The organism is Pseudoalteromonas sp. UBA2102 (genome assembly GCF_002331165.1).
Classification (GTDB): Bacteria; Pseudomonadota; Gammaproteobacteria; order Enterobacterales; family Alteromonadaceae; genus Pseudoalteromonas; species Pseudoalteromonas atlantica.
The window spans coordinates 23,762-134,288 of record NZ_DCYU01000060.1; the positions used below are offsets into that span (position 1 = coordinate 23,762).

Here is a 110,527-nt window from a genome sequence, read left to right on the forward strand (position 1 = left end):
TTAAATGGGGTGTAAATGGATATTAGAACAGACGAGCTTTCAAACCCACACATTATAAAGTTACTACAAGCGCATCATAACGATATGCTAAAACACTCACCTGTTGAAAGCGTACATGCGCTGGATGTAACTAAACTCACTCAGCCCGATATAATTTTTTATAGCTTATGGATTGATAATAATTTAGCGGGTGTTGGTGCTTTAAAAGCACTAAATACAACGCATGGCGAAATTAAATCAATGCGCACCTCAAGCAACTATTTACGCCAAGGCATAGCCGCTAAGTTACTCACGCATATTATTGAGCAAGCAACACTGCGAGGGTATAAAAAGTTAAGCCTAGAAACTGGAACAGCAAAAGCATTTTTACCTGCGCAAAAGCTTTACACTCAATTTGGTTTTAAAGAGTGCGAGCCGTTCGGTGATTATCAGCTAGATCCGTATAGCTTGTTTATGAGTAAAGTGCTTTAGCTAAAGCAAAAGATACCAGCTGCCGCCCATTTAAAATCTTTAATTGAATTTGTACGCTATCTGCGTATACTTCTATGTATGAAAAGCCTATTTGTTGAATCAAGCATATTTGAAAAGTACCGAGAGCTGTACTTGAGTGATGACGAATATCGTTTATTTCAAGCAGACCTCATGGTTAACCCAAAACAGGGCGATGTGATTCAAGGAACAGGCGGCTTACGTAAAGTTCGAGTTGCGAGCAAAGGAAAAGGTAAGCGTGGCGGTTCAAGAGTTATATATTATTACTTGGACGACAAAAGACGTTTTTATCTACTCACTATTTACAGTAAAAACGAAGTAACCGATTTAACAGCAGATCAGAAAAAGCAATTAAAAGAATTCTTAGAGGTATGGCGCAATGAGCAAACGTGATTTATTTTCAGAATTAACGACAGCACTTGATGATGCTAAAGCGCATTCACAAGGAAAGCTAACGTTACGTACTCATGCAGTAAATGATATTAACGATCTTGCTATCTCACCCGATGAAATAGTAAATATTCGAGAAACATTTAATATGTCGCGCGGTGTATTTGCAAACATTCTACATACATCAGCAAGAACACTCGAAAACTGGGAGCAAGGGCGTAGTGCACCGAATGGGCAAGCAATTACCTTGTTAAAGCTTGTGCAGCGACATCCTGAAACATTGAATCATATAGCTGAATTGTAGGGCTTTGACACTGTAATACGATTTTTATTATGTTTTAAAATGAATAAAGCGCAGTTGAGCTACAAGGTATAATGTTGAAATATAAAAAGAATCCTTTCTTTTTATCAGTTAAATAATTGTCACATAAAGTTATTGATGATTAACAAGATTGGAGAAACTGAAGTAACTAACCTTACTAAATCAGCTAAAAACTTCTCACTAATTTTAATCGTGATTTGCATGATGCACCTCTCGGTCAAATGGTTTAAATTAATTGACCATTTTACCGTGCTAATGCTAACCTTTAGTTCTCACGCAAAAGGGTATGGCATTAGCAATTTACAAATGGTCAATACCTAAAGAAAGCCTAAGTTGATTTATAATCGCTTAGGCTTTTTTGTTATAACCATATTCCTTTTGGTTATATGTTTATATTATAACCTTATATAGAAGAGTGCAAATAATAATTTATAGGATAAGGGTAGGTATCATTATTTAGCCTTTCCTTGCTTGAAATTTCAACAGCTCATATTTAGCGCAGTAAGTCGGGTTGTTTCTAGTTAATTCATCATTATCGTCGGATGGCGTGGCTTCGCCACTTATCCGACCTACGTCAAAGGTAGGTTGGTTAAGCCAAAGGCGCCACCCAACAAAGTTATAGGTTCACGCCTGGAGGATTCGCTACTAGTTTTGAGCCTTCGTAAATTAACATTCTAACTCAGCTCTTTTATTGCCTTACTTATTCCATCTAAACTCAATGGGTACATTCTGTTATCCATCAGCTGCTTAATAAAATCAATGGATTGATAGTACGGCCAGTGTTCAACCGGTTGTGGGTTGAGCCAGGCGACTTTATCAAAGTGGTTTGTTATACGTTGCAACCATGCACTGCCGGGCTCTTCATTGTAGTGCTCTACTGAGCCGCCGGGGTAGGCTATTTCGTATGGGCCCATAGTGGCATCACCTACAAATATGACCTTGTAGTCGCTGGTAAATTTATTAATCAGCGTCATGGTGTCGATTATGTTTGAGTGGCGGCGCGCATTGTCTTGCCAAACGTGCTCGTATAAACAGTTATGAAAGTAGTAAAACTCTAAATGTTTAAACTCGCTGTGGGCTGCGCTAAATAGCTCTTCGCAGGTATGAATGTAGTCATCCATTGAGCCGCCAATATCAAACAGCATTAATACTTTAACGGCATTGTGGCGCTCGGGTGCCATTTTTACATCCAGCATGCCGCCTTGTTTGGCGGTAGCGCGAATGGTCTCGTTTAAATCAAGGGTGTCACTTGCGCCTGTGCGGGCAAATTTACGTAATTTTTTAAGGGCGAGTTTAATAGTACGAGAGCCAATTTCGCGATCAGAGTCTAAATTGCGGTATTCGCGCTTATCCCACACTTTTACCGCTTGGCGATTACGGTTACCCTCTTGCCCTATACGCACGCCTTCTGGGTTATAGCCATATGCACCAAAAGGTGATGTACCGCCGGTGCCCACCCATTTATTACCGCCTGCGTGGCGTTTTTGCTGTTCTTGTAAACGCTCTTTTAGGGTTTTCATTAGCTCGTCGAGCCCGCCCATGGCTTTTAGCTGGGCTTTTTCTTCATCGCTTAGGTGTTTTTCAAACTCTTTGCGCAACCAATCTTTAGGTAAGTTGTGCTGTTGTTTTAAACTTTCAAGCAAATCAAGGTCGGCAATACCGCTAAAATAGTCGCTGAAGGCTTTGTCGAACCTGTCAAAATGGGTTTCGTCTTTTACCATTATGGTGCGGGCTAAATGGTAAAAGCCATCTACATCGGCAAATATAACGCCTTTTTTTAAGGCGTTTATTAAATCGAGTAGCTCGCGCAGGCTTACCGGTAAGCGGTATTTGCGCAGCGTGAAAAAAAACTGTACTAACATGTTAGCGACGACTCATAAACGCAAGTTTTTCGATGAGGCTTATGTCTTGCTCATTTTTAAGCAGTGCGCCAAACATCGGCATTAAGCCGCCTTTTTGGGCTTTATCGTGCAGTGTTTTAGCGTCTATATCTTCTGCCATTAAAAGCTTTAACCAATCCAGTAATTCGCTGGTGGAAGGTTTCTTTTTAAGACCGTTGGCTTCACGTAAGTTAAAAAATACTTCGAGTGCTTGGCGAACTAAATCTTGTTTAACGTTAGGGTAGTGCACATCAACGATTTGCTGCATTTCTTCGCTGCTTGGAAAATCAATATAGTGAAAAAAGCAGCGGCGTAAAAAGGCATCTGGTAGTTCTTTTTCGTTGTTTGACGTGATGATCACAATAGGGCGTTCTTTCGCTACAATGCGCTCGTTAGTTTCGTAAACATGAAACTCCATTTTATCAAGTTCGAGCAGTAAGTCGTTTGGGAACTCGATGTCGGCTTTGTCTATTTCGTCGATTAAAAGCACTGGCCGTTTGCCGTTAAGTTCAGCGTAGTTAAACGCTTGCCACAGTTTACCTTTAACAATGTAGTTGCCAATATTATGTACGCGCTCATCGCCTAATTGGCTGTCGCGTAGGCGCGATACCGCGTCGTATTCGTACAAGCCCTGTTGTGCTTTGGTGGTTGATTTAATGTGCCACTGAATAAGCTCGGTATCTAAGCTTTTAGCAAGCTCTTCAGCCAGCATGGTTTTACCTGTACCTGGCTCACCTTTAATTAATAAGGGTTTTTCAAGCATAATAGCGGCATTTACAGCCTGTTTAAGCGAGCTGCTAGCGATGTAGTTGTCGGTAGAATTAAATTGCACGGGTTCCCTTTGCCTGGTCTGATCAGTGTTGTATGTGATTATAATGCCATAGTTAATCTGCAGCTCCAAGGTAGGCAAAGCGTGGAATAGTGTGTCCATCTTTTTCAACGGTTTCTAAAAACATACTTAGTGGGCGTGCCCACATGCCGTACTCGCCATACAGGGCTTGGTATATAACTAGTTGCTCGTCGGTTTCACTGTGTGTTGCTACGTAAAATACTTTGTATTGTGGGCCTTTGTAGTGTTGATATATCCCTGGTTTGAGGGAAAGCGGTTTTATTGCTGTAGTCATGTTTTGATCTCTTGTATAATTGCGTTTGCTTTTTATTATGCCAAAGAATACACCAACACTATGAATTATATTTCGCTCGATGATCACAAAAAAGCCTGGGTTTTTCGTCATAAAGACCTCCCTGTATCTGAAGAAGACGCTGCGCGTATTAAGCCAATGACCAGCGAACGTGCTGCGGTGCTTTGGAGCACTATGGTGAGCCGCGAGTTCGACCACCCCGATTTTTTTGATAAAACTGATTGGTGCGGTAAAGAAGAAAGCTTTAGCGACGAAGTAAATTGGGAAGATGCGTGGGAAAATGGCGACGAAAGCTTACCACAAGCCATTTTGGATCATTTAGATTGGCAGGCTAATACCACCGTTTATTTTTGTATGGCACGCGATAACGTTATAGAAACCACCTTCGATGTATTTAAACGTAATTGGCAAAACTTTATGTTTTTAGCTGATGGCAGTTTATTAATTGGTAAAAAGCGTAATACCGTGGTGCAATTTTTAGAAAGCGGCATTGCTAAATTAGGTGAAAAGCCAAGCGTTTAAATTGCCTAGTGCGCTTAAAAAATAGCCGCTATTGTGCTATAAAACAGCTACCTAATTGTTTTTTGAGTATAACTATTGGTAGCGAAGAGTCAGCCACTTGCAGCTCAGCAGCAAGAAATATGGCAAAGTGATGCGCAAAAAGTGCTGTATGCACAATTGTGCAATGCGTTTTATCAGCGAGAGGTACAGCGCTTAGTTGCTGAGCCTAATGCCGATAAACTACGCCGCCAATTAAAAAGCTTACCGTATTATATAGAACGGGCGGCCACTTTGGTTGCCAATGGGAGTTCGCCGTTTACGCTCGACTCACAAAATGGCTCTTGGCTTGAAAAACAAAAGCCAACACCGCCAGAGGTTAACGCTCAGGCAAATGAACTTTTTTATAAAAAATATGCCCAAGTGGGGCTAATAGTGCCGGTGTTAATAAATAGCCATGACCAAGTGAGGCTAAGAATAGACAGCATAGATCAAGTAAGCGACAATAAACTGCACTGTAATGAACTAGGCTGGTTTGATTTTTTTGGCAAGGGCCTAGAGCAAGCGAATGCGCAGTTGGTAAAACCCAGTAAAATGAGTTTAACAGCGGCGTGTTGCGGGCATCAGTGGCAATTTTCAAAACGCTGCGCACCTAGGTTGCTTTCACTTAGAGAAATGTTATTAGCGGGTAATATTAATTGGCGTAATATAAAACGCCCACGAGCCTAATTTTATTTAAAAACGAATAGGGAGTGTTAAATGCGGTTTTTTCAGCTTGGCCTGTTGTGCTTAGCACTGTTTATACAATACCGACTTTGGTTTGGACATAACGGTGTGCAAGACTATACGCGTTTAAAAGCAGCCGTGGCTTCTCATCAACAAACTAATGAAAAACTAATTAAGCGCAATAAAGTACTCACCGCCGACATAGAAGATTTAAAGCTTGGTCAAGAAGGCATAGAAGAGCGCGCTCGTAACGAATTAGGAATGATTAAACCGGATGAAACATTTATACGTGTTTTACCGGGCAAACAACATGAAAAATAATAATTCAATAGCTGCCATTGTACCCGCTGCCGGCGTAGGCAGCAGAATGCAGCACAGTGCACCTAAGCAGTATATTAAATTGGCAGGAAAAACTATTTTAGAGCACACGCTCTGTAAGCTTTCGCAATTACAAAGCTTAAGCCAAATAGTTGTCGCCGTTAGTCAAACCGACCCTTATTTTGACTCGCTTGCGCACATAGACTCGCGAATTTTACGCGCGAACGGCGGGCAAGAGCGAGCAGACTCAGTGCTTAATAGCCTATTATTTTTAGAAAATAACCCTCCTGAATGGGTGCTGGTGCACGACGCAGCCCGCCCCTTAGTCACTATTAACGATATTGAAACCTTAATAGCGCATTGTATAGCCGACGACGAAGGCGGTATTTTAGCAAGCAAGGTAAAAGACACCATAAAGCGTGGTAACACGCATAGCGAGCAAACCGTGCCTCGTGATGATTTATGGCAAGCGCTTACACCGCAGTTTTTTAAATATGACGAGCTTAAAAATGCGTTGCAACGTGCGCTTTGTGAAGGCGTAACTATTACCGATGAAGCCAGTGCCATTGAGTGGGCAAATAAACCCGTTAAGCTAATTGCAGGGCGCAGCGACAATATTAAAATAACCACGCCGGAGGATTTAGACCTAGCGGGGTTTTTATTAAACAAACAACAAAACGAGCAAGCATTATGATTCGAATTGGCCATGGTTTTGACGTACACAAATTTGGTGGCGAAGGCCCAATAACAATTTGCGGCGAAAAAATAGATTACCCGCAGGGCTTTTTAGCACACTCAGATGGCGATGTTGCTATTCATGCATTATGCGATGCTATTTTAGGCGCGTTGGCAATGGGCGATATTGGTAAGCATTTTCCGGATACGGCGAGCGAGTATGAAAATATAGATAGCCGTATTTTACTTCGCCATGTTGTAGGCCTTGCCAAAGAGCAAGGTTATGTACTGGGCAATGGCGATGTCACTATTGTGGCGCAGGCTCCTAAAATGTTGCCACACATCCACGCTATGCGCTCTAATTTAGCCAGCGATTTAAATTGCGAGCTTTCACAAATCAATGTTAAAGCGACCACCACCGAAAAGCTCGGCTTTGAAGGGCGTAAAGAAGGTATTTCTAGCCATGCGGTGGTTATTATGAGCAAAGCGCTTGAGAGTACAGCAAGCGCATGAGCGATTTAAATTATCTATACGGTGCACCCCTTTCAAAAGCAGACTTTAAAACCGTTGCTGAAGATTTTATGGTTGATGAATACCTCGGCATAGAATTTACCGGCAGTGGTGAGCATGTATGCTTACAGGTCGTTAAAAAAGGTGAAAACACGCAATATGTGGCTAAGTTAATTGCACAAAAGGCTGGAGTGTCACCGCGCGAAGTAAGCTATGCCGGCATGAAAGACCGCCACGGCGTGTGTAGCCAATGGTTTAGCGTAAAAGTACCCATTAAAAAGCACATTGATTTTAGTGAACTCAATAGCGACAGCATTTTTGTGGTTTCGCAACAGCGCCACGAACGTAAATTACGCACCGGTTGCCACAAAGGAAACCGATTCACTATTACGCTTCGTAATGTAACCCAGCCGCTTGATATTTTATGCCGCATTAATGCCGTGCGTGCGGGTGTGCCTAACTACTTTGGCGAGCAGCGCTTTGGCCGCGATGGGCATAATTTAGTTATGGCCGAAAAAATGTTTGCCGGCGAGCGCATTCGCGATAAAAAACTACGCGGTATTATTATCTCCGCTGCCCGTTCACATGTATTTAATCAAATAGTGAGCTTACGTGTTAAAGAGCATGGGTTAGCTAAAACCATGCACCGTGAAGTATTTATGCTAAGCGGTAGTAACGCATTTTTTGAAGATGCAATAAGCGATGAAAACATAGCGCGTTTAGCCTCTGGCGATATTATGATGTCGGCTCCTATGGTTGGTAAAAGCGAAAAGGGCTTAACTGATCAAGAAAAATTATGGCTAAAACCATACCAAGCATGGTGTGAGGGCTTAGGCGAATTAGGCCTTAAAAATGAGCGCCGTATGCTGCGTCTCATTCCGCAAGATTTAACCATAGAAACACTAGACGAAACGACTTTAAAATTAAGCTTTGGATTGCCTAAAGGGTGTTTTGCTACCGCACTTTTACGTGAGCTGGTGGATTACACCGATGCAAGCCCTAATGAGCGAAAAGAAAAGGACAGTCAAAATGAAGATACTGCTAAGTAACGACGACGGTGTAAACGCTAAAGGGATTGCTGTTTTATACCAGGCTCTTACGCAAATTGCCGATGTAACCCTTGTAGCCCCTGATCGTAACTGTAGTGGTGCCAGTAACTCGTTAACGTTAATAAATCCACTGCGCTCTACCACGCTTGAAAACGGCTTTATATCGGTTAATGGCACACCTACTGATTGTGTTCATTTAGGGGTTAATCAGTTAGTAGATGAAACGCCTGATTTAGTCGTAGCAGGTATTAACCACGGCGCTAATTTGGGCGATGATACATTGTATTCAGGCACTGTGGCTGCGGCGACCGAAGGGCGCCATTTAGGCTTGCCTGCTATTGCCGTGTCGCTTTGCTCGCACCATGGTGAGCACTTTGAAACCGCAGCAGCTGTGACCGTTAACATAATTAAAGGGCTGGCATCGCACCCACTGCCTAAAGATCAAATTATCAACGTAAATGTACCCGATATTCCTCTAAGTGAGCTAAAAGGGGTGCAAGTTACGCGTTTAGGCGCTCGACATAAAGCCGAAACCATGACCAAACAAACGGACCCATGGGGGCGTGATATTTTTTGGTATGGCTCGCTTGGTATTGAAAGCGATGCCGGTGAGGGCACTGATTTTTACGCTGTTAATAATGGCTATGCTTCAGTTACACCGTTAAGTGTTGATATGACAGCAAAAGAAAGTATTGAAGCGGTTGGGCAGTGGTTAGCTGAAATGGAGATAAACCGTGCTGGCTAATTACTCGCGCAGTGCTATTGCGCTTTCTAAGCTATTAGAGCAAGAAGGGGTAGAAGACAAACAGGTATTAAAAGCCATTGCAGATATACCACGTCATGCCTTTATTGATGATGTACTAAAACACAAGGCGTACGAAAACACGGCGTTGCCAATAGGGCAAGGGCAAACTATTTCGCAGCCTTATATTGTGGCGCGTATGACCGAGCTGCTTCATTTGGCTGGCGTACGCGACAAAGTGTTAGAAATTGGCACAGGCTCTGGTTATCAAACCGCAGTGTTAGCCAAGTGTTTTAATAAGGTGTATTCGGTCGAGCGTATAAAAGCACTGCAATGGCAGGCTAAACGCCGTTTACACCAACTTGATTTATACAATGTAACCATGAAACACGCAGATGGCTGGCAAGGCTGGCAATCACAGGCCCCGTTTAATGGTATTATAGTTACCGCGGCCGCATCAAAAGTGCCCCAAGACTTACTTGCACAACTAGCTGATGGCGGTGTACTCCTTGCCCCCATTGGAGAGCAAGAACAAAAATTAACCATGGTTATTCGCCAAGGCGATAGCTTCACAGAGCATGTTATTGCACCAGTACGGTTTGTCCCTCTCGTCCCTGGTGATATTGAATAGGAATTCACGTTGAAATTGTTTACTAAGTTATACGATATGGCCCTAGTGTGGGCAAAACACCGCTTTGCTGAGCGCTATTTAGCAGCCATGAGCTTTGCTGAGTCCGTTTTTTTTCCGGTACCACCGGATGTAATGCTTGCTCCTATGTCGCTTGCTCAGCCAAGTAAAGCGTGGCGCTTTGCAAGCTTTGCAACAGTTGCTTCAGTACTTGGGGGGATTGTAGGTTACTTTTTAGGTTACTGGTTATTTGAGCCTGTTGTACAGCCCTTTATTGAGCAGATGCACTGGCAAGAAAAGTTTGAAACAGCGCTTACATGGTTTAAAGAGTATGGCGTGTGGGTGGTATTTTTAGCAGGCTTTTCACCTATCCCTTATAAGGTATTTACTATTGGTGCAGGGGTATTACAAATGGCATTTTTACCATTTTTAATAGCGTCTGCCGTTGGCCGCGGTGCGCGTTTCTTTTTAGTTTCTGCTTTAATGAAGTGGGGCGGGGTTAAAATGGAGCAAAAATTACGTCAATATGTTGAAGTACTTGGTTGGGGTTTAGTTATATTAATAGCGGTTGCTTACTTTTTATTACGCTAACAAGCAAAAGTAGTACTTTTTAAATTTCGGAGCAAAACACCTTGAATAGTCAGTACGTATTATATGCAGTTGTATTTATTGCTGTTTTGCTTTCGGGGTGTTCATCTCGCCATATTCCTGCTCCTGTTAGTAGCCTCAATACTAATGTTAATGATTTTCAAAAAGGCATTAACATTAATGGAAATAAATACACAGTACAAAAGGGTGATACTTTATATTCCATTGCCTTTAGTGCAGGGCAAGATTTTAGGTCGCTTGCAAAAAACAATTCAATTCCATCACCTTATGTTATTTATCCTGGGCAAGTTATTTCGCTTGCAGCCACCACTAGCCATGCGGTTGCTAGCAATTCACCCGTTAAACAAAAAATAACACCCACTAAAATAAAACAAAAAACTAACAAAAAATTAAAGAAAAATCTTGATCAGCCGAAACAACGAGAGTATGTTCGAAAACAAGCCAATGAAATAGTTAGTAATGCTAAACCTTCGTCGAGAAGTAAAGTAAAGTGGTTTTGGCCTGCAAAGGGCAAAGTGACTAAACGCTTTTCTAATAAGGAAAACGGTTACAAGGGTTTACAGATTACTAACCGTACAGGGGCTTCAGTTTTAGCCGCAGCACAAGGAACGGTGGTGTATGCGGGTAATGCGCTTCGAGGGTACGGTAATTTAATCATTTTGAAACATAATGATGATTACCTAAGTGCTTATGCACATAACTCGAAACTACTTGTTAGAGAAAAGCAGAAAGTTAAGGCAGGACAAAAAATAGCAGAAATGGGCAAGTCAGAATCTTCGGTCACTGCGCTTCGTTTTGAAATTCGCTACCGTGGGCAAGCTGTCAATCCTGCTAAATACCTTCCCTAATTTTTAGGTATTGATAATTGCTCGGGAGAAGGCTTATGGCTAACGCAGCAAAACTTGACAAAAACACCACCGACGAAAAATTTGATGACACCGCAGTAGAAGAAACTGCAGCATTACTTGAAGAGGTTGATAACGAAGAAGAGATATTTGCAAAAGAGGAAGTAACTAAAAACCTTGATGCAACCCAACTTTATTTAGGAGAAATTGGTTTTTCTCCCCTACTTAGCGCTGAAGAAGAAGTCTTTTTTGCCCGCAAATCGCTACGTGGATGTGAAGCATCTCGCAAGCGTATGATTGAAAGTAACCTACGTTTAGTTGTAAAAATTGCCCGCCGTTATAACAACCGAGGATTAGCACTTCTAGATTTAATTGAAGAAGGTAACCTAGGTTTAATTCGCGCTGTTGAAAAGTTTGACCCAGAACGCGGTTTTAGATTTTCGACTTATGCAACGTGGTGGATACGCCAAACAATTGAACGCGCCATTATGAATCAAACGCGCACAATTCGCCTGCCAATACATGTAGTTAAAGAATTAAATGTTTACTTGCGTACAGCACGCGAGCTGACACAAAAGCTAGACCATGAGCCAACTGCTGAAGAAATTGCTGAAAGCTTAGGTAGACCCGTAGAAGACGTAACTAAAATGCTACGCTTAAACGAAAAAATTGCCTCAGTTGATATGCCAATTGGCGGTGAGAACGACAGCGCACTGTTAGACATTATTGCCGATGAAAAAAGCGCAGGCCCTGAGGGCGAAGTTCAAAACAATGATATTAACAAACATATTGTTGATTGGTTAGGTGAGTTAAACCCTAAACAACGTGAAGTATTAGCGCGTCGCTTTGGTTTACTTGGCTATGAGCCATCAACACTTGAAGATGTTGGCCGTGAAATTGGTTTAACGCGAGAGCGCGTAAGACAAATTCAGGTAGAAGCATTACGTCGTTTGAAAGATATTTTACAACAAGAAGGGTTAAGCACAGAAAGTTTGTTTGACCAGTTCTCGTAACTCCCTTTTATATGTCTATGTGTTTAAAAGCTGAAGGATAAAACCTTCAGCTTTTTTTATGTCTTACGACCCCCAAGAAATACTATTTACAGTGTTATCAGCCTCTTAACCACCGCTCAAGTTACCTGTATTCAAAGTAGTGCTTTTAATTTATAAAGAAGTTCGTGTGCTTGACGCGGCGATAGGTTATCAGGGTCAATGGCACCGAGCTGCTCCTCAACTTCAGAAGGCTCAGGCGCAGGTAACTCATTAGCAAATGAAAACGCCTGTTGCTCAGCATTAGGCGCTGTTACACTTTGGTGGTTTTCGAGCAGTTTAAGCTTTTGTTTTGCTTGGGCTATCACGGCTTTAGGCACGCCGGCAAGCGCTGCGACCTGTAAGCCAAAGCTTTTACTTGCTGCACCATCAAGCACAGTATGCATAAATGCAATGGTGTCGTTGTGCTCTATGGCATCTAGGTGTACATTCACCAGCCCGGTTTTTTGCTCGGCAAGTTCCGTTAATTCAAAGTAGTGCGTAGCAAATAATGTTTTAGCAGATATTTTTTGTGCCAGATGATCAGCCGTTGCATAAGCAAGTGACAAGCCATCGTAGGTACTGGTACCTCTGCCAATTTCATCCATTAATACCAAAGATTGCGCAGTTGCATTATTTAATATTGTGGCGGTTTCTGTCATTTCTACCATAAAAGTAGAGCGACCAGAGGCTAAATCGTCGCTTGCACCAATGCGAGTAAATATACGGTCAATATTACCAATTTTTGCACTATCAGCAGGGACATAACAGCCAATATGCGCCATCAATACGATAAGTGCTGTTTGGCGCATATAGGTTGATTTACCACCCATGTTTGGACCGGTAATAATCAACATTTTACGCTGGCTATTTAGCTCCACAGGGTTGGCAATAAAAGGTTCTTTCATTACTTGCTCTACCACGGGGTGGCGACCTTGTTTAATGAATATATTATCATCATCGCATAGTTGCGGTTTAGCATAGTTAAGCGTTTGTGCTCGCTCTGCTAAGTTATTCAATACATCTAAATCGGCTAATGCGCCAGCCATTATTTGAAGCTGTTCAATATGCGGGGCTATAAACTCAAATAGCTCTTCATATAATTGTTTTTCAAGCGCAAGAGCTTTTGATTGGCTGCCAAGCACTTTGTCTTCGTGCTCTTTTAGTTCAGGTATTATGTAGCGTTCATTATTTTTAAGTGTTTGGCGGCGAATATAATCAGCAGGTACTAAGTGTGAATTTGCACGACTTACCTCGATGAAAAAGCCATGTACCTTGTTATAGCCAATTTTTAATGTGCTGATCCCGGTGCGCTCGCGCTCTCTAAGCTCTAGTTGCTCAAGTATATCGGTAGCGCCTTTACTCAAGTTTCGCCATTCATCGAGTTCGCTGTTGTAGCCTGGAGCAATAACGCCCCCATCGCGAATTAGTACCGGTGGGTTATCAATAACAGCACGCTCAAGTAAAGCTTGTAGTTCAGGCAGCTCTGGAGAATGGCGAACAATGCTAGCGATACGCTCATCATTAGCATCGTTTAATAATGCGTGCAGTGGTGCGAGTGCTTGTAGGGCACTGCGCAGTCGGGTCAAATCGCGCGGGCGTGCGGTGCATAAAGCAAGTCGTGCTATTACGCGTTCTATGTCACCAATTTCTTTTAATGAATCGTGTAACTCGCCATATAACTGCACATCTAAAATAGCGCTAATGGCATTTAAACGTGAGTTAAGCTCATTTTTATTACGCACAGGTGTATGAATGCGGCGTTTAAGTAAACGCGACCCCATGGCCGTGGCGGTTTTATCAAGTACCTGCGCTAAGGTGTTTTCAAAGCCGCCCGATAAATTAACGGTTAGTTCTAAATTTTTGCGCGTTGCCGCATCTAATATAACTGCGTGCTCGTTATGCTCAAGCGTAATAGCGCGAATGTGAGGGAGCGCAATACGTTGTGTATCTTTTACGTATTGCATTAAACAACCCGCAGCGACCAAAGCAGCATGCGCTTTATCTACACCAAAACCAACTAAATCTTTGGTGCCAAACTGCTCGCACAGTAAGTGTTGCGCGGTGTCTAGGTCAAACTCCCACTCAGGGCGTCGGCGTGCCCCTTTTATATGCTCAATTAAATGTGTGTTTTCAAAGCTTTCACAGTATAAAAGCTCAGCGGGTGCTAAGCGCTGTAAGGTTGAAGTAAATGCTTCGTCGGTGTTAACTTCAACTACGTTGAAGCGCCCTGAATTTATATCAAGGTAGGCAATACCGTATAGCCCTTTTTTATTTTGCCATACGCTAGTGAGTAAGTTATCTTGGCGTTCTTGCAATAGCGCTTCATCTGAAATAGTACCCGGAGTAACGATACGTACGACTTTGCGCTCTACTGGCCCTTTACTGGTTGCAGGGTCGCCAACTTGCTCACATATAGCAACCGATTCGCCCATTTGCACTAAACGAGCTAAATAGTTTTCTACTGCATGATAAGGGACACCCGCCATAGGGATAGGATCGCCGCCGGCTTTACCGCGATGCGTTTGCGAAATATCGAGTAGTTGGGCCGCGCGTTTAGCGTCGTCAAAAAAGAGTTCATAAAAATCCCCCATACGATAAAACAATAAAATATCGCGATGCTCTGATTTTATTTTTAGATACTGCTGCATCATAGGGGTTTGTTGTTTTATAGTGTGCGGTGCATAAAGATCAAACGACATGTATTTACCCAAAGGCTGAATATGGAATTACATCAAGAGATTAAAACACTTGCTGCGCAATTGGGCGTTATTTTAACGGATAAACGCTTATGGATCACTACCGCTGAATCATGTACTGGTGGCGGAGTGAGTTATGCGCTTACAGATACGCCAGGTAGCTCAGGTTATTTGGGCCGCGCATTTGTTACTTATAGTAATGAAGCTAAGCATGAACTGCTTAATGTGGCCAATACTACGCTAGAGCAATTTGGTGCGGTGAGTGAGCAAACAGTAAAAGAGATGGCTTTTGGTGCCGCAAGCGTTGCCAAAGCTGATGTTGCCGTGGCAATTTCGGGCATTGCTGGGCCAGGTGGCGCTACGTCCGATAAACCAGTTGGCTTTGTGTGGTTTTGCATACAAATTGCCAATGAACAATTTACGTTTAAGCAAATATTTAACGGCGATAGAGCGCAAATTAGAATTCAAGCTATTGAATTTGCATTGAAAAGCACTATCGAGAAGATAAAATTATAAATTTCACTTGATACTGTGATTTCATACAGTATACTTGTTCGCATTAGCCGGATTTGGAGAACAGAATGAACGATAATAAACAAAAAGCGCTGGACGCTGCACTATCACAAATTGAGCGTCAATTTGGTAAAGGATCAATTATGAAACTGGGCGATAACAAAGCCCTAAATATTGATGCTGTATCTACAGGCTCACTTGGGATTGATATTGCTTTAGGCATAGGCGGTTTGCCTATGGGGCGTATTGTTGAAGTGTATGGCCCTGAGTCTTCAGGTAAAACAACGCTTACTTTGCAAGTTATCGCGCAGGCTCAAAAAGAAGGCAAAACATGTGCCTTTGTTGATGCTGAGCATGCTCTTGATCCGGTATACGCACAAAAGCTAGGTGTTAACATTGATGAGCTGTTAGTTTCTCAGCCAGATACCGGTGAGCAAGCGCTAGAAATTTGTGACATGTTAGTACGTTCAAGTGCTGTAGATGTTGTTATTGTCGATTCTGTTGCTGCGCTTACACCAAAAGCTGAAATTGAAGGCGACATGGGCGACTCGCATATGGGCTTACAAGCACGTTTAATGTCGCAAGCACTACGTAAGCTTACAGGTAATATTAAACGCTCAAATACGCTATGTATTTTCATTAACCAAATTCGTATGAAAATTGGTGTAATGTTTGGTAACCCTGAAACAACAACTGGTGGTAACGCACTTAAGTTTTACGCATCAGTGCGTATTGATATTCGTCGTATTGGCTCTGTTAAAGAAGGCGATGAGGTAGTCGGTAACGAAACCCGCGTTAAAGTAGTTAAAAACAAAGTTGCACCACCGTTTAAACAAGCTGAATTCATCATTATGTATGGTGAAGGTATTTCTAAACAAGGTGAGTTAATTGATTTAGGTGTTAAGCACAAAATTGTTGAAAAAGCAGGTGCTTGGTACAGCTACAACGGCAATAAAGTAGGCCAAGGTAAATCAAACTCTATTAAGTTTTTGAAAGAAAACGTAGAAATTGCAGATGAAATTGAAGGTAAGTTACGTGATATGTTGCTATTAAAAGCAACGGTTGAGCCAGAAGATGGCGAAGACGTATTAGGCGCTGAGTCTGACCTTTAAGTGTAAACGTTCTCTAAGCTTGATTTGACCCGAGCTTTAAAAGGCGCTAACCAGCAGTGGTTAGCGCCTTTTTGTGTTTAAAGCACGCTAAAACTATAACCTTACAGGCTTTAATAGATGCAGTTTAAATAGCGCTTAGCCATATTTATAGTGAGGCTGGCTAACAAGTACGCTTTTTAATTGAGGCGCGTAATAAAAGCATGGTATTGCAAATACTTTGCATAAGGTAGATAGCGCAAGGAGGGTGATAAGCGTTTTAACTTAAAGGGGCTGAAAGCAAAAACGGCACTAAAAAGTGCCGTTTAAATTTAAAAGCCGTACTTTAAAAAAGCGACTTATAGCTGCCAGTTTACAGATAGCGCGTAGTTACGCGGCGCACCGTAATAACCTTGAGCCCAGTATAGGCTGTGTAGGTATTTTTCATCCGTGGTGTTATTGACGTTAAAAGTAACCCCAACGTTTTCTGTAATTTTGTAGTTAGCCATTAAATCAAGAATACCGTAAGCATCTTGGTTCGTGGTTACAAGTGCAGCGCCGGTTGCATCTTCAACTTGTACGCGGCTAACAGAGTCTTGCCAACGATAATTTGCACCAAAAGTTAAGCCTTCAACAAATGGTACTTGGTAAGTTGCAGCCAGTTTTAGCTGGTTCTCTGGCGTGTAATCTTCAACTAAATCATCACCATCAATACTTAAATTACTAAAGCTGATACTTGCACTTAAATCCTCGGTCACTTTACCACTTAATTCAATTTCAAAACCGTCGCTGGTGATACCATCAGCACCATAATAACGAGTATCGCTTGGTAATGAATCAGGTAATGCAACCGCTAGGTTTTCTTGTTTTGCATCAAAGTAAGCAAAGGTTACAAATACTTGATCGTCTAATAGCTGTGCTTTTAAACCAATTTCGCTACTTTTACCTGTAACTGGCGCCAATTGCTCGGCATTAATATCAAGCTCTTTTTGTGGCACAAAGGTCTCTGTGTAACTTGCATAGGCTGAAAGCGATTCATTAAAGTCATACACAGCCCCCACATACGGGATAACTTCGCTGTCGTTACGTGTTTGTTCAACACCATAAGCAGTGCCCGATGTTTCCCAGTCAGTGTAACGTACACCTGCTAACACACTTAGCGGAGCGCTTAATTTAATGCGAGTAGACATATAAGCTGATTGCTGTTTGTTTTCTATGTCACTGCCATTTAAGCCATCAGCAAGGGTTGCTTCAGGTACTACGCCATCCCACGTATCAAGCGAAGGCATTGCAGGAAAGCCGTTGCCCGTGGTGTAATCGTAAAGCGACTGCTCGTTGTAATCCATTTTTGCTTGACTAACACCAAATGACAGGTCGTGTTCTTGGCCAAATAAATCAAATTTACCGCTGGCGTATAAATCAAATAAATCGTGCTTATCTTCGTAGTCGTAACGGCTTGCGTAACCTGTTAAACCAAGGCCAGTTTCGCTATCTGGTGTGCCATATACGTAAAATAGTTCTGAGTCTTGCTCGTTTTCTATGTGTGCGTAACGCGCTGTTGCAACCCACGTAGCCGATAGGTTTTGCTCAAGTGTTACATATACTTGCTCTGCGCTGTTGTCCCAGTAAGACCAATCAGATGCCGTACTTGTAGAGGCGTCGTAGTTTGTTGCTGTGCCATCGGTGTAATAAAGAGGGAGTGCGCCCCAAAGTGGGCTATCGGCATCTTTTTGTTGGTTAACATAGTTGATGCTTAATGTCGTGTCGTCGGTTAGCTTGCCTTCGTAAGCAAGATAAGCAATTGTTTTATCTGTTTCGTAACGATCTAGGTATGACTCCGCTTTTTGCTTGGTAAATACGGCGCGTACAGCGTGGTCGTCGTTAATTGGCGTTGAAACATCTACCTCTAAACGCTTGTTGTTCCATGAACCATACGATGCAGATGCATGCGCTTGAGTTATGTAAGTTGGTTTTTTTAATACCATATTTACGGTTGCAGATGGGTTACCTGCGCCAGTCATAAGGCCGTTTGCACCACGTACAATTTCTACACGGTCGTAAATAGACGTATCTAAAGTGCCCTGAATAGAGCCTGAGCTTTGAGGGATGCCTAAACCATCAACCTGAAAGTTTGTTATTTCAAAGCCACGGGCTTTAAAATAAGTACGGTCAGTTTCTATTTGTTCTACAGTTACACCGGGGGTGCTCTCTAGCACTGAGTTAATATCATCTAGTGAAAAATCATCCATTAAAGCGCGAGAAACAACAGAAATACTTTGTGGGGTTTCTTTGATTGTTAGGCCTAATTTTGTAGCAGATTGCGCATCTTCTGTGATGTAGTTTTTATGATGCTGGCCATATACTGCTATTTTTTCTAATGAGTCATCTGTATTTGTTGTAGTTTCTTGTGCAAATGCATGACCAGATAAAACAAGTGAAGTAATAAGGCTTAGCTTAGATAAACGCAAAATTTGTTGGGACGACATGTGTTTTTCCAATAGGTTCAAAAAAGAAGTGCATAACATAATCTAAATGAGAGTGATTTTCAATAACATGTTTGTTGTTTGTGCAAAATAATTAATAGTTATCCGAAATTGTGGGGATTTAGTGGATTTTAGCAACTAAATAACCGCTTAGTTTAGCGCTAAGGTAATATCCCTTAATCGCAAAGAGAGTGTTATTTCTGTGCAAACTTTTATCTGAGCTCTTCCAAATGCTGCTATTTAAGCTTATTTAAGCGCTAACCGTGTTTAATTTACTGAAAATCTCAGACAAAAAGGCACCCTTAAATACCATTACTACCACAGTACTATTAAATAAACCTTTTAAGCAGAGTTCACGTTGTATAGCTAAAAAAAAAGCGGCCTAAGCCGCTTTATTGTGATCACTATGTTTAATTAAAAATTGTATTTTACAGAAAATTGTAAGCGCTCTAAATCGCCGTCAATACCACTTTCTGTTTCGCGCTCGGCATGTTTAAACTCTGCACCAAATGTTAAACGCTTAACCGGTGAGTATAAAATGTTTGCACTAAAGCTTTGGCTTGATTCAACAGGGTCACCTGATATTGTTAATAGATCGGTGTTGTTGTCAGCACTAAAGAAAGAATATAAGAAAGTTGAGCGCCACTGGCTTGTCCATTTATGCTGATAAGCAACAAAACCAGATGTTGAGTCTATTGCATCTAGTTCATCGCCATTAAGCACTGCACCATGGGCAACATTTAAGCCCACGTAACGGCCAAGGCCTTTACCTTGTGTAAGCATAAATTTAAGGTAATCTTCGCCAAAATTTACACGGCCCGAAGCGCTAATACCAAACGAGGTTTCATCAGCGTCAACATCGCCTACTTTATAAGTAAGTTGGCGAGCAAGTGCTGCAACTACAAAGTTACCCCAATCGGCATTGTGTGTGTAGCGCGCAGTAACATCAGGAAGTGACGCATCATCTGTTTCTACACGTGCGCCACCTTGAGTGGTAATTGTGCTTTCTGGGTTTTCTAGTGAGAACGACCAAGCACCGGTTGTGTACTTAATTTGTGTTTGGCGAACAAAAACAGTGCCTTCAGCAGGGCCTACAAAATCAAGTGTTTCTGCAAGTGCACCCACGTTTTGAAAGTTTGACCATGTTTGACCAAATAACCAGCCATCGTAAGTTACAAATGCATGGCGAATACGTGGAGCATATGAGTTTGATACGCGCTCGTTACCGCCAGGTGCAGATGCTAAAAAGTCTAACTCAATTTTAGTTTTAACTGTTTTACCGTTATCCATTAACGTTGACGTACCAAAGTTAAAACGTGACTCACGTGCATGCATATCAAATACGGCATCCGAATCATCGTCATCGCCTACTGGCAGTGTACTTGGTACGTAAAAATCACGCCCTACATTTGAGCCATCAGGAGCGCCTGCAGAGTAATCACTCCACATTGTATCTAGCTTAATGTATCCGCCGTAAGTAAATTCGGTGTTACCTACTTTAGCTGCAGTTGCCGCATAAGCCGTGCTTGTTAAAGCACATAATACAGCACTCGCTGCAAGAGTTTTTAATGGGGTAAATTTCATTGTGGTGTCCTTTAAAGGCTACTTGTTGTTTGTTGCTTTTTAAACGTTCAAATGTATTACTTGCTACAGGTATTACTTACGAATAAAAATTTATTTATCTTGCATCACGCTATGAGTTCGTTAAATAAGTGTTTAACTTGCATGGCTGCATCATTATTTTAATGTCCGAAAACCACTTTTAAATATGTGCAAAATTTACTCAATCACCTATTGGTCTATAAGACGAAGGTTTAAGAGTAATTCAATGGCCACTTACTTATATTTAACATACTGTATTTCTATGTAAAAAAGTCATGAGCGGCGAGATTATAAACCACAAAATGTTAATTAGAAGGGTTGTACAACTAAGGTCTAATACTTAATAAAGTACTGCTGAGTAATCCTTTAATCATGGCAAGTTATTAAAATGGAGACTGAGATGTCACAAAGTATCTATCCTGTTCCTGCACATATTGAAAAAACGACGTTAGTTGATAACGAAAAATATAATACACTCTACAAACAGTCGATTGATGACCCACAAGGGTTTTGGCGTGAACATGGCCAGCGCTTAGATTGGTTTACTCCGTATACTAAAGTAAAAAACACCTCATTTGATAAAGGCCATATCGATATAAAATGGTACGAAGATGGAGTTTTAAATGCCTCTTATAACTGTATTGACCGCCATTTAAAAACCAAAGCCGATAAAGTTGCGCTTATTTGGGAAGGAGACAACCCAAACCAAAGTGAAAACATTACCTACCAACAATTACATGATGAAGTGGCGCGCTTTGCCAATGGTTTAAAAAAACTGGGTGTACAAAAAGGTGACCGAGTTGCTATTTATATGCCGATGACGCCGCAAGCCATTTACGCCATGCAAGCCTGTGCACGTATTGGTGCTATTCACTCGGTTGTATTTGGTGGTTTTTCTCCCTCAGCCATTGCAGATCGAATTAAAGACTCTGGCGCTAAAGTGGTGATCACATCCGATGAAGGCCGCCGAGCTGGTAATTGTGTTCCTTTAAAAGCGAATGTTGATGAAGCCGTAGCACAAGAGTCGGTGACAAGCATTGAACACGTTATTGTACATCAGCTAACCGGTGGCGAAGTTGATTGGAACGAGCACGATATTTGGTGGCATGAGCTTGTAGCTGACCAACCGGCGCAGTGCGAACCGGAGCCAATGAATGCAGAAGATCCACTTTTTATTTTATATACTTCGGGCTCTACTGGCCAACCAAAAGGGGTTGTGCATACTACAGGGGGTTACTTAGTTTACTCATCAATGACCCACGAATACGTATTTGATTTACAAGAGGACGACGTATATTGGTGTAGCGCCGATGTAGGTTGGATCACCGGCCACAGCTATATTGCTTATGGCCCACTGGTTAATGGCTGTACGCAAGTGGTATTTGAAGGTGTGCCTACCTACCCAACCGCAGGGCGCATGGGTGAGGTGATTGATAAGCACGGCGTAACCATTTTATATACTGCACCAACCGCTATTCGAGCGTTAATGGCTAAAGGCGATGAGCCAACCGCGTCATCTAATCGTCAAAGTTTACGCATTTTAGGCTCGGTGGGTGAACCCATCAACCCTGAAGCATGGACGTGGTATTACGAAAATATTGGTAATGCTAATTGCCCAATCGTAGATACGTGGTGGCAAACCGAAACGGGTGGCATTATGATCACCCCACTGCCTGGTGCTACCCAAACTAAACCAGGCTCAGCAACGCATCCGTTTTTTGGTATTGCGCCGGCTCTATTTGATGCAGAGGGTAATACACTAGAAGGTGCCGTTGACGGTAATTTAGTGATATTAGATAGCTGGCCTTCACAAGCGCGTACTGTTTATGGCGACCACGAACGTTTTGAACAAACCTATTTTAGTGCTTACCCCGGTGTTTACTTTACAGGTGATGGCTGTCGTCGTGATGAAGATGGCTATTACTGGATCACAGGGCGTGTTGATGACGTGCTTAATGTATCAGGGCATCGCTTAGGCACCGCTGAAATAGAAAGCGCGCTGGTTGCTCACGAAGCTGTAGCAGAGGCCGCCGTAGTCGGTTATCCGCATGATATTAAAGGCCAAGGTATTTATGTTTACATTACGCCAAATGAGGGCGTTACTGTAAGTGATGAGCTGACAACTCAAGTACGTAATTGGGTACGTAAAGAGCTAAGCCCAATAGCTTCCCCTGATATGATTCAATGGTCGCCAGGCCTACCAAAAACGCGTTCAGGTAAAATTATGCGTCGAATTTTACGTAAAATAGCCGCAAATGAACACCAACAGCTAGGGGATACATCAACACTTGCAGACCCAACCGTGGTAGATGAGCTCATAGAAAACCGATTAAATCGTTAAATGCGCGTTAAAAACTTGATTACAAGTTGATTCTAAACGTAGTATATCGGCTGTCAGTAAGTACTTTATATCTTATTGGCAGCCGAATTTATTAGGAGCGAACCATGAGTCAGTTTTTAATAGCGGATGATCATCCGTTATTTCGCGAGGCACTAAAAGGAGCATTAAGTGCTAAGTTTGACGATTTAGAGGTATTTGAATCATCAGATTTTGACAGCACACTGCAAGTGCTTAGCGAACAAGAAGATCTTGATATATTACTGCTAGATTTACACATGCCAGGTAATGGCGATTTATATGGCCTGATCCGCATTCGCGAAGACTACCCAAGCTTACCCATAGCGGTTGTCTCAGGAAGTGAAGACATAAACATAGTGTCTAAGGTAATGGGTTATGGCGCAATGGGCTTTATTCCTAAGTCATCATCTTCAGATGATATTGCTAATGCTATAAACCAAATACTAGAAGGCGATACGTGGCTTCCAAAAGAGTTAAAAAATAAAGTAGCCGAAATAGAAGGAGAAGACAGAGAAATTGCCGCGCAGGTTGCATCGTTAACGCCGCAGCAATATCGTGTATTGCAATACCTTCATGAAGGGTTACTAAACAAACAAATAGCCTACGAACTACATATTTCTGAGGCAACAGTCAAAGCACATATTACCGCAATTTTTAGAAAACTTGGCGTTTATAACCGTACTCAAGCCGTTCTTATTGCAGCTAAACTACAACTAGAACCAATAGAGCAAGCTTAAAATATTAAAAGCGCTAAAATCTGTTTATCGTTAGGCAAAGCCGTGCCTAGCTAATGAGCTTATTGCCTGTTAATAGGTGATAAGCGCTTACAAATACCAGATATGCGCTGCTCTGGGTGATATGGCAAGACTGAATAAACTTCAATCCACAAAAGCCAATACACTCAAGCAGCGCTTTTTAAACTTAAAACCTACACGTTATTTACCTTTTATACATGATCTCTTTTGCAAACAATGCTAGGTTAGCGCAATTTTGTAATTTATAGAGCCAAGTATGACAGACTCCACACACTCACCTAATAATCAACCTAAAGACAATAACGGCTTATTTAATCGCTTTTTAGCAACCGTTGAGTTTTTAGGAAATATGCTTCCTCATCCCATTACTTTATTTGCGATATTTGCGGTTTCAATTGTGTTAATAAGTGGTATTGCCGATTGGTTTGGGCTAAGCGCAATTGACCCAAGACCGATTGGGGCTGCAGGGCGTGCGCCTGATGGAGTAATTGAAGTTGTTAGTTTACTCAGTGCTGAGGGACTACAGCGTATTATGGCTGGCTTGGTTACTAACTTTACCGGTTTTGCGCCTTTAGGCACTGTTTTAGTGGCACTACTTGGGGTAAGTGTTGCAGAGCATTCAGGGCTACTCTCTGCTGCTATGCGAGGCATGGTTATGGGCGCGTCAAAGCGTTTAGTTACCTTTATGGTGGTGTTTGCGGCCATAATGTCTAACACAGCTTCTGAGCTTGGCTATGTGGTTTTAATTCCGCTTGCAGCCATGATATTTCATAGTTTGGGGCGCCACCCTTTAGCCGGCTTAGCGGCTGCCTTTGCCGGTGTTTCTGGCGGCTATAGCGCTAATTTACTACTTGGCACAATAGACCCATTATTAGCAGGTATAACTACGCCTGCAGCACAAATGATTGACCCAACGTACGAGGTTGGCGCCGAGGCTAACTGGTATTTCATGATGATATCAGTATTACTTATTGCCGCACTGGGTACACTCGTAACCGAAAAAATAGTAGAGCCGCGTTTAGGTAAATATAACCCCGATGAAGCCAGTATCGACTTGTCACAAAACAATATTGATACACTTACCGCGTTAGAAAAAACCGGTCTAAAATGGGCGGGTGTTGCTCTATTAGTGGTGCTGTCGTTATTTGCTTGGACGATTATTCCTGCCGATGGTATTTTACGCCACCCAGAAACAGGCCAAGTGGCAGGCTCGCCTTTTTTAAAAGGAATAGTCGCAATTATATTTGTAACTTTTAGTGTGCCAGGCTTTGTTTATGGGCGTGTTGTTGGCAGCATGAAAAACGATAAAGATATTATTAACGCAATGAGCAAAAGCATGAGCTCAATGGGTTTATATATAGTATTAGTATTTTTTGCAGCCCAGTTTGTGGCCTTTTTTAAATGGACTAATTTAGGCACTATTTTGGCAATTAATGGTGCAGCACTATTACAAGCGTTAAACCTTACCGGCCCAGAAGTGTTTGTATTGTTTATATTAATGTGTGCAATGGTTAACTTGAGTTTAGGATCGTCATCGGCGCAGTGGGCGATTACGGCCCCTATTTTTGTGCCTATGCTTATGCTTATTGGTTACGCGCCAGAAACCATTCAAGCGGCGTATCGTATTGGTGACTCTGTGACTAACTTAATCACCCCAATGATGAGCTATTTTGGCTTAATTTTAGCGGTGGCAGTTAAATATAAAAAAGACATGGGTATAGGAACGTTAGTGGCCACCATGCTGCCATACAGTATTGTGTTTTTTATCGGTTGGGTCATTTTATTTTACGTATGGGTGTTTGCTTTAGGCTTGCCAGTAGGGCCTGAGTCACCTATTTATTACACACCTTAATGGTGGATGCCAATTTACAATTAATTACGGTGTCGGATAAAACACAGCTACAGCTAATATCTGACTCTAATTAAGCTGTTAGGCATAAAAAAGCCAGCAAAAGGGGTGAACCCTATTGCTGGCTTTATAGTATGTAAAAAGGGGTCTTATACCAATCCGCAATAATACTTAATCATTTTCAGGGGCTAAACGTGTCGCTATCTGCGTTAAAAAATTCTCATTTAGAGCAACTAAATAGCGAATTTTTTGCCTTGCTATCAACACGTTTATCCACCCTCAAAATAGATCACTTAATTATGCGCAATGGTATTAGCTAAATACCACGGTTTTATTACCGTTAATAAATAGTTTGTGTTCAGAAGCTAGTTGTAAGGCTTTACTAAACACGGTTTTTTCTACGTCTTTACCCATTTTAGCCATCATTTCAGCGGTATTAGCGTGTGTTACGCTGGTAACGTCTTGTAAAATAATAGGGCCTTCATCTAGCTCATTATTTACAAAGTGAGCCGTAGCACCAATAATTTTTACGCCGCGCTCAAATGCTTGATGATACGGTTTAGCGCCAATAAAGGCCGGTAAAAACGAGTGGTGAATATTAATAATTTTGTTCTCAAAGCGACCCACAAATTCAGGGCTTAGTATGCGCATATATTTTGCCAAGCCAATAATATCAGGGTTATAAGAGGCAATTAAATCACCTACTTTTTCATCATGCTCGGCGCGACTTAGGCCTACGTGCGAAACAACATGAAAAGGCACATCAAAGCCTTTTGCTAATGGCTCTAAATCTGGGTAGTTGGCAATCACAGCTAATACTTCAATATTTAACGCTTGCTCAAACTGTTTAAGTAATACAGACCCTAAGCAATGTGCTTCTTTTGTTGCAAGCAGTACCACTTTAGTTTTTGTATCATCATGTAGAGCAAGTTGTGCACCCTCAGGTAATAAAGCGCGTAATTGCGATAAAAAGTCACTTTGTGGCTCGCCGGTTAGTTCAGTGCGCATAAAAAAGCGCTTGGCGTCTTTATCTACAAATTCGTTATTACGTGTAATATTTAAATTGTGCGCGTGGCAAAGCCCTGTAATTTTGGCAATTAGGCCTACATCGTCGGCACATTGGGTGGTTAGTATATAGCTCATTTTCCTCATTCTTACCCAGTTTATAATTGCTTCATTATTTGGTTTTTAACGCATAAAGCAAGGGGTTTATGCGTAAATTTAGAATTAATCGGTCAAATAGGTATAAATGATTCAATAAAGTGAAGGACAATTAAAAATACGTTAATAATAAGGCAGATAAACACCATAAATTTTAACAAGCTGGTATTTAAAAAAGGTTTAGCGGTAAGTATTTAGTGCGCACACGGTTTGTAACCTAGTTGCCTAGATGACAAACCGTGGCGCAGTTTAGCTTTTACAAATATAGCAAAGCGATTATTAAGCTTTAGGCTCTGGTGTTAAGTTCTCTTCTTGCCTTAGGTAACCAGCGGCCTCTTCATCCTCTTTTGTTATTGCTTGCTGAGTAGGTATTGCACGGGTTTGTTGGTTTAATTGATGTATTTGCGATGCATTGCCTAAATCGCGCTCACTGGTAATTGAAGCAATCGATTCGCGGTCTTTTAGAAAGGCAATTACATCATTTTTAATGGCTTGTAATTGACCTTCATCTTTGTGCATTTCCATTATATGGCGAGGATGCTCAAGGTTTTTCATACCGGTGGCAGCAAACGTGCTCGTAATAACACGAGAGACAATGACCCATGGCGTGATACTGCTGCGCACTAAGGTGTTTTCTGAGCGGGTGCTGTCGTGAATACCTGTCCCCGTTGAAATTTTAGATTCGGTAAATGTACCTTCGCACTTAAAGTACACAAGTAATGATTCAAACTGCATTTCGGCAAAAAATAAATGAGCACAGTTAGCCAATAAACGAGCAAAGGCTTTAATAATCACTGCTATTATTAAAATATGAACACTGCTCATTAGTAAGCTACTAAACTGTATAACGTTTTGATTATTAAACGCTTGCTGTAAATTATTAATATTAGCGCTATCTATGTAGTAATAAATATCTATTAATGAATAGGCTAACAACACTGTTAATGCTAACGCCACAATATAAAGTAAATTAGCACTTATTAGCGCGACTAACCTGGCTAGGGTAAAGTTTTTACCTAGCTCCATAGCATGTAGTTTAGGCTGAACCTCTTGAATCATTTCGCCTTTAAAACCGCCTTTACCCTCTATTTGCTCTTGCAATTTTGGGTCTAGCTCGCGGTAAACTCTATTAGGCACTTCTTTGTAGCGTCTATTTGCCATGACAAGATTATCAAGGTTTATAAATACTTCATCAGGGTGAACAGACTCTTGCCAGTTTTCACGTAATTCTGACACTTCGGCGGTAGGGGTCACTGCGTTTAAGCGTGCTTTGATCATTGTAAATACTAATGCGCAGCTTAATGTTGCTAATATAATAATGGCAATGAGGTAGATGCCAGCATGCAAGTTTGGCAGTTGTGCCATCCACGCGTCTATTTCTTGTTTGCTGATATGTTGCTCTTGCATTAGCCACGACATAGAAAGGCCAATAACAATCGGCAAAATAAACGACAACGAAATAATTTTAGCTAATGTACCGCCTCCCAGCGCTTCAATGTTTCTTTCAGCATTGCGAGAGATAGGTTTGCTACTTGAGCGCCAAGAAAAAAGCACATAAAACATTAAAATAGCACTGTAAACCGGAAAGGCCAATTCGCCAGCTTCCCCAGTAAAGCCCGACAGCGAAACAAACGCTACAAGCCCATAAGCAACTAAAGCAACAAGCGTGCTCACCCATGAGCCAAATAATCGCTGCGCTACATTTCGAATTGGGTAAGGTAAAAATAACAGTTTGGGAATTAAGCTGTGTAACAAACGAGATAAAAATCCGTTAGGCTCTTTAAAGGTACTGTTTTTACGACCAACCAGCATTTCTTCGAGTGATTGGGCGTTATAGGCTACTTCTTTTTTTTCTTCTTGCGCGGTAGAGCTCTCAGACTTACTAAAATTATACGCAAGCGACGTAGGGTGGTTTCTGCCTACAAAGTACTTTAAGGTGGCATAAATACCTGACGATAAAGAGCGAATACCCAGCGCTAAAATAAACATGCCAAATAGCATTAAAATCCAGCCTGCGGTGGTACTTTCTTTCACCGAGCTTGCAGCTATAACAAGTAAACTTACGCCTGCTACCGACTCGATAATACCTCTTAGCGCGGTTACTTTACCTTCCAACTTAAAGGGGTTTTTTAACCCAAGATCAATAGAACCATAATCAAATGCCATTGTATGCTCCTTGTAAACAGCACATTATTTAAGGGGGGTTACCAGTTTTGCAATAATAGTTAATCATTTGCGGGACCAAACCTAGTGTTAGCTATGTTTTTCCGGGCTCAAATAGACTAATTAATTAAGCGAGTTGGTATTATTATCCGTGTATATTTTGGCCAAAACGAGCATAGCTAAACGATACCAATAGGTGCAGTTTATATACTTAAGCAGGTAATTAACTAAACGGATTTTTATATTATTGTTCAATTTTTGATTATATATCAATAACGTTGTTCAGTTTAAGGTTATTTTACAGTGATACATTTATTGATGGTGGTTTAAGTTGCTAGGAGCATAAATGAAACTAATCTACGTAGATGATAATTTACCCGGTATAACCCGTAAGCGTAAAAACAAAACGTGGCTGTACTTTGACCCAATAGGAAAGCAAATTACCGATCAAAAAGTGATTGATCGTTTAAATGCGTTAGCGTTTCCGCCCGCCTACAAAAATGCTTGGTTTTGCCCTGAAGAAAATGGCCATATTTTAGCAACCGGGATAGATAGTAAAGGCCGTAAGCAATACCGCTACCATGAAGATTTTAGAGCTCAACAAGAGGCGAAAAAATACCAAGCCTGTGGGGTGTTTGGCAATAAGCTGCCATTACTGCGTGCCCGTTTAGAAAACGATTTACAAGGGGATGAGCTCAGCGTAGAGCGCACATTAGCTGCGGTAGTTAGGCTTATGGACTTAGGTGCATTGCGGGTAGGTAACGAGCGAAATGTAAAGCAAAACAAAAGTTTTGGCGCCACAACCCTGCGCAATCGCCATGCTAAGCTTACGGGTAAAAATATACAGCTACGGTATCGGGCTAAATCGGGCAAAGAGCGCGAGGTAAACATAACCGACAGAGTGCTTAGCCATATAATTAAAGACCTACAAGATTTACCCGGTCAGCATTTGTTTCAATATATAAGCGATGGAGAGCGCACAAACGTAACCTCTAGTGAAATTAACCAGTATATTCAACAAATTATGGGTGAGGACTTTAGCGCTAAGCACTTTAGAACCTGGCGAGCGAGTGTTATTGCCTTTAAGCAACTTGTAAAAGCAAAAGGCGCACTTAGTTTAAAAAGTATGCTCGAGAGCGTGTCTGAGCAGCTAGGTAATACGCCCGCTATTGCCCGTAAATCGTATGTTCACCCGGATTTAATTGCCTTGTGTAAAGAGGATGTGCAAACCCAAACAGCGTGGCGAGAGTCGCTTTCTTTACCGCGAAAAACAAAATACTTGAGTCGTTATGAGCGTGGCTTTTTGGCCTTTTTAAAAGACTAATTGCTATAGCAACTTTACACACTACAGCAACCAAATTACATAATTGCGTAGTTGAAGTGTTTTTTAATTACCATGTAAAAGTTTAAAAAGTTATTAAATTTCAGTGTGTTGTGTTTTTATTTTATTTTGGCACCTGCATTGCACCTTCAAATTACTGTTAAGCAGTAAGTACAAAAGCATTTATCAATGATATTTAGCGAGGAGGTACAAAGTGAAGGGGTTATTTTCAAAGGCATTGTCTACAAAGGTAAAGCACATTACGTTACACGCTACGCTTGCAGGCTGCGTTAGCGCCATGCTAACAGGGCAAGCGCTAGGCAGTGCAGATCTTGAAAGTGTGGCACTTGCCAACTCTTCATTAACCACTTACAACTCGCAACAACAATTGCAAAATGGCGATTATTATTTTGATCAAAATGCAGCACAGTTAATCGCGCGCACCGAAAAAGCAATTAACTGGTACACAGAAATAGTTAACAGTGGCGGGTTTACCCCTTTATACACTAATGAGTTGCTTGAACTTGGCAGCACTAGTAAAGCGGTGAGTCAGTTGGCGCTGCGTTTGTATCAAGAGCGTGACTTAACCAGCAATGTATGTGACACCGCAATGTGCACATTTGATAAAACCATTGAGCAGGCTGTGCAACAGTTTCAGCGTCGCCACGGTTTAAAGGTTGATGGGCGAGTAGGAAAGCGCACCTTAGCTAAGCTTAATGTACCCGCTAAGAAAAAATTGGCTAAATTAAAGCTTAACTTTTACCGCATAACTAACTTCGCAGGCTCAAGTGATTCGCAGTATGTGTATGTAAACATACCTGAGTACACATTGCGTTATGTAAAAGCAGGCGAAGTAAAACTACAAAATAACGTTATTGTGGGTAAGCCGAGTTGGGAAACACCTGCCTTTAGTGACGAAATCGAAAAATTTGTAGTAAACCCTGAGTGGCGCATACCAACCTCTATTGCAACCAAAGAAATAGCACCAAAGGTGGCAAAAGATCCTCAGTACCTTGCTAAAAATAATATCGAAGTTAGAAAAAACAGCTACCTAGATTCTAAAACAGTTAACCCCAGTAATATTGATTGGCAGGCTATTAAGCCCTATCAGTTTGATCACTTTTTAGTTAAGCGTGCAGGGGATGAAAACCCACTTGGCGAAGTGAAATATCTGTTTCCAAATCCTGAAGCCATTTATGTTCACGATACGCCAGCAAAGCAGCGTTTTAACCAAGCGCAGCGTGCGTTATCACATGGTTGTATAAGGGTTGAAGAGCCATTTTCATTGGCGCGTGAAATAATTAAGCACCAAGGTGAAGAGCGCACTCTTAAGCAAGTGGATAAAGCCAGAGATACTGATACCACTCAAACTTTTTATTTAAATGAGCCCTTACCTATTCATTTAGTGTATTGGACGGCGTGGGTTGATGAAGACATGCTCGTTAATTTTAGAGACGATATTTATCAACACGACGCAAAAGCATTACTTAAAAACGAAGATCAGTCAGTCATTGCTGCATTGATAAAATAGACTATGAGAGGATTTATGCCGTTTATACCGAGTATTTTAGGCTGCATATTAGCGCTTTGCGTAAGCGTAGGTAGTTATGCCGCCGAGCCCGTGAAAAAAGCACACCCAAGCGTTGATATTCAAAATAAAGCAAATTTTGAAGATGCAGAGTTTAGCCTAAAAATTAACGACATAGTAATGCCGTATTCGGTGTTTTCTGTATTTGTGATGCCTAATGAGGCAGTTGAATTTGAAGTGCTTTACGCACAATCAAAACGACCCTATTCATTTATTAATAACCATAGCAACGCCACCTTAACGGATACAAACCGCTGGCAGTGGCAGGCGCCTAAAAAGCCTGGCTTAACACGGGTAATTATTGAATCCCCCGACAAAAAGCAACGTATGACAATTAATGTGTTTGTTAAAGTACCTGCAGATGAAGTACAAGGTGGAAAGCTTAAATATTACCACATTGGCCATTACCCAACGCCTTCACAAATTAAGGATAGTAAGCATTACATAGTGCCCGATGGTTTTGTAAAGGTGACCCCAGAGAACGAAAATATAAAAATATCACCGCATTTTTCTCTTAAAGAATTTGTGAGTAAGCAACGAAGTAAGCACCCTAAATACTTATTTTTACAAAACAAGTTGTTACTTAAACTTGAAAAAATACGCAAAGAGCTGATTTTAGAAAACATACCGGTTAAAAATATGGTGGTAATGAGCGGTTACCGCACCCCTTATTACAACAAAGCCATTGGTAACGTAAAGCTTAGCCGCCATGTGTTTGGTGATGCTGCCGATATATTTATAGATAACGATGGCGACTACCGTATGGATGATATAAACAACGACGGCAAGCACTCTATTGGCGATGCACAAGCTATGGCTGGTATAGTGGAGTCGCTCGCTAAGCGAGAGTCATTTAAAGGCTTACTTGGCGGTTTAGGTGTTTACGGGCCAAAATCGCATCGCGGTGCATTTATACATGTTGATACGCGTGGTTTTAAAGCGCGCTGGGTGAGTAAATAACCACATAGCTTTTTTGTGTTGGTAAAAAATGATGCGAGTAAAAAGCCAAACTCTTTTCCACGTTAAATTTGGCTAGTGTTGCTCTTAACTTAAAATATTGATCACTTACATGTGATCAATATTTTCTCGCTCTGCTATAAGTTTAATAACTCGCTTCTCTTTCATCATAGCACTACTTTCTTCAAGTAATACATCGCTAAAGGCTGGGTCAAATATTTTAGGCTTGTTGAAGTTGCGTAGCATAGAGACAACCCAAGCAGATGATGTATCACAATAATTTTCTTCTGAAGCTTTTATCTCCAAATTTTTTAAAAGTTTATAAACTTCAATTGCACGCTCCGGATACGTGTAATCATCAACTGCTATCCAAGCTTCACGCAACTCTTGAAGTGAATAATTTAAATAATTAATTTCCATAATATATTCCATTAAATATAGAGAAACTCAGTACGTTTTCAGTCACGTAAAAGAAGACGACTTTTATACCGCTTTTATAATATATTACTGCAGCATAAAAGTTTCGTACTCAAGCTCTTCAAATTGTTTTGATAGCCAATAAAGACCAATTACAGATGTAATTATGGTCGAGAGCGCAAAACCGTAACCATAAAACTGTGGCCCTAATGCAATTGAGGCAATCGTAAATACGATATTGATAAACAAAAACAGCCCAGATAAAAATAATACGGTGGCACGCTTATCTAAGTAAAATAAAATATTTAAAATAGACAAAAATATAACCTGTACACCTACCCCCACCACATCAATAAACAGTAATGTTTTATAGTTAGGGTCTATGCCTATAAAGGTCAGTATTTGCTCGCCCCACAGTAATAAGCACGCAACGGTTATACCTTGGATTTTAAATATATCGTAAAGGCCGCCTTGCGCTGTTTGCACCATTTTATCTTTTAGGTAAAAAATTTCTTCAAGCGATGAGCCACCTCTAATGGCGGTATAAAAACGGTCGTATTGTTCTACAAAGTCGGTTTCCATTCTGACTAAAAATACCGCCATTCCTGGAATAATGGTTAAATAGGCTAAAAATATAGGCAAGTCGTAAATAGGGCTTGCTCTTAATGTGCCTATAATTTGAATAGAGGTAGCGGGGGAGTACCAAAAAATAATTTTATCGGCCCACACGCCTATGTTGTAAAAAAGCCCACAAAAAAATAGGTTGTAATACACTTTTTTGTTGTTTAAAAAATCAAAACTAATGAGTTTACCGCCAGGGTAGCGACGAATAATCATAAACAAAAAGCTAAAAAAGAGCAGCGCTTCACCGGCAAAAAAAGCAAAAAACAACCCGTCTATTTGCCAGTCGCGCAGTAAAAATGCCAGTAACACCATAAAGCTGTAACCGCTTAACATGGTTATTAAAATAAGCCGGTACTCCTTCATTCCCGACAAAAATATAGCGCCAAGCCATTGGTTACATAAGCTTACAAACGCCCCTAATATTATTATTTTAGTCACAACAGGTAGCGGTAGTATTGGCCATACAGCTAAGCCAATCAGTAATGCGGCAAGGGTGGTAACAAGCTGCGCGCCAAGTAAATTAGGCAGTACCTGCTCGTCCTTTTTTTGAAAAAACAGATCGGCAACAAAACGCGTTAATAATAGCTGCAGGCCGCCGGTTAATATAAGGGACGCTGCCATCATATACGTAATAAGCGTTAAAAACTGAATAATTAATACTTTTGGCAGCACGACACCTAGGCTTAAAATACCAATTAGCATGAGCGCAATGATAGAAAGCAGCCAAGGGCCTGAGCCTATTAATCCCGCATAACCGTATGCTTCAAAAACAGAGAGTAGGGTGTTTTTTTTGAGAATTTTACGTATCTCAAAACCTATTCCGGCCATGCGATTGTATCCTTGTAAAGTTTATCGTAGCGGGCAAACATATGGCTCTCGTCGTAGTATGTTTTAACACGGTTGAGGCCGTTTTGTTGGTACTGATACCATGTTTGCTCATTTTCCAATAGGGTTATTATTTGCTGTGCGGTTTCGCTGGGTGAGGCAATAGAAACTACTTCGCCAGCTTTACCAAGGGCCCTATCTTCCTCGCTTGCCCCTTCTATTATTTCTCGGCACGAGCCCACGTCACTTGCAAGTACAGGTACGCCTGCTGCCATTGCTTCAAGCAGCACTAATGGTTGAGCTTCAGAAATTGAAGTCAACGCAACAATACCTAGCTTTGGGAGTATTTCGACGATGTTTTTCATGCCGGTAAACGTAATGTTTTTGTCTAAATCTAGGCTGCTTACAAGTAGCTGGCACTCTTTATAATACTGTGGGTCTTCCTCAAAAGGGCCTATGATCCAGCCTTCTATGTCTGGCAGTTCGGCTTGGACCTCTTTAATGGCACGAATAAAGGTTTTAATATCTTTAATTGGCACTACACGGCCAATTAACCCAACCACCATAGGGACCGATTTAGGTCTCGCGTTAAGCGCATCAGCAAAGCGTTTTGTTTTTATACCATTAGGCACTACCGAGGCTTTACTTTCGCTGGCTCCATCTTTAATTTGCCTTTGTCTATTCCCCTCATAAAGCGAGATGATTTTGTCGGCTTGATGATAAGTAGTGCGGCCAATTTGCTCAAAAAAGCTGATCCACATTCGGCGAATAAAGCCCATTTCAGTATTTAGGTTTTTACCTAGGCTTTGTTCAGACTCTTTTATCCAGCTGGCCTGTATTAAATCTATTTTACGCTCTTTAGTGTAAATACCGTGCTCGGTAAGCAAAAATGGCGTGTTGTGTATAACGCTTGCACCTGCACCCAATATGCCAGCATAGCCTGTCGAAATAGAATGAATAAGTTTAACATCGGGGAGTGAACCGGCTATTTCGGCTATTTTAAACAGTGGTTTATACAAATTTCTGTACGACCAAAAAAAGTCGATAAATGACGATTCATCGCAATAGGTTAAATAATAGTTTGCCAGCACCTGCCACGACGACTCGCTGTATAAAAAATCGGCTTCGTTGATGCCGTCTTTTTTAGCTAGATTTTCAAAGGCAAACTTTAAAAGCTCCGTCGGTATTGGGTCTTTACAGTCACGGAAATACCCTTGCAATTGCTGCCAAAAATCAAACAGTTCTTTTTTATATTTAACGCCATGTTTCGCTTTTATTTTTGTACTGTGTTGCGTAACTAAATAATGCACATGCAGCTTAGTTACATTACTCGGTAGCGTGTACTGAATGTCGCCGTAGTGTTCGGGTGCGCCACCAACAAACACTAATTCAAAGTTATAGTGAGGCAGGCCTTCTATAATTTGGTGTACCCAACTTGATACGCCGCCCCGTACATAAGGGTAAGTGCCTTCAAGTAAGAGTAAAATGTCGGCTTTTTTTTCACTCATGCCAATACTCCTGTAAATGGCGTAACTCAGAGCCTTTAGGCTGTAGTGCTAGCTCTTCAAGATAGCGCTGACAGTCTGTGTAATTGTGTAATCCAAAGGCGACTTCGGCTTTATAAGGTAGTACGTGGCGCCTAGCCATGCCTAATTGCGTGGCTAAATTTAAGCTTTGCTGCGCCTCATCTAATTTACCGAGCGCAAGTTGAATTCGCCCTAAAAACACATAGCTTGCTGGCTGAGGGTTAAACTTTATACTTGTTAAGGTTAGTGCTTCTGCTTTTTCTAGTACGTACTTTTTTAGTGCGCCTTGTGCTAAGCCTAAGTAACTAAGCTCCCAATAAAGCTCGGCTTGTTGGCGTTGCAGATTGCTTAATTTAGGTTGTTGCGTGGTATTGGCTATAGCGTGCTGGCATTGGCTTATTTTTTCGTTCAGTTTAGTTTCTTTGCTATCAAGAGTTGAATAGGCAAGTAAGCGAATATCATCTTCTAAGTCTCTTAATGCCAGTTTGAGTATAGGAATAGCTTGGGCATCGCTCATGTGCCGTGCAGCCATTACTGCACTTAGGCGTTTATTTGGCTCACTGGCGTGTTTTAAAATAGCTTTTAGTCCACCCATAGAGTAAATAGGCGTTGCTGAAACACTTCTTGCTTCAAAGGGCAGGGCAGGAACTTTGTGCTCTACAATATCAATGTCGTTGTTTTTAAGCGGTTTACTAAGGGCAAAAGTAATGGCAAATACCACCCCTAAAATACCAAATACAGGCAAGGTAAATAGCAGTAAAAATAACAGCGCTGAGCCACTTTTTAAGGTGGTTTTGTATTTGTTAGGAATAAAAGCATGGCTTACAAAGGTAAAGCACAGGCTAGCAATGCCATGTAATAAAACAATCAACAGCCAGTTAGGCGCATCTAAAATATGCGCAAAAGCAAAGTATTCACATAAACAGCCAATAAAAGCGGCAACGATAATTTTAATCATGGGATGCAACTAACTTAGCGATGTGTTCGCTGCTTATAGGCAATGCCATTTGTTCTTCTATTTTAATTTGCAGTTGCTCAACGGTTTTACCAAAGTGCTCGATACACCAAGTATTAATTCGCGATATAAAGCCACTTTTGTCCAGTTCACTTGCCATTGGCATAAGCAGTAAAAGTGTGTGGTTTTGACTATCGTAAAGATAAATATCTAAACCTCTGCGAGCTTCACTTAAATACTCTAATAATTGGCGCGACTCTTCACTTGTTTGCATTGCTTTGAGTTTAAGCAGCTGCGAGGGAATATTATAGCGTTTAGCTTCTTTATTCGCCCTGCGTAGTTGCCTTACAAAATAAGGGGTTTCTTGTGGGGTCATTACCGGGTTGGTAATTTCATGACGCAGCAAATCGCCAATGTTACCGGCCATAACGGCTAGCAAAGTAAGTGTGGTGTTTTTAAGGGCAAAAAATTGAATGCTTTGTACTAAAATCACCCCGTAAATAGTGTTATTAATATCAACTAATGGGATAGCAATATGGTATTGGCTAAATTTATTTTTAACCTCTTTAACAGAAACCAGTTCGCGCTCTTCAAACATGGCTTTAATAAGGGGGTCTTCCATATTTAGCTCGCCCATAGCACCTATGCTTGCTAATGGTTGCTCTATTATGGTGTTGTTTTCTACTTTATAAAGCGCTGCTTTTTCAAGTGAGCCATATTCAACAAATAAGTTTAAAATGCTATTTGCCGCACTGTCTAAGCGTCTTTGTGTTAGTTGCCCTATAACGGCCCGTACCGCTTGGAGCGATTCGCGCAGGCTAAGAGTATGACCTGCTAACATTTGCTCAATCCGGTCGTGGGATGAGTTTATTAAATGGTATTGGCGGGTAAAGGTTTCTAATCGGTTAGTTACATATTCAAGCTCAATACTTTGCTGCTGATTAGTGCGCTCCCATACATCTCTGAATTCGCCAGCAATCATAATTACAATTAAATAACCAATCATGGCGTTAATATTAAATTCGTTAGGTTGCGCTAATACTTCGCTTTTGCTTAACAGCAATTGCCCGGCTAATAAACATAATATGCTTATAAAGCCTTTTGAAAAACCATAGCGCAAAGCCACTAACAGCGGCCCAAGTACCGGCCACGAAAACCCATTTTCCGTCCAAAAGGGGTCTTCGGCGTTAAATATAACCGGCAGCACAATTGCAAGCGCGGTAAATACAATTACCTCAGCCCAAATTTGTAGCTCAGGGACCTCTCTTGGTCGAAAAAAATGTGTTTTCACTCACTAACCTCAATGTACGAAATTAAATCGGCGATGACATCTTGTGCTGTCGCGGCAATACTGTCGCGACCCCAACCACTTTTTGCGATAGTGCCCGTCCAAAGTGGGGTTGTTTGACCATTAGCCGTTAAGCTAAGTGTAAGTGCGACTACCGGCTCGCCATCTAGGCCCGCTTTATAACGCCATTCTTCTATGCTACCTGATAACACATAGTCTGTTTGCTGTGTGCTTAACCACTGCATGGCGTTATCAAGACGGTATTGATCGTCAAGTGGCGGAAGGTCTTTAGAGTTACTGCGCGGTGCACGTAATAACGTAGGAAGCTTATTTTGTTGCCAAATACTCGCCAGTATATCTTCTGCACGTTCACCGGCTAAGGGGGTTTGCGCATGATTTACCAAAGGCATTAAAGCCACGGTAGTTGATGGACCTAGCTCTACATCATCAGCCACACGGCTGGTGGTACATGCACTGAGCACTAATACCAAACACGGTATGATTAAACGAAACATATTCTCTCCTAACATTAAAAATGTACGTAATAGCCTAATTGTAATTGTGTATCTGAGTTACCCACTTTATTACTACTTTGATAACCCAGCTGTAATTTAAATAAATCATCCCCTAGCACTGACCAGCCCGCACCACTTGTTACTGAAATGTCGAGAGTGTCGTTTAACGTTTGATAACCCGTACTGATGTCGAATAACCACGAGAGGCTTTCGCCTAAATAAGGGGGGGCTAAGTTTGAGTTTGACGAAAGCGAAGTGCCCAGAGCAAAGCGCCTAAAAGGTTGTATATCAATAAGCAGCGGTCGCGCTCTTTGATCTATGCCTAAAGGGGCTAAAGTGCGTTCAAAGTCTTGCCATTGAGCACTAAAATAAGTACTCCAAATAGGGCGGTCTTTTAAAATAGTGTATTGATAGCGGGCGTTATATTCTTGCCCGCTGACAAGCGTTGAGCTATCACTGCGGCGCTTAAATGCCATGGCGGCTGCCGAGAACTGCACGTTTTGACGCCCATCAATAGCGTAATTTATATAAGCCGTGGTTTTATTTAATTTAGCAAAGCTAAGTAAGGTTTCTGATTGGCGGTTTTCAACGTTGTGCTCAAGTTTTACACCTACCTGCGTGCGGGAGTCCCATTGGTAACGCGCATCTAGGCTCAAGCCTTGGCGGCTCATTAAATTGCCCTGATGAGAGTCTACTTTTGCATCAAAGTACCAACGACCCCACGTCATTTTATCTTCTACGGCAAACAGTAACCCGTTGTTATTTAGGTTTTGTTGATTGCTAATGCTAAGTTTCCATTGCCCTTTAGCATACGGAAAATAAACATTTATATCGTACTGGCTGGTATTTAAACCGGCCTCAGGGGATAGGTTAATCTCTAATGCTCTAAAGTAGCTGGTGCGGGCATTACGTAATAAAGACGTTTCGGCTTGTGTTAACTCCTCATACCAACGCTGCATAGTTGCATAAGGCTGCCTTAAATAGAGCAAAGCACTTAGCTCATCTATTTTGCCTAACGTTTGCGTATTTACCAGTGCTTTTACTTTATTAAACTCGCCGTTGCTCATAGCCAATTGTAGCTTTTGCCATGGCTCAAGTTTTTGTGCTGCGCGTCTGGCTAACCACCAGTTGGCGGTTGCGTTGTTTATAGCCTCAGGTGCTATGTCATCTAAGCTGCTAAATTGGCGTAAGTGGGGCAAGGCCATTGCGCCGGCCCATTGGATCATTAAACCTCGGTATGCGTATTTGTCTTTTGGTAAATGGTTTAATAAGTAATGTTTCAGTTCGCTGGCATTAGCGTAGTAGCCTAACTGGTTCATAACATCGGCTAAATTTACTAAAGTGGTTAAATCTCGAGGGTTACTAATGGCTAATTGGCGCAGATAAAAATAAGCACTATTAAAAGCTTTTTGATGAATAGATAAACTCGCCAGTAATTGTGCCCACTCTCGGCTGGGTTCATTGCTTGAGTAGTTAGCTAAAATACGCTTAATCATAATGGTGTCGTGCATTTGCAATGCAAGCCAGCCTTGCGCTAGTACCACATCGGGATTGTATTCACTTAGTTTTGCTGCGCGGTTAAGTGTTGTGTATGCGTAATTTAAGTCACTTTGATTTTGGTACCAGTTTGATAATATTAACCATGCAGGGTAAAGCGCTTTATTATAACGTTGTTTTTCAAGAGCCTGATGAGCACGAGTAACGTGTTCTTCATCGCCAATTTGCGTGCTTAATAAGGTGATTTGGATTAACTGTCTATCAGTGAGTGCTGTTTGTTGCCATAGGTAATTTAATAACCCTTGTGGGTTGTCGGCAAATTTTAGCTGCTGATAATGCAGCATATCACCTACACTCAGTGGGCTAATGTTTTTTAATTGCTCTAAAGCATACAGCTCTTCTTTTTTATCATTTACACGCAAAGCCATATCAACTCGAGCCCCCCAAAACTCATCATCGTTACTATGTGTTTTTTGCTTTAAAATGGCCAAAGCGGTTGTAAAGTCATCGTTTAACCAATGCGCTCTTGCAAGCCAGAGTAAGTCTTCTTCGTTTTTTGGCCCTGCGTAGTGAGGCCACAAAGCTCTCAGGCCAGCTAAATTACCGGTATCGTGTAACACCTTGGCTTTCCAATATTGTGAAAGAGGTGTTTTTCCGTTTATTTGCTCATAGCGCTCAATATGATTAAGCTCTTGTTTTGCGTTACCAATAAATTCGTTGGTTTGCATCCAATTTGCAAATCCGTTGCCTTTAAGCTGTCGGTTTTGCGCTTTATATTCGTAAATGTCGTTGGCATCTTGATATAAGTACAAGGCATTCGCATCATTAATGCTGTCGGTCAGCATAGCTACATCAACGGCTTTATGGGCCATTAACCATTTAAATTCTTTAAGCGCCTGTTTAGGCTTATTTTGCCAGCGCATAATTTTCCAATTTAAAAGCCTCAGCGCTTTATCATTGGGTGTTTTAAGTAATAACTTTGCGATTAATTGTTCAGCTGCGTTTGCATTGCCATTGGCTAAGTTTAAATGCATGGCTTTGGTTAAATATTCGCTGTTATTAGGCTGAGTTTTTAATAATGTTTCTACTGCTTTTAAGGCTTCTTTATTATCACCCGCTAAGCTTGCAAAATATAATGTACGCTCGGTATTAGCGGTATCACCGTATTTTTTCCACCATGTGTAAGCTTGTTTTGGATTGTTAGCACCCAGTGCGGTTTCAATGGCTTTTTGGGCTACATCGGCATTAATGTGGGTTTTATAAATAGCGAGCGCTTTGCCAGGCTCACCTGCGCCTAACCAAAAATCAGCGGCTAATAATGGCTGTGCGTGTTGCTCATAATATTGCGCTACGTTTGCATTGAGCCCCGTGGCTTTAGCTATATTTAATAACTGGTTATCCCAGTGTTTAAATGCCGCAAGTTTAAGTGTTAGTTCTTCAAAACGGTCATCTTTATTTGCGCCGCTATCAACCCACAATGCGTATAAAAGTTTTATTTCTAATTCAGTTTTTGTATCGCTCTTAGGGAGTTTTTCAAGCTCGTTAGTCGCTTGCGAATACTCATTTAAGCCCAGGTGAATGGCTATTTTTTTGGCGCGTAATTTTTCATTGTTAGGGTCGCTACTTAATGCGGCATTTAAGTAGGTTTTTTCAAAGGTATAATCTTGCGATAGCGAGTCATCTTCAAAAAATAAGGTGTGCGGAAACAGCGCGTAAAGTGAAAAACAACTAACCGCTAATATAATTAAAATGGTTTTAACTGATACTAAGTGAGGGCGCTTTTTGTTATTCATTATTGAGCCCTTGTTGCGCAGTTTAAATAGCCATAAAATTCGCCAGCAGGTAATGTAAACTGCGTTGTATTGCCAAAGGTTTTTCCGCTAAAGCGCTTTCCCATATGCGAAATGAATTGACAATTGCGAGCATTTTTAAGCTCAATTTTAGCCTCAATCCACGCTTTAAAGCTGACAGGGCCGTTTACCTGCCAATTACTAAACGCGACATTAGCAGAGAGCAAATAAGGTTGGTTATCTGGCGTTGTATGATCAAAGTTAATTGTGGCTATTTCATCGCCTACGTGAATATAGTTTCCTTGCGCGGTTACCCCTAAAATACCCTGGCTGTTAGTCATATTGGGCACATCAAAAATAGCAGGCAAGCGCAGCGTTTTTATATATTTAGAACTAAATAGCCATTCGCCACGCGTATTTTTAGCAAGCGCAGAAAAATAAAAGTCTTTGGCAATGCGTGCATATTGACTTAAATGCACCGGGGTATTTTCTTTGGCTAATACGTAATCAATATTGTAATGCAGCGCATCAAGCCCTGCTGGCACTTCGCCAGAGTAAAAATGAAAGTAAATTGTGTAAGGCTTTAACCTGTATGGTTTTTCGGTTATTTCAAATGTTTCTACTAAGCGTTTAAAACCATAGTAAGGGCCGTGCCATAAATTGGTGTAAACATTTTCGTTTAAAATGGGCGCGTATATTTGATACAGCAAATCTCGCTCAGGACGGCCAATAGGTGATATATGCGACAAGCTTGGATTGTCGGCATTTACGTCGGTATTTCCTCCATTAACGTTAATTACACCGGCATCGCGCGCAAGTTCGAGGGCTTTTGGGCCTGGGGTTGCATCACCCGACCATAGCATCATCACTGTTTTTTTATTTTTTGGTGCGAGTCGCTCATTAATGTAATTTATTGAGCCCGTTATTTCTTTATTTAAATCGATGGCGTCATAACCGGGTACATCTAAATGAAACCCGTAGTCGGTGTCGTCTTTATTTATTTCTTTTCTACCTGATAAGGCTGTCCAAAAATAGGGATGGCTGTAAGTGTGTGATGCGACTTCGACATAAGGAAGTGCAAAAATTTATTTGGCTATTTTTTCAAGCTTTGGGCTGTCAGCGCCATGCAATCCGTTAGGCTCAATATCGGCTTGGATAATTGAGGAGGTAAGTGGTAGCTTGTATTTTTTTATAACTTCATCGCGCACAACTTCTGCTGCGTAAGGTTTACCTGCAAAGTGTGCAATGCTCGTAAAGCCGTCGCCATCAATATGAAGGGTTAGCATACGCCGACCGCTTAATGTAGTTGTATCTGGGGCTAGTATAGGCGCAAGCCCCATTGCCTTAGTTAACACGGCTTTGGGGTCTACAACCCAGTTACTGCCCTCCATAGGCAGTGTATCTATAAGCCAAGGTGCCGCGATAAGTGCGCCGTACTTAGTTTTACTTCCTTGGGTTAGGGTGGTGCCATCTTCAGCGTGTATTGATATTAATGATTGCGCATTCTCTGCAAGCGTTAATAAATAGGGCTTTACAATAGCGGGCGCAGTGGTTGACTCACCTTTGAGCCAAGATGCCATAGCCGCGAGTTTATAAGGCCCATTTGAAGGCAAATTAAAAGGCTCGACTCCTAAGCTTTCAAGTAACTTATTAGAAGGAGGGAGCTCGCCAAGTACCAGTTGCGGTACCACGCCTAAGTTACTTTCGAGCCACTCAATAACCTGTGCATTATAAAATTGATCGCTCGTCGTCCAAGAGATAATGCCTGCATGGAGACTGGTATCTACTTTAGGTAAAGGCGTGTTAGCCATGTCTATGTAATCAGGTATGTAGCCTAAATACTCAATCATTGTGGCAAGCTTTAAGTGAACTGTGGTGTATATAAGTGGCTTTACATTACTGTTGTATGGAATAAGTATGCGCCTAGGCACAGGCCGTATATTTGATGTCCCCCAAGTTTGAAGGTGCCCATCAGTAACCCAAGGAGCATAACCTTGGGCAATAATTTGTTTAGCCATCGCAAGGCGCTGCTGTGGTTTAGCGTAATCAATTACCTGTACGTTAAAGCCCACTGATTGTGCTTTATGAAGCTTTTCATTTAGCCAAGCTTGATCGTTCTCAGTGGTAAGTTTGTAGCTGTTATCTACTGGATTAAAGTGGCTAAATAGCCCCTCGGCAACTAAATCAGAGGCGTAATCGTTAAGCTGTGGCAGTAGCTCAAACCCTCTGTTTAAAATTAAGTGTTTGTTAAATGTACTCGACAAACCTTTAATTATATTCACAAGCCCCACTTGTTGAGCCGCTTTATCGTAATCGGGTTTTAATAATTGGTAGCTGTCGAGCGTATCTAAAAATAAACCGTTAAAGCCTCGTTGTTGTAATTCACGTGCTTGTTTTTGCAGGTGTTGTTGCCAGTGCTCAGCGGTTAAATCAGCAATATGGCTATTCCAGTGTGGATTTTTTGCTACTGAGGATTCATTTTCAGTAAACGATTCTCCAACACTCAAATAAGCGTATACGCTAATGTTGCGCTCTTTAAGCCAATTAAGTTCGTGTGGAGTGATGCTTTGCGGCTGCACAACAACCCGTGAATAAAAGGTCATTTCAGCCAGCGGCATGGGGGATGAGTAATAAAAGGCTATGCTCTTGTTAGCAGGTTGAGCGCACACGTTTAAACAAATCAACAACGTTAGATATAAGAAGTACTTCATTATTATTTTTAAAAACCACAGCCTAAGTTAACGTTGAACATTGTCCCGCTTTTTGTATAAGTATTTATTATTAGAATTGTGATGATTATATGTTAAATAAAAATGCCTGGCTACCTTAATGTGAGATGAATAGTGGTGGAATTGCTTGAGTGTTAACTAAGTAAAAGGTAATGAAAATGCCTTACTACACAGTGTTTTCGATAAAAAATTGCGACTAATGTCGAGTGATAATGTATATCTAAAGCGCTGTAATCTAATTATAATGCGCCCACCTTGCCAGCCCTTGGCAACCCCCTGCACTATTTATAAATTGATATAAATAGTGACATATTGAATGCTTACTTTATTGCGTTGATTACTGCAAAGCAGACAGTGATAACGTGCATACCCTATTTGTGGAGATTTAATGAGTAACTTAAGCTTGAGAAATAAACTTTTACTACTGGCTATTTTACCGTTGAGCTTGTTATTAATTAGCTTAATGGCCAGCTCGTACTATTTAGAATCACAAAACCAGCAACAAAATTTTGAAACAATTAAATCTAAACTCATTAAAGACAAACACACGCTACTTGCCACTGAAGTGGAAATAGCAAGCAACTTGGTACGCCATCAGTTGGATAACGGATCAACACAAAGTGTTAAAAATGTCCTTAGGGAGCTTACTTTTGGTGACGACGGTTACTTTTTTATTTACGACACACGTGGCGTTAGCGTGTTCCATGCCTTATTAGGAAGTGCTATTGAGGGGCAAAATAAAATAGGGATGACAGACCCAAATGGTAAAAAAATAATTGTTGGATTATTAGAGCAAGCACGTAAAGGTGGCGGGGCATTTAATTACCATTTTCAAAAGCCAAATACCAACGGGTTAGTAGAGAAAATAGGCTATGCCGTAATGATACCAGGTACCGATTGGATGATTGGTACGGGTGCCTATATGGATGATATACAAACAGAGCTTGCAAATTATAAACAAACAATGCAATCACATACTCGCGAAAAAATAACCACCTTGTTATTAATTGCCTTATTTTGGGTTGTGGTTAGCGTAGTGGGCGCACTTTTAGCGTCTAACGCTATGGTTAAACCTATCCAAATAATGGGCCAAAGCTTAGATGATATTGCTAAAGGTGAAGGCGACTTAACAAAACGCCTAGCTATACATACGCACGATGAAATAGGGCAGTTGGGCGAATCGTTTAATGTGTTTGTTAGCAAGCTGCAAAGCATTATAAGTAATGTGGCTGATGTTACTAATGATGTAAAAAATGCCTCAAGCGATATTAATTCGCAAACAAAACTGTTTGAAAATAAACTGCTTAATCATAACCACGAAACAGATTTAGTTGCCACAGCGATTACCGAAATGTCGGCTACTTCTCACGAAGTGGCTAAAAATACCACGCAAGTTGCTGAGTCTACTCATACGGCAACGCTAGAAGTGGCAAAAGCGCAAGAGTGCGTAGATATTTCACTAAGTGAAGTTTCCAACCTTATGGGCGAAATTAACCTAGCTGCTGATGAGGTAAACTCTTTAAGTGAGCAATCTAAAAAAATAGACAGTGTACTTAGTGTAATAGGTGGCATTGCCGAGCAAACTAATTTGCTTGCACTTAACGCCGCCATAGAAGCAGCACGTGCCGGCGAGCAGGGTAGGGGTTTTGCCGTGGTGGCTGATGAAGTAAGGAGCTTAGCGAGTCGTACGCAACTTAGTACCCATGAAATTAGTGAAATGCTAAGTGAATTACATAACTTAGTGGGCGCCGCGGTAAATGCCATGCAGGCGAGCCAAGCAAGTTGTAATCGCTCAGTTGAGTCATCGCGCGATATATCGCAAAGTTTAGGTGCTGTGACTACGTCGGTTACCACGATTAACGACATGAGTACGCAAATTGCAACCGCTGCAACAGAGCAAAGCTCAGTGACAGAAGAGATAAACCGTAATGTGTTTGCCATTCAAGAAATTGTTAATGAACTAACCCAAGCAAGTAAGGCCACCTCTGAGGTTAGCCAGCATTTAGCAGGGCGCGGTGAAAACTTAGGACAGTTAATAGGGCAGTTTAAGGTTTAAAACGTCATTGCATAAACCACTACTAGCCGCAACTTATGTTGCGGCTTTTTATTTTAAATACAAAATGGTTTAGAGGCTGTTTGCTTTTTGAGGTTGAATTTTTAGTAAGGTACTTTTATTTGGTAAAGCTGTGCTTATATTTTAAGGTTGTTGCAGAGGCATAGGCGATAACGCAGTATTAACGCCAAACATGCCAGACCCTAGCTAGAACAAATTTTTATTTTTGAAAGTACGCTAACCCTAGGGAATTTTATTAATTATGTGTAGTCTATTACACGCATTTTGAATAAACAGAGTAACCCTTATATGCAACAAAGTATGCCTTCAGTACAAAACGCCGACCCCGAAACGCTCGTAGCAGAGCAAGACCTAGGCCGGTTGATATCGTTTTTACGTTCAAAAATTGCTACACACATTGATGCCCAACTCGATTGTATGGACTTAACCTCTGCGCAATATATTGTGGTAGTGCTATTAGCGCGTGGCTCAGTAAACACATTAGCCGGACTGAGCGATCATATGGTGTACGATAAAGGGGCGATGAGCCGTTTGTTAAAGCGTTTAGAAGAAAAAGACTTAATTGAAAAAACACAATGTGAGTTTGATAAACGCTCTACACTTTTAAGTTTAAGTGATAAAGGCAAAGCGCTTTATCCGCAAATAATGCCCTTAGTAAATCAAGTGTACGAAAAAGCACTTAGCGGTTTTTCTGAAAATGAAAAACACAGCGTTATGGACTTACTAAACCGAGCAATAAACAACCTAGATACACCTTCTTAAATCTCTAAAAAAGATTATCAACATTTTAGCGATACTGTTTCAATAAAAACTTAGCCTGCTAAGTACTAGATCTAATTGTGCGGCAAATCCAACTTTGCTAATATAGTTGCCTAGGCAATTAAAGTTATCATCTTGTTAGGTTTGTTATGATTGAAAATAAGTTGTTATCACAATTACAGCAGCAGTTTCCTGAACATGTATTTATGCAACAGTATTTAAGTGTTGTTCATAAAGGGCGTTTTGCGAACGCAATTGTATACAGGTACAAAGATGATACGTTTGACTTAATAGTAAAAGACTTTAGCCAAAGCCCGTGGTTTATTCGTAAAACCTTTGCCAAGCTTTCTGTAAATCAAGAATTTAAAGGGTTGAGCCGCTTAGCACAGCTTGATGCAGTTGCTAATCGGTTTAGCCGTTTATCGCCGATAGCGGTGGCGTATGACTACATAGAAGGCACGCCGCTTAGGAGCTTAATACACCAGGGTGAGACGTTGCCTGTTGAATTTTTTATTGAGCTTGAACGCCAAGTTGCAAAAATGCACCGCCTAGGCATTGTGCATTTAGATTTACGTAATATGGGCAATATATTATGTGGTAGCGATGGCAAGCCTTATATCATTGATTTTCAGTCAACCATTAGCTTTTCGCGCTTTGCGCGTTGGTTGCAACGTTTTATGCGCGGCTCTGACATGTCGGGCGTATATAAAGCGTGGGATAAGCTAAGTAGTACACCTTTGCCGCGTGCTAAGCAGCAGTATTTACAGCGTTTTAACCATGTTCGTAAACGCTGGATATTTAAAGGCTACCCAATACAACGTGCATATGCATGGGGTGCTGCAATGGTCACGCAGTTTGTGGACTCTGACCTAATACGTAACTTAACCGATAGATTTTAATTCCCCTTTTTCATTGTGTGACTTTGCCCATAACAGCTTAGCGTTATGGGCTTTTTTTGGTTAAAAATAAGGCCAATAATTTCTTATTTTAATTTTTAAAATAAACAGTAGTATCGCTGGTGTTTTTACCCCTACAATGCGCAAAAATAATGAGCGCAGTTTCAACCATCAAAGCTTAAAGCGTCTTAATAAGTTTAGGTTTTTTCTGCAATTTTTTATTGTTCAAGTAAACTATAAGCAATGTGCATTTTAAAATTTAAGGTTTCAAGATGATTGAGTATCCAGTCGACCAACTACCGCAGCTAATAAACGATTTATTACAATGCGAAACACACACGCAAAAAAGCCAGCTTTTAGCCGATGCACAGCTTAATTTATCTACTGAACACCTATCGCTACTTTTTGAGGCCATCCCAAAAGAACAGCGTCTAGAAATTTGGCAGCTATTAGATAAAGACACGCAGCATGAAATATTTGTCACCCTGAGCGATGACAGCTGCTTATGGTTACTACAAACCTTAGATGATAGCGAGGCATACGCGCTATTAGATGAAGTGAATGTTGAAGAATTACTTGAGCTTGAAGAGGTTATTCCTGAGCGCTTTGTTGATTATGCTAAAAAGCAACTCGATGAAGCACAAACGAAACAATACGATCTTGCTCAGCAGTATCCGCCTGAGCAATTAGGTCACTGGGTTGGTTTCGACTTTCTAAAAATAACTGAAAAAGCAACAATTGCAGGCGTTAAAAAATTACTGCACAAAGGTTTGCCGCAATACAGCGAAGTTGTGTATTTAGTTAGCCGCCAAGGCAGCCTAATAGGTGAACTTGCAGTAAATGATTTAATAAAAGCCGATGAAGGCGATAACCTATTGGCGCTGGCAAACTATGATTTTTCATCATTACATGCAGATGATGATTTATACGAAGCGGCAGAAGTGGTTATTCACAGTGAAAAAATGGCCATGCCGGTGGTTAATACCGATAACAAATTAGTCGGGCGTTTAACCATTAGCTCGGCATACGAACTACGCCAAGAAATTGCCGACGAAGCTGCGGCCAAAGCTGGTGGTTTACGCGAAGACGAAGACCTGTTTGCCAGTGTAAGAAAGAGTGCTAAAAACCGGGGAATTTGGCTGGGTATAAATTTAGCCACTGCGTTTTTAGCATCTTGGTTTATTGGCTTATTTGGCGCAACAATAGAGCAGGTTGTGGCACTGGCGGTACTTATGCCTGTGGTGGCCTCTATGGGCGGAATCGCCGGGAGTCAAACTTTAACGGTAATAGTGCGCGGTTTAGCGCTTGGCCAGGTAACCGACTCTAACCGCAATGCACTTTTAAAAAAGGAGCTACGGGTGGGGGCGGTGAACGGCTTAGTGTGGGCATTAGTGATTGGCGCGCTCACCTTTGTTTGGTTTAGCGACATAATGCTAAGCATTACAATTACCGTTGCTATATTGCTTAACTTAGTTGCTGCGTCGTTAGCTGGGGTTGTTATACCGTCTATTTTAGACAAAATGAAAATAGACCCTGCGCTTTCTGGCTCGGTAATATTAACCACGGTTACCGATATAGTTGGGTTTGTGACCTTTTTAGGGTTAGGCAGTTTATTACTGCTTTAAGCTATAAAACAACAAAGCCGTATTAAGCGGCCTTGTTTTTTATTAAGAAAGGTCGCGTTCTTTAATAGTAACCACCCGCTGCGGAAAGGGTATTTCTATCTCAGCGCTATTAATGGCTTTATAAACGCCTGCGTTAATAGCAAGCTTGGTTTCTATTATTTTGGTTGTAGGCACCCAATAGCGATAACTAATGGTTACGCCGCTATCGGCAAAGCGCTCTATGCCTACTTGAGAAATAGGGTTTTGAGCCACCTGATCATGAGCCTTTAACACTTCTTCAATAAGGCTAACAGCGGTATCAGCGCAGGCAGTATAGGCTATGTCTATTTCTCCTTTAACTAACGAGTAACTAAACGAGTTGTGAATAATTTCACCCACTATGTGCTTGTTAGGAATAGTGATTTCTACTTTTTCTTCATCAATTAAAATGGTGTAACCCAGCTCAATTGTTTTTACTTGGCCGCTGACCCCTTTTACTTCAATGGTATCGCCTACCACAAAAGGGCGCGTGGCAATAATAGCAAGGCCAGCGCCATAGTTTGAAAGCATTCCTTGTAAGGCCAAACCCGCACCTAGAGAGGCAGCACCTATAGCCGCTACAAAGGGGGTAACACTAATGCCTATTTTGCCAAGTGCTATCACTACAACCATCACAATAAGCAATACTTTTACCACGTTACTGACAAAGCTGGTAAGCGTGATATCGATATTGTGACGAGCCATCAATTTAGCGACTAAATTTGAGAGTTTTTTAGCCACCCACAAACCTAGTATAAGAATAAAAACGGCACCCACAATTTGCATGCTGTAGGTAACTAAATACTCAGTGAGCATGGTGTAGTATTTTTCAAATTGTTCTATTTCAGAACTGATCATAGTGGGCTCTTTATATTGCGTAATTATTTTTGCTAACTATAGCAAAGTGTTGACTAAAAAAGGATATAGCACGGGGACTATTATGGCGGTTAATAATGCGCTTAAAGCCATAGCAACCGAGGAAAACGCGCCTATTTTTGGGTGCTCGTCCAGTGCTGCTGCGGTGCCTATAGCATGGCACGCAGTTCCCATTGCGATTCCTTGAGCTTGGTGGTTATTAACACCTATCCACTTAATGAGCATTAACCCAAAGAGCGCACCTAGTAAGCCAATAAATATAACTAATGCAGCGGCAAGAGAGCTAATCCCCCCTAAAGACTCAGTAACTATTAATGAAATAGGCGTAGTTACACTTAATGCAGCTACGGAGGCGCTTAAATTGGCGGGTACATCAAATAAAATACTTAAAATAAAAGCCACCACAGTGGCGTTAATAATACCTAAGCTACAGGTGCTTACTATTAACAGTAGATTTTTTCTTACATGTATAAATTGCTGATACAAAGGTAAGGCCAGTGCCACTATAGCAGGCTCTAATAGCCAACTAAGTAGTTGGCTATGCGTGGAAAAATCAGCATAAGGTAATTTTAAATTAACAAGCACTAAGGCAATAATCGCAATACTTAAAAACACTGGGTTGGTGAGCGACTTTACTATGCTGTGCTGCCAGTGTTTATTAAACGCTCTTAATAGTAAAAACAGCAAAATAGTAGCGGGAGTTGTTAAGTACCATAGCGTAAGGTGCAGCTCAGTCATTGTTATTTTTACCTTTAACATAGCCAACAACGCTGCTTACCAGTAAAAGCGTACTGGCAGGGACGAGCAAAATAACCAAAACCAAATAGGGCCAATGCAGCTTAATAAGTGCAATGTGCTCGATAAATCCTACCCCCGCGGGTATAAAAAATATTGGCATAATATTTAAAATAGGGGAGGCCGAGGGTTTAATATGGTGCTCTTTCACTACACCTAACAGTAATAAACTCAGTAAAATAACCATGCCAAGGAGCGTTGCAGGGAAGCTGCCACCAATTAAGTGCATTATTAATTTAGCACACCCTAAGCACAGTAAAATAATTGCACTGCTAAGCAAGTACTTCATGATAATGGCTCATTAATATAGAAAGAAATTAACGTTAGCAAATACGCACTATTATTAAATGCTAATTTAGTCTTACCAGCGCTTTGAATTTGCATAGCTTATATCTGTTTTCCCTTTTGCTTTGGCAATTGCTTTTTTAGTATTAGGATTAAGTAACAAGCGAATTTGGCTAAACGTTTCTTTAGCTAAAATTTGTCGTTGGTTTGTTGTGTAGCTTTGTTGAGTAACGCGCTTTATCGCTGCCAGTGTATCGGGGGAGCGTTCACGTAATATATTTAACATGCGCTGTGTGGCCTGTTCGGTATTGTCTGTAAGCTCTGTGACTAACCCCAGCTCGTAGGCCGTGTGTGCACTAATAGGATTGGCGTGGCTTGCCAGCCACAGCGCTTGGTCGCGCTTTAATAAACCAGCAAGCACTACATTAGCGCCCATATCGGGGCATAACCCCCAACGCGCTTCCATAATGGCCAGTTTTGCGTGGGTATCAACAATTCTGTAGTCGGCGCCCAACGCTATTTGTAGCCCACCCCCTAAACAATTTCCGTTTATTTGCGCAATCACAGGTACGCTTAACGATTGCCAGCCCAGTACCACTTTTTGCGCTAGGTTTTGATTGCCAGGTAGCCATTTTAGCAACAGCCTACCAATATTTAATGGTGAGGCCATCACTGCAGCCACATCAAGCCCTGAGCAAAAATGCTCACCATCACCTTTTATCACTACGGCGCGAACACTTTTATCTTTTTTTATACGTTTAATAGTGCTGTTTAATTGCATGAACATATCAAAGCTAAGTGCATTTTGTTTTTCTGCGCGGCTTAAAATAACGTTAGCAATGCCTTGTTGTATTTCTAGTTTTATCATTGCGCTCTCCTATTATTATGTGTTTGAGCTTATGATGTACGCCTTACTAAGTAAAGTAACGGTTTGTTTTATAATAAAAAATAAATTGAATTATTTTTAACTTTTTTAGTCAAAGCACTTTGAATCTTATTTAAGCTTAACTGCGCATGAGCTGGTAACAAAAAAGTCATTATTTTTAGCTGTTTTTTCTCAAAACACAGATGAGTTTTGATATTATGTGCGCACTTAAAATGCATTGAGGTTTTACCCATGTCAGGCCCACGTTTATATAGCGAAGAAGAAGTTACCCATCAAGCGTACGATATTTTTTTAGAGCTGGCGCCAAATAATCTTAGCGAACAAGATGTTGAAGACTTTAACGAATACCGAGAAGAACTTGGGTTTATTGAAGAGGGCGAGCCTGATGAGCAATGGCAAAACTTTGTTGCACTTGAAATAGAGCCGGAGTTATTTGTGCAAGTGCTAGTGGGGTTAGAGTTTGAAAACGAAGATGTGTTATTTGCAAAAATTTTAATTAGCCGTGATAAAGACGCGCCGTTTTGTCATATTTTGTGGAAAGAAACAGAGCACGCTGAGTAAGCAGTTTTGTTTGTATGTGCAAGAGAGTTTACCGTGCATAAGTATTTACTATTCGTGTTTTTAATAATGAGCAGCCGGTGTTGGGCTGTTGATCCATTTGAAGACTTTCATGAATATGGACAACTCTCTGATGAAGAAATTCACGAGCTACATAAAGGCGAAATGCTCTATGGCGATACGGAATTTGGCTTGATTTTAAGTAAGGGTAATACTAACTCTACCAGCTTTAAGTTTAGAGGAAATTTATACCAAGACTTCGAAAATTGGCGTAACCAATTTAAATTAGACACCTTGTATAAACGAGATCAAAACGAAGATACAGGGCAAACCGATGTAACGGCAGACCGTATTTTTGTCTCTGCACAGGGTAACTACAAAGTGGGCGTTAAAAACTCTTCATTTTTTATTTACGGTGACTACGAAGAAGATAAATTTAGCGGCCTAGATTACAAAAGTACGGTGGCTACCGGCTATGGTGCCAGAGTTTACCAAGGTGTAAAAAATAAAGTAGATATTGATATTGGCCCAGGTTTATATCGCTCTGTCGCTGATGATGAATCAGAGGTAAGCGAAGAAGATGAAAACAAAACTGGTTATTTAGTACGTATTGCAATGCAGTGGGAGCGTTTGGTATCTAAGCGCACGCGCTTTAATCAAGATGTGAGTATTGAGCAGTCTTTGTCGGGGTTAAATTCGCGTTTGAAGTCAGAAACCGCTTTGATTAGCCAAGTCATAGGTGCGGTATCGTTAAAGTTTGCCTACATGTATCGTTATAATTCAAAACCTGAAGACGATAACCTTAAATACGACTCAGAATTAAGCGCCACGTTGGTGTACAGTTTTTAATAATAAAGAGAGCGTTATGTATCAGCATAAACAATATGCGGTGTTTATATTTTTTGTTTTAGCATGGATAGGCGGCTTTGTAGCCTTAGCCTGGAACTTAATGGGCGCCGATGTGCCATTAATGGTATTTGCCGGTGTATTGGTTTTAGTCGGCTTTTTGTTTCATGGTTTAACCGTAAAAGTTGACGAGCAAACAATTAGTTGGGCTTTTGGCCCTGGCGTTGCGGGGCAACGATTAGCACTTGCGGACATAGTGGAGGCTAAAGCGGTGCAAAACTCTTACCGCCATGGTATTGGTATTCGTATTACGCATGATGGGTGGGTGTATTCTGTATCCGGGTTTAGTGCGCTACAGTTAACCTTAAAAGACGGTACTAAGTACCGAGTGGGAACAAACGATCAGCAAGGCTTATTACGTGCGCTTGAGGGTAAAATAACACCCAGTGAAACCCCTTTAGAGGAACCGGCGCCAATAAAAACCGCAACCTACAACAATATGTTATAAAAAAAGCGCCTTAGGCGCTTTTTTTATAAGCGGCGGTATGATTAGTGATCGTGACCACAACCGCCTTCACCGTGCACGTGGCCGTGCGCAAGCTCTTCTTCGGTTGCTTCGCGCACCTCTAAAATTTCTACATCAAAATTAAGGGTAATACCCGAAAGCGGGTGGTTGCCATCAACTATAACGTCTTCATCTTGAATCTCGATAATCATCACAGATTGATCACCATCATCAGTAGACGCTCTAAATTGCATACCCACTTCAATCTCCATGCCATCAAACATCGACTTAGGCACCGCTTGCATTAGGTTATCGTGACGTTCGCCGTAGCCTTCTTCAGGTTCTACTTTTACATTTAATGTATCACCGGCTTGCTTGCCTTGGAGTGCATTTTCAAGCCCTGGGATTAAGTAGCCTGTGCCAATAATAAAAACCAGTGGCTCGCCATCAAAAGAGTTATCAATGGTATTGCCATCGTTATCCAGTACTGAATAATGCATTTTTACTACTGTGTTTGGTGCAACGATCATAGTCATTCCTATTTATTCATCTTCAAGAGAGTAAGGTAGAGGCAGAATGCTTAGCTCTACCTGAGGGGTGTGCTTTGCACGAAGTACGTGTGTACTTGGTGTATCGTTTGGCAGCACAACAAGGCCAAATAAGGTTTGGCTATTTTCGTTATAGCTTTGGGCAATTAGTTTACCAGCGCGGCGCCAGTTTTCGCCCACTTGGGTTTCAAGCTCAGGCTCTTCAAGTAGGCCATCGCTTTTACCTGTAACAATATACATAGCGCGTTTGTTTTTACCTAGGTACTTCATACGGGCAACCGTTTCTTGGCCGGTGTAACAGCCTTTTTTAAAACTAATGCCGTTAATCGCTTGAAGGTTTACCATTTGTGGTACGTATTCGCCAATGGCGTCACTATTTAATTGTGGCTCGCCCGCTTTTATAGCGGCTTCTTGCCATAGTGCGCAGTTATCTAATGTAGAGACATCATCTGGCATACTAAATTGGCTATCAACCATTAGTAAAACGCGATTTGGCGCTAACTTAAGGGCTTTACCACTTGGGAAATCACAGGCCGTTTGGTCATCAGAAAACCGAATATCAAGTTTTTCTAGTACTGGGGTTAAATCGTCACTGATCAACCCGATTAATCTGTTCGTAGAAACATCAATATCTACTTTGGCAAACACAGCGTATTTTTTTAGCTCACTGAGCGACTTCTCTACCTCAGGCTGTGAACCTGCTAAGTAGTAGCTATCTTGGTGAGAAAATAATTTAAACACACCCCACAACTTGCCTTTGGCACTGCAGTGACCAGCCCATAAATAATTGCTGTTAGATAGTTTATTGAGATCTTGAGTGATTTGTCCGTGAAGATAAGACAATTTATCTGCACCGGTTAGGCTAATAAGTTGGTGAGATAACGGACATGCATAAACGCTCGACATAAAAACCTTCTGTGCAATACAAATGAGTAGACATAATAACGCAGTTATAACCTAGGGTACAGCAACGAAGGCGGGCAGTTTTTTATTATTTGAACACAGATTAATAGCTGCTAATTAGGCGGGTATTTGTTAAACTCGGGACAATTAAGTATGAGGTTTAAAATGACTGAAATTCATAGTAAAGCACGTATACGCTGGGCTTGTCGCCGCGGCATGTTAGAGTTAGATGTTTTGTTTATGCCATTTGTAGAGCAGGCGTATGATTCGTTAAATGCACAGCAACAGGCTGTATTTCAGCGTTTGCTAACCCAAGAAGACCCTGATTTATTTGCATGGTTTATGGGCCATGAAGAGTGTAAAGATGCTGAGCTTAATACCATGGTATCGCTAATTTTAGACCGAGTTCGTGTATAGGTTTACGGTAGTAAATAATAAAGCAGAACAGCGGCCAGTGGTGCTGTTTTTCTGCTTATTAAGTGTGGTATTAGGGCTTTATTTAAGCTCTTTTTTTAGCATTGTTGTTTGTATAATTGTAAATGCAATTGCGCTTTGCTGGCTATGGCAAAAAATAGTGGCTATTCACCCTGAAAGTGGCGTTATTATTTTAGAGCCTAAGCAAATACGCTTTGAAAATGAAAATTTAAAAGTTCAGGGGCAAATAACCCCTAAAACAAAAATATTAAATACTACTGTTTGGTTACACATTAAAGGTTTTAATAAACGCCAATGGCTTATTATTTCAGCTAATGGCGTAAATAAGCAAAGCTACGCACGTTTAAAGCGCGCAGCATTGATTGCCATTAATGGCGAGGTGGAATCAAAATAGTAGGTGTTGGGTTTTCATTTTGCTCAGGGTAGTCAATCGTATAGTGAAGGCCGCGGCTTTCTTTACGCTGCATTGCACTTCTAATTATCAGTTCGGCTACTTGCACTAAATTACGAAGCTCCAATAAGTTATTACTTACTCTAAAGTTTGCGTAATAATCATGTATTTCTTGTTGTAATAACTCAACACGGTGCAGTGCTCGCTCTAGGCGTTTAGTTGAGCGCACAATGCCTACATAATCCCACATAAATAACCGCAGTTCGTGCCAGTTATGGGTAATAACAATTTCTTCATCAGAATTACTTACTCGGCTTTCATCCCAGCTTGGCAGCGCAAGTGGTGCTGGCGCATGCTCAAGTTTACTTAAAATATCTTTAGCGGCAGCGTGAGCAAATACAATGCACTCTAATAATGAATTGCTCGCCATACGGTTAGCGCCGTGCAAACCTGTGTAGGCGACTTCGCCTACAGCGTATAAGTTATCTAAATCGGTTTTACCGTTAAAGTCGCTCATTACACCGCCACACGTATAATGCGCGGCAGGAACAACCGGGATGGCTTCTTTGGTTATATCAAGCCCTACACTTAAACACTTTGCGTAAATAGTAGGGAAGTGCTCAATGATAAAGTCTTTATCTTTGTGGCTAATATCTAGGTATACACAATTTGCACCTAAACGCTTCATTTCAAAGTCGATAGCACGGGCTACTATGTCGCGCGGTGCCAGCTCTTCTCTATCGTCAAAGTCTTTCATAAAGCGAGTGCCGTCGGGGCGCTTTAAATACGCTCCTTCACCGCGCATAGCTTCGGTAATTAAGAAGTTTTGTAGCTCTGGATGATAAAGGCTTGTGGGGTGAAACTGGTTAAATTCCATATTGGCTACCCTACAGCCTGCACGCCACGCCATGGCAATACCGTCACCGCTAGATACATCAGGGTTTGAAGTGTACAAATACACCTTGCTTGCCCCCCCTGTTGCGAGCGCTACAAATTTAGCGGAAATAGTTTCTACTTTTTTTGCTTTTTTATTCCACACGTACATGCCATGAATATGCGAGCCCGGCTTACCTAAGCTTTTATCACTAATCAAATCGATGGCGTTATATTGCTCGAGCAAGGTAATGTTTTTATGCGCTTTAACTTGGCTAATTAACGTGGTTTGTACGGCCTTACCAGTGGCATCGGCTGCATGTAAAATACGGCGATGGCTGTGTCCGCCTTCACGGGTTAAATGAAAGCGCTCTTTTCCTTTGCTATCAAACTCCATATCAAAAGGAACGCCTTGCTCAATGAGCCATTGTAAACACTGATGCGCATTACTTGCCGTATAATGCACAGCTTCTCGGTCACATAAACCACCGCCGGCATCAAGGGTATCTTCAACATGTGATTCTATGCTGTCGTTTTTTTTATCAAATACTGCGGCAATCCCGCCTTGTGCATACAGTGTAGAGCCTTCGGTGAGGGCACCTTTACTGATCACAGTAACATTACAGTAGTTAGCTAAAGACAATGCAAGAGATAAGCCCGCCGCGCCGCTACCGATAATAGCGACATCAGCAATATGATGTTTATTTTGGTTCATGTCAGAGGTACTTTGCGGTTACAATGCTCAAATTAGAGCAATATTTGTTTTTAATAGTGTAGTTGTATCATATTTGTCATATTACTACGTAGTGATTTTAATGGCTTAGCGCCGTTATTTACGACTATTTTATAAAAAAATAATATTAAGCAGAACTTTTTATTCATAAAGAGGTCAGAGTATTTGTGAACAATGGCGACACTATGAATAACCAGCAAGAATCAAACAGAGGAGTACCGGCTCGAATGAGCGAGCAGGAATTAGATTTAGCGCTTGTAAAAAGGGTCCAGCAAGGAGATAAAAATGCCTTCAACCTATTAGTAAAGAAGTATCAGAACAAAATTGCAGGGTTAATTTCACGTTATGTGTCTAACCAAGGCGATATTGCAGATGTAGCACAAGAGGCATTTATTAAGGCCTACCGTGCACTTCCAAACTTTAGAGGTGATAGTGCCTTTTATACGTGGTTATACCGTATTGCCGTTAATTGTGCTAAAAATTATTTAGTAGCTCAGGGCCGTAAACCGCCAGCAAACGATATAGACGCTGAAGATGCCGAGTTTTATGACGGTGCGGATTCGATGCGTTCAAACGCATCGCCTGAAAACTTACTGTTAAGCGACGAAGTACGCGCTGTTATTTTTAATACGATTGATAGTTTGCCTGAAGACCTTAAAACCGCGATTACCCTAAGAGAAATCGAAGGGATGAGCTATGAAGAAATAGCCGTGGTAATGGATTGCCCTGTTGGGACAGTACGTTCGCGTATTTTTAGAGCCCGAGAAGCAATAGATAATAAATTAAACCCATTAATAGGCGAGTCTTAGTATGACAAAAGCACACGTTAACAAGTTGGATAGCGAAACGTTATCAGCATTACTTGACGGCGAACAACACCTTGCAGAGGGTAAAATTTCTGATCAGGATGTTGCTACGTTTGGTCGATATGCGCTAATTGGTGATGCGATGCGTGCTCAAAAAAATAACAACGGCATACACATCGATATAAGCGATAACATCGCCTTAGCACTTGAAAGTGAGCCTGTGTATGCCGATTTCACCCAATCGACAGCAAACAAAACACCTGATACCGAGCACAGTGAAGCGCAGCAAGATAACAAAGTAGTAGCGTTTAATTGGCGTAAGCCGGTTGCACAACTTGCTATTGCTGCAAGCGTAGCTATGTTTGCCATTGTTGGCGTAAATACCTTGCCGCAAGGTGCGGGCGAGCAAGAAAGCGAAATTCCGCTTTTACAAACTACCCCATTAACAGGTATGGCGTCGCCGGTGAGTTATTCTTCAGAACCTGCTCTTGAAAACGCTGAGCAAGGTTTACGCGAATTACAGCAACAACGCATTGGCGCGTTAGTTTTAGAGCATCAACGTCAAGCACGTGTTGCACACTCTTTGCAAACAGCGCAAAATAGTGACAAAGCGCAAGAGGAAAAAAACTAATTAAATGAAAGTAATCACTTTTGTTCTGTCGTTAGTATTAAGCTTTAATGTTTTTGCTAACGACACAAATCCCGCCAAAGATTTATTACTAAACATGGCGAACGCAGTGCATACCCGCAATTTTGACGCCTCTTTTGTGGTGGTAAAGGGTAAAGCCATGGAACCTTACCGTTGGGTGCATGCAAAGCAAGGTGAAACAGAGCTTGAGCATTTAAGTTTACTTAATGGCGCGGGCTTAGAAATGGTGAGAATTAACGACCAAGTAACCTACTTTGAACCGCAATCGCAGCCATATTCTATAAATACAGACTCCATTGCTGGGCCAATACCTGAAGTATTATTTAAAGATATTGAAGCGTTAAGCAGCCAATATGATTTTGTGCTAGGTGGTAAAGGCCGTATAGCAGGGCGAGCGGCGCAACTGGTGAGAATAGAATCAAAAGATGAATACAAATATAACTACTGGATATGGCTTGATACAGAGTCATCGCTGTTATTAAAAGCCGCGTATGTTAACCACCAAGGTGAAGCATTAGAGCAGCTACAGTTAACCCATATTAGCGTAACAGAGCAACCAGCACCGATGATTTTAGAAGTGCTCAATCGTAATTTTCCAACGCCATTACCAGGTAACGCACTGAAAGGTGAAAAAAGCAATGCCACAAACTGGCGCATTGGTTGGTTACCTAATGGCTTTAAGTTACTAAAGTCAGACCGCCATAAACTTGATTTAAATAACGAACTTACTGACTATTATTTATATTCTGATGGGTTTGTTGAAATTTCAGTTTTTGTACAGCGCCCCTTACCAGGTCGCCGCTTAAGCGGATCATTAACTTCTGGCGCAACGACAATTTATGTGCATAATGGCGGAAACTTTGATGTATCCGTTGTTGGTAATGTGCCAAGCCAAACCGCAAAGGCAATTGCTGAGTCAGTGACTCGCGCATTATAAACAATTCGTAAGGGTTGTTATGATTGAACAAACACTTACAGTGGTTGCCCTAGATGGCGCCACTGCCCACTTAGAAGCCCAGCAAAAAAAAGCCTGCGAAGGGTGTAATGGTCGCTGTGGCTCGCAAGTCTTTGCCAAACTCTTTGGTAGCGATAAAAAAACCTTTCCATATCAATTTGATACTCCTGTAGAAGTGGGCCAAAAAGTAACGCTCTCATTAGATGATTCGCATTTAGTCAAACATGCTTTTGCTGTATACATGCTGCCTTTATTTTTAGGATTAACGCTTGCATTTATTAGTGCCGAATTACTACTTTTAGCGCAGGGATGGCAAATATTATTCGCCGCTTTGGGCGGTGTAGGTGGTTACTTTTTAGCTAAAAGCAAAGTAAAAACACTCAGGCATGATGTAAAAGTGATAAAAATTCATCCAATTAGCCTTCCTTTAACGCAAATAGATGGTGATTAAGGCCAATTAAATGTAAAATTGCCGTTTTATACCAGAGTAACTTGGAAATACAGGGTAAAAAGGCAATCAAAAATTTGATTATCTAAAGCGCATTTAGCCACTTATATAGCACTTATACCCAATAAGTATTTTCAAGTCACTCAGGTGTTCGTACTTAGCCTATTAAAATAGAAGTTTAGAATCCAGTTTATGAAGCATATCCGTAATTTTTCGATCATCGCCCATATTGACCATGGTAAATCGACCCTTTCAGATCGTTTGATCCAGGTTTGTGGTGGCTTAACAGACCGCGAAATGCAAAAGCAAGTGTTAGATTCAATGGACATCGAGCGTGAGCGCGGTATTACCATTAAAGCGCAAAGTGTAACGCTTAACTACACAGCTAACGATGGCGAAACCTACCAACTTAACTTTATCGATACACCAGGGCACGTTGACTTTACTTATGAAGTTTCTCGCTCTTTAGCGGCATGTGAAGGTGCGCTTTTAGTTGTTGATGCCGGACAAGGTGTTGAAGCACAAACGCTGGCAAACTGTTATACCGCCATTGAAATGGATTTAGAAGTAATCCCTGTTTTAAATAAAATAGATTTACCGCAAGCCGATCCGCTTCGTGTAGCAGAAGAAATTGAAGACATTATTGGTATTGATGCCCTAGACGCTGTGCAATGTAGTGCAAAAACAGGTGTTGGTATTGCTGAAGTACTTGAAATGATTGTAAAGGATATCCCACCACCGGTAGGTGAAAAAGATCAACCTTTGCAGGCGCTTATTATTGACTCGTGGTTTGACCCATACCAAGGTGTTGTATCACTAGTGCGTATTAAGCACGGTGAACTACGTGCCGGCGACAAAATAAAAATAATGTCGAACGAGCAAGTACATACAGCTGATCACGTGGGTATTTTTACCCCTAAACAAACCAACACGGGTATTTTACGTACCGGCGAAGTAGGGTTTGTTATTGCCGGTATTAAAGAAATACACGGCGCCCCAGTGGGCGATACGATTACGCATCAAAAAAATGCGGCACCAGTGCGTTTACCAGGCTTTCAAAAAATTAAGCCGCAAGTATATGCAGGTATGTTCCCAATTGCCTCTGATGATTATGAATCGTTCCGCGATGCGCTTAATAAACTAAGCTTAAATGATGCGTCGTTATTTTTTGAACCTGAAAATTCAACAGCACTGGGTTTTGGTTTCCGCTGTGGCTTTTTAGGTATGCTACACATGGAAATTATTCAAGAGCGTTTAGAGCGTGAATACGATATTGATTTAATTACCACGGCACCTACTGTAATCTACGAAGTAGTAACCAAAGAAGGTACGAGTCAAATTGATAACCCGTCTGACCTACCAGCGGTTAATGATATTGTTGAAATCCGCGAACCAGTAGTAGAGGCAAACATACTTGTACCGCAAGAGTTTTTAGGTAGCGTTATTACTCTGTGTGTAGAAAAACGTGGTATGCAAACTAAAATGAGTTATCACGGCAAGCAAGTCGCTGTAACTTATGAGCTACCTATGGCTGAAGTGGTTATGGACTTTTTTGATAAATTAAAGTCAACCAGTCGTGGTTTTGCATCGCTTGATTACAACTTTAAGCACTTTCAAACATCAGACATGGTACGTGTTGATATACTTATTAATGGTGAACGTGTTGATGCGCTCGCTATAATTGTTCACCGCGACAGTGCACAATCACGTGGCCGCCAACTTGCTGATGCGTTAAAAGAGCTTATTCCGCGTCAAATGTTTGATATTGCGATTCAAGCTGCAATAGGACAACATGTTATTGCCCGTACCACGGTTAAGCAATTACGTAAAAATGTAATCGCTAAGTGTTACGGTGGTGATGTGAGTCGTAAGAAAAAGCTATTGCAAAAGCAAAAAGATGGTAAAAAACGAATGAAGCAATTGGGTAACGTAGAAGTACCGCAAGAAGCGTTTCTAGCTATTTTGAAAGTTGGTAAATAAAAACAAAGGATTATAGATGGCTGGTTATTTCTCAGTTTTATTGGTGTTATTAACGTTAGGCTCAGGTTTAATATGGTTAATTGACCACCTAATGTATGCGCCAAAAAGGCAAGAGCGTTTGGCGCTTGCCCAAACATCTGCCGGTGGCCAGCTTGATGAAGAAACAGCGGCGTTAATAGCACCTGAGCCGGCAATTACAGAAACTGCAAAATCGATTTTTCCGATGATTGCAGCTATTACTATTTTTAGGTCGTTTATTTTTGAGCCTTTTCAAATACCGTCAGGTTCAATGATGCCAACCTTGTTGGTGGGCGACTTTATTTTAGTACAAAAGTACTCGTACGGGATTAAAGACCCGGTATGGCGTAGCCAGCTTGTAGATGTAGGCGAGCCTGAACGCGGCGATATTGTTGTTTTTAAATACCCGTTAGATGAGCGAGTAGATTATATAAAACGTGCTATTGGTTTACCGGGCGATAAAATTGTTTATCGTGATAAACGTTTATATATTCAACCTAATTGTAAAGAAGGCGAGACCCAGCAGGGTGACCTACTTTGTAATGAGTTTAATAAAATTGATTTTAAATTAATTAACGATAATGAGTTTAAACAAGGCCAAATGTCGCTTGCCCGAGTAAATGAAGATTTAACGACACTCAAGCACGACATTTTAATCAACCCACGCGCACCTGAACGTAAAGGGCGTTACTATCAGCAACCAGGGACTCCTTCGGATGAATGGACTGTACCAGCTGATCATTATTTTATGATGGGTGATAACCGCGACAACAGCCAAGATAGTCGCTTTTGGGGCTTTGTACCAAAAGAAAACTTGGTGGGTAAAGCTGTCTTTATATGGATGAGTTTTGAATTTGAGAATGGCCCAGATGATGTTTTACCAGGATGGGTTCCAACTGGTGTTCGTTTTGAACGCCTAGGTAATATTCAGTAACAATGAAAAAAAATGTAACAGAATTATATAAACGAATTGGCTACGAATTTGCTGATCAAGGTTTACTTGAACAGGCAATGACGCACCGCAGTCATAAAGGTCAACACAACGAACGCTTAGAGTTTTTAGGCGATTCAATTTTGAGCTTTGTTATTGCCAATGCTTTGTACGACAAATTTCCAAAAGCGCGTGAAGGCGATTTAAGCCGTATGCGATCTACGCTTGTGCGTGGCCAAACACTTGCTGAATTTGGGCTAGAGTTTGGTTTAGGTGACTACTTGCGCCTTGGGCCGGGTGAGTTAAAAAGCGGTGGTTTTCGTCGTGAATCAACATTAGCTGATGCTGTAGAAGCCATTATAGGGGCTGTGTTTTTAGACTCAAACATAGACCGCTGTGGCGAGCTGATTTTAGCGTGGTACGAATCTCGACTAGATGCTATTTCACCAGGGCTTAATCAAAAAGATCCTAAGACCCTGCTGCAAGAGTATCTACAAGCGCGTAAGTTATCTTTACCGGGCTACACCGTTGTTGATACCAAAGGTCAAGCGCACAATCAAACGTTCACGGTTGAATGTATAGTTGAAGGTATGGATAGCATTATTTCTGTTGGTAGCTCGCGCCGTAAAGCCGAACAAAAAGCTGCCGAAAAAGCATTGAAGATACTAAAAAATGAATCTTGATACCTTAATACAGCCTCATGAAGGTGATATTGATACGTTTTGTGGCATGGTTGCCATTGTTGGCCGCCCTAATGTAGGTAAATCAACATTGCTTAATGAAATCATTGAGCAAAAAGTAAGTATTACCTCGCGCAAGCCACAAACAACTCGCCACCGTATTATGGGTATTCATACAGAAGGGCAACACCAAGCTGTTTATATTGATACGCCGGGCTTACACGTTGAAGAAAAGCGCGCTATTAACCGCTTAATGAACCGTGCTGCATCGAGTTCAATTGGTGATGTAGAGCTTATTATTTTTGTTGTTGAGGGCACTCACTGGAATGCCGATGACGAAATGGTACTTAATAAAGTATCGCAAAGTGGTAAGCCCGTTTTACTTGTTATTAATAAAATAGACCAAGTAAAAGACCGCGATTTAGTATTACCGCATATGAAGATGCTTGGCGACAAATTTGATTTTGTGGGCATTATGCCGGTATCGGCAACGCAAGGTAAAAACGTTGATTTAATTAAAGCCGAAGTAACTAAACGCTTACCACCGTGCGAATTTTACTTTCCTGATGACTATGTAACCGACCGCTCAATGCGTTTTATGGCGGCAGAAGTTATTCGTGAAAAGCTAATGCGCTTTATGGGTGAAGAGCTGCCGTATTCTGTTACTGTAGAAATTGAGCAGTTTAAATGGCAAGAAAACGGTGTTTGGCATATCAATGGGTTAATTCTTGTTGAGCGTGAAACCCAAAAACGCATGGTAATAGGTAACAAAGGCGAAAAGCTTAAAGTGATTGGCCGTGAAGCCCGTAAAGACCTTGAAGAAATGCTCGATAACAAAGTGTTTTTAGAGCTTTGGGTTAAAGTTAAATCGGGTTGGGCAGATGATGAGCGTGCCTTAAGAAGTTTAGGCTATGGCGAAGATTAACCTGCATTTAACCAACTAATATGGATAGCGACTTCTACACAGCGTACCTATTACATCGGCGTCCTTATAGCGACTCCCAAGTAATGCTCGATATGCTGGTAGAAGGCGTAGGCCAGCTAAGAATGCTAGCCAGAGTGAGTGGTCGCCAGGCCACTAAACACAAAGCACAATTGCAGCCTTTTCAGGCACTGCTTGTTCATTACAGTTGCAAGTTCGATTTAAAATACATTAATAAATTTGAGCTACATGGTAATCCTTTATATTTAACAAAGGATAAGCTTTACTGTGGCTTTTATTTAAATGAGCTGACTAACCGCATTGTGCCGGTAAACGAGCCACTTGAACAAGTGTTTGAGCTCTACAAAACTCACCTAGAGAACTTAAATAGCGATGTCGATTTACAATCGGTGCTGCGCTCATACGAATTTCAACTATTAGAGTTGTTGGGCTATGGCGTCGACTTTAGCTTTGATGCCAGTGGTGAGCCAATTGATGAAAGGCAAACGTATAGTTACTTTCCTGAGTTGGGTTTTTTGATGCAACAAGATACGCGCTCAGGGTTTAGCGGCGCGCAGCTCAAAGCGATTGCTAATCATGATTTTAGCCAAAGCGATGTACTCTATATGGCAAAACAATTAAGCCGTTATTTACTAAAACCTTTACTGGGTAATAAACCATTAAAAAGCCGTGAATTATTTATGGCCTCTCAATAAACATATTTTACAGGTAACAAAATGAAAGACATTCTTTTAGGCGTAAACGTTGATCATATTGCAACGCTTCGCCAAGCGCGTGGTACATCATACCCAGACCCAGCACATGCGGCCAGTGTGGCAGAGCACGCCGGTGCAGATGGTATTACTATTCACTTGCGTGAAGATCGTCGCCATATTCAAGACCGCGATGTATACGTAATGGCTAAAACGATTCAAACGCGTATGAATCTTGAAACAGCGGTTACAGATGAAATGATTAACATAGCCCTTGAAGTACAGCCTGAGTACGTATGTTTAGTACCTGAAAAACGTGAAGAGCTTACGACCGAAGGCGGCCTAGATGTGGCTGGTAATGTAGATAAAATTAAAGCGGCCACTAAAACACTAACTGATGCGGGTATTAAAGTGTCATTATTTATTGACGCCGATAAAGCACAGTTAGATGCAGCTAAAGCGTGTGGTGCACCGTATGTAGAAATTCATACCGGCGCGTATGCAGATGCCACTAATGATGAAGATTTAAACAAAGAGCTTGAGCACATACGAGAGGGTGTAAAATACGCGGCGAGCTTAGGCTTAATTGTAAATGCAGGGCATGGCCTTCATTATCATAACGTAAAACCAATTGCTGCAATGCCTGAAATTTATGAGCTTAACATTGGCCACGCTATTATTGCGCGCGCAGCTATTGATGGCCTTGAAAAAGCAGTACGCGACATGAAACGCCTCATGATTGAGGCAAGGTTATAAATTTAACCCCATGGTGGCACCATTTAATAGAAATACTTAATTAAGTAAAATGGTATTAAAACCTGTTAAAAGCGCATTTACTGCGCTTTTTTATTACGTGTTTTTTAGCGTTGATGCTCGGTAGCACTTGCATCTGCCATGAGGTTTTCCAGCTCATCCTGAAGCTCAAATAGTTCAGGCTCAACGTTATCTAGCACGCAATCACTTTTAAGTGAGGTTTCTATGGTTTCTGCCAGTGATTTAAGCTTAGGCACACCGGTATAACAGCACGCGCCATGGAATTTGTGGATAACACTTAATACCGTTTGGCAATCGTTTTGCTCAATAGCTTCGTTGAGCTGCGAGAGCGTCTCTGGCACACTTTGTAATAGCATATTGAGCATTTCCAGCGCCAGCTCACCTTTACCCCCTGCTCGTTGTAGCGCAAGCGACCAATCTAAGCAGTTACTTTCAAATGGAGCAGGGCTTTGTGACGTTACACTTTTAATTTTGTCGCGGCTTACGGGCGATTGCGGACTATGATCGCAAATAATTTGGCTCAGCATGTCCTCATCAATAGGCTTAGTTAAATAGCCTTTAAAGCCATCTTTTAATAGCTGCTCTTTTTCACTGTGCAGAGCATGCGCGGTTACCGCAATAATAGGTGTGTCTTCGTTTAAAGAAGACTCCTTAATAAGTTTACACGCGGTAATGCCATCCATAATCGGCATTTGTATGTCCATAAATATAACATCGTACTTATGGCTTTTACTTAAACTGTAGGCTTGCGAGCCATTGTAGGCCGTATCTATAAATTCAACTTGCTCTTTTAACAAGGTGCAAATAAGTTTTAAGTTTGCATCGTTGTCATCTACCACCAGTACTTTTAATGGCAATAATGTTTGATCGCTTGGCTCAATATTTAAGGTTGGATGGTCAAGGCGATAAGGCGCAGCCAGTACTTCACATAATTTACGATGATTAAGCGGCTTACTTAAGCACGCATCGGCGCCGCTGCCAATAAACGCTTCGCGCATATTATGCGATACCGTATTGAGCATAAGGTATAAATAATCGCACGACTCGCGAACCATATTCACATAGCTCTTAAGTCGCTGCATATCATCTACCGATGCCATATCACCAATAATACAAATATCATACTTAAACATTTTATGTTTGATGGCGTCTAAAAACGCTGCTTCATTAAAACAGGCGGTTACAACCGCTTCCCACTCGTTTAATACAGAAAGCACTGAGTGGTGCGTATGCTCGTGTGGCTCTAGGTATAATATGCGTTTACCAATAAGTGATTTAGAAGGTAAGTCGTTACTAAAGGTATGATCAGGCAACCTAAACACACCATTAAAGGTAAAACAGGTGCCGCTTCCCGGGGCTGAATTTAGCGTTATTCGGCCATTCATAGCCTCTACGATGTGTTTGGTAATAATGAGACCTAAACCAGTGCCGCCAAATTTTCGGGTGATGGATGAATCTGCTTGGCCAAATGCAGTAAATAACGCATCTTGCTTATCCATTGGAATACCCACACCGGTATCGGTTACTGATACTAAAATAGAGGCGCGGTCTTCATCTAATAAGCGGTAGCTTATATCAACTTTTATAGAGCCTTTTTCAGTAAACTTAATGGCATTACTTAACAAGTTAATGAGTACTTGTTTAAGGCGAGTGGGGTCACCGGTTAAATCATCAGGCACTTGTGGGTTGATATAAATAGATAGTTCAAGTTGTTTTTCATGCGCCGAGGGAGCTAATAATGTCATAACCTCGTTTACGCTATCGCGCAGTTGAAACTGGATTGATTCAAGCTCCATTGCGCCCGCTTCAAGTTTAGAAAAATCTAAAATATCGCTAATAATCGTCAATAAACTATTGGCAGAAAGCTCTATGGTATCGAGGTAGTCTTTTTGATGTTTATTTAAAGGTGTTTTATACAATTGGCGCGTAAAGCCAATAACCCCATTAAGCGGGGTACGTAACTCGTGACTCATTTTAGCTAAAAAGTCGGACTTAACGCGGTTAGCATCTTGCGCCTCTTTTTTGGCCATAGTTAGCTGAATATTTGAAGTTTCGTATTGCTCTAGGGTTTCGCGGTAATCACTCGTGGCCTGATCAATATTTTTCTGCATTTCATCTTTTTGCATAACCATAGTGTGGGCAATGGTATTAAGCCCTTCACGCAAAAGTTCAAATTCGCCCATCATGGTGTCGTTTAAACCCGTGTCTCTTTTACCTTCAACTAGTTTATCGGTGGCAAGTACTAACTTATTAAGCGGGTTCATAAACATACGGCTAAGCTTAAGCGCTAAAATAGATGCCAATATTATTGAAAATAAAATAACAATGCCGCTAATTAAAACCGCTCGCTGCTGGCCTATAATCGCTTGGTCTTTATTAAGTTGTAAAATAACGGTGCCAAGCGGGGTTTGAAAATCATTAATATCCCATTTTGATACCGGCGCAGAGTGATTAAAAATTGGGGTGTAGAACGTGATTAGCTCTTCTGATTTATTAATTTTTGTTGTGTGAAGATTTTCAATTTGTTCTTTTTGAGTTAGTTCATCAAACGAGCGATGATAGTTGCTGGTCATAATAAGCTGATTGCTGGTATCAAAAATAGCAATCGATTTAATGGTTGGGGAGTGCTTATTGTGTGTGTAACTAATCAGACGGTTGAGCAGCTTTTTATTTTTTTCAAGTAAAGGCTGCTCTAAAGCAATTGCTAAGGGTTCAGATATTGAGCTGCCTTGCTGATATAAAATTTCATCAAGCTCAATGTAACGATTTATTGTAAAATAGCCGCCAAGTAACAAACCAATGATCACTGTGGGGATCAAGGTTAAGGTTAAAACAGAATCACGTAAGCCTAATTTGGTCATAATGGAAGCGTTATTATCATTATTAGTATGGATCGAGTATATACGGTTCATCGGCTATTCTCAAAGCATCTGATTTGCTTATACGTAATACAAAATTTAAGGTAATGCCGCATGGCGCAAATTTTTAAAGCAAAGAAAAAACCACTTAAACAGCAAACACTCACACTTAATATTACGGCCATGGATCATCAAGGGCGGGGCGTTGCCAAACACAATAATAAAGTGTGCTTTGTAAGCGGCGCTTTAATGAATGAAAAAGTAACGGCAACCCTAATAGAAGATAAAGCCAAATACAGTAGTGCAAAGCTGGTTAAGGTTATTAATCCAAGCGATGCACGCACGCAGCCTTTTTGTCAGCATTATAATCACTGTGGTGGTTGCCAGTTGCAGCACCTAGAAATAAATCAGCAAGTGGCTGAAAAGCAAAATGCAGTGACGCAATTGTTTCAAAAATTTGCCAAATTAAGCGACTTAAATTGGCAAGCGCCTCTTTTAAGTAAGCCTACTCATTACAGACGCAGTGCCCGTATTGCCGTAATGTATGATAAAGCCGCTAAAAAAATGCGAGTTGGGTATCGTGCGCCTAGCTCTAAAAATGTGATTAGTATTGAGCAATGTGATGTGCTTAGTAAGGCATTTACTAACGTATTTAGTATTTTTGAAACGCTTATTAATCAATATAAAGCGCTACACAGTATAAGTCATTTACAGTTATGCCAAAACGAGGCTGGGAACTTTATTGTTATTCGCCATACTAAAGCGATACCAGATGAAGCCAAAAGCTACATACAAGAAGCAGCAAACGCACAGCAATGGTTAATTACCTGGCAAGACAACAGCGATGTTATAGAGCAAGCTCATTTGCCTACGCCGTATTATTTTTTAGAAAAGTTTAATTTAAAGTTTGAATTTGGCCTTGGTAATTTTATTCAAGTAAATGATGAAGTTAACCAAGCTATGTTAGCTCAGTCGGTAAATTGGCTTAACTTGCAAGGAAACGAGCAAGTATTGGATTTATTTTGTGGTATTGGTAACTTTTCATTAGTGCTAGCCCAGCATGCTAAATCGGTTATTGGAGTAGAAGGGGTTGCATCGGCGGTTGCAATGGCGACGCAAAATGCGCAAACTAACTCTATCACTAATGCGCACTTTCATTGTTTTGATTTAACGCAAAAAATTGAAACAGCACAATGGTTTAATAAGGCGCTAGACGTATTAGTATTAGACCCTTCTCGCACAGGTGCTATGGCTGTTTTAGAGCAACTACCTTTAAAGCAGTTTAAAACCATTTTATATGTCTCTTGCGATCCTGTTACTTTAGCCCGTGACAGTGCAATTATTTCGCAAGCAGGCTTTGAAGTTACTAAAATTGGGCTAATGAATATGTTTCCACATACAGGACACATAGAAACAATGGCGTTATTTCAACGGAGGTAAAGCGTTTTATGGTCGCTACACGTCAATCACATCAACAGGACGACACAGGTGACTTTGCTACTAGCCTAAAACAGTTAGCGTTATCGCAAGAGAAAATAACGCTACTAAACAAAGCGCAAGCATTGTGTGTTACATGTGACAACCAAGCACGGCAAAACACGGCCATAGAAATGGTCGAGATTTTAGCCGAGCTAAATTTAGATGCAGAATCTCTCGCAACCGCGTATCTCACGCATTACTACTTAAATGACTTAGTAGACCTTGAAACCGTAGAAGCACAACTTGGCAAAAATGTAGCCATGCTTTTAACTGGGGTTGCGCAAATGGCTGCTATTAGTACTTTATCGCACCAAGGTAAAGGCACTATGCAGGTAGATAACATTCGTAAAATGTTACTTACCATGGTTGAAGATGTGCGCGCTGTGGTGATTAAACTTGCTGAGCAAGTGTGCCATTTACGCAATGTAAAAAATGGCGATGAGGAAGAGCGTGTTATTGCCGCTAAAGAAACCGCCGATATTTTTGCCCCGTTAGCAAACAGGTTAGGTATAGGCCAGCTTAAGTGGGAACTAGAAGATTTATCGTTTAGGTATTTACACCCCGACACCTATAAAAGCATTGCTAAACAACTTGATGATAAACGCCTTGCCCGTGAAGCCTATATGGAAGATATGGCTGCGCAAGTAAAAGCTCGCCTAAGCGAAGCCGGTATTGAGGCGCAAGTGTATGGCCGCCCTAAGCACATTTACAGCATTTATAAAAAAATGCAGCAAAAAAACTACGAGTTTGATCAGCTGTTTGATATTAGAGCAATGCGAATTGTTGTAGAGCGCCTGCAAGATTGTTACGGCGCGCTGGGTATTGTACACACTAATTGGCGCCACCTTAATAAAGAGTTTGACGACTACGTTGCTACACCTAAGCAAAATGGCTATCAATCAATTCATACCGTGGTATTTGGTCCTGAAGGGAAAACCGTTGAAATACAAATACGCACCAGCGAAATGCACCAAGATGCAGAGCTTGGCGTAGCCGCGCACTGGATGTATAAAGAAGGCGCTTTACCTGGGCGTGGCTCAGGCTATGAGCAAAAAATTAGCTGGTTGCGCAAATTACTACAATGGCAAGAAGAAGTGGTTGATGGGGGCGATTTAGCCGAAGAGCTTAAAAACCAAGTTGTAGAAGACCGCGTCTATATATTTACCCCAAGTGGCGATATTATCGATTTACCTGTTGGCGCTACACCGCTTGATTTTGCTTACTACATCCACTCAAATGTAGGGCACCGCTGTATAGGGGCTAAAGTATTTGGCAAAATAGTGCCGTTTACACATCAGCTATCAACGGGCGATCAGGTAGAAATTCTCACGCAAAAGCAGCCTAATCCAAGCCGCGATTGGCTAAATCCATCGCTTGGTTATATTAAATCGTCGCGTGCAAGGGCTAAAATCCATCATTGGTTTAAACAGCTCGACCGCGATAAAAACTTAAGCGCCGGTAAAGAGATTCTTGATAACGAACTGCAAAAGCTAGATTTAACCTACAAAGATTTAGACCCAGCTATTAAGCGCTTTAATTTTAAAGAACTAGATGACTTAATGGTTGCCATAGGTGCCGGCGATGTTCGCTTAAACCAAATGCTTAACTTTGTCAGTGATCGTACTGAAGAAGAACCCGTAATTCGTTTTAAAGCGCCAAGTAAAGTAACTGGCGATAAAAACGGCATTGTGGTTGATGGTGTAGGCAGTTTAATGAGCCACGTTGCTAAGTGTTGTCGCCCAGTACCTGGCGATAAAATAATTGGCTATATTACACAAGGCCGTGGCATTGGGGTGCACCGCGAAGATTGCGATTCATTTAACAACTTAAAAGAGCAACACCCAGAGCGTGTAATATCGGTTAGTTGGTCAGATGAAATAAACGGCTCTTATGCGCTAAGTATAAAAATAGAAGCAAGCGATCGCTCAGGTTTAATTCGCGATATTAGCTCTGTACTGGCTAACGAAAAAGTAAATGTGATCAACATGAACGTTAATACTGTTGGGGCTGATCAGTTAGCGGTATTTACTATGCAAATAGAAGTGCATGACCTATCGGGCACAAACCGGGTTTTGTCTAAACTGCATCAAATTGAAGGTGTGCACAGTGCCAAGCGAAACCAATAAAATGGCAAACAGTAACGCACTTGAGCAACTACTCGATATTATGGCGTTGCTTCGCGATCCTAGCGACGGTTGCCCGTGGGATCGCAAGCAAAATTTTAAATCGATTGTACCGCACACGCTAGAAGAAGCCTTTGAAGTGGCCGACTGCATAGAGTCGGGTAATTTAAACGAGCTTAAAAATGAGCTGGGTGATTTACTGTTTCAAATCGTTTTTTACGCACAACTTGCCAAAGAGCAGGACATGTTTGATTTTAACGACGTGGTTAGTGAGCTAAATAGTAAACTTACCCGCCGTCACCCTCATGTTTTTAACACCAAGCAAGCATTAACCGACGAGCAATTAGCAAAGCAATGGCAAGCAATTAAAGCACAAGAGCGTGCAGCAAAAGTACAGCCAAGCAAAGCCTCACTTTGGCAAGATATACCCACCAATATGCCAAGCTTAACTAAAGCTAAAAAAATTCAGCAGCGTGTTGCCGCACTTGGTTTTGACTGGCCAAGCTACCACGGGGCACTTGATAAAGTAAGTGAAGAAGTACTTGAAGTAAAAGAAGCGCTTGAGCACGACCCTTCATCCGATCATACAGCAGAAGAAATAGGCGACTTATTATTTGCCACAGTAAATGTGGCTCGCCATGTTAAACGCGACCCAGAGCAACTACTCAGACAAGCCAACGATAAGTTCTCGGCGCGCTTTGAAAAAGTGCAAGGTTATTTAATTGCAAAAGGTAAAAGTTTAGACAGCGCAACGCTTGACGAAATGGAAGAAGCATGGGAAGCCATTAAAAAAGCGAAATAAGATTAGCTCAGTACAACCTAATGTTAATCAACGAACATTTTTTGTGCGTCTAAACGCTATTTTTAGCTGGATTGCTCAACGCTGTTTTGGTACAATTTCGCCCCGTCTTGATGATATACCCAGAGTCTCTTTCTCGGGTGTTATATTCCTTTTAATTCCTGATATTCTAGGGTTCGCATGAGTACAAAATTTATCTTCGTTACTGGCGGGGTTGTTTCTTCGTTGGGTAAAGGTATTGCAGCAGCGTCATTGGCAGCTATTTTAGAGGCCCGCGGTTTAGATGTTACCATTTTAAAGCTGGATCCTTACATAAACGTTGACCCAGGCACAATGAGCCCAATTCAACACGGTGAAGTATACGTTACAGAAGACGGTGCCGAAACGGATCTTGATTTAGGTCACTACGAGCGTTTTATTCGCACCAAAATGACCAGCCGCAACAACTTCACACAAGGGCGAGTGTACGAAGATGTACTACGTCGTGAGCGCCGTGGTGAATACTTAGGTGCAACCATTCAGGTTATTCCACACATCACAAATGACATTAAGCAACGTGTATACGACGGTGCTGAAGGTCATGATATTGCGATTGTGGAAATTGGTGGCACAGTAGGTGATATTGAATCACAACCATTTATTGAAGCAATTCGTCAGTTAGGTACAGAAATTGGCCGCGAACGCGCGCTATTTATTCACCTAACGCTAGTGCCATTCTTAGGCCCTGCAGGCGAAGTAAAAACCAAACCAACACAGCACTCGGTTAAAGAGTTACGCTCTGTAGGTATTCAGCCAGATATTCTTATTTGTCGCTCAGACCGTAAATTGCCTAACAATGAACGTGCAAAAATTGCATTGTTTACAAACGTTGAAGAAAAAGCGGTTATTTCGCTTCCTGACGTAGACAGCATTTACAAAATTCCTGCGCTATTAAAATCACAAGAGCTAGATAACTTTGTGTGTCGTCGTTTCCACCTTGACGCACCAGAAGCTGATTTAGTTGAATGGGAACAAGTACTTTATCAAGAGTCTAACCCGACTGGCGAAGTAACGATTGGTATGGTTGGTAAGTACATTGAACTACCAGATGCATACAAATCAGTTAACGAAGCACTAAAACATGCAGGTCTTAAAAACCGTTTAACCATTAATATTGAATACGTTGACTCGCAAGACTTAGAAAGCAAAGGGGTAGAACTGCTTTCTCATCTAGACGCTATTTTAGTACCAGGTGGTTTTGGCGGCCGTGGTGTTGAAGGTAAAATTTTAGCAGCTAAGTATGCCCGTGAAAACAAAGTACCTTACCTAGGCATTTGTTTAGGTATGCAAGTAGCACTTATTGAATACGCACGTAATGTTGCAGGTTTAACCGACGCTAACTCAACTGAGTTTAATATTCACTCTAAAGCGCCAGTAGTGGGCTTAATTACCGAGTGGTTAGATGCTGAGGGTAACATTGAGATACGTGATGAAAAATCTGATTTAGGTGGCACCATGCGTTTAGGTGCACAAAAATGTCACTTAACGCCGGGTTCTAAGGTGCACGAAGTGTACGGCAATACAGAAATTATTGAACGTCACCGTCATCGCTACGAAGTAAACAACAACTTTGTAGAGCAATTAGAGCAAGCAGGCTTAAGCTTTACCGGTTTATCAGAAGATAAAAAACTAGTAGAGATCATCGAAAATAAAGATCACCCATGGTTTATTGCTGCGCAATTCCACCCGGAATTTACGTCAACACCACGTGATGGTCACCCGTTATTTGAAGGGTTTGTAGCAGCCGCTCATACTCATCAAAAAACGTCTTCGTAATTAAAAAAAGCCGTGCATATTGCACGGCTTTTTTGTCTAAAGGGCTGACTAAAAGATATAAAACGTAGTAAAGTTAGCTGAACTCACCATTTTGGGAATATAGAGGAATCAAGATGTCAGAAATCGTAAAAGTAATTGGTCGCGAAATTATGGACTCGCGTGGTAACCCTACTGTTGAAGCTGATGTATATTTAGCTGATGGTTCTTGGGGCCGCGCTGCCGCTCCTTCAGGTGCATCAACAGGTACTCGCGAAGCACTAGAGCTACGTGATGGTGACAAAGCCCGTTACTTAGGTAAAGGCGTATTAAACGCAGTTGGTTTTATTAACAACGAAATTGCGGATGCGCTAAAAGGCCAAAATGCATTAGAACAAAGTGCTGTAGATAAAGTAATGCTAGATTTAGATGGCACCGAAAATAAAGAAAAACTAGGTGCAAATGCTATTTTAGCGGTATCACTAGCAACTGCAAAAGCCGCTGCACAATTTAAAAAAGTTGAGCTTTACGAGCACATCGCAGACTTAAACGGTACACCAGGTGTTTACTCAATGCCGTTACCTATGATGAACATCATCAACGGTGGTGAACACGCAGATAACTCTGTAGATATTCAAGAATTTATGATCCAACCAGTTGGCGCTGAAAACTTCCGCGAAGGCCTACGTATGGGCGCTGAAGTATTCCACAGCCTTGCTAAAGTATTAAAAGCAGACGGCCACTCTACAGCAGTAGGTGATGAAGGTGGTTTTGCACCAAACCTTGCATCTAACGAAGCGGCACTTGCAGCTATTAAAACAGCTGTAGCAAACGCAGGTTACGAGCTAGGTAAAGATATTACACTGGCTATGGACTGTGCAGCCTCTGAGTTTTACGACAAAGAAGCAAACATTTACGATCTGAAAGGTGAAGGCAAAAAGTTCACTTCAGAAGAGTTTAACTACTTCTTAAAAGATCTAACTGAGCAATACCCAATTGTGTCTATTGAAGATGGCTTAGATGAGTCAGATTGGGATGGCTTTGCACACCAAACTAAATTAATGGGCGATAAAATCCAATTAGTAGGCGATGATTTATTCGTAACTAACACAAAGATTTTAAAACGCGGTATTGATAACGGTATTGCTAACTCAATCCTAATTAAATTTAACCAAATTGGTTCACTAACTGAAACGTTAGCAGCAATCAAAATGGCTAAAGATGCAGGCTTTACAGTTGTTATTTCGCACCGTTCTGGCGAAACAGAAGATGCAACTATTGCTGATTTAGCGGTAGGTACTGCTGCTGGTCAAATTAAAACAGGTTCATTGAGCCGTTCTGACCGTGTTGCTAAGTACAACCAACTTCTTCGTATTGAAGAAGCGCTAGGTTCTAAAGCACCTTACAAAGGTCTTAAAGAAGTTAAAGGTCAGTAATTCTATTTTATATAGAATCTTATTTTTAATTTTAGATAATAAAATCCTCGCTAATGCGGGGATTTTTTATGCCTGATAATTTTTCAAAGAGATGAGAATGCTTTGTAGGCGTTAAGCTCGCTGACACGCGCACGCAGTGCGAAAAGAGGGTACAAGAAAAGCGAAAAGTCTTTATTTAAACCTCAAATTATTTTATTAAAAAAGGTGAAATATCTTGTAGGAGTTAAGCTCGCTGACACGCGCAAGTAGTGCGAAACAGGATTTGCTTAACTCATAATATTTTCTGCACAGCTCAGAGCTGAAACTGCTGCTTTAAAATAGCCCCTGTAAAACTGGTTTTTAAATAAAAACCACGCGGTAAGGTTTTTATTGTTTGCCCATTTGGGCCAATAGCATCGGTAACCACTTTGCTATTAGCGGCTTTTGGCCTAATTTGAATGGCATCCCCTAAATGGCCTGATATTTCATCAACTCGCCCAAGCGCTATTAACTCCATTTGCTCTTCCCAATCACGTTGTAGCAATGCATCTTGCTCAAGCGTAGGCTGCCATAAAAAACCACTGCCTATGGTTCTATCAAAAGGCGCAATATCGCGCTCACTCAATATAGGCAGCCATAAAACATGATTGAGCTTTTTACGCACAGCGCTTGTATGCCACGTCATGCCGGTTACGTTTATAAGGGGGGTAACCGACACAAAAGTGGTTTCTAAGGGTTTTCCTTTATACGAAATAGGCAGTGTTTTTAATTCAATGCCTAAATCTTCAAAGTCGGGGAGGGGTTTTGAGCCTGCAGTAGCGCCTAACACGTATTCAATAAGTTGCCCGGTCCAGCCTTTTTCGCGTAATAGGTCGTCAGGGGTTTTAAAGCTGTATTGAGAGGCTAATTGCCCTAATGTTAAACCGGCAATAGCGTTTACGCGTTGCATTAAGTCATTAATTGAATGGGGTTTTGTTGGTCGCATTCTACTCATTTACCTTGAATAATTAACAGCGCCATGATAGCAAAACCCCCGTAAGGTGGATATCTTTGCTTTTGGTTGTTTTTTATACGCACTGTGTTTGGCGTAATTTTGCTCACCCCAAAAAGTCACAGTTTAACTGTAAGTGACTGACTAGCTTTAATATTTTCAATTAACTCATTCAGCTTTAATTAAGTTAGCAAATTCTATATGGGATAAATACAACTATATAAACATGTTTATCCACAGAATCTGTGGAGAAAGCGAGTTTTTAGATCTGCTATTGTGGACTTGTTTGCAAAATAGCCTTGTTTATCAAAAGTTATACACAAGCTGTGAGTAAATAGCACTAAACATAATAATCAAGGCATAGCTTAGCTTTTTTTGCTAAAAGTTGCGTCAATTAGGGGTTATTTTATCCTTGTAATTACTCAGTGCCCATTTAAGGTTAAGTCGTTATGCACAGCGTAAATAGTAAACGTGCGATTAGGGCGTGATGACTTTGGGGATAATAGTGTTTGCCGAATTGCAGCTAATGTGGAACAATCATTAAAAATCGACTTACAAATGAGGCACTAAGGTGATTGATGCCGAAGGTTTTCGTGCCAATGTCGGAATTGTAATTTGCAATAATCAGGGGCAGGTTTTTTGGGCTAGACGTTACGGTCAACATTCTTGGCAATTTCCCCAAGGCGGTGTTGATGACGGAGAAACACCCGAACAAACCATGTACCGTGAATTACACGAAGAAGTAGGTTTGCGACCAGAAGATGTAGAAATAGTCGCAAGCTCAAAACATTGGTTACGCTATAAATTACCCAAGCGATTAATTCGCCGCGACTCTAGTCCGGTGTGTATTGGGCAAAAACAAAAATGGTTTTTATTAAAACTGCGTTGCAAAGATGAAGATGTAAACTTGCTTAAAACACATCATCCCGAGTTTGATGATTGGCGCTGGGTGAGTTATTGGTACCCAGTAAGGCAAGTGGTATCGTTTAAACGCGATGTATACAGACGGGTAATGAAAGAGTTTGCACCGTTTGCAATGCCTTTTAATAAAAGAGAACATCATAAAGAACAGTGGCGACACAAAAGGTAGTAGCATAATTATAAAATAAGGAGCAGGTAATGCTGGCAACACTTAGAACTATTGCTGAGTCTGTTTCGCAACAAGCGAATTTAGACAGTGCCTTAGTGTGCTTTGTGAAAATGGTTAAAGAGGCCATGAAAACCCAGTGCTGCTCTATTTATTTTGCCGACTACAGCCAAGATAACTTTGTACTTATGGCAACCGAAGGCCTTAACCCCGATGCCGTAGGTAAGTTTAGAATTGGTTTTACCGAAGGGCTTGTAGGTTTAGTGGCCCAGCGTGAAGAGCCCATTAATATAGCTTTTGCAAAATCTCATCCGCGTTTTAAGCTCTCCCCCGAAGTAAACGAAGAAGGTTACAATGCTTTTTTGTCTGTACCTGTGGTGCATCAAAAAAAGGTATTGGGCGTTATTGTTGTACAACAAAAAATGGCGCGGGTTTTTAGCCAAGACGAAGAGTCGTTTTTAATTACCCTTTCAGCGCAGCTAGCCTCGCAACTTGCGCATGCTGAAATAAAAGAGCTTTTACGCCAAGACGAATCATCACACCAAACCTCAGTGCTCAAAGGGGTGTCGAGTGCGCCAGGTATTGGGATTGGCCAAGCCTTTGTGGTACTGCCCAAGCTTGATTTTAAATCTATAGAGCTAAAAAAAGATCCCGATAGCGCCGAGCAACGCCGTTTGTTTACACAAGCCGTTGCTGCCACCCGCAAAGAATTTAATACCCTGTCTATGACCTTGAGTGACTCAATCCCGCGAGAAGCACTCGCGGTATTTGATGTATACCAACAATTACTTGATGCCAAAAGTTTAGGCCACAATGTTGAGGTACAGTTACAAGAGGGCTGGTGTGCAAAAAGCGCCTTAAAAATTGTTATTGAGCGGCTTATTTCGCAGTTTAATGCCATGCAAGACCCCTACATTAAAGAGCGCGCAGTTGATGTAAAAGACATAGGTTTAAGGGTATTACACCACCTTGTAAACACAGAACACGCAGTAAAAGATTACCCACCCAATACCATATTAATTGCGAATACCTTAACGCCCGCCATGCTTGCTGAAGTACCCAACGGGCATTTAGCCGGTGTAGTGAGTGTGAATGGCTCAGCCAATAGCCATGCCTCTATATTAACCCGAGCGATGGGAATACCGGCTATTTGGGGTATTGAAGATTTACCCTTATTGCAATTTGATGCTAAACCAATGATTTTAGATGCCTTTGCAGGGCGTTTATATATTTCTCCTTCGCAAGTGTTACTCGATGAATACGCACAGCTAAAGCACCAAGATAAACTACTCAATAACCGCTTTTTAGCAGAGCAAAGTGCACAGTCGGTTACCTTAGATGGTGAGCAAATAAATTTAATGCTAAATGCAGGGCTTGAGCTTAATACTGAGCAAAGCAGTGCGCATATTTGCGATGGGGTAGGGCTTTATCGTACCGAAGCATGGTTTATGCAAAAGGGGCAATTTCCATCGCAAGCTGAACAAGAAAACTGGTATAGGGAGGTGCTAAAAAGTTACCACCCAGCGCCAGTGGTTATGCGAACCCTAGATATTGGTGGCGATAAAGTTTTAGATTACTTTAATATCACCGAAGAAAATCCCTTTTTAGGGTGGCGCGGCATACGCATAAGCCTTGACCACCCAGAGCTGTTTTTAGATCAGCTCAAAGCTATGTTAAAAGCAAACATGGGCTTAGGTAATTTAAAAATAATGCTGCCTATGATCAGCGGTACAGAAGAGGTAGACGAAGCGCTCGCGTTATTTGAACAAGCTTATTTTGAACTGGCAGAAAAACACCCAGAGCAAAACTTGGAGCGCCCAGAAGTGGGCATTATGCTTGAAGTACCCTCAAGTATATTTATGCTCGACGAGTGGGCTAAAAAAGTAGATTTTTGTTCAGTAGGCAGTAACGATTTAACGCAATACTTACTTGCTGTCGATAGAGCAAATGCGCGTGTGGCTCAGTTATTTAACCCATATCACCCCGGTGTGTTAAGGGTATTAAATAAAGTAGCGAATGAATGTAATAAACACCGTTTACCCTTTAGTTTATGTGGCGAGCTAGGCGGCGAGCCAGAGGGCGCTATTTTACTCATTGCCATGGGCTATAGGCATTTAAGTATGAACATGTCGTCGTTAACTAAAGTAAAGTGGATTTTAAGGCGTTTAAATATTAACGATATGCAGCAATTACTCGCAGAGTGCTTAGTGCAATCGAACGCTAAACAGGTACTGCGCTTAACGCGCAATTTTATGATTGAACACCAATTAGGCGATCTGTTTTATACCGCCAAATAATGCAGCGCTTAAAGATGCTATTAACTTTATAATCCTTTAATATAGGCGCACGAAAAGGTATTTGAGAACACTATGTATGACTTAGCTTTACTCGTGGCCAGTTGTGCGCTACTTGGCTGTGTAGTTGGCTTTTTAGCTGGGCTATTAGGGATAGGCGGCGGTTTAATTATTGTGCCTGTTTTAAGTAGCTTATTACTGATGTTTGACGTTACTTCACCTGATCACGTATTAGTTATTTCTATTGCAACATCGCTTGCCTCTATTTTATTCACTTCTACTTCTTCAGTCTTGGCTCATCATAAAAATGATAATGTGCCGTGGCAAATTGCACCGTGGGTTATGTCGGGTGTAGGCTTAGGCGCGTTAATAAGTGGCTTTGCCGCAAGTTTAATACCCGAACAAGCATTACGCAGCGTGTTTGCAATAAGTGTTGTGTTTATTGCAGGCAGAATGGTGTTGGCATCACGTAGTAAATCGCTTAAAGAAAAACCGCTACCAAAAGGGGTTATTTTAGGGAGCATTTCTGCCCTTATGGGCGCGCTTTCTGGTTTAATAGGTATTGGTGGCGGCGCACTTATTGCCCCTATGCTTAATTACTTTTCAGTTGATATGAAAAAAGCGATAGGCTGTGCATCAGCGAGCGGCATTGTTATCGCGCTATTTGGCTCTATTGGTTATATAAGCGCAGGCTGGCAGGTAACCGATTTAGCCCATGGGTTCGCAGGGTTTGTATACTTACCTGCATTATTTGGTATTGTAATAACATCGTGGTTTGTGGCGCCCTTAGGGGCTAAAGCAACTCATTATTTACCTGTTAATATAATAAAGAAAATTTTCGCGGTGTTGCTTGTGCTCATCGCACTTAAAATGGTTTTTAGCTAAAGGTTTATTTATGGCACTTGAGTTTCCTCAAATCGATCCAATAATTTTTTCTGTTGGACCGCTAAGCGTACGTTGGTACGGTTTAATGTATTTAATTGGTTTTGCGTTTGCGATGTGGTTTGCTAATCGTCAAGCCGAAGAACCAAACTCTGGTTGGACTAAAGAGCAAGTTAGCGACTTGCTTTTTTACGGCATGCTAGGGGTTATTTTAGGCGGCAGAATTGGCTATGTATTGTTTTATCAGTTTAGTTACTTTTTAGAAAATCCATTATATTTATTTAGAATTGACCAAGGCGGTATGTCTTTCCACGGCGGAACATTAGGGGTTATTACCGCTATTATACTATTTGCAAAAACCCGCAAAAAATCACTATTCGCAGTGGGAGATTTTGTGGTGCCGCTGGTTCCGGTTGGCTTATTAGCAGGGCGTATTGGTAACTTTATAAATGGCGAATTATGGGGCCGCGTAAGCGATGTGCCATGGGCAATGGTATTTCCAACGGGTGGGCCGCTTGCGCGTCACCCATCGCAGTTATACGAAGCCTTTTTTGAAGGGCTAGTCCTGTTTTTAATTTTATTATGGTTTATTAAAAAGCCTCGCCCTGCAGGCAGTGTAGCCGGTGTGTTTTTATTAGGGTACGGCGTATTTAGATTTTGTATTGAATATTTCCGCCAACCAGATGCGCAGCTTGGCCTATTTGCCGATTTTATCTCAATGGGTCAAATACTCTCGTTACCTATGATAATTGGTGGCCTAGGGCTATTAATTTGGGCGTACAAAAAACCGCAACCTGTAACCGCAGCAAAGGCATAGTAAGAACAGATCATGAAACAATATTTAAAATTATGTCAGCGCATTGTTGACGAAGGTGTATGGGTAGAAAACAAACGCACAGGCACGCGCTGCTTAACCGTTATTAATGCCGACTTAGAATACGATGTAGGTAATAATAAATTCCCTATGATCACCACTCGTAAAAGTTACTACAAAGCCGCTATAGCAGAGCTTTTAGGTTACTTACGAGGGTACGATAGTGCAGCGCAATTTCGCGATATAGGCTGTAAAACTTGGGATGCAAACGCAAACGATAATAACGCATGGCTAAATAACCCTAACCGCAAAGGCGAGGACGACATGGGCCGCGTTTATGGCGTGCAAGGGCGTAATTGGCAGCGCCCAGATGGCTCAACGCTCGATCAGCTTGCTAAAGTAATAAATAACTTAAAAAACGGGATTGATGACAGAGGTGAAATAATTACCTTTTATAATCCTGGTGAGTTTGAGCTTGGTTGCTTGCGCCCATGTATGCACACGCATACGTTTTCGCTGCTTGGCGACACGCTGTATTTAACATCGTATCAGCGCAGTTGCGATGTGCCTCTAGGGCTTAATTTTAATCAAATTCAGTGCTTTGTATTACTGGCATTGGTAGCGCAAATTACCGGCCATAAAGCAGGTAAGGCGTATCATAAAATTGCTAACGCGCATATTTACGAAAACCAGTTACCGTTAATGCGCGATGTACAGCTAACACGTGAGCCGTTTGACTCACCGCAATTAAATATTAACCCAAACATAAAATCACTAGAAGATATAGAAACATGGGTAACACGAGACGATTTTGAAGTAGTAGGCTATCAATGCCACGAACCAATCCAATATCCGTTTTCAGTATAATAAGATTAAGGAGAACAAGATGAAAGCAGTGATCCCCGTAGCAGGCCTTGGAACGCGTATGTTACCTGCCACAAAAGCTATTCCTAAAGAGATGCTCCCAGTGGTAGACCGCCCGCTTATTCAATATGTAGTAAATGAAGCGGTAGCAGCAGGTGTTAAAGAGATTGTACTTGTAACACACTCAAGTAAAAACTCTATCGAAAACCATTTTGATACCAGCTTTGAGCTAGAAGCCACGCTTGAAAAACGCGTAAAGCGGCAATTACTTGCCGAAGTACAGGCAATTTGCCCTAAAGATGTGACCATTATTCACGTACGCCAAGGCGAAGCCAAAGGCTTAGGCCACGCAATTAACTGTGCAGCGCCAATTATTGGCAACGAACCCTTTGTGGTTATTTTGCCAGATGTAATTGTTGATGACGTAGAGAGCGACCTTAAAAAAGACAACCTAGCAGAGATGATCGCCCGTTTTGAAGAAACTAAGCACAGCCAAATTATGGTTGAGCCAGTACCAATGGACGAAGTAGACAAATTTGGTGTTGTTGATTTAGGTGACGTAGAGCTTCACCAAGGTGAAAGCTCGCCAATTATTAACATGGTAGAAAAACCGCCAGTAGATGAAGCACCTTCAAACCTATCGGTAGTAGGGCGTTATGTATTAAGCGAAAACATCTGGCCACTGCTTGCTAAAACGCCGCAAGGGGCTGGCAACGAAATTCAACTTACAGATGCAATTGCCATGCTAATGCAGCAAGAAAAAGTAGACGCGTACGCAATGAAAGGCCGCAGCCACGATTGCGGTAGCAAAATAGGCTACTTAAAAGCAACGATAGAGTTTGCTTTGCGCCGCGACGAGTTTGCAGATGATTTAAAAACATTTATTAAATCGTTAATTTAGGTTTTATTAAATTACCCACCAAGGCGCCTGTTTAGGCGCCTTTTTTAGTGCTCAATTATTAATACCAAAATAGGTATGGGTTTACTTAATTTTAACCACGCCAGTAATAAAGATGGTCTACGCTTAATTATGTTCTGAATTTGACTTGCGTTATATAGCAACATAACGTAATTTATATTGTAAAGTTTATGTTAATTGGCATCAAAGTTGTATTAAAAGCCAAACTCACGGAAGGGTCATGTTAATTTTATCTATGCAGGTAAATTAGCGTGCGGGAGCAAAAATCGCTCATTGTTTAAATTGCTAAGTTAAACGCTTTCTTGTGAGAATGTTTAACTGAAATGTAAGTGCACAGGCACTGCTTTCAGGATAACGGGTACATGCTTAAATTAAAAAAATACTATAAACACTTTTTTGTATGCCTTTTTACGCTTACGTTTGGCACGGCGTGCTCTATTACGCCTACCGCTAAACCTGCTGTTGATAATGAAATACCTAACACCACGCCCGATTACGTATCGATAACTGCACTAGAGCTTGCGCAATTAAAAGATGCAGCAATGCAATGGCAGCAAGCACGCGCCGGTATAGAGCGTATTTTAAAGCTTGAAAAAGAAATTACTTACCTGGTTAATCATATAGATATAATAAACTCTAAAGCTATTGCACAATCTAATGCAAGCCCTGCCTACAGTAGCCGTTACACTCGCACGCCTTCACGTACAACCAGTAATAAGCCACGTCGTCAGCAAACTTACAAAGCTGCTAACAATAACCAAAAGCAAACTATAAAGCTTAATACCCCTAAACATGTATTTGCATTACAAGTTGCCTCGGTTGATTCTAAGCAGGATGTAGCCAAAGCTTGGCAAGAACTAAATACCAAAGCAGCGCCACTATTTAGAGATAAAATATTAACCAACGTAGAAACCGCAAAAATAAATAATAAAACCTTTTATCGCTTAAAGCTTGGCTCCTATAAAAACCTTAAAAATGCCAAAGCCGACTGTGAAGTATTTAAAATGTATAAGCTCGACTGCATTGTAAGTAACTACACCGATAAGCCAATTAAACTTTAATAGTGATACTAACCCGCAATAATAAATAATTATTTTACGGGGCTAATCGTGTTGCGTTCTGCGTTAATAAATCTCGTTTAGAGCAACTAAATAGCGAATTTTTTTGCCTAGCTATCAATACGTTTTACTATCCTCATAATAGATTACTTAATTAAGCTAATTGGTATAAAAGCGCAATAGGTCCTAGCACGCGTGACTTGCTAAGCATTGTTTGGCTGTTAAAATAGCGCTCACTCTTACCCAAATTAACAACATACTTATGCTGCACTACAAGGATTTTTTAGCCACATTAGTTTTAGGCTTTGCATTAGCAAACAGTGCTCACGCACTCGCAACGGCCCAAAAGCAGGCGGTGCTCATTAAAAAAGATGATTTAGCCGTACTAAAAGAGTCAGCGCAGCAGTGGCAACAAACCAAGCCTCAACTAGAAAGACTGTTAAAGCTAGAAAGTGAATTACAGCGCACAGTAGATAAATTAAAACAACTTAACGCGCAGCCAAAACCACAGCAAACTAACCACTTAGCTGTTGTAAATACAAATGCGCTGTTTGCTGTGCAAGTGGGGGCATATAAAAATAAAGCGGTACTTGAAGCGGCTATAAAGCAATTTCAATCGGCCTCAAATAAGCTTGAAGTAAATACCGAGCAAGTACTGATTGACCAGCACACCTTTTATAGATTAAAGCTTGGTGCGTTTAAAACAAAAGAAGCAGCAAAGGATGCATGTAAGTCATTAATAAAAATTAATAACTGCTTTGTCACTTACTATGTCAAAACGCCTCAAAGTTAATTAACCTGAACTCTGGTTAAGAGCCTTACTAGCATATTGAACTATCTTGATACTTAAATTTATTATCTCTGGCTAGAGATAGGTTTATTATCCAGAGTTTAGGTTAATTAGGCATAATAATTGCTTTATCCTCGGTATGTTTTGAAGAGGACGGCAACTATGCGCCTTTTACTGCCTTTAGTATTGTTAAATTTAACTGCTTGCAACTTGGTTCCGCCCCCAGAGCTGAGTGTGCCTACTGACGCGCCAAAAGCAGCAATGGCCCCCTATACCGTTAACGAGTATGTAGCAAATCTAGCCTCGCAGCTTAACCATGTAAATGGTGCTTTAAATGCCAATGCGCGCATTGGTGTGAGTAGCTTTTTTTATGCGGATGCTTTAGATACTAAGCTAGTAGCAGGGCAGGCCTCGGGTTTGAGCTTACAAATTCAAGAAAGCTTATTAACGCAATTTACCCAGCTTGGCTATCATACCGTTGAGTACCGCCTTGGCAATAACCTTATATTAGCGCAAAACGCAGACAGCATATTAAGCCGCGACTTAAGTAAATTACGCAATCGCCAAAATATTGACTTAGTCATCACCGGCACTGTAACGCGCCAACAGCATGCTTACATAGTTAATGCACGACTCGTTAATATTGAAAACAAGCAAGTACTGTCGGCAGGCAGCACAGAAATCCCTATAAATGTAATGTGGGGAAACGAAAAAATTCAGCAGCGTGACGGCTCTTTGTACCGCAGCGAATATTAATCTGGAGCACACCATGAGAAACCTATTAATTACCCTATGTTTGCCATTAGGCTTTGGCTGTTCGCAAATGTTAAATTCGCTACATTCAGAGCCGGAGCAGGTTGAGCAAGACAATGCAGCCCAGCTTGTTTCAGAGCAGCGTGCGGTAAAAGCACCTGCACCAAATGAAGCGTTATTTCAGTCTAATTTAAACAAGCAAAGTAACTACACCAAAAGTGCCCCTGCAAAACGCAAAAATATAAACCATTATGTGCGTGGGATAATGCAAGACATGGTCGAAAACCTGCAATACGTAAACGACAAAACGCCACTTGCCGTTTCTAGCTTTGTGTTTTTAGATGATGACTACAGCGATGGAAGCCTGTTAGGTAACCAAATAGCCGAAAGCTTTATGCACGAGCTGCATAGTTTTGGAGTACCGGTTATCGATTTTAAAACCACTGATTATATGCGAGTAACCCCCGCAGGCGACTTTGTATTTAGCCGCGACTACCTAGAGCTAAACCAAGATCAAAACTTTAATTACGTATTAGCAGGAACACTTGTGAGCCACCAAGGTGGCGTACTGGTAAATGCACGAATAGTGGGCATTAAAAGTAAAGCGGTAGTGGGCAGTGCGCAAGGGTTTATCCCTCAATCAGTGGTTGATGCGCTAAACAGTAGCTATCGCACCGACGGAATTATGCTTAAACAAGCCAGCGAGTGAGGTTGACCATGTTTTACAAACTATCTGCTATAGCGGGGCTAATGGCAACGTTAGTATTAACTGGCTGTTCAATAACGCAAAATAATGAGCATAACGAAAGCATAAACACGCGCTCAGATTACACCGTGGTAACGCAAAGTAGCCAATCAAAGCCTATGTATGCCAACCAATCTGTGCAGCAGCAAAGTGAGTACGACACAGTAAGGCAGTTTACACCGCTAAAACACCACAAAACGCTGGCAAACTATGTAGAGCAAATGGCGCTGGATTTAGTCGATACGCTTGAAGCCGAAGCGCCCGATAACAACAGCATCAACATAGCGGTTACCACCATTGTAGATTTAGACGCATCGCTTAATAAAAGTAATCAGTTGGGTAATCAATTAGCAGAGACGTTTATTCATCAGCTGCAAAAATTTGGCTACGGCGTGGTAGATTTTAAAACCATGGACAACATTGATGTATCAAATAGAGGCGATTTTGTGTTATCTCGCGATATAGAAAAGCTAAGCGAAAGCAGCATGGCTAACTATGTATTAGCAGGTACGTTAATTTACCGCCCAAATGGCGTAGCAGTAAATACCCGCGTTATAAATGTCCATAGTAAACATATTGTAGCAAGCAGCCGAAAACTCATACCACTGTACGTGTTAAACAAAGAAGATATATATTTATCAAGCAATTAAGTTAATTTTAGCTTGATATGAAAAACAAGATGCCGTTATAATTTTTGTAAGCTGTAAGCTGTAAGCTGTAAGCTGTAAGCTGTAAGCTGTAAGCTCGATGCGGCCTCTTAGTTAAATGGATATAACGGCCCCCTCCTAAGGGGCAGTTGCAGGTTCGATTCCTGCAGGGGCTACCAACCAAAAACCTAATTCAATATTAGTAACTCTTTTGTGCCTGCGTAGGTCGGATAAGCGAAGCGCCATCCGACACAGTAAAATACCTTACCAATTATTATCAATATTTTATTGCTGACGAGTGGCTGAGGAGTGCCATGAGCAGACGGTTGCCACCTTAGGCCTTGTTATATTTACGTTTAAACAGCACTGTTTTTTAAAAGTAAATGTGACAAAAATAGTGGTAGTAGACTATTAATTAATCGAGCATTGCTTTTGCTAGATTTATCGAGCATAACCCAGCCATCAGTTCCCATAACTTCGATTGATTCAATGTTGATATTTTCAACTCCAGGTTTTTCTGAACACCAATCACCTGCTACGCGAAAGATCCCAAAGTCTGTTTTTAAACGACTAATGTTGAATAACTGCATCAAACCTCTTTCTAAATATTACGCTTCGCTAAGTGGCAATAAATTTGTTGGCTAAAAAATTACTGAGGAGCATGGTCGATTTCAACACCTTGTTATATGTCGTTTACACCAGACATTTCAGCCATAAATTCTCCAAGTTTTATTTGAAGCTCTTCGTTAGCTTCAATTGAGTAATCATATGCAGGGATGTAATCAATGAGATTTTCATTAACAGCTTTATCAATTTCTTCATTAGCTTCTTTAGCTTTTTGAATACTAATGATTAGCTCTTTGTTCATAAGTGTTTTATAAACGTTAATCGCAAATTCTTGTTTATCTTTGAAGTCCTTAAATACATTGGGGTTCGGTCTATCCATCTCAGATGGTTCATCTTCAACTTTGTGTTTTGCATACTCTAATTGTTGATAATAGCGTGATGCCTGTATTACTAATGACAAGGAATGGCTTAGCTCTAACAAAACGTTTTTGTTAATTTCCCAAATACGATCTTTTCTTTGTTTTTGTATTGAGCTGTAGTGAATAGCAGTTGCTACTGCTGTAGCTAAAGCAATAAATATATTTGTTGCAACAGCAACATCAAGATTGACGTTAGTGACAAGAAGGGAAACAAATAATATAAAGGCAATAAAAAAACCAGCAATAGAGCCAATAAGAAACTGAAAGTTAAACACTAATGCTCCAAAGGTATATAACAACTTTATCAGAGGACACTTTCCTTTTTAGCGCGAAAACGTCCATATTTAATGAGCTTAGATTAATAACAAATTGTATGTGTTATTACCAGCTATAAATATTATGCTTTCTGTAGCTTATATGAACATCTAAATAAGAGGAAAGTTTGCTTTTATTAGTACTAAGTTGATGACGAATCACCTGAACGATCAATTATAGCTCAAAGCCGCCCTTAAAAAACCAAAGATGCCAATAACTACTGAGTTGAAGTGTTAGTAAAACAGTAATTCTTATAACTACGTATAAAAAAGCGAGTAAATATAAATCTACTCGCTTTAAAATTTTGACAGCTTACAGCTTACAGCTTACAGCTTACAGCTCAACCATCACTCGTAATCGTATCAATCAGCTCACCAAGCACCGCTTCGGCTTTGCTGGTTTCTACTTGGCAGGTACCGGCGTTTAAGTGGCCGCCACCGCCGTATTTAAGGCATAACTCGCCCACATTGGTGTTTGAGCTGCGGTTGGTGATTGATTTGCCTATGGCAAATACTACGTTTTGTTTTTTAAGGCCCCACATTTTGTGAATTGATATATTGCAGTCGGGGTACATGGCGTAAATTACAAAACGGTTGGTGGCGTAAATAGTTTCTTCTTGAGTTAAATCTAGCACCACAAGGTTTTTATGCACGGTTGCGCATTGTGCTATTTGCTCTTTGGCCTTTTCGTTATGCTCGTTATAAAGCGCAACACGTTCGGCTACGTCTTCCATTTTTAAAATATCTTCAATGCTTTGATCTTTACAGGCATCAATTAGCTTCATCATTAATTGGTAGTTTGAAATTTTAAACTCGCGGAAGCGGCCAAGGCCTGTGCGTGCATCCATGATAAAGTTCATTAATACCCAGTCTGTTGGGTTGAGTATTTCGTCTTTTGAGAACTGCGCTGCATCGCCTTTATCTACCGCTTCCATCATGTCTGTGCTGATGTTTGGAAATTTTTCTGCGCCGCCATAATAATCATAAACAACGCGTGCAGCAGAAGGGGCTTTAGGGTCAATTACGTGGTTTTTAATATCGCTTGCGTTACGTACGGTTTCGCTTAAGTGATGGTCAAATGCAATATGACAGCCAGCAACGTAGGGTAGGTTAGTTGTAATGTCGTTTGCAGTTATGTCTATTTTGCCATCTTGCATGTCTTTCGGGTGTACAAATAAAATGTCATCAATTAGGTCTAAGTCTTTGAGCAGTACGGCACATACCAAGCCGTCAAAATCGCTGCGGGTGACTAGTCTAAATTTATTATTGGGCATAGCTTTTCCATCTTGTTGTGATTGAGTTATCAAATAAGTGTAACAGCTAAAATAATTTTTGAGAGGTTATAGCAATCGAATTAAAAATTTAGTCATTCAAACGTGCTAAATAAAGCGTAAACGGCGTTATAAATTTTTAAGTAGAACATATGCCTATCGAAAATTATGCCTTTGTATGTACTCTGTTTATCTGTTGCTATCAATACCTCATAATTTAATACAATGGGTATTAGCGTTAAAAAAGCGCATAAAAAAGCCAAAACGACTGTTTTGGCTTTTTGTTAGCAAGTATGTATTTGTTTTATTACTGTATAAAAGTTAAGCGCCTGGTCCGCATTCCATACAGCTGTTAATAATATCTGGGCCAAATTTAAGTCTGGCATTTAAATCGCGTAGGGCCGTGCGTAGACCTTCTTCAATTACTGGGTGGTAAAATGGCATATCCAGCATTTCTGGTACGGTCATTTTGTTTTGTACAGCCCATGCTAATAAATGAGCAAGGTGTTCGGCTTGTGGGCCAATAAATTCTGCACCTAAAAATAAGCCTGTGCCTTGCTCTGCGTAAACGCGCATGTGGCCTTTATTTTTAAGCATTACTCGGCTGCGGCCTTGGTTTTCAAAGCTCACTTCGCCTACTTCAAAGCAACCACATTCACCTAGGCGGTCTGTAATTTGTTTGAAGCTTTCGCCAACCATTGCTATTTGTGGGTCACTAAACACTGCGGCAATTTTAGCGCGGCGAAGGCCAATGCGTACATCGGGGAAGCGCCCAGCATTTTGTCCGGCAATGGTGCCTTGATCAGATGCTTCGTGTAGCAGGGGGATCATATTGCTGGCATCGCCCGCTATAAATATATTTGAGTTACCACATTGCATAGTGTGCGGGTCGGCGTGTGGCACACCGCGCTCATCAAGCTCTATGCCGGTATTCTCTAAACCTAGCTTGTCTACATTGGGTACTCGGCCTGTGGCTGCAAGTACGTAGTCAAATTGCTCGGTGTGTTTAGCACCGTCTTTATCGGTGTAAGTAAGCTGGGCTTTATCGCCAACTTGCATCATGTCAGATACGTTTGAGTCGGTATCTACAAAAAATTCTTCAGCAAAAACAGTGTTTGCATAGTCTTTAATTACTGGGTCGGTAAGTGGGCCAATTGCGCCGCCAACACCAAATAATTTTACGTTTACGCCTAAGCGGCTAAGTGCTTGGCCAATTTCTAGGCCTATTACGCCTGGGCCAAATACAGCCACTGACTCTGGTAGGTCGTCCCAGTCAAATACATCGTCGTTTATAATAAGTTTGTCGCCAAAGTTATTAAACACGCCAGGGTATGATGGGCGCGAACCCGTGGCAATAACAAAACGTTTAGCAGTAATAATGATGTCATCGTCAATTTGTACGCGGTTGGCGTCTAAAAACTTGGCGTAGCCACGAATTTTATCTTCATCAGGAATGTCGTCTACGGCTTCTACTACGAATCCTGCAAAGCGGTCTCGTTCGCTTTTAACACGTGCCATAACTGCTTTGCCGTCTATTCTTGGCTTTGAGCTATGTACACCAAATGCAGGTGCCATTTCAATTGAATGCGCGGCTTCGGCTGCGGCAATAAGTAATTTACTTGGCATACAACCAACGCGTGCACAGGTAGTACCGTACGGGCCTGATTCAATCATTAAAACGTTAGGGGTGAATTGTTTTGCGTTACGGTATGCGCTTAAGCCTGCAGTACCTGCACCTATAACAACAACATCGGTTTGTAATTCTTTCATAGTGGTATCCTTTATTATTTTCAATCTGAGCGATGAGATTGATATAGAGGGGCGTGTACGCCCCTGCTATCTTTTTACTTAATTAAGCAAAGTATTTTTCTAAATCGTCTGAGCCGCCAATGTGTTGTCCACCAATAAATATTTGTGGAACAGTGTCACGGCCAGTGATTGCTTTAAGGCTTGTTAATGTAGCGCCTGCACCCATAACAACTTCTTCAAATGCGTAGCCTTTTTCTGTTAGTAGCTCTTTTGCTTTTTTACAGAAAGGGCAACCAGGTTTAGTAAATACGGTTACTGGCTCTGGCTTAGTTTGTTTTGGGTTGATGTAGTCAAGCATTGTGTCTGCATCAGAAACTTCAAACGGGTCGCCTGGTAAATCTGGTTCGATGAACATTTTGTCGATAACGCCATCTTTAACTAGCATAGAGTATCTCCAGCTGCGCTTACCAAAGCCTAAATCGTTTTTATCTACTAACATGCCCATGCCGTCAGTAAATTCGCCGTTGCCATCAGGTAATAATGTGATGTTTTGCGCTTCTTGATGCTCTGCCCATGCGTTCATTACAAATGTATCGTTTACTGATACACATACAATTTCATCAACGCCATTTTGCTTAAGTACACCGGCTAACTCGTTGTAGCGTGGTAAGTGAGTTGATGAACAGGTTGGCGTAAATGCGCCCGGTAGTGAAAACACAACAACGGTTCTGCCTGTAAAAATTTCGTCTGTGGTTACTGATTTCCATTCGTCGTTTTGACGTGTTGCAAATGTAACGCTTGGGATTGTTTGACCTTCAATATTCTTTAACATAGTTTGTTCCTCTTGATTTGTTGGAGCCATTATGGCGAGAATTTAAATATAGTTCCAATCGTTTGTTTGTATTAAACTAATAGGTGTAGCCTATCAGGTGGAGATGAATTTGAACTTAAAAGATTTAGAGTATGTAAAAGCAATAGCGCACCACAAGCATTTTCGCAAAGCGGCCGATGCCTGTTTTGTTAGCCAGCCTACACTAAGTGGGCAAGTAAAAAAGCTTGAGCAAGAGCTTAATGTTGTTTTATTTGACCGCTCAACTAAGCAAGTTACATTAACAGCGCAAGGTGAACGTTTGTTGACACAAATAAACGTTATTTTAGAGCAAACAGAAATCTTAAAAGAGCTGGCGGCTACTTCGAACGGGCCGCTACAAGGTAAGCTAAGAATTGGTATTATTCCTACTATTGCGCCGTACTTACTCAGCGCTTTACTGACCTCTATGAAAGCGGCGTTTAGCGAGAGCCACTTTTCGTTTATAGAAATGCAAACAGCGACTATGCTAGAGGCGCTTGATAACGGCGAGCTCGACTTTGCAATTTTGGCCGATGTTCCCGAGCTTAAAAACTACCATACGGTTAACGTGTACAAAGAAGACTTTATGGTTGCTGTTTCAACCGATAACCCATTATCTAATCGTAAAAAAGTAGCGCTAAGCGATTTACAAAGTTGTAGCCTATTAATGTTAAGTGATGGTCATTGCTTTAAAGATCAAGCCCAAAAGTTTTGTTTTGCTGCGGGAGTGGATGTGTCGAACCAATATCAGGGCAATAGTTTAGAAACTTTATTGGCGCTGGTGGCAATAGATGACGGGGTGACATTTGTGCCCAAGCTTGCGTGTACACAGCGTGTAGGGATTGATTATTTAGCTATTTTTCCTAATCAGCAACGTAATGTGGTATTTGCTTGCAGAAAACACTACCCGCGTTTGGCGGGCGTTGAGCAATTAGCCCAGTGGTTGGCAGAGCACCCAAATTTAAAGCGGGCGCTTATTTAGCGTTCTTGGCTTGCAACCTCTACCACATCGTTTATTTGTACCCCAGGCAAAGGCTTGTCGTTAAGGCTTACAGCAATTGCGCTTTGTTTATAAAGTTGCTCAACCACAATGGTGTTAAGCGTGGTAATGGTATGCGGCATAGTATTGCCTTGTGCATCGGTTAAGTAGTTATGGTGCGCAATGCTTAATAGTTGGCCTTTTTTAAGGCCATGAACTGTGCCTAGGTTTATCACTAATTTGTTGTTTTCCATGTGCATTATTTTACCTTTAGTAGGAAAACACGCCATAGCCGCTTGTATATCGTAACTGACCGTTTGATTTATATCGCTAATACTTTGCCCAAAAGGTGATTGCCAAAACCTATCACTATTTACATCAACTATGGCTGTTTTTTCAAATGGCCATACAGCTTGGGTATGATAGCTGTTTTGCCATAATTGTTCGTACGTGGTGCCATCAAACAACATAAACTCAATAGCGTAGCTGCGCTGGTAAGTTTCGTCTTGCCAAAAGGCGTAGTCGTTATTGAGTTTATCGCTTGGCGCTAAATTGGTTATTTGACTTAATAAAACATATTGCGCGTTGCTTCTGGCTGAAAGCTCTTCTAGTTGTGCATTTGAGTAATCGTGCTGCTGATTAAAGTAATTGTCTACATTAATTGCTTTATTGTAGTAAGCAACGGGCAGGGTGCTCATTTTTGTACTTTGCAAAGCACTAAATAACTTTTTACTAATGGCTTTATTTACGTCAAATATTTGACCCATTAAGGCATGCTCACGATGAACAAGCTGGCTTTGGGTTACAGCAACAAATTTATTAAAGTTACTTTGTGGGCATTGCTCTGTTTGGGCAAATACATCAAGCCTAAGCGTAATGGCAAATTGTTGATTTTGGCGTTGCTCGCTCACCAGCTCTATTTTTTGTATTTCGCCGTGGCTACTAATTTTTAGCTGATCTTGCGTTAGCACGCCATCTACCAAGGTCTGTACCGAGCTAACCCGGGCGCCAGAAAACACTAATGCTTGTGTAATTGCATCTTTAATTGCGGCCGATTTAGCACTGCTTATGTCGCCATTTTGTATTTGTGCATGGCCGGTAGATTCAAACCATTGTGCGTAAGTACTGGTAGAAAACGTTAATAATGCAGCGCTAGTAACACCTGCAAATAGTGATGATAAAAACGTGTTCATACTGGTACTCCACATAAAATTAGTTAATTACGCTTTAGCTAAGCAAGGACTGCACCAATATGAGTACTTTATAACAAATGGCATTAAACCTGCATTTATTTGCGCAATTAGTTTAAAGGGTGCAAATAAATGCGTGCAATTATATTACTTACTTTAGCAGGCCTTAGCCTTGCCGGTTGCAGCAACGTGTTTGATAAACATGTTGAGTACAAATATGTAGAGCCAAATAATTATCCCATACTTAAAGCGGTTGGTTATGCACCTATTAGCTTGCAGCAAGGGGCTAATAAATCACAAAAGCAATTAATGGCAATTAAGGCCTCTAAGCTTGAGGCGTACCGTGAACTGACTGAGCAAGTTTATGGGCAAAAAATTACAGCGGGCACGTCTGTAGCAGGTGCTATTGCTCAAAACGATTACATGGAAAGTAAAGTGCAGGGCATAATTAAAGGTGCGCAAATTATTAAAACTTACTCAGTTGACGATGTATACGTTACTGAGCTTGAGCTAAACATGAAGCGCGTGCACGACTTATACATAGGTGAAATTAAGCCGCGTGAAGTTAAAAAAGTGACCTACTACTAAGTAACTGGCCAGTACTTTAAATAGTAAAGCTATATTAAGCTGCTGTTTTAGCGGTTGGTTTTAACGTTAAGCGCGTGGAGTATACTCGCATAGCAACACATAACTTTGCTATTTACGGGAGCGTTTTTCTGTAAATCTAGGGTTTGATAAATCAGCTTTAAATACAACGATGGTTCAATACGTTAGTTAATGTATTAAGCAAAGTTGAAATGACCGAGTAAAAATTTAAATCTAGTAAAAAAACACATACAAAATATCTCATCCTTTTATATTGAGTGCTATGCTGTTGTTACGAATAATATTTGAACAAGTAGTGTAGCGTTTGGTATATGTTTTTAATTTTTCTTTTTTGGGCTGTGAATGACACTTAGGCCTACTCTTTCCTCAAATAAGCTATTTTTTTGGTGCAAAAGCAATTTGCGCTATTTACTGCTATTTTTTTTACTTTCAAGCGGCGTGTTTGCGAGCCGTTTAACTATTCAATTTAATACCTTTATAGAATTAATGGGGCAAAAATATGGCCCTGCGCGAGTCACTGTGGCGCGTAATTGGCAAACTATGCTGGTGCGCACCCAAAATAAATCAGAACAACAACAAATTTTAATTGTTAACGACTTTTTTGCACGCAATCTTCGATACCAAACCGATATACAGCTTTGGAAGCAAAACGACTATTGGGCTACACCATTAGAAACCCTTGGCCGTGGTTTAGGTGATTGTGAAGATTATGCCATTGCTAAATACATTAGTTTACGCGCCTTAGGCGTAAGCGACGACAAGCTTAGGCTTATATATGTAAAAGCTAAGCTTGCTGGTACAAACAAAACACAAGCACACATGGTATTAGGCTACTTTGCTACGCCTAATGCTCAGCCGCTTATTTTAGATAGTTTAATAACAAAAGTGTTACCTGCAGCAAAACGCGTTGATTTAAGCCCGGTATTTAGTTTTAACAGCCAAGGTTTATGGGCAAATAACTCGACTAAAAGTGTAGCCAGCCCGACAGCAAGGCTATCGCGTTGGCGTAAAATTTTGGAGCAGACATCACAAGAAGGGGTTATGTGGTAATGGCGTCATTTTCCTTATTTAAGTTTTTCAAAAAAAGAAAAATCACTCTTAGGCAAGAGCTGTGGATCACCTTGCTGGTGGTGATTTTTGTTGGCTTTATAAGTAGCGTATTAATAAGTACTAACTCTGCTAGAAACTATTTTTCTACGCAGCTGTATTTAAAAAATGTTGATAATGCCAGCTCCTTAGCGCTGATGATTAGTCAGCTTGAAAAAGATCCTGTAGAGCTTGAGCTGTTAGTGTCAGCCACTTTTGATACCGGTCACTACAAACGCATAGAACTGCAAGACCCAAATGGTGAGGTTATTGTAAAGCGCGTATTTACCGACACATTAGAAAATACCGCACCAGCTTGGTTTAGAGCGGTATATGGGCTAAATGTTCAGCCAGGTGTAGGGCAGGTTAACAACGGTTGGCAGCAATTTGGCACCTTATTTGTTGAAAGCCACAGTCAATATGCTGAGCAAGCGTTGTGGGAAAGCGCCCTTAAACTGTTTTTTAGCTTTTTAGTGGTGGCCTTTTTTGCCTGTGCCATAAGTGCGTATTTATTACGTAGAATTTTAACGCCACTTGATGATGTGGTGTACCAAGCAAACGCCTTTGGCGATAAGCGTTTTATTAAATCAAAAGTGCCAAAAACCTTTGAGTTTGCTCGCCTTGTGCAGTCGATGAATTTATTATCGACACGGTTTAGTCGCATTATAAAAGAAGATAATAAACGCTTAGAGGAGTTGCGTTTTAAAGCCCAGCACGATGAGCTAACAGGGCTTGCCAATCGAGAGTATTTTAGTGCCACATTAGAGGCTCATTTACAAAAAGTGAAAGATCATGCCCATGGTGCTTTGTTTTTATTTAGGGTGGTTAATTTAGATAAGATAAGTGAATCGATTAGCCGTGTAGAAATGGTTAACTTTTTACGCCGTTTTTCTCAGGTGTTAACGCAGTTTTTAGAGTCGAATCAGGCGCACTTTTCAGAAAACTATATTGCGCGTATATCACATACCGACTTTACCGTTTTGTTTAGCGATACTGATGATATTCAGGCACTTAGCGAGCAAATAACTACACTGCATAAATCGATTGTTGATGAATACAAAAATATTGATTTGGCAATATTACACAGTTGTACCTACATAGAAAAAAACGACACCCGTTTTGATTTATTACGCCGTGTCGATGGTTTATTAAAAACAGCAGGTAATAAACCTGGGGTGCAGGCTAAGGTCATTGATAACAAACAAAAGAGTGAAATTTTTGATGGCTCTGCTGATTGGCAAAAGGCTATTGAAGATGCACTTGAGCAAAAAACCATACAGTTAAACTGTTTAGAGGTTATGGGTTTTAACGACACCTTGTTGCAGCATCAACTTAGTTTAAGTTTAGAATTTGGCGGCCAACATTATAAATCAAGCTACTACTATCAATGGGCTAATCGCTTAAACCTATTAGCGCGTTTGGATTGGAGTTTAATCAAGCAAATTGTTAAACAGTACGGTGAAGCGCCGCCAAATGAATTGATTGCTGTGGAGCTTTCGGCGCAAACATTAATGGATGATACCGCGCTTGCCTCGGTATTAACCTATGTGTCTGCCTTTCCTGATTTGGCAAAAAATATATGTTTTGATATACGCGAAAACATTGTCGTAAACGAAAAAGATATATTTAGAGAGTTTTGTGAGCAAGTGCGTTGTATGGGCGCTAAAGTGGCACTTAAACGTGTGGGGCCCGAATTTACTAAGATTAAGAACATTCAAGAATTTGGCTTAGAAATGCTTAAAATAGACAGCATTTACGGGCATAACATTAGTTATAGCCAAGACAATCAAACCTTCTTACGCGGTGTTTGCACATTAGCACATTCTATTGGTATTAAAGTGGTCGCGCAGGGCGTAACAAGCCAAGACGATATAGATACACTGGTTAATCTTGGCTTTGATGGAGTTATTAAAGAGTCTTAAAGCGACTCTTTAATTAAAGGGGAGTGGTTTAATAATGGCGGCGAATAGGTAAATGCAATTCAGTATTTAACCTATAAGCCGTTGTTTATTAATTTTAACTATAACTGGCGAAGGTTTTATTATTCCAGCTTAAGCTAGTTACCTTTAACTGCTAACATAAGTTGTATACGGTCGCGCACTTTTAACTTAGTGAAAATTGAGCTCATGTGCTCTTTAATTGTCCGCTCTGTAATATTAAGTGACTCAGCGGCTTGTTTATTGGTTGCCCCTGTTATAACTATATCAACAACTTGGCGTTCGCGTTTAGTTAAGCTTTGAATATCGCAGGCTTGGGTGTAATTTATTTGCTGCTGACTTAGTGCCCCAACAATATTAGATAGTAGCTGCCCAGGTAACCACAGGCCGCCTGAGCAAATAGTCTCAAGTACCTGTTGTAATATTACTTTAGATGCAAGTGCTTCTACATAGCCTCTTGCGCCCGCTTGCAGGGCTGCTCTAAGTTCCTCTATTTCTAGATTTGTGGTCATTACAATAACCGGTAAGCGTTTTTGGGCATATTTTTTTACCAGTTCAAGCCATCCCGAAGTGCCCGCCAGAACCCATATAATACTTGATGCATTAATTTGTTTTGGTTCTTTGGTGCATATTACACAACCTGCAAACGCACTTCGCCAGTGGCTCGATTCAAGTTCGGGTTGTGTAATAAATATACTTTGACGCATTAATTTACTCCAATAAATTCAGTTTAGCGTTCTGTCATTGCTTGCGATGTAGCTCTGAGTACGGGTTTAAGTAAATATTCCAAGACGGTTTTTTTACCAGTAATAATATCCACTTGTGTGGTCATTCCTGGAATTATAGTCAACTCTTCTGAAAAGTTATTTTTAGTGGTTTTTAATTGCACTAAATAAAAAGTATTTTCTCTGTCGTCGGTAATTGTATCTGCACTTATATGCAGTACCTCGGCTTCTAGTCCGCCGTATACCGCAAAATCATAGGCGCTAAATTTAATCATAGCGGGCTGCCCAGGGCGTAAAAAGGCAATATCTTTCGGCGGTATTTTTGCCTCAACAATAAGTTGATCGTCTAAAGGGACTATTTCTAAAACGTCACTGCCGGGTTGTAAAATGCCGCCTACGGTATTAACCAATAAACGTTGTACCGTGCCTTTAACCGGTGATTTGATCTCAGTTTGTGTTACTTTGTCGGCAAGCCCTGATTCGGTCTCTTTTATCGACTCTAAACGCAGCAATGCCTCCGAAAGCTCGTTGTTCCAGCGGTTGATCATCGCAAGTTCGACTTCTGTTACTTTGTTTTTAGCTTCGTTGATAGCCGATAAACTGCGGTTAATAACGGCTTTAGTGCGGTTTATTTCGCCGTTTAAATCAACTATTTCACGCTCTAACCTAATGATGTCTATATCAGATACAGCACCGGTTCTTAACAGTGGGCGTGTTACTTGCAGCTCACGATTACTTAGCCTTAGAGCGCTAGTGTGTTGTTGCAAAGCGGCTTTTGCTTCAATGTGATCTTGTCTGCGTTGCTCTAGCTGGCGTTTATGAATAGCCACTTGCTGCTCTAATTCTTGGCGATTACTTAAATATATTGAGCGCTCATGAGCGACCGCCTCGGGTACTTGCTTAACAAGCTCATCAGGAAAAACGAGATCTTCTTTTCTGGTAAGGGCTTGTAACCTGGCTACTTTTGCAGTGAGTGATTGCACTTTAGATTGGTTTTCTCTAAAGCTTGAAATAAACCGAGTAGGATCGATTTTTATTAATACGTCACCTTCTTCAACAATTTGCCCTTCTCGAATGTTTATTTTTTCTACCATACCGCCATCGTAAGATTGCACTAACTGTAATTTATTTGATGGGATAACGCGTCCTTCACCCCGGGCTACCTCATCGAGTGGCGCAAAGCCTGCCCAAATTGTAAGCAAAATAAATGCGATGCAAATGAGGTATAACAAAAAACGTGCGCTGGCAGGCTCTTGCTGCATTTTTTCCCATTGCGCATCGACTACCCAATCTTGTGATTCAGGAGGCGAAAGCCAGCCTTTAAATAAGCGATTAAAGATTGAAGGCTTACCTTTTTTACGTGCTTCTATTGCTTTACTTACCGATTCAAAAGAGCGCTGCTCTAGTGGCTTTTTATTGTCACTCATGATGCTTGCTCCACTGTTTGGTTATTCAGTGCGGCAATTACTTTTTGTTTAGGCCCATCGGCAACTATTTTTCCGTTATCGAGCACGATGATGCGATCAACCAACGAAAGTAAAGACGAGCGGTGAGTAACTACGATTAAGGTTTTGTCTTGGGTGGCGGTTTTTAAATTTTGAATAATTTTATTTTCACTATTGTGATCAAGCGATGAGGTAGGCTCATCTAACAGCATAATAGGGGGGTCGTTTATTAGTGCGCGCGCTATACCAATTGCTTGTTTTTGGCCGCCAGATAGCAGGCGACCTTGCTCACCAACTTGTAGGTCAAACCCATCGGGGTGAGAGTTGATTAACTCGAATAACTGACTTTTTTCGCATGCGCTAATTATTTGCTCATCTTTAGCATGCCATGCGCTAATAGTGAGGTTGTCTTTTAAACTACCAAAAAACAACGCTATATTTTGTGGTACGTACCCTATGTTATGACGAAGTTCTGCGGGGTCTATTTGTTGTATATTGTTGTTATCGACCATTACGGAGCCTGCGGTTGGGTCGTAAAGGCCTAAAATAAGTTTTTCGAGGGTGCTTTTACCCGAACCATTACGCCCCAAAATAGCCACTTTTTCGCCTGCATTTATTTTAAAACTAATATTACTAAGCGCATCGGCCGCGTCGTCTTCATACTTAAAGCATACGTCTTTAAATTCTATTTCGCCGTTTAATATGGGGTGGCTTAACCAATGTTTATTTGGCGGGCGTTCAACGTCTTTCTCCATTATTTCGTTAAGCGATTGCATAGCAATAGCAGCATGATGATATTGCGCAAGTACGGCGGCGCATTGCCCAAGCGGCCCCATTGCACGTGATGAAAGTAAGTAAGCGGCTATTAATCCCCCTTGCGTGAGCTCGCCTTCAATAACTAAATGAACACCAATGATCATAATGATCACGCCAACACATTGTTGTATCCACGCTGCGCTATTAGAGATTGAGCTTGAGATTAAGCGACTTTGCGCATTAACCTGAGCAATATAAATAGTTGATTTTTCCCATGTTGATTGGGTTTTGCATTCGCTGTGAAAACTTTTTACATCTTCAATGTTGGTTAAGCTTTCTACAAGTATGGAGTTTCGCATTGAGCTTGCTTTCATGGTTTGCTCTGACAGCGCTTCAAGTTTTCTGTGGGCTGCTATGCCATAACTTAAAAGTATTAGGGCACCTGCGATAATGGGTAGGCTAAGCGGTACACCTATTATTGCAATAACAATTAGGTATATAGCAACAAAGGGTAAATCAACCAGCGCGACCAAGGTTATTGAACTAAAAAAGTTACGTACGGCTTCAAACGATTGTATGTTACTCGCAAATGACCCCGCTGATGAGGGCCTATTTTTGAGCTTCATACCAAGTACGCGCTCCATAATAACCGCAGACACTTTTACATCTATCCGACTTGCCGCAAGCTCTACAAAGTAGCTGCGTACTAAGCGCAGTACAAAGTCGGCGGTCAGTGCTATTAAAATACCGATGGCTAAAACCCAGAGGGTTTCTGTTGCATGATTTGGAACTACTCGGTCATATACATTCATTACAAATAAAGGCATGGCAACAGACAAAACGCCTAATGCAATGGCGGAGATTACGACGTCTTTGTACAGTGCGCGGCATTCTTTTATTACGCCCCAAAACCAGCCGTCTTTAGAGAGCTTTTCAAGCACCGGGGAGCGCTCATCAAACATAAACTCTGGATGAGCATAAATAATTAAACCTGTTGATTTTTCAATTAACTGTTCTAGGTCTTCTTCTACAACAGACTCGGTTAGCTCGGGGTAAGTAACTTGCGCTGTTTGTTTTTGGTTATCAATAGCGGTTATCACGCACGCTTGGTTATTATTTAAAATAATAATGGCGGGTAATAAAGCAGTATTAATTTGATTAAGAGGCTTATTTACAACTTTTGATTTAAAGCCCACACGTTTTGCAGCACGTGCAAACCCTGAAGGCGTTAAGTTTCCATCTGTTAGTGGGAGGCCATTTAATAAGGCCTCCCTTGAAAAATCTTTATCATGAAAGCGGCACAATACTGCAAGGCAATCTACCAGTGCGCCGCCATGATCAAGTACATCATTTAATTCCATATACCATCCAATGTTATGTAAAACATTTTAAATTTATTTGTTTTAAGCACCTCTTAACTATCGGTAATAACCGCCTCAATACGGCGGTTTGCCGCATTAGCACGTACCGAAATTTCATTAACGCGTGGCTGATCAATACCATAACCAAATGATTGAACACGATTTGGCGCTATACCAAATTGCTCAATAAGTAATTGTGCTACGGCAAAGGCGCGTTGCTCTGAAAGTTTGCGGTTGTATTTTCTATCGCCATCTAATGAGGCGTGACCTTGGATCTCTACCTTTTTGTCAGGGTTATTTTTTAAAAACTCCGCGAGCTTTTCTACCTCTTGCAAGTACTCTGGGCGCACTTGGCTTGAGTCGGCTGAAAAGGGAATGCCTATTTCAACTGAGTCGGTCGCTTGGTCATACAAAGTACATCCAGACAGGTCTACATTTGTTCCCGCTGGCGTGCTTGGGCAGGTGTCTTGCTCGTTAGGTACACCGTCGTTATCGTCATCTGCAAAACTCGATGCGCTAGGGGTTTCTGCTGGCATTTCTAAATACCTAGGCATAGCTGTAACGCTCATGTAGGCGTTATCTTGCTTGGCTTTTTTTTGTAAAAAAGCTTTGCGTTTAAAGGTGGCAGCTACATCGTAACTTGGGCATATATTTTGTGCGTTATGCACGATTGGGTCATCTGTTAACTCTGTTAATGTTGGGTACTTGTCAGACATAACATTTAGAGCTGGCAATAGTTTACCCATTTCGTTAAGCATAGTTAAAATGGCTGTTTGTCTATCGTATTGAGCAACAATGTACGAGCGGTTAGATTGAAATGCCTCGTTTTCAGCGTCAAGTACATCAAGCAGGGTCCGTTGGCCAATATCAAATTGGTCTCGGTAGGCTATTTTTACTCTGTTTGACGAGTTTTTATAGCTTTCAAGCGTGGGTAGCTTTTGCTCTATATTGTTCACATTATGATAGGCAATTTGTAGGCTTTGACGAATATCAACACAAGCTTGATCGCGTTGATACTTGGCAATATTTACATCTTGGTATGCTTGTTCAAGGTTGGCGCTATCTAGGCCCCCGTTGTACAGGTTATAGGTTATGTCTATACCTACCCGTGCTTCGGTTCTTGTTTCGTTTAAACCTAGCTCGTCTCTGTCTTGTGTGCCGTAACGGGCAGATAAGTCTACGTTTGGATGAAACGCTGCCTTTTGTGCCTGAGCATTGGCTTCTTGCGCCTCTATATTATAAAGCGATGCGTAAAAAGCAGGGCTGTTTTTATAGGCTATATCAAGCGCTTGGTTAATAGAAATGGGCACGTTTTGCTCATCTAATTTGGCTTGTTTTATATCATTAACGGGTAGCTCGCCAACAACCCTTAAATAACGCGCGGTTACATCGTGCAGGTTAGCGTACTCGGTTAGCACATTAGATTGCGCTAGCGATAAGCGCCCACTAATTTGCTCTAGATCTGCTGCTCGGGCAACACCGGCTCCTACACTTTGTTCAATTTGTTGGTATACAGACTCGTGTTCTTGCAGGTTTTCTTCAGCGAGTGTCACAAGTTCTTTAAATTTTTGCACATCTAAAAATGCAATAGATGCATCTAATGCAGTTTGCTCTGTTTGTGAGAGTAATTCAAAATACCGAATGAGCTGAATACGCTCAAACCTTTCAACGGTGTTAGATGTTCTAAACCCGTCGTAAAGCATTTGAGTAACACTAAGCTCTGCAGTGTTGCGGTTGTATTCGTCTTCTATACCGTAGTTTCGGCGCTCATAACCTGCGCTGGCAGATACATCAACGCTAGGTAAGTAGCCTGAGCGGGCTGCATCTACGCCATAAATTGAGGATTTAAATGTATGCCATGCTTGTTGTACCTCTGGATTATTTTCAATTGCTTTACTGGTGACGTATGTAAGCGGTGCCACAGAGCTGTCATCGGCTTTTACCACGTTAGTTGCGCCAAGCGCACTTAGCGTTAAACCTATAAGCAGCTTTCCTTTTTGCTTTAGTAAAGTATTTTTTGTAATCATTTCTTCCTCTTAGGGTTACTTGGGCTATCAATACCTACCATATGGTTTAGTCAATAAATGCATTTTTCGCAAATAATCGTTTTGGCTAGCATAAAATTTATTATCTACCACTTTTTTATTTTTAATGTTTTTTTAAAAACTGTACTTGAGTACAGTATCTAATGCGTTTTGCTGTTCTACATTTTAATTAATAGTTTTTAATTCTTATGTTTGAGGTAAGTAAAATGGAATCTAATCAATTATTAGTAATAGACTTAAAAGGGTCTGCTGGTGTTGTTTTAGAAGATGGCACAATTAAGCCACTTGAAGTGGGCGATACTATTACTGTGGGCGATTTAGTGGTTACCGCCGATAATTCATCGCTAACAATTGATGTGCAAGGAGAAACACTGTCGATTCCTGCTAATCAAAACGTAAAGATCACCCCTGATTTATTAGCACAAGAAACCCGCGATAGCAGCGAAACCACCGTGTTTGACGAAAGCCTAGATGCGGCCATTGCAAGCTTAGAACAAACTGATAATAACGATGGCCAAACGGCGGCTAATTCTGATGTTACTGACTTTTTAGATGCCTTAGAGGGCGATGGTGATATTTTAGATAATTTAGAAGCAACGGCCGCCGGTGGTGCTGGTGGTGCGGGCTCTGGTGGAGGAAGCTCATTTGTTCAGCTTACACGTATTGCGGAGGGGGTTAACCCTAATAGCGTTGCATTTGATTCAAGCTTTGATCCTGATTCTACAGAAGCGCTAAATATTCGCGACACCTCTGATGGGGTAGTTCCTGATGATGGCACTGCGTCTATATCATTAAATGAGGTAGGTTTAACTAATTCATCTCAGCCAACAATTAGTGGTACAAGTGAAAACTTAGTGGGTGAAACAGTAAATATTACTGTGACAGATGAAAATGGTAACTCTCAAGTAGTAAGCGCGGTTATTGGCCCAGATGGCACGTTTGAAATTACACTACCTAACCCGATAGCCGATGGACCCGTGAGCGTAGTTGTAGAAGCCACCGATCCAGATGGTAATGCGTTTAACGATGCTATTTCTATTGAAATAGATACCACCGCGCCAGTAATTAATATTGACCCTGTTGCAGACTCTGCATCTCAGACAGTAACGGTTACGGGGTCGGTAGCGGGTTTGAATACTGGCGACAACGTCTCTGTAACTCTTACCGATAGCACAGGCACACAACAAACAATTGTTACACAAGTTGATGCACAAGGTAATTGGAGTATTACCACTACATCGCCTTTAGCTGAAGGGGAGTTTAATGTTAACGCAGTAGCAGTTGATGCCGCTGGTAACCAAGCAATTGACCAAGCAGTTGCGAGTATTGATTTAACCGCTCCAGAAATTACAGTTACAGTAGCGGGTGAAACTAATAATGCTACGCCGCCATTAACCGGTACTACAACCGGTGTGCCACAAGGTACTGAAGTAACAATCACAGTAACTGACAGTGCAGGCGAAGTGCAGCTTTTAACAGCCATTACCGGTGAAGATGGTAGTTGGGCTGTTGATGTGGGTGTGGCACTACCAGAAGGTGATTTTACTGTTGATGCGCAGGTGAGTGATAGCGTAGGCAACCAAGCACTTGCAAGTGATGCTGGAGTTATTGACTTAACGGCGCCAATTGTAGAAATTAATGCGATTGCCGATACGCAAGATACAACCCCTATTATTACTGGCTCTGCGCAAGATGTGCCAGCAGGCTCGGTAATTACCGTGGTTATTACTGATATTAATGGGCAAGTTCAAACGCTGTTAACGCAAACAAATGATGATGGCAGCTGGTCTGTAAGTGTTTCTACCCCTTTAGCACAAGGTGAGTTTGAAGTTAATGCAACCGTGACCGACACTGCAGGTAATGAAGCACAAGCTATAGAGCAAGGGTTAGTTGATTTAACTAGCCCTGAAATAACGGTTACGGCCATTGCAGACACTAATGACACAACCCCTACTTTTGTAGGCCGTGTTGAAGGGGCACCTGAAGGCTCTGTAATTACTGTTTTAGTAACCGATAGCGACGGTAATATACAAACCTTAACAACGACACTTGAGGCTGATGGCACGTGGAGTGTTGAATCGCCCAACGCTATCCCTGGTGGAGAGTTTAGTGTTACCGCGACAGTGAGTGACCCTGCGGGTAACGAAGCATCCGCGCAAACAAGTGGTGAAGTTACATTTGCCCCTATTTCTATTCAAATTGACTCTATTGCAGATACAAACGATACCACGCCATTTTTAAGTGGTAATACCGGTAACGTGCCTGCTGGTACCACTATAACCCTAACGATTACCGCAAGTGATGGCAGTACTTTTAATCTTTTAGCGGTCACGCAAGAAGATGGTTCTTGGAGCGCTCAAGTTACAGAGCCTCTGCCTGAAGGGGATTTTACCGTAGTTGCAGCCGTTATAGACGATGCAGGCAATGAGGCACAAGCAAGTACGGTCGGTAATGTAGATTTAACCGTAAGTATTAATTTTATTATTGATACTAATGATACCACTCCAACAATTAGTGGTACTACGCAAGATGTTGACGCAGGTGCGGTTGTTACTGTTACCTTTACAGGCAGCGATGGCGCAACAGAAACTGTGCAAGTAACCACAAATGCTGATGGGTCGTGGTCAATCGAAGCAACCGAGGAGTTGGTAGAGGGTCAATTTACGGTGGTTGCAACAGTAACCGATGCTGCTGGCAATACAGCCTCTGCAACAGAAGTAGGGGAAATTGATTTAACTGATCCTGCAATTACTATTAACCCAATTACAGATACAAACGATACAACACCGAGTGTGACAGGTAGCGTAGTAGATGTACCTCAAGGTACTGAGGTTACCTTATTAATAACAGATAGTGACGGTAATCAACAAACTATTACAGCGGTTACTAATGCCGATGGAAGCTATAGCGCCGATATACTTAATGAGCTTAGCGAAGGTGACTTTACAGTTACTGCAAGTGTAAGTGACGAAGCAGGCAATAGCAGTACAGCAACGGTTACTGGCACCATAGATTTAACCGCACCTACCGTAACTATAGATAATATTGGTGATACAAACGATACAACGCCTACTATAAGCGGCTTTACTCAAGGTTTAGCAGCGGGTAGTGTGGTTACAGTGATTGTGACTGATGATGCTGGCGCTGAGCAGCAATTTGTCACTGCTATAAATGGTGATGGCACATGGAGTATAGATGTCCCACAAGCATTAGCTGAGGGTGAGTTTAGTGTGGTGGCAAATGTAAGTGATAGTGCTGGTAATAGCGCGCAAGACTCACAAACTGGCACTATAGATTTAACCGCACCAACTATTAGTGTAAATGACTTTACTGACTCTAACGATTCAACACCTGTATTTAGTGGTACCACAACTGATGTAGAGCCAGGTAGCTTGATCACTGTATTAGTAACAGACTCTAATGGTGATTCGCAAACCTTGACGGCAGTTGTCGCAGAAGATGGTTCTTGGCAAGTAGGTGC

Annotated in this window: 98 protein-coding genes and 1 tRNA gene; 63 read left to right on the forward strand and 36 right to left on the reverse strand. The window is 41.2% G+C overall.

Annotation, left to right across the window (positions count from 1 at the left end; all coding sequences use genetic code 11):
- Positions 1–15: 15 nt before the first annotated feature.
- The 3 genes from B2R65_RS07645 (at position 16) to B2R65_RS07655 (ending at position 1,183) form a co-directional block, all read left to right on the forward strand.
- Positions 16–471 carry a GNAT family N-acetyltransferase gene (locus tag B2R65_RS07645; protein ID WP_064385272.1) on the forward strand — a complete coding sequence of 152 codons (456 nt, stop codon included), beginning with the start codon at positions 16–18 and terminating at the stop codon, positions 469–471.
- Between the two features lie 132 nt (positions 472–603).
- A complete protein-coding gene (locus B2R65_RS07650) occupies positions 604–882 on the forward strand; it encodes a type II toxin-antitoxin system RelE/ParE family toxin (protein ID WP_286741799.1) in 279 nt (92 codons plus the stop codon).
- The gene (locus B2R65_RS07655; protein ID WP_004586175.1) at positions 869–1,183 is read left to right on the forward strand and encodes a helix-turn-helix domain-containing protein; all 315 of its coding nucleotides are present in this window, start codon (positions 869–871) and stop codon (positions 1,181–1,183) included. Before B2R65_RS07650 ends, B2R65_RS07655 begins: the two co-directional genes overlap by 14 nt.
- A gap of 692 nt (positions 1,184–1,875) precedes the next feature.
- On the opposite strand, the gene B2R65_RS07660 is transcribed toward B2R65_RS07655, so the two are convergent.
- The 3 genes from B2R65_RS07660 to B2R65_RS07670 are packed head-to-tail and all read right to left on the reverse strand — an operon-like array spanning position 1,876 to position 4,205.
- Positions 1,876–3,063, reverse strand: coding sequence for a vWA domain-containing protein (locus B2R65_RS07660; RefSeq protein WP_286741800.1), 1,188 nt, complete (start codon positions 3,061–3,063; stop codon positions 1,876–1,878).
- 1 nt (position 3,064) lies between these two features.
- Complete coding sequence (locus B2R65_RS07665) at positions 3,065–3,913, reverse strand: AAA family ATPase (RefSeq protein WP_004586178.1); 849 nt, start codon at positions 3,911–3,913, stop codon at positions 3,065–3,067.
- Between the two features lie 52 nt (positions 3,914–3,965).
- A complete protein-coding gene (locus tag B2R65_RS07670) occupies positions 3,966–4,205 on the reverse strand; it encodes a DUF1653 domain-containing protein (RefSeq protein WP_029774266.1) in 240 nt (79 codons plus the stop codon).
- Positions 4,206–4,265: 60 nt separating this feature from the next.
- Here B2R65_RS07670 and B2R65_RS07675 point away from each other — a divergent pair, with 60 nt between their 5' ends.
- From B2R65_RS07675 to rpoS, 11 genes are all read left to right on the forward strand, one after another.
- Positions 4,266–4,745, forward strand: a complete 480-nt coding sequence (locus B2R65_RS07675; RefSeq protein ID WP_286741801.1) for a DUF2947 domain-containing protein — start codon at positions 4,266–4,268, stop codon at positions 4,743–4,745.
- A gap of 75 nt (positions 4,746–4,820) precedes the next feature.
- Positions 4,821–5,450: a hypothetical protein gene (locus B2R65_RS07680; RefSeq protein WP_024033119.1), complete on the forward strand. Its 630-nt coding sequence runs from the start codon at positions 4,821–4,823 to the stop codon at positions 5,448–5,450.
- A gap of 30 nt (positions 5,451–5,480) precedes the next feature.
- Positions 5,481–5,768 carry a cell division protein FtsB gene (ftsB, locus tag B2R65_RS07685; protein ID WP_004586182.1) on the forward strand — a complete coding sequence of 96 codons (288 nt, stop codon included), beginning with the start codon at positions 5,481–5,483 and terminating at the stop codon, positions 5,766–5,768.
- The gene (gene ispD / locus B2R65_RS07690) at positions 5,758–6,459 is read left to right on the forward strand and encodes a 2-C-methyl-D-erythritol 4-phosphate cytidylyltransferase (protein ID WP_054982725.1); all 702 of its coding nucleotides are present in this window, start codon (positions 5,758–5,760) and stop codon (positions 6,457–6,459) included. The genes ftsB and ispD overlap by 11 nt, the downstream gene beginning before the upstream one ends.
- The gene (gene ispF, locus B2R65_RS07695; protein WP_273607701.1) at positions 6,456–6,953 is read left to right on the forward strand and encodes a 2-C-methyl-D-erythritol 2,4-cyclodiphosphate synthase; all 498 of its coding nucleotides are present in this window, start codon (positions 6,456–6,458) and stop codon (positions 6,951–6,953) included. Before ispD ends, ispF begins: the two co-directional genes overlap by 4 nt.
- Complete coding sequence (gene truD, locus B2R65_RS07700) at positions 6,950–7,999, forward strand: tRNA pseudouridine(13) synthase TruD (protein ID WP_286741802.1); 1,050 nt, start codon at positions 6,950–6,952, stop codon at positions 7,997–7,999. The genes ispF and truD overlap by 4 nt, the downstream gene beginning before the upstream one ends.
- Positions 7,980–8,744 carry a 5'/3'-nucleotidase SurE gene (gene surE / locus B2R65_RS07705; protein WP_004586186.1) on the forward strand — a complete coding sequence of 255 codons (765 nt, stop codon included), beginning with the start codon at positions 7,980–7,982 and terminating at the stop codon, positions 8,742–8,744. Before truD ends, surE begins: the two co-directional genes overlap by 20 nt.
- Positions 8,734–9,372: a protein-L-isoaspartate(D-aspartate) O-methyltransferase gene (locus B2R65_RS07710; RefSeq protein ID WP_004586187.1), complete on the forward strand. Its 639-nt coding sequence runs from the start codon at positions 8,734–8,736 to the stop codon at positions 9,370–9,372. Before surE ends, B2R65_RS07710 begins: the two co-directional genes overlap by 11 nt.
- Before the next feature lie 9 nt (positions 9,373–9,381).
- The gene (locus tag B2R65_RS07715; RefSeq protein WP_004586188.1) at positions 9,382–9,960 is read left to right on the forward strand and encodes a YqaA family protein; all 579 of its coding nucleotides are present in this window, start codon (positions 9,382–9,384) and stop codon (positions 9,958–9,960) included.
- Between the two features lie 41 nt (positions 9,961–10,001).
- Positions 10,002–10,826 carry a peptidoglycan DD-metalloendopeptidase family protein gene (locus tag B2R65_RS07720; RefSeq protein WP_286741803.1) on the forward strand — a complete coding sequence of 275 codons (825 nt, stop codon included), beginning with the start codon at positions 10,002–10,004 and terminating at the stop codon, positions 10,824–10,826.
- Positions 10,827–10,861: 35 nt separating this feature from the next.
- Positions 10,862–11,836 (forward strand): RNA polymerase sigma factor RpoS, encoded by a 975-nt coding sequence (rpoS, locus tag B2R65_RS07725; RefSeq protein ID WP_024033114.1) that lies wholly within the window; start codon positions 10,862–10,864, stop codon positions 11,834–11,836.
- A 131-nt stretch (positions 11,837–11,967) separates the two neighbouring features.
- On the opposite strand, the gene mutS is transcribed toward rpoS, so the two are convergent.
- Entirely contained in the window at positions 11,968–14,553 is a 2,586-nt protein-coding gene (mutS, locus tag B2R65_RS07730) for a DNA mismatch repair protein MutS (RefSeq protein WP_286741804.1), read from the reverse strand.
- A 21-nt stretch (positions 14,554–14,574) separates the two neighbouring features.
- On the opposite strand from mutS, the gene B2R65_RS07735 reads away from it, so the two are divergent.
- Both B2R65_RS07735 and recA read left to right on the forward strand, forming a co-directional pair.
- Positions 14,575–15,066, forward strand: coding sequence for a CinA family protein (locus tag B2R65_RS07735; RefSeq protein ID WP_286741805.1), 492 nt, complete (start codon positions 14,575–14,577; stop codon positions 15,064–15,066).
- Positions 15,067–15,131: 65 nt separating this feature from the next.
- Positions 15,132–16,175: a recombinase RecA gene (gene recA / locus B2R65_RS07740; protein WP_004586193.1), complete on the forward strand. Its 1,044-nt coding sequence runs from the start codon at positions 15,132–15,134 to the stop codon at positions 16,173–16,175.
- 335 nt (positions 16,176–16,510) lie between these two features.
- Here the strand turns inward: recA and B2R65_RS07745 are convergent, their stop codons facing one another.
- Positions 16,511–18,637 (reverse strand): TonB-dependent siderophore receptor, encoded by a 2,127-nt coding sequence (locus B2R65_RS07745; protein ID WP_286741806.1) that lies wholly within the window; start codon positions 18,635–18,637, stop codon positions 16,511–16,513.
- Positions 18,638–19,048: 411 nt separating this feature from the next.
- Positions 19,049–20,218 (reverse strand): DcaP family trimeric outer membrane transporter, encoded by a 1,170-nt coding sequence (locus B2R65_RS07750; RefSeq protein WP_286741807.1) that lies wholly within the window; start codon positions 20,216–20,218, stop codon positions 19,049–19,051.
- A 418-nt stretch (positions 20,219–20,636) separates the two neighbouring features.
- Here B2R65_RS07750 and acs point away from each other — a divergent pair, with 418 nt between their 5' ends.
- From acs to B2R65_RS07765, 3 genes are all read left to right on the forward strand, one after another.
- Positions 20,637–22,577, forward strand: coding sequence for an acetate--CoA ligase (gene acs, locus B2R65_RS07755; protein ID WP_024033109.1), 1,941 nt, complete (start codon positions 20,637–20,639; stop codon positions 22,575–22,577).
- 104 nt (positions 22,578–22,681) lie between these two features.
- On the forward strand, positions 22,682–23,332 hold the full coding sequence (locus B2R65_RS07760) for a response regulator transcription factor (protein WP_004586197.1): 651 nt from the start codon (positions 22,682–22,684) through the stop codon (positions 23,330–23,332).
- Between the two features lie 274 nt (positions 23,333–23,606).
- Positions 23,607–25,202 (forward strand): AbgT family transporter, encoded by a 1,596-nt coding sequence (locus B2R65_RS07765; RefSeq protein ID WP_054982716.1) that lies wholly within the window; start codon positions 23,607–23,609, stop codon positions 25,200–25,202.
- A gap of 309 nt (positions 25,203–25,511) precedes the next feature.
- On the opposite strand, the gene purU is transcribed toward B2R65_RS07765, so the two are convergent.
- Entirely contained in the window at positions 25,512–26,342 is an 831-nt protein-coding gene (gene purU, locus B2R65_RS07770; RefSeq protein WP_024033106.1) for a formyltetrahydrofolate deformylase, read from the reverse strand.
- Between the two features lie 297 nt (positions 26,343–26,639).
- Positions 26,640–28,526 (reverse strand): hypothetical protein, encoded by a 1,887-nt coding sequence (locus tag B2R65_RS07775; protein WP_286741808.1) that lies wholly within the window; start codon positions 28,524–28,526, stop codon positions 26,640–26,642.
- A 343-nt stretch (positions 28,527–28,869) separates the two neighbouring features.
- On the opposite strand from B2R65_RS07775, the gene B2R65_RS07780 reads away from it, so the two are divergent.
- The 3 genes from B2R65_RS07780 to B2R65_RS07790 all read left to right on the forward strand — a co-directional run bounded on the left by B2R65_RS07780 (position 28,870) and on the right by B2R65_RS07790 (position 32,392).
- Positions 28,870–29,847, forward strand: coding sequence for a DNA topoisomerase IB (locus B2R65_RS07780; protein WP_286741809.1), 978 nt, complete (start codon positions 28,870–28,872; stop codon positions 29,845–29,847).
- 211 nt (positions 29,848–30,058) lie between these two features.
- Entirely contained in the window at positions 30,059–31,375 is a 1,317-nt protein-coding gene (locus tag B2R65_RS07785; RefSeq protein WP_055252857.1) for a L,D-transpeptidase family protein, read from the forward strand.
- A gap of 15 nt (positions 31,376–31,390) precedes the next feature.
- Positions 31,391–32,392 (forward strand): D-Ala-D-Ala carboxypeptidase family metallohydrolase, encoded by a 1,002-nt coding sequence (locus tag B2R65_RS07790; RefSeq protein ID WP_286741810.1) that lies wholly within the window; start codon positions 31,391–31,393, stop codon positions 32,390–32,392.
- Positions 32,393–32,497: 105 nt separating this feature from the next.
- Here the strand turns inward: B2R65_RS07790 and B2R65_RS07795 are convergent, their stop codons facing one another.
- The 9 genes from B2R65_RS07795 to B2R65_RS07835 form a co-directional block, all read right to left on the reverse strand.
- Complete coding sequence (locus B2R65_RS07795) at positions 32,498–32,809, reverse strand: hypothetical protein (protein ID WP_286741811.1); 312 nt, start codon at positions 32,807–32,809, stop codon at positions 32,498–32,500.
- An 84-nt stretch (positions 32,810–32,893) separates the two neighbouring features.
- Positions 32,894–34,258 carry an exopolysaccharide Pel transporter PelG gene (gene pelG / locus B2R65_RS07800; protein ID WP_286741812.1) on the reverse strand — a complete coding sequence of 455 codons (1,365 nt, stop codon included), beginning with the start codon at positions 34,256–34,258 and terminating at the stop codon, positions 32,894–32,896.
- On the reverse strand, positions 34,246–35,763 hold the full coding sequence (gene pelF, locus B2R65_RS07805; RefSeq protein ID WP_286741813.1) for a GT4 family glycosyltransferase PelF: 1,518 nt from the start codon (positions 35,761–35,763) through the stop codon (positions 34,246–34,248). Before pelF ends, pelG begins: the two co-directional genes overlap by 13 nt.
- On the reverse strand, positions 35,756–36,739 hold the full coding sequence (locus B2R65_RS07810; RefSeq protein ID WP_286741814.1) for a tetratricopeptide repeat protein: 984 nt from the start codon (positions 36,737–36,739) through the stop codon (positions 35,756–35,758). Before B2R65_RS07810 ends, pelF begins: the two co-directional genes overlap by 8 nt.
- Positions 36,732–38,027 (reverse strand): PelD GGDEF domain-containing protein, encoded by a 1,296-nt coding sequence (locus tag B2R65_RS07815; protein WP_256845369.1) that lies wholly within the window; start codon positions 38,025–38,027, stop codon positions 36,732–36,734. The genes B2R65_RS07810 and B2R65_RS07815 overlap by 8 nt, the downstream gene beginning before the upstream one ends.
- Positions 38,024–38,539: a protein PelC gene (locus B2R65_RS07820; RefSeq protein WP_286741815.1), complete on the reverse strand. Its 516-nt coding sequence runs from the start codon at positions 38,537–38,539 to the stop codon at positions 38,024–38,026. The genes B2R65_RS07815 and B2R65_RS07820 overlap by 4 nt, the downstream gene beginning before the upstream one ends.
- A 14-nt stretch (positions 38,540–38,553) precedes the next feature.
- The gene (locus tag B2R65_RS07825; RefSeq protein WP_286741816.1) at positions 38,554–41,829 is read right to left on the reverse strand and encodes a tetratricopeptide repeat protein; all 3,276 of its coding nucleotides are present in this window, start codon (positions 41,827–41,829) and stop codon (positions 38,554–38,556) included.
- Complete coding sequence (locus B2R65_RS07830; RefSeq protein ID WP_286741817.1) at positions 41,829–42,692, reverse strand: polysaccharide deacetylase family protein; 864 nt, start codon at positions 42,690–42,692, stop codon at positions 41,829–41,831. The genes B2R65_RS07825 and B2R65_RS07830 overlap by 1 nt, the downstream gene beginning before the upstream one ends.
- A gap of 219 nt (positions 42,693–42,911) precedes the next feature.
- Positions 42,912–44,429: an endo alpha-1,4 polygalactosaminidase gene (locus B2R65_RS07835; protein ID WP_286741818.1), complete on the reverse strand. Its 1,518-nt coding sequence runs from the start codon at positions 44,427–44,429 to the stop codon at positions 42,912–42,914.
- 514 nt (positions 44,430–44,943) lie between these two features.
- Between B2R65_RS07835 and B2R65_RS07840 the strand changes: the two genes are divergently transcribed.
- The 4 genes from B2R65_RS07840 (at position 44,944) to B2R65_RS07855 (ending at position 49,909) form a co-directional block, all read left to right on the forward strand.
- Positions 44,944–46,611: a methyl-accepting chemotaxis protein gene (locus B2R65_RS07840; protein WP_286741819.1), complete on the forward strand. Its 1,668-nt coding sequence runs from the start codon at positions 44,944–44,946 to the stop codon at positions 46,609–46,611.
- 306 nt (positions 46,612–46,917) lie between these two features.
- On the forward strand, positions 46,918–47,391 hold the full coding sequence (locus B2R65_RS07845; protein ID WP_052026274.1) for a MarR family winged helix-turn-helix transcriptional regulator: 474 nt from the start codon (positions 46,918–46,920) through the stop codon (positions 47,389–47,391).
- Positions 47,392–47,537: 146 nt separating this feature from the next.
- Positions 47,538–48,287, forward strand: coding sequence for a serine/threonine-protein kinase (locus B2R65_RS07850; RefSeq protein ID WP_024033091.1), 750 nt, complete (start codon positions 47,538–47,540; stop codon positions 48,285–48,287).
- 269 nt (positions 48,288–48,556) lie between these two features.
- Positions 48,557–49,909 (forward strand): magnesium transporter, encoded by a 1,353-nt coding sequence (locus B2R65_RS07855; protein ID WP_024033089.1) that lies wholly within the window; start codon positions 48,557–48,559, stop codon positions 49,907–49,909.
- Between the two features lie 42 nt (positions 49,910–49,951).
- Here the strand turns inward: B2R65_RS07855 and B2R65_RS07860 are convergent, their stop codons facing one another.
- The 4 genes from B2R65_RS07860 to B2R65_RS07875 form a co-directional block, all read right to left on the reverse strand.
- Complete coding sequence (locus B2R65_RS07860) at positions 49,952–50,785, reverse strand: mechanosensitive ion channel family protein (protein ID WP_004586209.1); 834 nt, start codon at positions 50,783–50,785, stop codon at positions 49,952–49,954.
- Positions 50,786–50,821: 36 nt separating this feature from the next.
- Positions 50,822–51,541 (reverse strand): LrgB family protein, encoded by a 720-nt coding sequence (locus B2R65_RS07865; protein WP_286741820.1) that lies wholly within the window; start codon positions 51,539–51,541, stop codon positions 50,822–50,824.
- Positions 51,534–51,887 (reverse strand): CidA/LrgA family protein, encoded by a 354-nt coding sequence (locus tag B2R65_RS07870; protein WP_286741821.1) that lies wholly within the window; start codon positions 51,885–51,887, stop codon positions 51,534–51,536. Before B2R65_RS07870 ends, B2R65_RS07865 begins: the two co-directional genes overlap by 8 nt.
- Before the next feature lie 72 nt (positions 51,888–51,959).
- Positions 51,960–52,751, reverse strand: a complete 792-nt coding sequence (locus B2R65_RS07875) for a crotonase/enoyl-CoA hydratase family protein (protein ID WP_286741822.1) — start codon at positions 52,749–52,751, stop codon at positions 51,960–51,962.
- A 249-nt stretch (positions 52,752–53,000) separates the two neighbouring features.
- Here B2R65_RS07875 and B2R65_RS07880 point away from each other — a divergent pair, with 249 nt between their 5' ends.
- The 3 genes from B2R65_RS07880 (at position 53,001) to B2R65_RS07890 (ending at position 54,681) form a co-directional block, all read left to right on the forward strand.
- Positions 53,001–53,330, forward strand: a complete 330-nt coding sequence (locus B2R65_RS07880; protein WP_029771932.1) for an HI1450 family dsDNA-mimic protein — start codon at positions 53,001–53,003, stop codon at positions 53,328–53,330.
- A gap of 66 nt (positions 53,331–53,396) precedes the next feature.
- The gene (locus B2R65_RS07885) at positions 53,397–54,176 is read left to right on the forward strand and encodes a DUF481 domain-containing protein (RefSeq protein WP_276537847.1); all 780 of its coding nucleotides are present in this window, start codon (positions 53,397–53,399) and stop codon (positions 54,174–54,176) included.
- Positions 54,177–54,192: 16 nt separating this feature from the next.
- A complete protein-coding gene (locus B2R65_RS07890) occupies positions 54,193–54,681 on the forward strand; it encodes a hypothetical protein (RefSeq protein ID WP_004586216.1) in 489 nt (162 codons plus the stop codon).
- Positions 54,682–54,722: 41 nt separating this feature from the next.
- Here B2R65_RS07890 and B2R65_RS07895 read toward each other — a convergent pair whose 3' ends face one another.
- Together B2R65_RS07895 and ygfZ are read right to left on the reverse strand one after the other, a co-directional pair.
- Complete coding sequence (locus B2R65_RS07895; RefSeq protein WP_004586217.1) at positions 54,723–55,208, reverse strand: FKBP-type peptidyl-prolyl cis-trans isomerase; 486 nt, start codon at positions 55,206–55,208, stop codon at positions 54,723–54,725.
- A gap of 12 nt (positions 55,209–55,220) precedes the next feature.
- Positions 55,221–56,132 carry a CAF17-like 4Fe-4S cluster assembly/insertion protein YgfZ gene (ygfZ, locus tag B2R65_RS07900; protein ID WP_004586218.1) on the reverse strand — a complete coding sequence of 304 codons (912 nt, stop codon included), beginning with the start codon at positions 56,130–56,132 and terminating at the stop codon, positions 55,221–55,223.
- A 162-nt stretch (positions 56,133–56,294) separates the two neighbouring features.
- Between ygfZ and B2R65_RS07905 the strand changes: the two genes are divergently transcribed.
- The gene (locus B2R65_RS07905; protein WP_004586219.1) at positions 56,295–56,546 is read left to right on the forward strand and encodes an FAD assembly factor SdhE; all 252 of its coding nucleotides are present in this window, start codon (positions 56,295–56,297) and stop codon (positions 56,544–56,546) included.
- Entirely contained in the window at positions 56,539–56,958 is a 420-nt protein-coding gene (locus B2R65_RS07910) for a hypothetical protein (RefSeq protein WP_286741823.1), read from the forward strand. Before B2R65_RS07905 ends, B2R65_RS07910 begins: the two co-directional genes overlap by 8 nt.
- On the opposite strand, the gene nadB is transcribed toward B2R65_RS07910, so the two are convergent.
- The gene (gene nadB / locus B2R65_RS07915) at positions 56,933–58,543 is read right to left on the reverse strand and encodes an L-aspartate oxidase (protein WP_024033085.1); all 1,611 of its coding nucleotides are present in this window, start codon (positions 58,541–58,543) and stop codon (positions 56,933–56,935) included. The genes B2R65_RS07910 and nadB overlap by 26 nt on opposite strands.
- Before the next feature lie 245 nt (positions 58,544–58,788).
- On the opposite strand from nadB, the gene rpoE reads away from it, so the two are divergent.
- The 10 genes from rpoE to pdxJ all read left to right on the forward strand — a co-directional run bounded on the left by rpoE (position 58,789) and on the right by pdxJ (position 67,419).
- The gene (gene rpoE / locus B2R65_RS07920) at positions 58,789–59,370 is read left to right on the forward strand and encodes an RNA polymerase sigma factor RpoE (protein WP_004586222.1); all 582 of its coding nucleotides are present in this window, start codon (positions 58,789–58,791) and stop codon (positions 59,368–59,370) included.
- 1 nt (position 59,371) lies between these two features.
- Positions 59,372–59,998, forward strand: coding sequence for a sigma-E factor negative regulatory protein (locus B2R65_RS07925; protein ID WP_286741824.1), 627 nt, complete (start codon positions 59,372–59,374; stop codon positions 59,996–59,998).
- A 4-nt stretch (positions 59,999–60,002) separates the two neighbouring features.
- Positions 60,003–60,953, forward strand: coding sequence for a MucB/RseB C-terminal domain-containing protein (locus tag B2R65_RS07930; RefSeq protein ID WP_029771929.1), 951 nt, complete (start codon positions 60,003–60,005; stop codon positions 60,951–60,953).
- Between the two features lie 19 nt (positions 60,954–60,972).
- The gene (locus B2R65_RS07935; RefSeq protein WP_126007926.1) at positions 60,973–61,422 is read left to right on the forward strand and encodes a SoxR reducing system RseC family protein; all 450 of its coding nucleotides are present in this window, start codon (positions 60,973–60,975) and stop codon (positions 61,420–61,422) included.
- Positions 61,423–61,611: 189 nt separating this feature from the next.
- Positions 61,612–63,399, forward strand: coding sequence for a translation elongation factor 4 (lepA, locus tag B2R65_RS07940; protein WP_029771928.1), 1,788 nt, complete (start codon positions 61,612–61,614; stop codon positions 63,397–63,399).
- A 16-nt stretch (positions 63,400–63,415) separates the two neighbouring features.
- Positions 63,416–64,351, forward strand: coding sequence for a signal peptidase I (gene lepB / locus B2R65_RS07945; protein ID WP_004586227.1), 936 nt, complete (start codon positions 63,416–63,418; stop codon positions 64,349–64,351).
- Positions 64,352–64,353: 2 nt separating this feature from the next.
- A complete protein-coding gene (rnc, locus tag B2R65_RS07950; RefSeq protein WP_004586228.1) occupies positions 64,354–65,031 on the forward strand; it encodes a ribonuclease III in 678 nt (225 codons plus the stop codon).
- Complete coding sequence (gene era / locus B2R65_RS07955; RefSeq protein ID WP_004586229.1) at positions 65,021–65,953, forward strand: GTPase Era; 933 nt, start codon at positions 65,021–65,023, stop codon at positions 65,951–65,953. Before rnc ends, era begins: the two co-directional genes overlap by 11 nt.
- A gap of 20 nt (positions 65,954–65,973) precedes the next feature.
- Entirely contained in the window at positions 65,974–66,666 is a 693-nt protein-coding gene (gene recO, locus B2R65_RS07960) for a DNA repair protein RecO (protein ID WP_286741825.1), read from the forward strand.
- Between the two features lie 21 nt (positions 66,667–66,687).
- Complete coding sequence (pdxJ, locus tag B2R65_RS07965) at positions 66,688–67,419, forward strand: pyridoxine 5'-phosphate synthase (RefSeq protein ID WP_286741826.1); 732 nt, start codon at positions 66,688–66,690, stop codon at positions 67,417–67,419.
- A 104-nt stretch (positions 67,420–67,523) separates the two neighbouring features.
- Here pdxJ and barA read toward each other — a convergent pair whose 3' ends face one another.
- The gene (gene barA / locus B2R65_RS07970) at positions 67,524–70,298 is read right to left on the reverse strand and encodes a two-component sensor histidine kinase BarA (RefSeq protein WP_024033078.1); all 2,775 of its coding nucleotides are present in this window, start codon (positions 70,296–70,298) and stop codon (positions 67,524–67,526) included.
- A gap of 111 nt (positions 70,299–70,409) precedes the next feature.
- Here barA and rlmD point away from each other — a divergent pair, with 111 nt between their 5' ends.
- The 5 genes from rlmD (at position 70,410) to eno (ending at position 77,923) form a co-directional block, all read left to right on the forward strand.
- On the forward strand, positions 70,410–71,735 hold the full coding sequence (rlmD, locus tag B2R65_RS07975; RefSeq protein ID WP_286741827.1) for a 23S rRNA (uracil(1939)-C(5))-methyltransferase RlmD: 1,326 nt from the start codon (positions 70,410–70,412) through the stop codon (positions 71,733–71,735).
- An 8-nt stretch (positions 71,736–71,743) separates the two neighbouring features.
- On the forward strand, positions 71,744–73,900 hold the full coding sequence (gene relA / locus B2R65_RS07980) for a GTP diphosphokinase (protein ID WP_286741828.1): 2,157 nt from the start codon (positions 71,744–71,746) through the stop codon (positions 73,898–73,900).
- A gap of 1 nt (position 73,901) precedes the next feature.
- Positions 73,902–74,699: a nucleoside triphosphate pyrophosphohydrolase gene (gene mazG, locus B2R65_RS07985; protein ID WP_096740373.1), complete on the forward strand. Its 798-nt coding sequence runs from the start codon at positions 73,902–73,904 to the stop codon at positions 74,697–74,699.
- 177 nt (positions 74,700–74,876) lie between these two features.
- Positions 74,877–76,511 (forward strand): CTP synthase, encoded by a 1,635-nt coding sequence (locus B2R65_RS07990; protein ID WP_004586236.1) that lies wholly within the window; start codon positions 74,877–74,879, stop codon positions 76,509–76,511.
- 113 nt (positions 76,512–76,624) lie between these two features.
- On the forward strand, positions 76,625–77,923 hold the full coding sequence (eno, locus tag B2R65_RS07995) for a phosphopyruvate hydratase (protein WP_024033074.1): 1,299 nt from the start codon (positions 76,625–76,627) through the stop codon (positions 77,921–77,923).
- Positions 77,924–78,215: 292 nt separating this feature from the next.
- Here the strand turns inward: eno and mutH are convergent, their stop codons facing one another.
- Positions 78,216–78,887 (reverse strand): DNA mismatch repair endonuclease MutH, encoded by a 672-nt coding sequence (gene mutH / locus B2R65_RS08000; protein ID WP_286741829.1) that lies wholly within the window; start codon positions 78,885–78,887, stop codon positions 78,216–78,218.
- 577 nt (positions 78,888–79,464) lie between these two features.
- On the opposite strand from mutH, the gene rppH reads away from it, so the two are divergent.
- From rppH to B2R65_RS08060, 12 genes are all read left to right on the forward strand, one after another.
- Positions 79,465–79,983 carry an RNA pyrophosphohydrolase gene (gene rppH / locus B2R65_RS08005; RefSeq protein WP_004586239.1) on the forward strand — a complete coding sequence of 173 codons (519 nt, stop codon included), beginning with the start codon at positions 79,465–79,467 and terminating at the stop codon, positions 79,981–79,983.
- A 29-nt stretch (positions 79,984–80,012) separates the two neighbouring features.
- Positions 80,013–82,277 (forward strand): phosphoenolpyruvate--protein phosphotransferase, encoded by a 2,265-nt coding sequence (gene ptsP, locus B2R65_RS08010; protein WP_004586240.1) that lies wholly within the window; start codon positions 80,013–80,015, stop codon positions 82,275–82,277.
- 72 nt (positions 82,278–82,349) lie between these two features.
- Complete coding sequence (locus B2R65_RS08015; RefSeq protein ID WP_096041290.1) at positions 82,350–83,159, forward strand: sulfite exporter TauE/SafE family protein; 810 nt, start codon at positions 82,350–82,352, stop codon at positions 83,157–83,159.
- A gap of 10 nt (positions 83,160–83,169) precedes the next feature.
- Positions 83,170–83,973 carry a prolipoprotein diacylglyceryl transferase gene (lgt, locus tag B2R65_RS08020; protein ID WP_286741830.1) on the forward strand — a complete coding sequence of 268 codons (804 nt, stop codon included), beginning with the start codon at positions 83,170–83,172 and terminating at the stop codon, positions 83,971–83,973.
- Positions 83,974–83,985: 12 nt separating this feature from the next.
- Positions 83,986–84,837 (forward strand): thymidylate synthase, encoded by an 852-nt coding sequence (locus B2R65_RS08025; protein WP_004586243.1) that lies wholly within the window; start codon positions 83,986–83,988, stop codon positions 84,835–84,837.
- A 19-nt stretch (positions 84,838–84,856) separates the two neighbouring features.
- The gene (galU, locus tag B2R65_RS08030) at positions 84,857–85,735 is read left to right on the forward strand and encodes a UTP--glucose-1-phosphate uridylyltransferase GalU (protein WP_004586244.1); all 879 of its coding nucleotides are present in this window, start codon (positions 84,857–84,859) and stop codon (positions 85,733–85,735) included.
- 380 nt (positions 85,736–86,115) lie between these two features.
- A complete protein-coding gene (locus B2R65_RS08035) occupies positions 86,116–86,814 on the forward strand; it encodes an SPOR domain-containing protein (protein WP_273606092.1) in 699 nt (232 codons plus the stop codon).
- 211 nt (positions 86,815–87,025) lie between these two features.
- Positions 87,026–87,604, forward strand: a complete 579-nt coding sequence (locus tag B2R65_RS08040; RefSeq protein ID WP_286741831.1) for an SPOR domain-containing protein — start codon at positions 87,026–87,028, stop codon at positions 87,602–87,604.
- Positions 87,605–87,763: 159 nt separating this feature from the next.
- Positions 87,764–88,357, forward strand: a complete 594-nt coding sequence (locus B2R65_RS08045; protein ID WP_286741832.1) for a FlgO family outer membrane protein — start codon at positions 87,764–87,766, stop codon at positions 88,355–88,357.
- A 13-nt stretch (positions 88,358–88,370) separates the two neighbouring features.
- On the forward strand, positions 88,371–89,063 hold the full coding sequence (locus B2R65_RS08050) for a FlgO family outer membrane protein (protein WP_004586248.1): 693 nt from the start codon (positions 88,371–88,373) through the stop codon (positions 89,061–89,063).
- An 8-nt stretch (positions 89,064–89,071) separates the two neighbouring features.
- Complete coding sequence (locus B2R65_RS08055) at positions 89,072–89,749, forward strand: FlgO family outer membrane protein (RefSeq protein WP_286741833.1); 678 nt, start codon at positions 89,072–89,074, stop codon at positions 89,747–89,749.
- A gap of 101 nt (positions 89,750–89,850) precedes the next feature.
- Positions 89,851–89,925: transfer RNA gene (locus tag B2R65_RS08060), tRNA-Arg, on the forward strand.
- Positions 89,926–90,102: 177 nt separating this feature from the next.
- Here the strand turns inward: B2R65_RS08060 and B2R65_RS08065 are convergent.
- The 5 genes from B2R65_RS08065 to B2R65_RS08085 all read right to left on the reverse strand — a co-directional run bounded on the left by B2R65_RS08065 (position 90,103) and on the right by B2R65_RS08085 (position 94,898).
- Complete coding sequence (locus B2R65_RS08065) at positions 90,103–90,336, reverse strand: hypothetical protein (RefSeq protein ID WP_154945532.1); 234 nt, start codon at positions 90,334–90,336, stop codon at positions 90,103–90,105.
- Between the two features lie 92 nt (positions 90,337–90,428).
- The gene (locus tag B2R65_RS08070; RefSeq protein WP_154945531.1) at positions 90,429–91,007 is read right to left on the reverse strand and encodes a sulfite exporter TauE/SafE family protein; all 579 of its coding nucleotides are present in this window, start codon (positions 91,005–91,007) and stop codon (positions 90,429–90,431) included.
- Positions 91,008–91,387: 380 nt separating this feature from the next.
- Positions 91,388–92,320 (reverse strand): DHH family phosphoesterase, encoded by a 933-nt coding sequence (locus B2R65_RS08075; protein ID WP_024033066.1) that lies wholly within the window; start codon positions 92,318–92,320, stop codon positions 91,388–91,390.
- 318 nt (positions 92,321–92,638) lie between these two features.
- On the reverse strand, positions 92,639–94,087 hold the full coding sequence (locus B2R65_RS08080; RefSeq protein ID WP_286741834.1) for a dihydrolipoyl dehydrogenase: 1,449 nt from the start codon (positions 94,085–94,087) through the stop codon (positions 92,639–92,641).
- Between the two features lie 82 nt (positions 94,088–94,169).
- The gene (locus B2R65_RS08085; protein WP_024033064.1) at positions 94,170–94,898 is read right to left on the reverse strand and encodes a glutathione peroxidase; all 729 of its coding nucleotides are present in this window, start codon (positions 94,896–94,898) and stop codon (positions 94,170–94,172) included.
- A gap of 109 nt (positions 94,899–95,007) precedes the next feature.
- Between B2R65_RS08085 and B2R65_RS08090 the strand changes: the two genes are divergently transcribed.
- Positions 95,008–95,898, forward strand: coding sequence for a LysR substrate-binding domain-containing protein (locus tag B2R65_RS08090; RefSeq protein ID WP_029774511.1), 891 nt, complete (start codon positions 95,008–95,010; stop codon positions 95,896–95,898).
- Here the strand turns inward: B2R65_RS08090 and B2R65_RS08095 are convergent.
- Positions 95,895–97,088 carry a flagellar assembly protein FlgT gene (locus tag B2R65_RS08095; protein WP_286741835.1) on the reverse strand — a complete coding sequence of 398 codons (1,194 nt, stop codon included), beginning with the start codon at positions 97,086–97,088 and terminating at the stop codon, positions 95,895–95,897. The two genes, B2R65_RS08090 and B2R65_RS08095, sit on opposite strands and share 4 nt — an antisense overlap.
- Before the next feature lie 129 nt (positions 97,089–97,217).
- On the opposite strand from B2R65_RS08095, the gene B2R65_RS08100 reads away from it, so the two are divergent.
- The 3 genes from B2R65_RS08100 to B2R65_RS08110 all read left to right on the forward strand — a co-directional run bounded on the left by B2R65_RS08100 (position 97,218) and on the right by B2R65_RS08110 (position 100,699).
- The gene (locus B2R65_RS08100; protein ID WP_096041337.1) at positions 97,218–97,673 is read left to right on the forward strand and encodes an LPP20 family lipoprotein; all 456 of its coding nucleotides are present in this window, start codon (positions 97,218–97,220) and stop codon (positions 97,671–97,673) included.
- Positions 97,674–98,033: 360 nt separating this feature from the next.
- Positions 98,034–98,741, forward strand: coding sequence for a transglutaminase-like cysteine peptidase (locus tag B2R65_RS08105; RefSeq protein WP_414704500.1), 708 nt, complete (start codon positions 98,034–98,036; stop codon positions 98,739–98,741).
- On the forward strand, positions 98,741–100,699 hold the full coding sequence (locus tag B2R65_RS08110; RefSeq protein WP_286741836.1) for a bifunctional diguanylate cyclase/phosphodiesterase: 1,959 nt from the start codon (positions 98,741–98,743) through the stop codon (positions 100,697–100,699). The genes B2R65_RS08105 and B2R65_RS08110 overlap by 1 nt, the downstream gene beginning before the upstream one ends.
- Positions 100,700–100,833: 134 nt before the next feature.
- Here the strand turns inward: B2R65_RS08110 and B2R65_RS08115 are convergent, their stop codons facing one another.
- Genes B2R65_RS08115 through B2R65_RS08130 form a run of 4 tightly spaced genes read right to left on the reverse strand, consistent with a single transcriptional unit; the run spans position 100,834 to position 107,028 of the window.
- Entirely contained in the window at positions 100,834–101,421 is a 588-nt protein-coding gene (locus B2R65_RS08115; RefSeq protein WP_024033058.1) for a LuxR C-terminal-related transcriptional regulator, read from the reverse strand.
- Positions 101,422–101,444: 23 nt separating this feature from the next.
- Positions 101,445–102,866: an HlyD family type I secretion periplasmic adaptor subunit gene (locus B2R65_RS08120; RefSeq protein WP_126007887.1), complete on the reverse strand. Its 1,422-nt coding sequence runs from the start codon at positions 102,864–102,866 to the stop codon at positions 101,445–101,447.
- Complete coding sequence (locus B2R65_RS08125) at positions 102,863–105,001, reverse strand: type I secretion system permease/ATPase (RefSeq protein WP_286741837.1); 2,139 nt, start codon at positions 104,999–105,001, stop codon at positions 102,863–102,865. Before B2R65_RS08125 ends, B2R65_RS08120 begins: the two co-directional genes overlap by 4 nt.
- A 53-nt stretch (positions 105,002–105,054) precedes the next feature.
- Positions 105,055–107,028 carry a TolC family outer membrane protein gene (locus B2R65_RS08130; RefSeq protein ID WP_286741838.1) on the reverse strand — a complete coding sequence of 658 codons (1,974 nt, stop codon included), beginning with the start codon at positions 107,026–107,028 and terminating at the stop codon, positions 105,055–105,057.
- A 224-nt stretch (positions 107,029–107,252) separates the two neighbouring features.
- Between B2R65_RS08130 and B2R65_RS08135 the strand changes: the two genes are divergently transcribed.
- On the forward strand, positions 107,253–110,527 hold a 3,275-nt coding region (locus tag B2R65_RS08135), incomplete at its 3' end, for a retention module-containing protein (protein ID WP_286741839.1).

What these genes read in the sequence shown, in the direction of transcription:
- B2R65_RS08110 (WP_286741836.1), top strand. Translation starts at nt 98,741, where the DNA reads ATGGCGTCATTTTCCTTATTTAAGTTTTTCAAAAAAAGAAAAATCACT.
- ispD (WP_054982725.1), top strand. Translation starts at nt 5,758, where the DNA reads ATGAAAAATAATAATTCAATAGCTGCCATTGTACCCGCTGCCGGCGTA.
- B2R65_RS08015 (WP_096041290.1), top strand. Translation starts at nt 82,350, where the DNA reads ATGTATGACTTAGCTTTACTCGTGGCCAGTTGTGCGCTACTTGGCTGT.
- B2R65_RS07895 (WP_004586217.1), bottom strand. Translation starts at nt 55,208, where the DNA reads ATGATCGTTGCACCAAACACAGTAGTAAAAATGCATTATTCAGTACTG.
- rpoE (WP_004586222.1), top strand. Translation starts at nt 58,789, where the DNA reads ATGAGCGAGCAGGAATTAGATTTAGCGCTTGTAAAAAGGGTCCAGCAA.
- B2R65_RS07645 (WP_064385272.1), top strand. Translation starts at nt 16, where the DNA reads ATGGATATTAGAACAGACGAGCTTTCAAACCCACACATTATAAAGTTA.
- pelG (WP_286741812.1), bottom strand. Translation starts at nt 34,258, where the DNA reads ATGGCCGGAATAGGTTTTGAGATACGTAAAATTCTCAAAAAAAACACC.
- rlmD (WP_286741827.1), top strand. Translation starts at nt 70,410, where the DNA reads ATGGCGCAAATTTTTAAAGCAAAGAAAAAACCACTTAAACAGCAAACA.
- B2R65_RS07840 (WP_286741819.1), top strand. Translation starts at nt 44,944, where the DNA reads ATGAGTAACTTAAGCTTGAGAAATAAACTTTTACTACTGGCTATTTTA.
- B2R65_RS07795 (WP_286741811.1), bottom strand. Translation starts at nt 32,809, where the DNA reads ATGGAAATTAATTATTTAAATTATTCACTTCAAGAGTTGCGTGAAGCT.
- pelF (WP_286741813.1), bottom strand. Translation starts at nt 35,763, where the DNA reads ATGAGTGAAAAAAAAGCCGACATTTTACTCTTACTTGAAGGCACTTAC.
- B2R65_RS08035 (WP_273606092.1), top strand. Translation starts at nt 86,116, where the DNA reads ATGCTTAAATTAAAAAAATACTATAAACACTTTTTTGTATGCCTTTTT.
- surE (WP_004586186.1), top strand. Translation starts at nt 7,980, where the DNA reads ATGAAGATACTGCTAAGTAACGACGACGGTGTAAACGCTAAAGGGATT.
- rnc (WP_004586228.1), top strand. Translation starts at nt 64,354, where the DNA reads ATGAAAAAAAATGTAACAGAATTATATAAACGAATTGGCTACGAATTT.
- B2R65_RS07865 (WP_286741820.1), bottom strand. Translation starts at nt 51,541, where the DNA reads ATGACTGAGCTGCACCTTACGCTATGGTACTTAACAACTCCCGCTACT.
- B2R65_RS07905 (WP_004586219.1), top strand. Translation starts at nt 56,295, where the DNA reads ATGACTGAAATTCATAGTAAAGCACGTATACGCTGGGCTTGTCGCCGC.
- galU (WP_004586244.1), top strand. Translation starts at nt 84,857, where the DNA reads ATGAAAGCAGTGATCCCCGTAGCAGGCCTTGGAACGCGTATGTTACCT.
- B2R65_RS07830 (WP_286741817.1), bottom strand. Translation starts at nt 42,692, where the DNA reads ATGATGCTATGGTCGGGTGATGCAACCCCAGGCCCAAAAGCCCTCGAA.
- lepB (WP_004586227.1), top strand. Translation starts at nt 63,416, where the DNA reads ATGGCTGGTTATTTCTCAGTTTTATTGGTGTTATTAACGTTAGGCTCA.
- B2R65_RS08025 (WP_004586243.1), top strand. Translation starts at nt 83,986, where the DNA reads ATGAAACAATATTTAAAATTATGTCAGCGCATTGTTGACGAAGGTGTA.
- B2R65_RS07885 (WP_276537847.1), top strand. Translation starts at nt 53,397, where the DNA reads ATGAGCAGCCGGTGTTGGGCTGTTGATCCATTTGAAGACTTTCATGAA.
- B2R65_RS07790 (WP_286741810.1), top strand. Translation starts at nt 31,391, where the DNA reads ATGCCGTTTATACCGAGTATTTTAGGCTGCATATTAGCGCTTTGCGTA.
- B2R65_RS07845 (WP_052026274.1), top strand. Translation starts at nt 46,918, where the DNA reads ATGCAACAAAGTATGCCTTCAGTACAAAACGCCGACCCCGAAACGCTC.
- B2R65_RS08065 (WP_154945532.1), bottom strand. Translation starts at nt 90,336, where the DNA reads ATGCAGTTATTCAACATTAGTCGTTTAAAAACAGACTTTGGGATCTTT.
- B2R65_RS07825 (WP_286741816.1), bottom strand. Translation starts at nt 41,829, where the DNA reads ATGAATAACAAAAAGCGCCCTCACTTAGTATCAGTTAAAACCATTTTA.
- rpoS (WP_024033114.1), top strand. Translation starts at nt 10,862, where the DNA reads ATGGCTAACGCAGCAAAACTTGACAAAAACACCACCGACGAAAAATTT.
- B2R65_RS07870 (WP_286741821.1), bottom strand. Translation starts at nt 51,887, where the DNA reads ATGAAGTACTTGCTTAGCAGTGCAATTATTTTACTGTGCTTAGGGTGT.
- B2R65_RS08095 (WP_286741835.1), bottom strand. Translation starts at nt 97,088, where the DNA reads ATGAACACGTTTTTATCATCACTATTTGCAGGTGTTACTAGCGCTGCA.
- B2R65_RS07765 (WP_054982716.1), top strand. Translation starts at nt 23,607, where the DNA reads ATGACAGACTCCACACACTCACCTAATAATCAACCTAAAGACAATAAC.
- B2R65_RS07775 (WP_286741808.1), bottom strand. Translation starts at nt 28,526, where the DNA reads ATGGCATTTGATTATGGTTCTATTGATCTTGGGTTAAAAAACCCCTTT.
- B2R65_RS08045 (WP_286741832.1), top strand. Translation starts at nt 87,764, where the DNA reads ATGCGCCTTTTACTGCCTTTAGTATTGTTAAATTTAACTGCTTGCAAC.
- B2R65_RS07835 (WP_286741818.1), bottom strand. Translation starts at nt 44,429, where the DNA reads ATGACCTTTTATTCACGGGTTGTTGTGCAGCCGCAAAGCATCACTCCA.
- B2R65_RS07810 (WP_286741814.1), bottom strand. Translation starts at nt 36,739, where the DNA reads ATGATTAAAATTATCGTTGCCGCTTTTATTGGCTGTTTATGTGAATAC.
- B2R65_RS07860 (WP_004586209.1), bottom strand. Translation starts at nt 50,785, where the DNA reads ATGATCAGTTCTGAAATAGAACAATTTGAAAAATACTACACCATGCTC.
- B2R65_RS07670 (WP_029774266.1), bottom strand. Translation starts at nt 4,205, where the DNA reads ATGACTACAGCAATAAAACCGCTTTCCCTCAAACCAGGGATATATCAA.
- recO (WP_286741825.1), top strand. Translation starts at nt 65,974, where the DNA reads ATGGATAGCGACTTCTACACAGCGTACCTATTACATCGGCGTCCTTAT.
- B2R65_RS07875 (WP_286741822.1), bottom strand. Translation starts at nt 52,751, where the DNA reads ATGATAAAACTAGAAATACAACAAGGCATTGCTAACGTTATTTTAAGC.
- B2R65_RS07820 (WP_286741815.1), bottom strand. Translation starts at nt 38,539, where the DNA reads ATGTTTCGTTTAATCATACCGTGTTTGGTATTAGTGCTCAGTGCATGT.
- B2R65_RS07855 (WP_024033089.1), top strand. Translation starts at nt 48,557, where the DNA reads ATGATTGAGTATCCAGTCGACCAACTACCGCAGCTAATAAACGATTTA.
- ftsB (WP_004586182.1), top strand. Translation starts at nt 5,481, where the DNA reads ATGCGGTTTTTTCAGCTTGGCCTGTTGTGCTTAGCACTGTTTATACAA.
- B2R65_RS07935 (WP_126007926.1), top strand. Translation starts at nt 60,973, where the DNA reads ATGATTGAACAAACACTTACAGTGGTTGCCCTAGATGGCGCCACTGCC.
- B2R65_RS08130 (WP_286741838.1), bottom strand. Translation starts at nt 107,028, where the DNA reads ATGATTACAAAAAATACTTTACTAAAGCAAAAAGGAAAGCTGCTTATA.
- B2R65_RS07760 (WP_004586197.1), top strand. Translation starts at nt 22,682, where the DNA reads ATGAGTCAGTTTTTAATAGCGGATGATCATCCGTTATTTCGCGAGGCA.
- B2R65_RS08050 (WP_004586248.1), top strand. Translation starts at nt 88,371, where the DNA reads ATGAGAAACCTATTAATTACCCTATGTTTGCCATTAGGCTTTGGCTGT.
- acs (WP_024033109.1), top strand. Translation starts at nt 20,637, where the DNA reads ATGTCACAAAGTATCTATCCTGTTCCTGCACATATTGAAAAAACGACG.
- lepA (WP_029771928.1), top strand. Translation starts at nt 61,612, where the DNA reads ATGAAGCATATCCGTAATTTTTCGATCATCGCCCATATTGACCATGGT.
- B2R65_RS07660 (WP_286741800.1), bottom strand. Translation starts at nt 3,063, where the DNA reads ATGTTAGTACAGTTTTTTTTCACGCTGCGCAAATACCGCTTACCGGTA.
- B2R65_RS07990 (WP_004586236.1), top strand. Translation starts at nt 74,877, where the DNA reads ATGAGTACAAAATTTATCTTCGTTACTGGCGGGGTTGTTTCTTCGTTG.
- ygfZ (WP_004586218.1), bottom strand. Translation starts at nt 56,132, where the DNA reads ATGTCGAGCGTTTATGCATGTCCGTTATCTCACCAACTTATTAGCCTA.
- barA (WP_024033078.1), bottom strand. Translation starts at nt 70,298, where the DNA reads ATGACCAAATTAGGCTTACGTGATTCTGTTTTAACCTTAACCTTGATC.
- B2R65_RS08085 (WP_024033064.1), bottom strand. Translation starts at nt 94,898, where the DNA reads ATGTTAAAGAATATTGAAGGTCAAACAATCCCAAGCGTTACATTTGCA.
- B2R65_RS07780 (WP_286741809.1), top strand. Translation starts at nt 28,870, where the DNA reads ATGAAACTAATCTACGTAGATGATAATTTACCCGGTATAACCCGTAAG.
- B2R65_RS08120 (WP_126007887.1), bottom strand. Translation starts at nt 102,866, where the DNA reads ATGAGTGACAATAAAAAGCCACTAGAGCAGCGCTCTTTTGAATCGGTA.
- B2R65_RS08125 (WP_286741837.1), bottom strand. Translation starts at nt 105,001, where the DNA reads ATGGAATTAAATGATGTACTTGATCATGGCGGCGCACTGGTAGATTGC.
- ispF (WP_273607701.1), top strand. Translation starts at nt 6,456, where the DNA reads ATGATTCGAATTGGCCATGGTTTTGACGTACACAAATTTGGTGGCGAA.
- recA (WP_004586193.1), top strand. Translation starts at nt 15,132, where the DNA reads ATGAACGATAATAAACAAAAAGCGCTGGACGCTGCACTATCACAAATT.
- B2R65_RS08055 (WP_286741833.1), top strand. Translation starts at nt 89,072, where the DNA reads ATGTTTTACAAACTATCTGCTATAGCGGGGCTAATGGCAACGTTAGTA.
- B2R65_RS07930 (WP_029771929.1), top strand. Translation starts at nt 60,003, where the DNA reads ATGAAAGTAATCACTTTTGTTCTGTCGTTAGTATTAAGCTTTAATGTT.
- B2R65_RS07745 (WP_286741806.1), bottom strand. Translation starts at nt 18,637, where the DNA reads ATGTCGTCCCAACAAATTTTGCGTTTATCTAAGCTAAGCCTTATTACT.
- mutH (WP_286741829.1), bottom strand. Translation starts at nt 78,887, where the DNA reads ATGCGACCAACAAAACCCCATTCAATTAATGACTTAATGCAACGCGTA.
- B2R65_RS08115 (WP_024033058.1), bottom strand. Translation starts at nt 101,421, where the DNA reads ATGCGTCAAAGTATATTTATTACACAACCCGAACTTGAATCGAGCCAC.
- mazG (WP_096740373.1), top strand. Translation starts at nt 73,902, where the DNA reads ATGGCAAACAGTAACGCACTTGAGCAACTACTCGATATTATGGCGTTG.
- B2R65_RS07655 (WP_004586175.1), top strand. Translation starts at nt 869, where the DNA reads ATGAGCAAACGTGATTTATTTTCAGAATTAACGACAGCACTTGATGAT.
- B2R65_RS07735 (WP_286741805.1), top strand. Translation starts at nt 14,575, where the DNA reads ATGGAATTACATCAAGAGATTAAAACACTTGCTGCGCAATTGGGCGTT.
- B2R65_RS07890 (WP_004586216.1), top strand. Translation starts at nt 54,193, where the DNA reads ATGTATCAGCATAAACAATATGCGGTGTTTATATTTTTTGTTTTAGCA.
- truD (WP_286741802.1), top strand. Translation starts at nt 6,950, where the DNA reads ATGAGCGATTTAAATTATCTATACGGTGCACCCCTTTCAAAAGCAGAC.
- B2R65_RS08080 (WP_286741834.1), bottom strand. Translation starts at nt 94,087, where the DNA reads ATGAAAGAATTACAAACCGATGTTGTTGTTATAGGTGCAGGTACTGCA.
- pdxJ (WP_286741826.1), top strand. Translation starts at nt 66,688, where the DNA reads ATGAAAGACATTCTTTTAGGCGTAAACGTTGATCATATTGCAACGCTT.
- relA (WP_286741828.1), top strand. Translation starts at nt 71,744, where the DNA reads ATGGTCGCTACACGTCAATCACATCAACAGGACGACACAGGTGACTTT.
- era (WP_004586229.1), top strand. Translation starts at nt 65,021, where the DNA reads ATGAATCTTGATACCTTAATACAGCCTCATGAAGGTGATATTGATACG.
- B2R65_RS08105 (WP_414704500.1), top strand. Translation starts at nt 98,034, where the DNA reads ATGACACTTAGGCCTACTCTTTCCTCAAATAAGCTATTTTTTTGGTGC.
- purU (WP_024033106.1), bottom strand. Translation starts at nt 26,342, where the DNA reads ATGAGCTATATACTAACCACCCAATGTGCCGACGATGTAGGCCTAATT.
- B2R65_RS07925 (WP_286741824.1), top strand. Translation starts at nt 59,372, where the DNA reads ATGACAAAAGCACACGTTAACAAGTTGGATAGCGAAACGTTATCAGCA.
- B2R65_RS07675 (WP_286741801.1), top strand. Translation starts at nt 4,266, where the DNA reads ATGAATTATATTTCGCTCGATGATCACAAAAAAGCCTGGGTTTTTCGT.
- ptsP (WP_004586240.1), top strand. Translation starts at nt 80,013, where the DNA reads ATGCTGGCAACACTTAGAACTATTGCTGAGTCTGTTTCGCAACAAGCG.
- B2R65_RS07880 (WP_029771932.1), top strand. Translation starts at nt 53,001, where the DNA reads ATGTCAGGCCCACGTTTATATAGCGAAGAAGAAGTTACCCATCAAGCG.
- B2R65_RS07750 (WP_286741807.1), bottom strand. Translation starts at nt 20,218, where the DNA reads ATGAAATTTACCCCATTAAAAACTCTTGCAGCGAGTGCTGTATTATGT.
- mutS (WP_286741804.1), bottom strand. Translation starts at nt 14,553, where the DNA reads ATGTCGTTTGATCTTTATGCACCGCACACTATAAAACAACAAACCCCT.
- nadB (WP_024033085.1), bottom strand. Translation starts at nt 58,543, where the DNA reads ATGAACCAAAATAAACATCATATTGCTGATGTCGCTATTATCGGTAGC.
- lgt (WP_286741830.1), top strand. Translation starts at nt 83,170, where the DNA reads ATGGCACTTGAGTTTCCTCAAATCGATCCAATAATTTTTTCTGTTGGA.
- eno (WP_024033074.1), top strand. Translation starts at nt 76,625, where the DNA reads ATGTCAGAAATCGTAAAAGTAATTGGTCGCGAAATTATGGACTCGCGT.
- B2R65_RS08100 (WP_096041337.1), top strand. Translation starts at nt 97,218, where the DNA reads ATGCGTGCAATTATATTACTTACTTTAGCAGGCCTTAGCCTTGCCGGT.
- B2R65_RS07850 (WP_024033091.1), top strand. Translation starts at nt 47,538, where the DNA reads ATGATTGAAAATAAGTTGTTATCACAATTACAGCAGCAGTTTCCTGAA.
- B2R65_RS08075 (WP_024033066.1), bottom strand. Translation starts at nt 92,320, where the DNA reads ATGCCCAATAATAAATTTAGACTAGTCACCCGCAGCGATTTTGACGGC.